Raw genomic sequence first — 114,757 nt, forward strand, 5'->3', positions numbered from 1 at the left:
CTCTCTCTGCTGACCATCTTGAGACCAGTTACGAGCTCCGTTCACAAAAGAAGTACTCATCGCTACAGATGAGCGTATCGCATAACTGATCGTTTGCCATGAGAACGTCACGGTTGGTATCCTCGACAAGCACTCCCATCGGCAGGTTTTCCAGGATGGTTCGGAGAATCGAGTTTTGCCGATCTATCTCTCGCTTTCGCTCCTTGCGATCGGTGATATCCATGTACCACACGTAGGTGCCCTCGATAGTATCGTCGGTTACGCCGTAAGGGATGACGTGTAACAGGAATTCGCGTGGCCCATCGGCCGTTATGCGTTCGACCTCGGTGGTGATCGATTCGCCAGCCATTGCCCGCTCGCGGAACTCCTCGTGGGCTGCTCTCCCGTCGTCGGGAACGAGTACTTCGGCGACATCGGTACCGATGACCTCCTCTCTAGTGTACCCGAATGTCTCCTCAAACGCGTCGTTGACGTTGACGATCCGATGTGCGGATCCGGTTTCTTCGCCTGCCATCACCGGGTTCGGCGCGTTTTCGAAGAGGGCCCGCTGTCGGGTCTGCTGTGTGTGGAGATCCTCCTCTAGCGCCAGTGCGTGGATGGCGTACCCGATATCTCTGCCGAGGTCGGCGAGCAGTTCCTGTTCGCGGTCGTCGAACGCCTGTGGTCGGTTCGCATAGACAACTAACTCCCCGTAGAGCCGATCCTGATGGTCCAGCGGGACGGCAGCCACGGCCTGATAGCCACGCGCCACAGCCTCCGCTTGCCACGGTTTGAACTGCTGATCCTCGCTGACGTTCTGGGAGACAGCCACACGCCGTTCACGGATGGCCGTGCCACCGGGACCGCGGCCCGTCGGTGTCGCATCCGCCGTGACAGTGATATCGTCGAGATAGCCGTCCTCGACGCCAGCCGATGCCCGGGGCCTGATCTCTTGGGTGTCCTCGTCAACCTCGCCGATCCACGCGAGCAGATACGGGTCGGAGTCGCTGATGATCTCACAGACGCGGGTTTCGGCTTGCGACCGTGAATCGGCCCGCATGAGGGCCTGATTGATCTCACTCGTGAGCGCCCGAATCCGATCGAGATCGGTGGCGCGCTGTTTGGCGCGATACTGCTCGACAGCGTTCTCGATCCGGTTTGCCAGTACCGTATACTGGTCGCTGCCGATCTGCTTCTGCAGGTAGTCGGTCGCCCCAGCCGAGATCGCATCACTGGCAATCTCCTCACTTCCCTTCCCGGTAAACAGAATGAACGGGAGATCAGGATTCCGCTCGCGAATCGTTCTGAGAAATCCGATACCGGTCTCGCCGCTCATCTCGTAATCGCTCACGACACAGTCGAAGTCGTCCGCAGCAAGTCGATCCAGTCCCTCACTAACACCTACGGCTGTCTCAACGGTGAACTCCTCTCTTTCACCCTCGAGTATGTCCGCCGCTACCTCCAGGAACTCCGGCTCATCGTCAACGTGGAGGATATCTATTCCCGCACTTTCAGTCACAGTATCAATGATTATGAAGCTCCTCTGATAAAATTACGCGGGATCGTCTCATCAACAACTGATTCAGTCAATACCACGGATCGGCGACTGCGTTATTTCCCAGTACTGTCGGTGCGGCATCGGTACGCAGACGATGGCCGCTGTGATTGCTCGTGTCGTGTTCGTGTCATAATCCGAAGTAGGCAGTCCCAGACCGGGCAGTGAACTGTCGCAACTGGGCGGCGACAGAGGACTTAAGAAAGCGGAACTGCATAACAAACTAATGTCAAGAAACACTACACGGCGGTCGTTTCTCGTCGGTGCTGGCACCGCAGCAACAGTCGGTGTTGCTGGCTGTATGGGTGGCAGCCAGCAGCGAACCCTCACACTGCTCGATTGGGGGTACGTGTACAACAACGACGTGATAGCGGGGTTCGAGGATCGACACGGTGTCACCGTTGAGCGGCAGGCGGCCCAGGGGTCGGCGGAAACGCTTTCGCAGTTGCGTGCCGGGCGGGCGGATTACGACCTCACGCCGCTGGGGAACTACGCCGTTACCCCGGCGATGGAAGAAGGCCTGATCAAGCCGATCAATCTTGATGAGATCCCGGCCTACGAGAACGTCTTTGACTTTCTGAAGAAGGATTACTTCGAGCAGGACGGCGAGGTATATGGGGTGCCACGAAGCTTTGGGCAGACGCCGCTCGCTGTCAACACCCAGTTGGTCGACACGGAGATAACGGCACTCAGCGACCTCTGGAACGAAGAACTCGATGGGCTGGTCGGTGGCCGTGACGATGCTCGGCTACAGGCCCTGTATCGCAACGCGGTGTTTGACGAGCCGCTGAACCCGACGAGCACCGACGAAGTCGATTTCGACGCCCTACAAGCCGACCTCGTCGACCGGCTCGAACTCACCGGCGGGACGTGGAACAACGGCGGGGAGTCCGAACAGCTACTGCGTAACGAGACGGTCGGTGTACAACCGGTTTGGAACTACGTCATCCAGACGATGCAATCGGATGGACTGCCCATCAAGCGGGTGTATCCGGAAGAGGGAACCAAGGCGTGGTTCATCCAGTTCTGCATCCGTGATGGGGCCGAGAACGCAGAGTTGGCACACACGTTCATCCAGGAGTGGCACAGCCGGATGGGCTATGAGTCGCTGATGAAGCCGAACAACATCGCGGTACCGAACGAGCGCGTCTTCGACGAAGAGGACGTGACGAAAGCCGCGTTCGGGCTGGATACCCCGGAGCAGTTCATCTACGAGGAGCCCAAACCCACGGCACTCATCGAGGAGTACTCGAAGACGTGGTCGGCGGCGAAACAGGAGGCGTAGGCAGCGTGACCGCACTCGCGGCCGATGGGCTCACGAAGACGTTCGGCGACGAACGGGCTGTCGACGACGTCGAGTTCACCGTCGACGACGGCGAGTTCTTTGCACTGATCGGTCCGTCGGGGTGTGGCAAAACAACGACGCTCCGACTGCTGGCCGGACTGTCGACGCCCGATGCCGGCGTCGTGCGGGTCGGCGGCGAGGATATCACCAACCAGCCGGCCCGCGACCGGCCGACGAACATGGTGTTTCAGGATCTGGTGCTGTTTCCGCATATGACGGTCGCCGAAAACGTCGCCTACGGGCTGAAACAGGCGGGCATGCCGGCAGCGGACAGAACCAGCCGCGTCGAAGACACGCTGGCTCTTGTCGAGATGAGCCAGTTTGCCGACCGCGATCCCACACAGCTCTCCGGCGGTCAGCAACAGCGGGTGGCCCTCGCGCGGGCGCTGGCGACCGAGCCGGACGTGTTGCTGCTCGACGAACCACTCTCGTCGCTGGATCGAGCGTTACGCGCCGAGATGGAAGCCGAGTTCCGTCGCATCCAACGCGACGCCGCGACGAGTTTTCTCTACGTGACACACGATCAGACCAGTGCGATGAGCATGGCCGACCGGATCGCCGTGATGCGAGACGGCCAGATCCGCGATATCGGGGCCCCGGATCGGCTGTACGAACGACCGCAGACACGGTTCGTGGCCGACTTCCTGGGTGATGCCACCGTTCTCAGCGGGACGGTTACCGAGGTCGATAGCGCCGTCACGGTCGACACACCTGCCGGGACGGTGCGGGTCGATCCGAACGGACAGACAGCCTCTATCGGCGAGACAGTGTCGGTGATGATCCGGCCCGAGTCGGTGACCGTCGGTACTGGGTCGATACGGGGAACCGTGATCGATCATGCATACAAGGGGTTTTTCGAGGAAGCAACGGTCGAACTGTCGAGTGGCGGACAACTGACGGTTCGGCGTGGTGAGGACTCGACAGCAGCGGTCAGAGCTGACGGGTCGGCAGCCGTTGGCAGCGATTCCGGCGCGTTTGCCGTCGGCGACAGCGTCAGGCTGCAGATAACCGATGCAGTGCTCGTGGAGGCGTGAGATGGGCACAGCCGACGAGCAGAGCACACTCCGCGAAGGCGTTATCGCTGGCGTGCCGGTGAGCGTGGCGGTTGCCGTCGGCGTGCTGCCGCTGATCGTCCTGTTCGTCGAGAGTATCGGCCCGGGACTGGGCACAGCCGCCTATCAGGAGGCGGTCTCGCCGCTGTATCGTGGCACGCTGCTGTACTCACTCGGTGTCGGCGTCGTCGTCACCGGCGTCTGTCTGGCGATCGCCTATCCGGTCACCTACTGGGTTGCCCACCGCTGTCCGCGACGATACAGACTCGCCCTGCTGGTCACGCTGACGCTGCCGCTGTGGCTCAACTACGTCGTGTTGAACTACAGCTGGGTCTGGATTCTGGCCCGGGGTGGGCTGCTCAACACCGTGGCGACATCGCTCGGACTCATCGCCGAGCCACTCGACCTGCTGTACAACGATATCTCGATGTTCATCGGCTTCGTTTACATCTATCTCCCCTACGTCGTACTGACGCTGTACGTGTCGATGGAGCGGCTCGACTACCGGCTCATCGAGGCCGCACGCGATCTGGGTGCAACGAACCGGCGTGTCTTTCTCGACGTGATCCTGCCGAGTACGCTGCCGGGAGCTATCGCGGCAGCCCTGATCGTCTATGCGCGTATCGCGGGGGCGTTTGCGACGCCGGCGATCCTCGGTGGCCCCGGGAACGTGATGATCGCCTCGTTGATCACCGAGGCATTTCGCCAGTACGTCGATTACGGGTTCGCCGCGGCCCTCTCGTTCGTCTTCCTCGCGGTGGTGGTCGTCGCACTGCTTGCCGGAGCCACGATCCCACAGGTGCGGGAGGAGTTGCGACAATGGTAGGGCGCGTCCGACTGGCCCTCACCCGCGGAGCCGGCCGGTTCCCGGGGACGGTCGTCGCACTGACGCTGCTGTTTCTCTACCTGCCGATCCTCGCGGTCGGCTATCTCTCACTCTCGCCGAACGCACAGCCGACCGTCCCGATCGACGGGGTCTCGCTTCGCTGGTACGGTGCGGTGCTTACCGACAGTCGATTCGTCAGGGCCGCACTCACCAGTTTCGGCATTGCTGTCGTCGCTGCGGTCGGCGGAACGGCGCTGGGCCTTGCCGGCGCATACACGATCATCCGGAGTCAGCTTCCATCGCGCGTCCGTGGCGCGGTCGCACTCGTGATCGGGCTGCCGTTGTTCGTTCCGACCATCGTCGTCGCCTTCGGCATCGGCGTCACGACCGGCGTCGCCGACATCGGGTTCGGATACCTGCCGGTAATCTTCGGCCACCTGTTCTGGGTGCTGCCGTTCACCACGTTCCTGCTGACCGCGCGGTATACGGAGCTTGATGATCAGCTTCCGGAGGCAGCACGGGATTTGGGTGCCGATCGGCGGACGATCTTTCTCACCATCACCGTGCCGCTGCTGCGGCCAGCACTGATAGCGAGCGCGCTGTTTGCGTTTGCGCTCTCGTTCAACGAGTTTCTCATCACGTTCTTTCTGGCCGGTTCGGGGATCACGACCATCCCGCTGGAGATCTTCGGGAAGGTTCGAATCGGGGCGACGAGCTTTCTGAACGCGGCGAGCGTCCTCGTCTTGATCGTCAGCGCGGTAATCGCCGGGAGTGCCTCGGTGTTACAGCGACCAACGTAGTCACCGCCGGTTCGTTTCGGCTTCTGAGGCAACCGTCTCCAGTGATATTATTTACGTACGCAAGGGTGCTGACGGGCACACGACAGCCGCCCCGCTCGCTCGTGTTGCGTGCTACTTTGTATCACGGTTCGGAGCACATTCATCGACGCGGCCCCACAATATCGTATGCGTCTATTCTGGCATCAGCGTGACCTTCGAACGCGAGACAACGTCGGGCTTGCGGCGGCCGCACGGGATGACACCATCCTCCCGGTCTACGTCTACGACACCGATGTACTCGAACACGTCGGCCGCCGACAGCGAGCCCTGCTGATGGGCGGCGTGCGTGAACTGAAAGCGCGGTACCGCGAGCTGGGCAGCGACCTGCTCGTCCGGGCTGGCGATTCCGCCGAGGTGCTGGCGTCGCTGTGCGACGAGCACGACGCCGACGCGGTCTTCTATACTGAGCACTACCGGCCATCACGACGGCGCGCCCAGCAGCGCGTCGACGACGAACTCACCGCCGATGGAATCAGCACCGACAGCCGAACGGATCTCGTCTTGGTCGATCCGGGGCAACTCGACTCGTCGTACCCGAACCACAGCCAGTTCCACAACGACTGGGAGGCGGCACCGAAAGCGACGCCGTCCGACGAGCCCGACGAGAGCGACCTGCTCGATATACAGGATGGCAAAACCGTCCCCGTACCGGATGTCGATATCGAGTTGCCAGCCGCGGGCTACGAGGCTGCACGCGAGCGGTTCGACGACTTTCTCGATACGGGGATTCTCAGCTACAACGACACCCGTGACGACCTGTCGAGGGCCGTCGACGAGCCAACCGCGGCTGTCTCGCGGCTCTCGCCGTATCTGGCCGCCGGCATGATCGGGATCCGCGAGGTCTGGGCCGGCGCGTCGACGGTCTACGACGCCGTCAGCGGGCAGGAACGCCGCAATGTCGACAAGTACCGGTACGAACTCTCGTGGCGCGAGCAGAACTATCACCTTCTCTACTACAACCCGAATCTGGGGCGGGAGAACTACGTCGACTTTCCGAACGAGATTGCATGGCGAAACGACGAGGACGATCTCGAAGCGTGGAAAGCCGGCGAAACCGGCTACCCACTCGTCGACGCCGGCATGCGACAGCTCGACCACGAGGGGTATATCCACAATCGCCCGCGGCAGGTCGTCGCCTCGTTTCTCACCAAACATCTGCTGATCGACTGGCGCGAGGGTGCCCGGCACTTTCGGCGACAGTTGATCGATCACGATTATGCCTCGAACAGCGGTGGCTGGCAGTGGACGGCCTCGACGGGCACGGATTCGGTCGACGTGCGCATCTTCGATCCGGTGAGTCAGGCCAGCAAGTACGACGACGGCGCGACGTACATTACGGAATACGTGCCCGAACTGCGGGATATCCCCGCCGACAAGATCATCGACTGACCGACGCTGTCGGCGGCGGAACGCAACCGGCTGGCCCCCGAGTACGCCGAGCCGATTGTCGATCGCAACCACGGCTACGAGCGGGCACAGGAGACTTTCGAGACAGCCTTGGGCAAGCGATAGGCGGCCAGTGTCGCTGCTGGTGAATCTGCAACACCCAGCAGGCCGCCGCAGGTTCAAGCCACTGCGGGCGCAATCACAGCCATGCAGTTGGTACCAGAGCTTGACGGGCGAACAGCCCTTGTGACAGGGAGCGCACAGCGTGTCGGCCGCGAGTTGCTGTTGACGCTGGCTGCTGCTGGGGCAGATGTCGCCGTCCACTACAACACAAGCGCCGACGCGGCCGAGACGACGGCAGCCGACGCCCGTGAGTACGGCGTCGATGCCACGACCGTCAGTGGGGATATCACCGACCCACAGGCGGTCGACGAGCTGTTCGACACCATCGAGTCACATCTCGGCAGCGTCGATATCCTCGTCAACAACGTCGGCAACTTCGACGCCCGCCACTGGGAGGACATCGAGTGGAACGCGTGGCGTGATTCCGTCGAGAGCACCTTCTACGGAACCGTGCTGTGTTCCCGCCGGGCACTCGACGGGATGCGTGCGTCGGGATGGGGCCGGATCGTCAACATCGGATTCGCCGACTGTGACCGACGCCACGCCCACCCGGTGAACTTCCCGTATTTCGTCGGGAAAACCGGCGTGCTCATGTTCACTCGGATGCTGGCCAACGATACGCAGGACGACGGCGTCACCGTCAACGCAATCTCACCGTTTGCCGTCGAAAACACCGTGTCGGATGTGTCGTCGTACCCGCAGGGGCGGCCAGCCTCGTTCGATGATCTGGCCGCGCCGCTGCTGTTCTTCCTCGGCGATGGCAGCGGCTACATTAGTGGGCAGAATATCGCGGTCGACGGCGGCCGGCTCCCGGAAGTCTAGCGGATGGCAGGGCGTATCGATGGTGTCGACTGATCAGCGATTGTAACGGTCGTCGTCGACGAGACGGTGTACGTCACAGGCTAACAGCCGCTATGCGATTGCGGCGGCTACGGGCGACAAGCGGTGAGCCTCCGAGATCGGTGCGACGCTCGTGGGGTCGCCAACAGTCGCCGACGGCACCGTCTACGTCGGCACAGCCGTCAACGCGCTGACCGCGCTCAGCGAGAGGTAAGCGAGTATTTGACTCTGGCAGAATTTTTCAGCATACCACGGCGAGCGAAGCGAGCCGTGGTTTCACCGGCCGCGACCGCAGGGAGCGGCCGGCAGTTTTAGTCCAGGTTTTGCAAGGAGCGGTGCCCGCAGCGAACGGGAGCCCGAGCGAAGCGAGGGCTCCAGCTGCTCGAACGGCGAAGCCGTGAGAGTGATGTGAGCGAGGACACCCGACGCAGCAAAACGTGGAATGCCGCCTCCCCGATTTGAACGGGGGACAGCTCGATCTTCAGTCGAGTGCTCTCCCAGTCTGAGCTAAGGCGGCGCGCACTCCAAGCGATGGGAATTGCAGTAAAAAGGATTTCGAAAGACGGCACCGCGTTTTTGTGCTGCTTCGCGCGCGTGCGCGCGAACCCCTCAAGTAGCTACAGCCCCTACAATAGTTGTGAGTCAGCCGTCCACTACGACGACCGATGCCGTACCAGCATACACCGAGGTCGACGTGTCCGTTCTCGTGATCGGGGCCGGCGCGGCCGGTGCCCGAGCGGCCATCGAACTGGCCGAACAGGGGATCGACGACACCCTCGTCCTTGGCAAGCGCGGCCACGGCGACGCCCACACGACGTGGGCCCGCGGTGGCATCAACGGCGCGCTCGGCACCCACGACCCCGAGGACTCGTGGGCGATCCACGCCGCCGACACCCTCGACGAGGGCCACTTTGTCAACGACCCCACAAAGGTCGAAACCGTCACCAAGCAGATGCCCGACCGGCTGCGGGAACTCGACGACTGGGGGATGGCATACTCCCGAACCGAAAACGGCGAGATCGACCAACGCTACTTCGGTGCCCAGTCGTTCCGCCGAACCGCCTTCGCCGGCGATCACACCGGCGAGTCACTCCTGAACACGCTGATCGACCGCGCCCAAGAGCTGGAGATCCCCTACCGCGAGGACGTGATGATCACGAAGCTCGTCAGCGACGGCGAGCAGGTCTACGGGGCGGTCGGCTTCGACATGGACAGCGGCGAGTTCATGCTGTTCAACGCCGGCAGCGTCGTGCTGGCCGCCGGCGGCTACGCGGCGATCTACAACCGCCACACCTCCCGGGACGACGAGAACAACGGCGACGGCCCGGCGTTGGCCTACGACGCCGGCGCGGAACTGATGGATATGGAGTTCGTGCAGTTCCACCCCACCGGGATGGCTGTCGACGAGTCCGACCCCGAGTGGGCACCATGGAGCGGCCGGCTCGTCACCGAGGCGGTTCGCGGCGAGGGCGGGCGGCTGTTCAACAGCGAGGGCGAGCGGTTCATGGAGCGCTACTCGCCGGATCAGATGGAGCTCGACGCCCGCGATGTCGTCGCCCGCGCAATCGCCAAAGAGGTCGCCGAGGGTCGCGGCACCGACACCGGCGGCGTCTATCTCGATATCTCTCACCGCGATGCCGACTTCATCGCGGAGCGACTGCCGCGGATGTACGAGCGGTTCCAGAAACTCGGCGTCGATATGGCCGAGGAACCGGTCGAAGTCGCGCCTACCTCCCACTACGGGATGGGTGGCGTCGCTGTCGACGCCCACGGCGAAACCGCCGTCGACGGCCTGTTTGCCATCGGCGAGACGATGGCCGGCGTCCACGGTGCCAACCGCCTCGGCGGCAACTCGCTGGCCGAAACCGTCGCCTACGGCGTTGTCGCCGGCCAGCGGATCGCCGAGCGGATCGACGGGCCGGGGACTGTCCCCGACGACCTCCGCGAGACGGTCGTCGAACCGCAGTTTGCCGACCTCGCTGCGATGGCGAACACCGACGGCGAGTACGCTGTCACCGCCGTCTTCGAGGCGTTGCAGGAACTCATGTGGGAACACGCCGGGCTCCTCCGCGAGGAGGGCCAACTGGACGCCGGACTCGACGAACTCGACGCCGTCCGACAGCAGGCCAGCGACATGACGACCGGATCGCTGACCAGCGAGTCCTTCGAGTTTGCTGTCGATATCGGCTTCATGCTGACTGCCGCCGAGGCCGTCCTTCGCGGCGCAAAGCAGCGCGCGGAATCACGCGGGGCGCACTACCGGACGGATTCCCCCGACACCGATGACACGTGGCAGCGCAACATCTACTACCGGCAGGCCGATCTCGGCGGTATGACGACGCACACGGAGCCGGTCGAGACCCCGAGTGCGGCCGTCCAAGCGGCACTGGACGAAGGCTACGAACTCGATTACCACCAATTAGAGTAGCAACCCTGCTGCACACGCGTTCGTGCGGTATGAGAATGGGCTCGGGCGGAGTTGAACCACCGATCTCAGCCTTGTAAAGGCCGCGTCATAACCACTAGACCACGAGCCCGCATTCGATGTCACCGCCCGCCTGTCAATAACGGTTTCCTTCCGCGTCGGAAGCCATATCCCCCGTTCAGCCCAATCGTGACCAATGGCACGGCCCCGGACGTGGATCCTGGCACTCCTCGCGGTCACCGTCATCGTCGGCGGCGGAGCCCTCGCGGTCACCAGCGGCGTCTTCGCCGGCGACTACGAGTGGACGACCGTCACCGTCGTCGACGACGACACCGACGCGGAACTCGCCACCGTCGACGCCCGAATCGCCGACACCTTCGACAAACGCTACACCGGCCTGAGCAACACCTCCTCGCTCGGCCCCAACGAGGGAATGTTGTTCATCCACAACAGCGAGGGCCGCCGCGGGTATGTCATGCGCGATATGGCCTTCCCGATCGATATCGTCTTCATCGACGCCGACGGCGAGATCACGACGATCCACCACGCCGAGCCCGACGACAACCAGACCTTCCGCGGCACCGCGAAATACGTGCTCGAAGTCCCGTACAACTACACAACCGACAACGACATCGCGGTCGGCGACCGGATCGAAATCCCCGCTGAATATCGATGATATGAGTGTGTATTTGACGCGGAAATGAGAGAGTAGTAGGTGTAGAAAGCCCTCGGCACGGTCGACCGCCGAAAGACTCGCTTGCGCTCGTCTTTCGAGGTTCTGCTCGCTTCGCTCGCAGAACTCCCGCGGCTCGCTGCGCTCCTCGTCGTTCGCGCTGCTCACTCCTGCGGTGCTTACATCGCCGGGGTTCGTCGACCGTGCCTCGCCCTTTCAATCCGCCAGGATAGCGGTTGGTCGGCAGCCAACCCACCTACCTGCCTGTTTGTCGAACCTCTGGCCGAAGCCAACCCTCTTTGCGACAGCCACCCTACCAAACACAGTGAGTAGCGTCGAGCCAGCGGCTGAGGACGACCCATTCGAGGAGCAACGCCAACGGGTTGACGACCCCATGCGCCGGCTGGTCGGCGAGTACGGCCGACCCTACTGGCTGTCGGTCACCCTCGGCGTGCTCGCCAGTCTCGCCGCGCGCCTGTTGGATCTGCTACCGGTGATCCTGCTCGGCGTCGCCATCGACAGCCTGTTTCAGGGTATCGAACCCTTTTCGCTCCCATTGGTGCCACAAGCGTGGCTGCCGACCGAGCCGGTCGATCAGTTCACCCTCGTCATCGTCCTGATCACGGTCTCGTTCGTCGTCGGCGCGGGCTTTCACTGGCTTCGCAACTGGGGCTTCAACTCCTTCGCCCAGGACATCCAACACGACGTGCGAACCGATACCTACGACACGATGCAGCGGCTCGATATGGGCTTTTTCGCCGACAAACAGACCGGCGAGCTGATGTCGATCCTCTCGAACGACGTGAACCAGCTGGAGCGATTTCTCAACGACGGCCTCAACTCCGCCTTCCGGCTGGCTGTCATGGTCGTCGCCATCGCCGCGTATCTCGTCTATCTCAACCCCCAGCTCGCGGTCGTCGCGCTCTCGCCGGTCCCGCTGATCGCGGTCTTCACCTACATCTTCGTCAAGACAATCCAGCCGAAGTACGCCGCCGTCCGCTCCAGCGTCGGCGATGTGAACTCCCGACTCGAAAACAACCTCGGCGGCATCCAGGTCATCAAATCCTCCAACACCGAGGAGTTCGAATCCGGCCGCGTCGACGACGTGTCGCGGGACTACTACGAGACAAACTGGGGAGCGATCACGATCCGGATTCGCTTCTTCCCCGGGCTCCAGCTGATCTCGGGCGCAGGGTTCATCCTCACCTTCCTCGTCGGCGGGCTGTGGGTTTTCTCGGGGTCGGGGCCGGGCCCGTTCACCGGCACCCTCTCGACCGGCGAGTTCGTCGTCTTCATCCTCTTTACCCAGCAGCTCGTCTGGCCGATGGCCCAATTTGGACAAATTATCAACATGTACCAGCGGGCGGAGGCCTCCGCCGAGCGGATCTTCGGGTTGATGGACGAAACCGAGTCGCTGGAAGACGACAGCGGCACCGACGACCTCGCTGTCGACGAGGGCCGCGTCGAGTACGACGACGTGAGCTTCAGCTACGACGAGGAGAACCCGGTACTGGCGGATCTCGATTTCACCGTCGAGGGCGGCGACACGCTCGCACTCGTCGGCCCGACGGGAGCCGGCAAATCGACCGTGCTCAAGCTCCTCCTGCGGCTCTACGATCCTGACACCGGAACCATCCGGGTTGACGGCCAGGACATCGCCGCCGTCGACCGCCGCTCACTCCGCCAGGCCATCGGCTACGTCGGTCAGGAGCCCTACCTCTTCTACGGGACGATTCGGGACAACATCGCCTACGGCAGCTTCGACGCCAGCGACGCCGACATCCGCGCGGCCGCCGAGGCCGCGGAGGCCCACGACTTCATCCAGAACCTCCCCGACGGCTACGAGACGATGGTCGGCGAGCGCGGCGTCAAGCTTTCGGGCGGCCAACGCCAGCGGATCGCCATCGCGCGGGCGATCCTCGAAGACCCCGCGATCCTCGTCCTCGACGAGGCGACCAGCGATGTCGACACTGAGACGGAGATGCTGATCCAGCGCAGTCTCGACGAACTGACGACCGACCGGACGACGTTCGCCATCGCCCACCGGCTGTCGACGATCAAGGATGCCGACCGGATCGTCGTCCTCGAAGACGGCCGGATCGTCGAGCGCGGCACCCACGATGAGCTGCTCGACGCCGAAGGGCTCTATGCTCACCTCTGGGGGGTGCAGGCCGGCGAGATCGACTCGCTGCCACAGGCGTTTATCGATCGTGCGAGCCGCCGACAGGCCCGCACCGAGACCGCCGAAGACGACTGATCGATCACCGCTCGGGTAGCCGGTCACGTGACGCCTCTTTGGTGATCGCTACCCGCAGTCGGTGGTGGTTTCATCGTCCACGCATAGATCGAGCTGATGGCGGATACACAGGCTATCGGTACCGGTATCGGAGCCGTCGGTATCCTCGTTGTTTTCGGATCAGCCGGCTACGCATGGCTCACCGGTATCACGGTTGGCCCCTATGGGTCGCTCCCGGCAGCTACAGCCCTGCTCGGGCTCTCTACCGTTGGATATCTTCTCGCTGTGCTGGCCAACTATAATGGAATCGACGGTGTTCGACCAACACTGGCACGAACCGGGTCGATCAGCTGTCTCGGTGCGGGTATCGTGTTGTTGAATCCGCTCACCGGTACGCCACTCCCGGTTGCCGAACTCGGCGTTATCGGCGCGGTTCTGCTGGCGGCCGGCGGTCTCGTGTTGCTCGGCTCATCGGTGCTGACAGCGGGATAGCCGCGTGTCACACGGCTTTTACCCACAGCCCCGGAACAAACGCCTAATGAGTGATCTCGACGCCGGCGACACCGTGGCCCTCACCTGCCCGGCCTGTTCGCCCCACGACGACACCGTCCATGAGGTACTGAAACCTGGTGGCACCGCGACCGTCCGCTGTAACGACTGCGAGCACGTCCACAAGGAGACGATCGAATCGACGACGACAGTCGAGAAACGCGTGATCGTTTCTCAGGGCGGCGAATCGATCAGCACCCACATCGATGTCGACCCTGAGGAGCAGGTCGCCGTCGGCGACGAGTTCATCGTCGACACCCCCGAGGCGATCTTCCAGGCGCGGGTGACCAGTCTCGAACCCGCCGACGGCGACGCCCGCCCGGAAAGTGCGGTCGCAGACGATCTCGAAGCGATCTGGACACGAGCGATCGACAATGTCAGCGTCAACGTGACACTCCATCCAAACGACGGCTCACGCGACGACAGCCGAAGCCTCACGATCAACGTCCCCGGCGACTACGAACTGTCCGTCGGCGCGACCGAATCCTTCGGCGACGACGAGTTCACGATCACCGGGCTGTTGGTTCGGGATGACGCCGAGGGCTACCGATTTGATCAGTTCGATGAGGACGGCGATATGGTCTACGCGAAGGACTGCAAGCGTGTCTACGGCGTCGACGAGCAGACGACCGCGTGGTCGGCGTGGTAAGATAGCGTCCACGACTACTTTGTCGACACTGCTGTTTCTACTGGAAACTGCACTACGATTGCTGACGGCAAGAAAGCCCTCGACGCTATCGACCACCGAAAGACTCGCTTGCGCTCGTCTTTCGAGGTTCTGCTCGCTTCGCTCGCAGAACTCCCGCGGCTCGCTGCGCTCCTCGTTCGCTCCGCTCACTGCGGTGCTTGCCTCGCCGGGGTTCGTCGATAGCGTCTCGCCCTTTCATTCCACCAGGGCACCGATTGGTTGAGATCATGACGCAATCGGGCGTAACGGCTACATATGCTGTGCGCCAATTTCTCCCATGGAAATGGCGACAGCCCGCGACCGGCTGGTCGACAGCCTCGTCGCCAACGACATCATCACGAAATCGAGTACCGCCGAGGCGATGCGGGCGGTGCCGCGCCACGAGTTCGTCGGCGCTGACCAACAGGAGCAGGCCTACCAGGATCGCCCGCTGCCGATCGGCAACGACCAGACGATCAGCGCGCCGCATATGGTCGGCCAAATGGTCGACCTGCTTGATGTCGAACCCGGGGATCGCGTCCTTGAGATCGGCACCGGCTGTGGCTACCACGCAGCGGTCACCAGCGAGATCGTCGGCGACGGCAACGTCTTCAGCGTCGAGTACGACCGCGAACTCGGCGAGGCGGCCCGCCAGCGACTCGCCGACCTCGGCTACGACGTGGCTGTCCGCATCGGAGACGGCCGGGAGGGGTGGCCCGAAGAAGCTCCGTTCGACGCCAGCTACCTCACCTGTGCGGCCGCCGAGCCGCCGTCAGCGGTGCTCGAACAGACAGCGACCGACGGCGTCGTTGTCGGCCCGTTCGGTTCAGGGCAACAGGAGCTCAAACGGCTTGTCCCACAGCCTGATGGGAGCTACGACGCCGAAACCATCGCACCGGTGCGGTTCGTCACGATGCGGTGACGCGGTGGGGTTAAGCCGATCCCGCCCCCAGTTCCGACAATGGATCACGAAACGCTCCGGGCCGATATGGTCGATGGGTTGGAACACGCCCTTGAGCGACCGCTCGGAGCCGCGGTGCTGGATGCCCTCGGAACCGTCCCGCGCCACGAGTTCGTCGACGACGCCTACGAGCCCGGCAGTGACGAGGTTGCCGGCTCCCGCGTGCTCGGTCTCCGGACGGTCGCCCGCATGATCGCCGCGCTTGAAGCCGGCGAAGGCGACGACACGCTCGTCGTCGGCGCGGGTGTCGGCTACACGGCGGCGGTGCTGGCCGAGATTGTCGGCGGTCGCCATGTCCACGCGATCGATATCGACCGCCGGCTCGTCCATATCGCCCGCGACAATCTCGGCGCGGCGGGCTACGACGCAGTGTTGGTTGACTGCCGCGATGGGGCTCGTGGCTACCCTGAATACGCGCCATTCGACCGCGTCTTGATCGAGAGTGCGGTACACGACGTGCCGCGGGCGATCCGTGAGCAGCTCGCCGACGGGGGCCGGATTGTCTTTCCACGCGGGACGACCGACCAGACACTTGTCGCTGTTGAGTCCGCAGGCGACAGCGGCCTCGACGTTGTTGGTGAGTTCGGCCCTGTTGGGTTCCGGCCAATGCTGGTCGACGGCGAGCAGCCCAGCGGCCACGAGCGCAACCGCACCCGCCGGGAGGACGCCGAGTTCGACTCGCAGGGTTACTTCGCCAAAACAGGCTGGGAGTACGAGTGGCTCGATTGGGATGATCGGCTCGACTCGCGGTAGCCGACTCCGGCACTCCCAAGCGATACACTCAGGGCCATTGCGGCCAAACACTCTCTGTGGCCCGATCAGAGTCTTCCGCGGACGACCCCGATGAGGACACCTTCGCAGCCCTGACGCTCAAAGAGCGGATCGCCGTCGCCACCGCCCAAGATCCCTCGAAGGCGATCGTTGTCATCCTCCTGGGGCTGTTTGCGCTCACGTTCCTCGTCGCGCTGTCGTTGGTATTCCCGGTTGTTGCCGGACTCTTCCTTCTTGGGACGCTGCTACTTGTCGCCGTCGCCGTCGGGGGTTACGTTGTGCTCACCCGCCTTGGCGGCTAAGTCCGCCGCTCCCTCCACGGCTACAGCGACCCGGTCGGCTGTCCGCCGTTGCGCCGAGGCTGGCTGTTCCCCAGTTCACAGTGCCGGTCGGCTGCCCCGACGTAGAAGGAGGTCAGTTGGTCGGGAACAGTCGCCTCATCGACGACGTTGACGACGAGATCGTCGTCGCTCAGCACGTCGCCGTCGTTTTCGTAGGTGTTCTCTCTTACTGCTTGCTCGCCCATGAGATCCAACTCGCCAGCGATGTTGCCGATGACAAACAGCGGGCGGTCACGCTTGGTGTCGACGCGGGCGTTGGCTTCATCGAGGCCGCGGGTCGTCACATCGATGACATTCTCGCCAGCGTCCCAGGAGCCAAAGAGATCAAGAACGAACAGCCGATTGCCCGCCAGCGCGTCCGTCAGCGTCACCTCGGCGGTGGCCGACAGCGCGCTCGCCAGCGTCCGACGATCCATCGTCGCTGTCGGCGACAGCGAGACCGCCCAACCGGCGTCGATGGCGGCGGCACAACAGGTCGCCACCGCCTCGTCGACGGCTTGGCTGCTGCTGCCGCCCTCGCCCGTGTCGGCGGTCACCACCGATCGAGAGCCGGCCGGCAGCCCGCCGTTGCGATCGAAGTCATCGAGTCCTGTCGGCACGGTTTCGGCCTCCTGGAGCCGCGCCTCCCGGCTCTTGCGGGCTGCCGACAGCACGTCGTCGATCTCGGCGAGCAGATCGGTGGTGTCGGCGCGCTCGTCGTGGATCTCGCCGACAGAGTTCTCGATCCCGCGGGCGGCATCGGCGGTTTCCTCGGTGACCGAGGCGACGCGTGTGGCAGCCTCCGCGCCCTGCTGGACGGCGGTCGAGACCTCGTCGATGCCGGCGGCCGCCGACTGGATCTCCTCGGTGACGACGTCGAGTTCGTCGTCGGCGGTTTCGACCTCATCGGCCCCAGTTTCGACGGCGTCGACCGCGTCATCGAGGGCATCGGTCACCTCGCCGGTGACCTCCTGGATCTCGGTGACCGCGCTCTCGATCTCCTCGGTTCGGGTCTGGGACTCCTCGGCGAGGCTTTTGACCTCCTCGGCGACGACCGCAAAGCCATCGCCGTCCTCGCCGGCGCGAGCGGCCTCGATGGAGGCGTTGAGCGCGAGCAGATTCGTACGCTCGGCGATCTGATCGATCACGTCGACGACCTCGTTGATCTGGCTGACCTTTCGCTCCAGTGTTTCGACCTGTGACTGCACCTGCTTGGTGGCTGTCGAGGCGGTCTCCATCGCGTCGGTCGCCTCGGCGGCGGCCTCTTGGCCGGCCGTTGTTGCTGTTGCTGCTCGGTCGGTTGTCTCGCTGACCTCGTTGGCCGACGAGGAGACCTCCTCGATGGTCGCGCTGAGATCCGAGACCTCACTGGCGACGCCATCCATCTCATCAACCTGCCGCGTCGCCGTCGACTGGATCGCTTCGAGTCGATCGTCGACCGCCTCGGCGGTCGCATGCACGACCCCGACCGCGCCCTGGGCGTTGGCGATCATCCCGTCCTCAACAGCTGCCTGCGATTCGGTATCGATCTGCTCGTTGTCTACTGACATTCGTTATCATGGGCCATTACGTCGACGCACGTAAGTTTTTATTCATGAATGTTAATGCGATTTCAACACAGGATTGTTTTTCGTATAGCCAACACAAAGTATGAATGAGAAAGAGTAAACAGAAAAATACAGCATTCAAGCTAATCTCAAATCCGGTCTGTCCGCGCTGGAGCCAGTTCTTGAACCGGAACGGCTACCCGAACTGCGGTCGCGTTCCCGATATGACCGGCTGGCAGCGACTCGCCTCGGAAACTGAATACGACTGTGGCTGGTTCACCGCCGGCTACGACCGCGTGGTTGAGCCCTCGGGTCGGGAGGCGGACTACTACTGGGTTGACAAACCGAAAGATGGCCTCGGGATCGTCGCCGTCACCGACGACGACCGCGTGGCGATGGTCGAACAGTACCGACCGAAGTTGAATGAATCGTTTGTCGAATGCCCCGGCGGCTACGTCGAATCCGGGGAATCCTACTGCGAGGCGGCCGCACGCGAACTCAAAGAGGAAACTGGGTTGTCGGCCGACAACACCGAACTGCTGTCGACGTACTACCCGAGTGCGACGATGCGGTTCCAGCGTGGGCTGGTCGTCGCCACCGGGCTGGAGGCTGGCGATGCTGACCCCGATGAGGGCGAGTACATCGAGTGGCGATTCATGGCTGTTGCGGACGCCATCGAGTCAGCGAAAACGTCGCCGACGACGGGCTGGACATTGACAGCGTTGTTGGCGGCGCGTGAAGAGGGGTATATCTGACGGGCAGCGTAGATTTATACGATTGTACTGCTAACGTATAGTTATGAGCAGCGACCGACAATCAGTACCCGTGTCACTCCCGACGGAGTTGGTCGATCGGCTCGACAGACTCGTCGACGACGGTGTGTTTAGTTCGCGGTCGGACGCGCTTCGCTACGGTGCTCGCGTCGTTGTGCGCGAGGAACGTCGCCAGCGACTCCACGAACAGACTGACAGCGAGGCCCGCGAGGACGTAGCCGAACGGCTGGAGCGGAAGCGTGTACCTTGACCTGGATGTCATCCTTGCCGAATTGAAAGCTGACGACTGGCTGTCGAGTGCCGTCGATATTGACGCTATCGATGAGCCGAAAACGTCGGTTGCGACGGGGGATCGAACTGCAGTACGTGATGGAAGACGAATGGGGACGTGATCGAGTGGTACGGGCGCACGAGGAGATTCTTGACTGCGATATCGAGCTTGTTCCGCTCGCTCCTGACGCATTAGACGCTGCTGCGACGTTGCGAGCACAGTATGATGCGCTGAATGTCTTCGATGGTGTTCACCTCGGTAGTGCGCAGGTTCTTGACGAGCCGATTGTCTCGACCGATACCCTGTTTCCTGAAATCCCGGAAGTTGAGCATATAGATCCGCGGAATCTTGACTAACTGTGCTGTTTCGGTGGAATTTGAACCTCAGTCGCCGCCGTCGGCCCGCGCTTCCGTCGACGAATCGTCCCACGGGCTCACGTCAACGCCTTGGCTTTCGAGGTAGTCGCGGATCTCGTCCTGTTGCTCCGCCAGTCCGTCTCGCAGTTCCTCGATCTCCTCGTCGGTCATCGGCTCTCGTCTATCTGGTGCCATTCTTCGAATCTCCGTATATAGCCTTCGAGGTTCTCTCTCAAGTGTTCTTCGGCGCGATTGAGGGCGACGTTTGATCGGAGCGGCGGTGTCAGTTCGTGACTCTCGATCTTTGCACTGTCCCGGTAGATGTCGATGTGAAGCCCATCCTCGGTCACGTCGTGGGCAGCTTCGCTGCTACCTTCGCCGTCGTGATCGTACCGGACTACTTCGTCCCACTCATCTTCGACGATGTTGCGTCCATACTCCAACTGGACGACGAACCGGGTGACGATTCCGCGCTCGATGTCAAGACCGAGTCGGCGGCGGGATCGACGACCTACTCGCTCTGTGAACTCCCTGTCGTAGTCCCGCGGTTTCTTTTCGCCCATCGCGCTCGGTGCTGTCTCTCTGCGGCATCGGATAAAAATCTGGACGTGGAGACCCGGAGCGGGATTTGAACCTCACTCGCTCACTGCGTTCGCTCGTTGCTTCAAATCCCTTCTGATCGCTTCGCTGTCGCAGACTCACTCGTCGCTTCGCTCCTCGTTCGTAGTTGCGACAGCAGAAGAACGCCCGGAGCGGGATTTGAACCCGCGTCACGACCGTGACAGGGTCGTATGATGGGCCACTACACCATCCGGGCGAACGCATCCTATCGTACCGCGGTAAGGTAAATAAGGCTTCTCTTTTCCGGCAGTCGACTACTCCTCGTAAGCCAGATTCATCAGCCACTGCGAGAAGGAGTCACTTTGCGGATCGACCTCCTCCTCGCCGATAAACGGCGAGAGCAGATCGCCGGCCATCAGCAGCCGAAAGTCCAGATCCTTCGCTGTCGGCTCAAGATAGTAGGTGTTGTGTCCGTTGTAGACGGTCTGTTCGCGGTTGATCAACTCAGCCTCGACCAGGGATTCGGCGATCCGACTCCCCTTCCGCGAGGAGATATCGAGTTCCTTCCAGAAATCGCTTTGATGGATCCCACCGGTTTCCTTGATGAGTTCGAGTCCGCGCTGCTCGTCGGCGGAGAGGTCGACCTCGGCTTCGGACACACTCATTACTTCTACTGGGGTCGCAACTCGTTTAAAGGCTGCTTTCGACGCGTTCGACGGCTGTCCGACACGGCGGCCCATCCGCAAACCAGTAGGTACCGACGCTTGCGGCGGCCTCACCGCCGAGTTCGATCAGCGACGCCGACCGTGTTCCAAACCCATCGCCGTGGACACAGACGCCGTACTCGTGATCGCCGAGCACGGCGGCGGCCTGCTCGCGCCACGCCGCGGCCGTCGGTAGGGCCCCCGCCTCAACGCTAAGAGCCGATCGCACCGCGGTCGCGTTGGCGGCCTGCTGGCGACCCTGTTCCGGTCGTTCCGGCGGCTCGAAGAACGCCCCGTCCGCGCCGACGTTGACGACGACGTGAACACCGGGCTCGAACTCGGTGACGCTGAGCTCACCATCCCACTCAAGCAGGGTCGCCCGGTCGGCGTCGGCAACGACGAGATTGAAGCCGGCGTAGCTGTCGCTCTCGACGGCGCGGTCGACGGCGTCGACGGCCGCCGTCGCCGACGCACAGCCGAGGCAGTCGGCGACAAGCTGGCCCCGCGAGCGTTCGCCCGCGCGGTCGACCCAGCGGTTGGTGATCCCGACAAACAGCCCGGCCTCGTTGTAGCCGATCCACGTGCCGCCAGCCCGGGCGTCTCGCGGCGCGATCGCCCGTGGGTCGGTTCGATACAGCCCTGGCGGCTCGCTGGGGCGGTCGACGGCCTCATCACGGTTGGCGGCGACGACGATCGGCGCGTCGGCGACAGCCTGCCACGCAAGGACGAGTGTACACACAACCACCCGTAGGGCCGACGCCAACAAGAACCTCGCCCTGTCTCGGTTGTCTGCGTCGACCGTGTTGTTCGCACCCCGACCTCTGTGGGTAGCGTTCGGACGCTGACCGGGGGACAGATCGATACCATAAGGTACGTTCATGTGAAACAGGGCTGGTATATGAGTACGCAGGGCCACGCCACCAAGCCATCGACGCCAGAGATCGACAGCGACCTCCTCATCACCGTCTCCGGCCCACCGGGCTGTGGGGCAACGACGCTCTGTGAACGCCTCTCGGCGGCGATGGACTGCCCCTACGTGTCGGGTGGCGATATCTTCCGGGAACTCGCCGAGGAGGGCGAACACAGCCTTCACCAACAGACCGCCATCGCCGACAGCTCCGCTGATATCGACCGCGCACTCGACAAGCGACTCCGATCGATCGCCGAAAAGTGGGGGGCTTCCGGGAAACCCTTCATCCTCGAATCACGCCTTGCCGGCTGGCTCGCCGGCGAAAGTGCTGACCTCCGGATTTGGCTTGATGCCCCCGACGAGGTACGGGTCGACCGCATCGACAACCGCGAGGAAACCGAAGCCGAAATGCGCGTCCGAGAGGTCAGTGAGGCCGGACGGTATCAGAAATACTACGATATCGACGTTGAGGATCGGGAGTTCTACGACCTCAACGTCAACACCGCCCGCTGGGGGAAGGAGGGCGTTTTCCAACTGGTCAAAACCGCGATCGAGCAGTACGATCCCGAAGCCGACGAAGGAGCCTACGAGACACCGGCCGTCGATCTCTGAGCAGGTGCGGCTCCCTCGGGTCGCTGGTTCCCACCGCGATACTACCGTCAGTATTTGCAACCGAAACTGTGGTGTTGTCGTCGATAGCGCGCCACCAACTAGTCTAATCGAATCATAGAACCCGCCGACGTGAGTGGGTATTGTCTCTCAACTCGACGAACGACACTGGGCATCACTCAGACGCGCTTGCACCCATAGCCCACTGTTTCGACTGCAAATCCTGCTGTGGGCAATACCTCGCGTACGCTTTCGTGTCGATTTACTCCGTGTCGGCGTCCGCCTCGTTGCCGCGGGACAACAGGCTGCAGTTGCGGTCTGCCTGCAGCACCGACCAGATGACTGCTGTAAGAATGACCAGCCCTTCGAGCCGGGCGGCGGCAACGACCCACGGTTTCGGCGTTGGGGCGTCGCCGTCGTACTCGTAGCTGAGCCGGGTGACCACCTGCATGAATCGTTCCGGATACAGCGTCTCAACGAGGCCAACACCACCGAGGAGGAGCTTCAACATGGCCCTTCTGACAATCCGAATGGTCAAAAGCTCGCCGGTCGTCCCGCTACAGGGTTCGCCGGCTCCCATCGCGCGAAAGCTTTAGGCGAGCCAGCGGCCTACGCCGACCCAATGAGTCGCGGCCCTGCAGTGATTATCACCGAGAAGGACAACGCCGCCCGGCGGATCGCCGACATCCTCAGCGACGGCACCGCCGACACCGAGCGTGTCGCCGGCACCACCGTCTACAAATGGGGCGGAAAACGCTGTATCGGCCTCTCGGGCCACGTCGTCGGCGTCGACTTCCCCCCGGAGTACAACGACTGGCGGGATGTCGAACCCGTCGAGTTGATCGACGCACCGATCGACAAACAGCCCACACAGGAGGGAATCGTCCGCGCGCTCCGCCAACTCGCCCGCCGGGCCTCACATGTCACCATCGCCACCGACTACGACCGCGAGGGCGAGCTGATCGGTAAGGAAGCCTACGAACTTGTCCGGGAGGTCAACGAGGACGTGCAGATCGACCGCGTGCGCTTCTCGTCGATCACCGACCGCGAAGTGACCGAGGCCTTCGACAACCCCGACGAACTCGACTTCGAGCTCGCCGCTGCTGGCGAGGCCCGACAGGTGATCGACCTCCTGTGGGGGGCGGCCCTCACCCGCTTTCTCTCCCTTTCGGCGCGCCAACTCGGCGACGATTTCATCTCTGTGGGCCGCGTCCAGGGCCCGACACTCAAGCTGATCGTCGATCGCGAACGCGAGATCGAAGCCTTCGACCCAGAGGACTACTGGGAACTCTTTGCCGACCTCGAAACCGACGCAGACGGTGGGTTTGAGGCGCAGTACTTCTACCGCGACGAGGACGGCAACGAGGCCGAACGACTCTGGGACGGCGACCGCGCCGAGGCCGTCTACGAGGCACTCGCCGACGCCGAAACCGCCGCTGTCGACTCGGTCAACCGCCGGACCCGCACCGACAGCCCGCCCGCGCCGTTCAACACCACCCAATTCATCCGCGCGGCCGGCTCGCTGAACTACTCCGCCCAGCAGGCGATGAGCATCGCCGAGGAACTGTACACCGCCGGCTACCTCACCTACCCCCGCACCGACAACACGGTGTATCCCGAGGATCTCGATCCCCGCGAACTGCTGGAATCGTTCACCGCCGACAACACCTTCGGCGACGACGCCGAGAGTCTTCTTGCAGCTGACGACATCACCCCAACCGAAGGCGACGAGGAGACGACCGACCACCCGCCGATCCACCCGACCGGCGAACTCCCGAGCCGCAGCGAACTCTCCGAGGACGAGTGGGAGATCTACGAACTCGTCGTCCGGCGGTTTTTCGCTACCGTCGCCGACGACGCGACGTGGGAACACCTGAAGGTCGTCGCCGAGATCGCCGACCGCGAGGTCGTCGTCGACGGCGAATCGACGGCCGAGGATCTCACGCTGAAGGCCAACGGGAAACGCCTCGTCGAGGCCGGCTACCACGCGGTCTACCCCTACTTCAGCCAGTCGGAAACCCACGTCCCGGATGTGACCGCGGGCGACGAATTAGCGATCACCGACACCCAAATCGAGGCCAAACAGACCCAGCCGCCGCGCCGGTACGGCCAGTCGCGGCTGATCGAGACGATGGAGGATCTGGGGATCGGCACCAAATGCCTGACTGAAGATACAGAAGTGTTACATCGCAACGAGGAGGGTGATATCGAACGCGTCGAAATCCAACAGCTGTTCGACGAGAGCGAGGTGTTGCTCGCCGATGGGGATACTGATATCGCAACCACGACTGACGGGCCGGCAACGCTCTCGTATGACGAAACGACGGACACAGTAACCGAACGGGAGCAGACACTCATCAGCGAACGACCACTCGAAGACGACGAACAGGTGTATGAGATCACAACCCGGAGCGGCTCCTTTTCGGTGACAGGCGAGCATCCGGTGTACGTACGAGACGAAACCGGTGCTCTCACCATCACCCGGGCTGACAAACTCCAGCCGGGTGATCGGCTCCTCTCGACCCGACGCGCTATCAGTGCTGAGGCAGTTGGTGAGGGGTGTGCTGTCTCGTGGGAAACGTTTGTTGGGAACTGTGATTCCGACTCGAAACTGTACGGCGTTGACTGCAACGAGCAGTTCGAAACGGCACGAAAAGCGATTGCTGACTCACAGGGAGCGTTTGCCGAACGGGTTGGGGCACACCGCCCGGCGATTACGCGGTACGAAAACGATGACAAAGACGTGCCACTGTGGCTGCTTGATGCGGTTGATATTCGCCCGGAGCAACTCCACGGCCTAAACTACGACCAGGCGATCGATAATCCGTTCCCACTGTACTGGTCGCCAGCACTCGCACGCTTGATTGCGAACGCCAAGGGCGATGGCTCGGTCTTCGTTTCGGACGAGGAAAATACAGTTGATATCCGATACCACAACACCGATAAACGTCTCATTGATCGGTTTGTGTCGGATATCGAGACGCTGTTTGGTGTCGAACCACGCGTCTCGACTCGGGCGGGGCGGGAAGCCGGTCACGCACAGCGATACCAAGTACAGTTGTCAGCTGCCACTGGCCGTGTCCTGCTCACTATTATCGAAGCGATCACTGATTCCGGGTTGGAGTCGATTCCGGAACCGCTACAACCGATCTACGTTGGCGCGCTATTCGACGATGAGGGCCATATTGATCGGGATCGAAAGGCGTTCATCTCGAACACCGATCATCAATTGCTCGAACAGGTCGGATCGATACTCGAAACCCACGACATCGATACCCGACTGTCCCGCGGACAACACAAGCTGTACGTCCGCGGTCGCCGGAACCTCGAACGATTCCTCGATATCGTTCCGGTCAGTGCTGACAAAAAATTCTACCGTGGACTGGCCGGGCTTCGACAGTACGATACGACAGTTCGAAAGGCCGAGGTACTCGCTGAAATCAGTCAAACTTCCCTGACGACGTTTGAGTTGGCAGATCGGCTCGACGTAAGTGTCCAACAAATCCGAAAATCGATCCAAGAGCTACGAGAAGACGGATATGTCGAGAAACATATCGAGGGTAGCAACCGGAGCCACGATGGAAATCGGACGTTCCGGTATACGACTGATTCGTACAGTGATTCGATCTATGCGACGATCATGGGCGAGCCAGCAACGACACCCGTTACTGACATCTCGGAACGAGCATACGATGGTCCGGTCTACGATCTGACCATTGACGAACAGGCACCGAACTTCGCCGTCGAAGGCGGCGTCGTTGTTCACAACTCGACTCGTCACCACACCATCGAAAAACTCTACGACCGCGGCTACCTCGAAAACGATCCGCCGCGGCCGACGATGCTTGCCAAGGCAGTCGTCGAAGCCGCCGAGGAGTTCGCCGATCAGGTCGTCTCCGAGGAGATGACCGCCCAGCTCGAAGCCGACATGGAGGCGATTGCGGCCGGCGAGAAAGGCTACGACGAGGTAACTGCCGAATCCCGCCGACTGCTCGAATCAGTGTTCGACGATCTCACCGACTCCCGCGAGGAGATCGGTAGCCAGATCCAGAAATCGCTCAAGGCCGACAAAACGCTGGGGCCGTGTCCCGAATGCGATGACGACCTACTCATCCGCACCAGTCGACAGGGTTCGTACTTCATCGGCTGTGACGGCTATCCCGACTGTGAGTACACCCTGCCGCTGCCGTCGACCGGCAAGCCCCTTCTGCTCGATGAGACCTGTGAGGAACACGATCTCAGAGAGGTCAAGCTACTGGCCGGCCGGAAGACGTTCGTCCACGGCTGTCCGCAGTGTCAGGCTGACGCCGCCGACGCCGAGGACGACCGCGTGATCGGTACCTGTCCCGACTGTGGAGAAGAACACGATGGTGAGTTGGCGATCAAACAGCTCCGGAACGGCTCGCGGCTCGTCGGCTGTACGCGGTACCCCGACTGTGAGTATTCGCTGCCGCTGCCGCGCCGCGGTGACATCGAGATCACCGACGGCCGCTGTGAGGAACACGATCTGCCGGAACTCGTCGTCACCTACGACGATGACGACCGCGAACCGTGGGAGTTGGGCTGTCCGATCTGTAACTACCGGGAGTATCAGGCCCGCCAGAACGGCTCGGCGTTGGAGGCGATCGACGGTATCGGCGAAAAGACGGCCGAAAAGCTCCAGACGGCCGGCATCGAGGATGTTGCGGGGCTCAAAGACGCAAACCCTGACGAACTGGCCGAGGAGGTCGACGGGGTTGGTGCCGATACCGTCCGTGATTGGCAGGCTGACGCCGACTGAGTGGCCCTTCGAGACAGCTGTTGTGCTCCACACAGTCTGATATATTCGGACTCGTCGCTTTCGACCTCCACGGTACACCGACCACCGGCTGGATGATACAGGGGTTGGTACCGGAGCCGTTGTCTGTTGCTGTGAACACTTTTTTCAGGGTACCGCCGGGATAGCCGACCGATGGACCCCCTTGAGATCGCCCTCCGGATTCTCGGTGGGATCGTTCTTATCGGCGTGAACGCCTACTTCGTCGCCATCGAATTCGCCCTGACCCGCCTCAGGCAGTACCCCGAATCCGAGTTCGACACGCCCGGACTCGAACTCGCCTGGGAGATGACCAACGACCTGGAGTTCTACCTGACGACCTGTCAGGTCTGGATCTCCGCGACGAGTATCGCCCTTGGGATTATCGCCGAACCCGGACTGGCCGCCCTGATCGAACCGCTGTTTGCGAACACCACGCTCGCGTCTGTCGGTGCCGGCTCACTGCTCGGCTTTCTCATCATCAACCTGGTGCATCTCACACACGGCGAACAGACGCCAACGTATCTCGGTGTCGAACGCTCCAAACAGGTCGCACGGTACGGCGCACGACCACTGTACTGGTTTGCGAAGATACTGGCTCCAGCTATCTGGGTCGGTGACTCGGTTGCCAAGGCCACACTCGGGCTGTTCGGCATCGAGATGACTCAGGCGTGGACGGAGACGGAAAAAGAGGTCATCGAAACCCGTGCGGATCTGCGCAACCGGCTGGGATCGGTGCTCGAAGAGGGCGAACTGCCTGCCGAGCGGCGCGAGGAGATCATGAACGCGCTGACTATCGGTGAGCAGTCGGTGCGAGAGGTCATGGTTCCACCCGAGGAGATCGTGGCACTCTCTACCGAGGATGGGATCGACACGAACTTCGAGACGCTCGAAGCAAAACCCCACACACGGTATCCGCTGGTCGGTGACGATCTGACAGCGTTCGAGGGTGTTCTCTACAGCCCGACGCTGTTCAACAAGCGTGAGCAACTGTCGAACGGTGAGACGACGCTGTCGGCGCTGGCAGCCCCACCGATGACGCTCTCGCCGGATACCGACGTGAGCGACGCGATCGACCAGTTCCAGACGGAACGCCAGGAACTCGCGCTCGTCATCGAGGACGGCGAGGTGGTCGGTCTGGTGACCGTCACCGATCTGGTTGAGACGATCATCGGCGACATCGAGGATCCCCTCGATTAACCCATCTCGCCACCGCGTGGCCGCGCATTCGGATGACTAACCGAGCGAACCAACGAGCAGATCAGCGATACTGTTACCCAGTGGGGTGTCCGCTGCAGCGCACGTCTCTTGCAGCGATAGTTGGGACTCCGTGCTGAAAATAGCTGTCCGCGCTGTCGTGTTACCTGTGAAAACTACCCGCCGTCAGCGCCGTTGTCCGGTGGTTCGGCGGCGTACTCGCGGAGTTCCCCAACCGAAAGTTCATCGAGGACGCCCTCGCTTGTTGCCTCCAGCACGACCGGCGGCGCGTTGCCGGCCTCCCGGGCTTCGATCCATCGGGGGAGACAGACACACCAGCGATCGCCGGGATGCAACCCCGGAAAGTCGAGTTCCGGCCGCGGGGTGATGAGATCGTTGCCCTGCTCGCGGCTGTATTCGAGAAACTCCTGTGTCATCACCGCACAGATCTCGTGGCGGCCGGGATCGCGCCCGAGGTGTCGACAGTGGCCGTCCCGCAAAAACCCGGTTTCGGGGCTCTCACTACAGGGCTGTAACTCGTCACCCACGACATTGTGTTCGGTGTCGCTCATACCGATCCTTCCCGCTACGGCTGTATAGCTATTCGGCCCGCCGGGTCTCGTTGTCGGCCTGCCGTGTCTCGTTGTCGACCCGCCATGTCTCGTTGTCGTCCCGCCATGTCTCGTTGTCGTCCCGCTAGCTCCAAGCCGCGGGGCTTATTCGCGCCCCTCGATAACCCCGGGTATGGCACCGACGACGACCGGCCGGTTTCGCGTTCTCGACCGTCGCCCCGATGGGACGATCCTGCTGGTCGATCTTGCGGAAGCCACCGCTGCGGCGACCGGCGCGGATCCCGACGCCGATCTGCGCCCGATCGCTGTCACCCCGCCGGCCGTCGACGACGAGCCGACCGATGGGTTCGCCATCGACGCCGACACAGCCGACACGATCCGGTCGCTGGAACCCGGCTACGTTGTCGAGGCCGAGCTCGCATGGGACGACAGCGACGCCGCCTTTCTCGACTGTACGATCACGAACCGCACCCGCATCCAGTACGCCGACGGCGTGACGGGCCTCTTCGAGAAGGCCCAGGAAACGTGGCACGACGCCCAGGTTGCCGGTGAGGCGATGAACTCCGCGGTGACCTACAGCACCGGGAAGGAACCCAACGGCGTCGTCTACGTGTTTGCCAAACAAGACCCGCCGCGGGATCTCTTCGAGGAGTTCCGGACGGGCGCAACGCCGATCGAGCCGCTGATCCAGCGTGTTAACGCTACCCACGACAGCGGCGATGCTGACGACACCGCTGCTGACACCACCGCTGCTGACAACGCTACTGCTGATGACGGTGCGACCGATAGCGAGGTTGACGATGGTGCCAACAGCGAGGTTGACGAACCCGCCGAGCGTGCGGTTTTCGTTCTCAACCCGGCCGACGAGCCGTTTGTCGCGGTGTATATCGTCTTCCGCAAGGATGGCATGTTGGCGCAAACTGTCCGCGATACCTACGGGTTGCCGGCCGTCTGAACGAGACGAGAGGGAGCGGCGGCCGCGTCGGGGCTGAACCGGCCGCCGGCGGTGTGGACACAACACACAACCCGCCGGCGGGTGGGACGCCGGCGGTCGATGGGATGGCCCCATCGGGTGTATTGACGGCTGTTCATATATCTACCTCGCCGCGTTTCAGAGCCAGAAACCCCGCGCCGCTCAGTAGCTGTCGAGTCTCGACTGCCCGTCGCCATCATCGCTGTCGCCGTCGCCCACTCCGGCGAGCCCAACCGCCGACGCGATGGTTTCCTCAAAGGCGTCCCGCTGGCTGGCGTCGTACAGCGTTGCCGCCGGATGCATCGACAGCAACACGCGCTGTGAGCGATCGCCGAGCCGACAGTCGACAACGTCGCCGGCCTCCTTCGTGATCGCCACCGAGCGATCCAGCAGGTGTTCGCTCGGCACCTTCCCGAGTGTGACGACCAAGCTCGGATCGACGGTTTCGATTTCCCCTTCGAGGTAGCCTCGGCAGTTGGCAAGCTCGTCGGTCGTCGGATCGCGGTTCTCCGGGGGTCGACACCGGACGCAGTTGGTGATCCGCACATCCGCTCGCTCGACACCGGCATCGCCGAGGGCGTCGTCGAGCACCGATCCCGAGCGACCGACGAACGGCTCGCCTTCCTCGTCCTCGTTCGCGCCGGGGGCTTCGCCGACGAACAGCAGATCGGCGTCGTCGGGGCCGACGCCGTTGACGATCCGGCTCCGGGAGGCGACGAGATCGGGGCACTGCTCGCAGTCGGTGACACACCGGCCGTCGAATCCGTCCATACCGATCGATGGGGCGGGCGGCTTAACTGTCGGTCGGTTCGTCGGCCGTCGCATCGTCGGTCGTTGCCCACCCGAATCGCTCGGCCTGCTGGCGACCGGCGCGGGCCGCACGCTGGGCGACCCGGAGCGGTTCGGGACGGTCGCTGTCATCGGGGAGAAACGCCCGGAGAACGTCGGTGGCGTCGGCCGTGTCGATGCCGACGGTGCGGATCCACAGCTCGGTGTCGTCGATGACGACTGGTTCGCGGGGTGGTAGCTCGCGGTAGGTGGCGAGTCGCTGCTGTAACGCCTCGCCGGAAAACTGCTCACGAAGTGGGGCTTCCAGTCCGTCGCTGTCCTCGAAGGAGACGGCGATCACCGGGCGGTCGGCGGCTGCGTGTAGATCACTGAGATCGATGAGATTGAACCACGCGGGAGCGACACCGGCGACCAGTAGCCATCGGGCGTCGGGTCTGTCGAGTCGACCGAGCAGCTCACAACAGGCGGCGGTCGCGTCGCTCCCACCGGTTGTACAGCGCGCGAAAACAAAGTCCTCGGCGACGCGGTCGGCACGAACGACGGCCCCACACAACTGGCTGTAGTTGGGGCCATCTGAGGCGGCGATGCCGACCGCCCGACCACCGGGCTTCGGAGCCATCGCGGAGCCGGCTACTCTGCGGGTTCGGCGTCGGGTTCGTCCTTCATCGATTGGAGTCTGTCGAGCAGTTCGTCGTTGGACGCGCCGATCTCGAAGTCAACGCTGCCCTTGTGTTCGGCCTCGCCGGCGTCGAGCCCGTCGTCGTCCTCGAAGTCGGTGTCGAAATCCTGGTTCTCCTGTTCAGACTCATCGTAGCTTCCGAATCCCATACATAGTGTAGTATGGTTCCCGAACGGAAAAATCCCCATGCAGGCTGGTTGTCGGTCGCCTCCCGACGCCAGGGACTTTTGCTGATCGATCCCCTCGACCCGGTATGGAGCCGATTGTCGTCACCGACGGCGCGGATGTCTTCACCTGCAACGCCTACCTCCTCGACGGCGAGACGCCGACGCTTGTCGACGCCGGCACCATGCCCGGCGTTGTCGACGTGATCGCCGACCACGTTGCCGACCTCGATCGGGTCGTGCTCACCCACCAACACGGCGACCACGTCGGCGAACTCGACGCCGTTTTGGATCGCTTCGACGCCGACCTCTATGCCTACGCCGACCACCCGCGCCGAACCGCCGCAATCGACGACGGCGACACCATTACCATCGGCGACGACGAGTTCGAAGCGATCTACACGCCCGGCCACGCGAGTGACCATCTGTCGTTCGTGAGCGACGAGGCCCTATTCAGCGGCGACGTGGTCGTCTACAACGACGGCGCGTTCGACGACGGCAGCTTCGGCCGTACCGACCGCCGCGGACAGTCACGCGAGCAACTGATCGAAAGTCTCGAACGGGTTCTTCATCGGCTGCCGGATTCGGTGTCGGCGATGTACGCCGGCCACGGCGATCCGTTCCACGCTGATCCCGCCGGCGACGACGTGCGCACGGTCATCGAGCGCGCGCGTGAGCGTGCCGAACGCCGCGAGCCGAAATACCCCGACGAGTAGATCGATCCGGCGTGGTCGCTCACCTGCGTCGTTGATACTGTGGTATCGCTGTCGCCGGCGACACGGCTGTCGCTCGGAGCTGTAGGGATGCTGAAAAACCAACCGACAGAATCAGGCTGCGCGTCGCTCTTTGGCTTTCGGGCGGAGCCGCGAGTAGCCACATTTCCGGCAGCTGTCGGCGTCCGGCGCGTTGCGCGCGTTACACCGCATGCAGATCTGTTTGTTGAGCGTTCGGCTGGTGGCGACGTCGTTGGTTGGCATACCCGCTCCTTGTGGGGGTCGCTGTTTAACAGTTCCGAGAACAGCCCCGCCGACCGCGTTAGACGCCCGCGTCCTGGAGGGCGTCTTCGAGGTCGCCACGCTGAGTGACGCCGACGAACCGCTCGACGATGCCGTCGTCGTTTTCGATGACGAGCGTCGGCAGCGATCGCACCTGGTACTCGTTGGCGACCTCCTGTTCCTCGTCGACGTCGACCTTGGCGAACTCCACGTCCTCGTAGTCGGCCTCCAACTCCTCGAGGATCGGATCCTGCGTCTTACATGGGCCACACCAGTCGGCGTAAAAGTCTGTTAGTCGAACAGTCATCGTGCGGCCCATCGTTGCGCCGACGCGGTCATAAGGGTTTCCACCCCGTCGTTGGCGGTCGGCGGCCGCTCCGCTGGAAGCCGAAACGCTTAGGTCGCCAAAGTGGTGACTATCGATAATGGCTTCCAGTGGGAACTCCGGCGGACTGATGTCCAGTGCCGGGTTGGTGCGGTACTTCGACTCCGAGGATCGCAACGCGATCCGCATCGATCCGAAAACCGTGATGGCGTTCTGTATCCTCTTCGGCGTCTTCGTGCAGGTGCTGACGCTGACGGTCGCCTGATCGATCCGGTAGCTTTTGTCTCCAGCGCGCCAGCTATGGGTATGCATGTTGGCGTGATTGCTGTCCAGGGCGACGTGAGCGAACACGCCGCCGCGATCCGGCGTGTCGCCGATGCTCGCGGCGTCGACACCGAGATCACAACCATCCGCGAGGCCGGGCTCGTCGATGACTGCGACGTGTTGCTCATGCCCGGTGGAGAGTCGACAACGATCTCGCGGCTGCTTGCCGACGAGGGCATCGACGCGGAGATCCACGCCCACGTCGATAGCGGCAAGCCGATCTTGGCGACCTGTGCTGGACTGATTGTCGCCGCCCGCGACCCACAGGACGAGCGCGTTCAGTCGCTCGATATTCTGGATATCACGGTCGACCGCAACGCCTTCGGCCGCCAGAAGGATAGCTTCGAGGCTCCACTCGACATCGATGGCCTCGACGAGCCGTTTCCCGCGGTGTTCATCCGCGCGCCGCTGGTCGAATCCGTTGGCGAGGATGTGGAGGTACTCGCCGACTGGGAGGGGAGCCCGGTCGCCGTCCGGCAGGGCTCGGTCGTCGCCACCTCGTTCCATCCTGAATTGACTGTGGACAGCCGGCTCCACGAACTCGCGCTGTTCGACGGTCAGCCGGCGGCCGCCGACCAGCCGGCCGACACCGATACCCCGGAGGTCAGTCGATGAGCGACGACGCTGCGACCGAAGCCGACGCCGTCGACACCGACGACCCTGCGGCCGTTCTTGACTCGTTGTTTGCGACGATCAAACAGCGACAGGACGAACTGCCGGAGGATTCGTATACGGCGTCGCTGTTCACCCACGAGAAGGGCGACAACGAGGTGCTCGAAAAACTCGGCGAGGAGGCAACCGAGGTGATCTTGGCGGCGAAAGATGACGACCTCGACGACCTCCAGTATGAGTCGGCGGATTTCGTCTATCACCTGTTGGTGTTGTTTGCGATGAAGGGGCTAGATGTCGACGATCTGCGGGACGAGCTCGAATCGCGGTTCTGACGGTACTACCGTTGCTGGCAGTTTTCGGTTCTGAGGTTCCTGTTCAGATAATCCGAAGAAATCGGAATCGTCTCGAACATGTATTTGCACATTGACGCAACCGAATTGGCCGAGGACACAACTGAAGCCTTCCAAAACTAACTTAATTAACCTACAGAAGGCTTGATAATTCTGTTACGATTCACACACTCCAGATATCGCTCAACTCCTCGGCCAATAGTTCTGTCCTTTCCCTAATCTTATCAATATTCCATTCATCATAATCGCCCACTTCTCTCGCAATCTCAAGATCTGCATTATTATAAACTGATTTCTTCGATTCAAATTTGGATTCGTCAAGTGAGCCGTGCTCCTCTGGAAGAAGGAGAGTGAGATTACCAATTAAGTTCTTAACTTCTTCAAATTCATCTGGATCACCGATCTCCTTACGCCACCGAGAGTACTTGTTGTCTTCGTGAATACGTCGTGGTGCAATGTGGTCGATGTGTAAACTATCTAGATTAACACGCAGAGCTTTCTGGCGGCCTTCCTCTAAACTCACGAGTGCCAGCAATGTTCTGAACTGCCACGGGCCTCCGTAATTCATAGAATTAGATTTTAGATGTTCTTTAATTTCACCCTTCTCTGGAGTTCTGTCAACTCCTGCTTTCCGAAGAATCCGCCTGATGGCCTTATTATCATCAGCCTCTCTAACTGATTGTGCAACATTGTATAGTATGTCTCTTTTAGTAGCTGAGTCACTACCTGCAAGTTCATGACGCATACCAATTACCGCAGCCAATCGGAGATACTCTTTCAACAACTCTTTGTCATCTACACGCCGATATATTGCGTGTGAAAGTACTTCTGCCTGTGTGGAAGAGGAATTAAGACATCGTAAATACAGTTCCCCACTGTCGGGAATCCCACCTGCTTCGACATCGTACTGATTACTTGTTATTTGGAGGTATGAGTTAATTTGATCATGAAACCAATCGACAAATTCAGTTACATCAGAAAAAGTATTCATCACCTGTTCGAAATTGCGGTATAAATCACCCTTATCTATCCGGAAGGGGGTAGGGGCGTCCGCATAGAGTAAAATTTGAGCCATGGGTCGACGCACTTTGATTTCATCATTCGTCCATCTACTACCACCCAACTCTCGTTGCAGTTCGTCGTAAATATGTCCCCAACGGTTTTTCGCCTCTTGTTCATCTCTTTGACTGTCTAACTTTTCAGCTGCTCCATGAATCCGCGATTTTGCTAAGATGTGGGGTGCAACCTCTTTTCCACGTTCGTTCTGTGACTGAAAAATTGTATAGGCTAAACTAGTATCATTGCATCTTGTTCGAACCACTTCCAAATTCGTAGTGATATTGGTCAGTAATTCATCAACTTCATTCTCATCTAACTTTTGAACTTTATCTATGTAGTAATTATATGCTTTCTTTACACGTTTATCAGCCTCTTCTGAAGCTTGTTGCCATATTTTTCTATAAGACTCATTCATTTCTTCGTCGTTGAGAATGAGACGTTGTACTTTCTCATCTTTTGGATAAGAATTTACAACATTTGTTATTCTCCTATCTTCGTTTCCGCCTATTATCGTTTCATCTCTAATAGCAAGTAACAGTATAGAAACTGTAACCATCCTTTGTTGACCGTCAACAATCTCAAATAATTCACCTCGTTCCTTTTCAAGTAGAATTATATTACCCAAGTAATGTCTATCTACCTCGTCACCTATCCTACTTAAATCAAGCCATAGATCTTCAAATTCTTTTTTATCCCATTCATATCCACGTTGGTACGGTGGAACCTCAAACTGAGCCCCCGGTTTCTCAAATAACTCTCTAACTGTTCTGAACTTGGCTTCCATAAACTGCATCCATATTCTGGCAGTGTAAATAGATTTATATTTGAATTTTTGACGACAAAGCTAATCAGAAAATACATTTCTATCGTGATGTTGGGTTAGTGTGGTCGAGCAGGAGCCCGAAATCTCCGAGACTGTCCCGGAATATCCCTCAACTGGGTTGGATAAGCAGTCGACGGAGGCGCTCCGAGACATTGCTGCGTTCGCAGAGCAGCTGCCGAGTGGAAGAAGACTAAGGCCCAACGAGGCCCTCGATCGGAGCGACTCGGGACTTTCGAGGTGTTCTCAATCAAATCGTGCGACGCTGAACAGTACCGTTCCGAGCGGCCGAACAGTTATGTCAATATGCGCATAGTATTGAAGTGTGGCGAGGAAAACGATCTCCCTGTCCGAGGAGGCGTATCAGCGGCTACAGGCCCTGAAGCGCGACGACGAGAGCTTCACCGATGTCGTCATTCGCATCACTGACTCCGAGCAGGACGTGATGAAGGGGTTCGGATCGTGGGCCGATACCGACCTTCGGGAGGAAGTCGAAGCGGCACGAGACGAGTTCAACGAAGATTTCGAAACTCGCCGTGATGACGAAACCGTCCCGCTCGGTGACGCGCTTCCGGAACTCGCGGTTGACGCTGATGTCGATGCTGTTGATGCAGTGCGTGACGTGCGTGAGGAAACATAGGACTGTCTCCCGAAATCAACGATGAGACGTTTCCCGACGCGTTTTTCAGCCGGCTTGCCGAAACGCCGCCAATGAACGCAGTGACACTCGGTCCGACCGGAACCTACTCACACCGTGCCGCCCGCGCCGTCGCCGACGATGTTGCCTTCCGGGAGTCGGTGACCGCCATCATCGAAGCCGTCGCAGGCGGCGACTTCGAACGCGGCGTCGTCCCGATCGAAAACAGCATCGAGGGCAGCGTCACCGAAACGCTCGACGCCCTGGCTGATTACGAGGTGTGTGTCACCAGCGAGATCGTCACGCCGATCCGCCACGCGCTGCTCGCCCAAGGCGAGTCCTTCGACACGATCGCCAGCCACGCCCAAGCACTCGCCCAATGCCGGAGCTATCTCGAAGCACACTACCCCGACGCCACACAGGAAGCCGTCGCCTCCACCGCTCGCGGCGTCCAATCGGCCCGCGAGAACGCCTCTATCGCCGGCATCGGCCACCCCGACAACGCGACCAACGGTACCGACCTCCAGATTCTCGCCGAGGACATTCAGGATCAGGATTCCAACGCCACCCGGTTCTTCGTCATCGCGCCCGCCGCCGAGCGAACCGACGCCGGCGGGAAGACCTCGCTGATTGTCTACCCCAGTGCCAACTATCCTGGCCTGCTGTTGGAGCTACTGGAGGCCTTCGCCGACCGTGATATCAACCTCTCTCGCGTGGAATCCCGCCCGAGCGGCGCGCGACTCGGCGACTATCTCTTCCATTTCGACATCGAGGCCGGCGTCTACGAGAGCCGTGTGCAGGAGGCCCTCGATGAGATCGAAGAACTGGCCGCCGACGGCTGGGTTCGCAATCTCGGCTCCTACGATACGAAACACGTGCTGTACTGAACCGTTTCCGCTATTCCGGTTTTTGTCGCTGTAAAAACGACGAAAAGCTTGAAGCCGATTCAGGGGTAACTATGGGGTATGCCTGAGAAACCGAACCCCTTTGAGGAGCTTGACGAGCTGATCGAGCGCATGAACGACCAGTTCGGCGAGCTGAGCCGCACCTTTGAGGGCGGCAGTGTCCTCTCGGAGATCAGCGTCGATGTCGCTGACCACGGCGAGGAGATCGTCGTCACCGCTGATCTCCCCGGCTTCGCCGAGGCGGATATCGATCTCCGAGCCGACGAGGACTCGGTCACGCTCAGTGCGGCGGCTGAGAGCGAAACTGTCGACGACGACGCCCACTACCACCGCAAGGAACGCAGCCACCAGTCGGTCAGCCGGCGGGTACGGTTGCCGGAGTCGGTCGACGCCGCGTCGGCGACCGCGAGCTACACCAACGGCGTGCTGACGGTCACGCTGCCGAAACTTGATCCCGACGCGCCCGGCGGCCACGAGATCGACGTGGAATAACGCCGATTTGAGTCACCAGTACCATTTTGCTGCCACAGCCGTCAGCGACAGCCATGCCCTCCAGAGAGAACATCGTCATCCTCGGCTTCATCGCTGTCGCCGTGACAGTCGCCGTCGGCATCGACACCGCAACCACGTTGCCCGGCTGGCTCCCGTTTGCCAGCCTGTTGGGACTTGGCGTCATCGCGCCGCTGCTCGTCAACAACTATCTCGACGCACGCGACGCTGCCTGAGAGTTACAGCGAACCGAAGCGACAGGAAAGAGAAAACAGCGAGCTTAGTCGGCGGTCGCTTCGACTTCCTCGCCCTCGTCGTCGACGTAGTAGTCCTCGATGAACTCCTCGTCGATCCGGTTGAGCTCCTCTTTCGGCAGCTTGCTGAGCAGCTCCCAGCCGAGATCAAGGGTGTCTTCCAGTTCGCGGTTGGTGTCGAACCCTTGGTCGATGAAGTCGGTCTCGAAGTCGTCAGCGAAGTCGAGATACTTGTTATCCCGGTCGCTGAGTGCTTCCCGGCCGACAATGTTGACCAGGTCGCGCAGGTTCTCACCCTCCGCGTAGGCGGCGTACATCTGGTTGGCGACATCGCCGTGATCCTCGCGGGTCAGGCCCTCGCCGATCCCGTCGTCCATCAGCCGCGAGAGGCTGGGCAGGACGTTGACGGGCGGCTGAACGCCCTGGCTGTTGAGGTCGCGGTCGACGTAGATCTGGCCCTCCGTGATATACCCCGTCAGATCGGGGATCGGGTGGGTGTCGTCGTCGCCGGGCATCGTGAGAATCGGTATCTGGGTGACCGACCCCTCACGGCCCTGAATCCGACCGGCGCGCTCATACAGCGTCGCCAGGTCAGTGTACATGTAGCCGGGGTAGCCACGCCGACCCGGCACCTCCTCGCGGGCGGCACCGATCTCCCGCAGTGCCTCACAGTAGTTCGTCATGTCCGTGAGGATGACAAGGACGTGGTAGTCCTTCTCGAAGGCGAGGTACTCGGCGGTCGTCAGCGCGAGTCGCGGCGTGACCGTCCGCTCGACGGCGGGGTCGTCCGCCAGATTCGCAAAGACCACGGAGCGTTCCAGCGCGCCGGTGCGCTCGAAGTCGTCCATGAACTCGTTGGCCTCTTCCTGGGTAATGCCCATCGCCCCGAAGATCACGGCGAACTCGCTGCCCTCCTCGCCGTCTTCTTCCTCCTCAGGTACGCTGGCCTGCCGGGCGATCTGGAGTGCCAGATCGTTGTGCGGCAGTCCCGACGCCGAGAAGATCGGCAGTTTCTGGCCGCGAACGAGGGTGTTCATGCCATCGATGGCTGAGACACCCGTCTGGATGAACTCCTCGGGGTACTCCCGGGAGTAGGGGTTGATCGCCGCGCCGATGATATCCTCGCGGGATTCGGGGACGATCTCTGGGCCGCCGTCGATCGGCTGACCCGTGCCGTCCATGACCCGGCCGAGCAGATCCTCGGTGACGGGCATCTTCAGCGTCTCGCCGAGGAAGCGCACGGAGGCGTTGCGGTCGATCCCGCTGGTGCCCTCGAAGACCTGAATCGCGACAAGGCCGTCGCTGGACTCCAAGACCTGACCGCGGAGCGTCCGGCCGTCCTCGGTTTCGATCTCGACGATCTCGTCGTAGCCGATCGGCTCGTCGACCTCGGCGTAGACGAGCGGGCCGCTGATCTCGTTGATGGTCTCGTATTCTTTCATTAGTACATCCCCCGCAGTTCCTCGGTGATATCGTCTTTGAGTTCCTCGATGAACTCCTCGTAATCCTCCTGGACGCCGATCCGGTTGATCCGCGGCGTGGAGTCAAGCGAGACGAGATCCTCGACCGGCACACCGGCGTCGAGGGCCTCGAAGGCCTCGTCGTTATACGTCTTGATCGTCGTCAGGATGAGGTGGGTCTTCTCCGGCGGGCAGAACGTATCCGTCGGGTGGAAGGCGTTCTGCTGGAGGTAGGCCTCCCGCAGGTAGCGGGCGATCTCAAGGGTCAGCTGCTGATCCTCCGGCAGGGCGTCCTTGCCGACGAGCTGGACGATCTCCTGCAGCTCACTTTCCTCGTCGAGCACGTCGATCGCCCACTGGCGGATCTCCGACCAGTCCTCGGTGACGTTCTCCTCGAACCATGGATCGAGTTGATCTCGGTACAGCGAATAGGATTCGTTCCAGTTGATCGACGGGAAGTGCCGGCGTTCGGCCAGATCCGCGTCGAGCGCCCAGAACGTCTTGACGATCCGCAGCGTGTTCTGGGTAACCGGCTCGGAGAAGTCACCGCCGGGCGGCGAGACGGCACCGATGACCGACACCGAGCCGGTCGTCCCGTTGGTGTTCTCGAAGAAGCCGGCTCGCTCGTAGAACTGGCTGAGCCGCGCCGAGAGATAGGCCGGGTAGCCCTCCTCGCCGGGCATCTCTTCGAGCCGTGACGAAATCTCCCGCATGGCCTCGGCCCACCGCGAGGTGGAGTCGGCCATCAGCGCCACGTCGTACCCCATGTCACGGAAGAACTCCGCGATGGTGATGCCCGTGTAGATGCAGGATTCACGCGCTGCGACGGGCATGTTCGACGTGTTGGCGATGAGGCAGGTGCGGGCCATCAGCGGGTTCCCAGTCTTGGGGTCGTCCAACTCGGGGAAATCCTCGATGACCTCGGTCATCTCGTTGCCGCGCTCGCCACAGCCGACGTAGACGACGATGTCGGCGTCGGCCCACTTGGCGAGTTGGTGCTGTGTCACCGTCTTCCCGGACCCGAACGGCCCCGGAATCGCCGCCGTCCCGCCTTTCGCGATCGGGAACAGCCCGTCGAGGACGCGCTGCCCCGAGATGAGCGGCTTCGTCGGCGTCTTCTTCTCGACGGCCGGTCGTGGCGTTCGCACCGGCCACTCCTGGTGCATCGAGATCTCCTCGCCGGTGTCGAGTTCGACGACCGTGTCTTCGACGGTGTAGTCGCCGGATTCGACGCTGACAACTTCGCCACCGTCGGAGTCCGGCGGCACCATGACCTTGTGGTCGATGGTGACCGTCTCCTCGACGATGCCGACAACGTCGCCGGCGGATACCTCGTCGCCCTCCTTGACCTCGGGGTGGAACTCCCACTCCTTCTCAAGGTCGATCCCGGGGGCGTCAACCCCGCGGTCGAGGAACGCACTGTTCATCTTTGCTTCCAGCACGTCGAGCGGGCGTTGGGTGCCGTCGTAGATGGCATCCAGCATGCCAGGGCCGAGATCGACCGACAGCGGCTCGCCCGTGTTCTCGACGGGTTCGCCCGGGCCGACCCCGGAGGTCTCCTCGTACACCTGGATGGTTGTCACGCCGCCTTCGATCTCGATAACCTCGCCCATCAGCCCTTCGTCGCCGACGTAGACGACGTCGTTCATCCGGGCGTCGAGATCGCGGGCGGTGACAACCGGCCCACTGACGCTTTCGATGACGCCGGTTGCGGCGTCCTGTTGGGTTGCTTGACTCATAGTTAGTCGTCTTCCTCCATCAGATCGATGCCGATGGCGCGTTTGATCTGTCCGCGGAGATCGCCGCTGCCCGCGCCGCCACCGAGGGTGACAAGCGTGGGCTCGACGCTGGTTTCGACCGATTTCCGCGTCCCGCGGGACAGATGATCGAGATCGTCGTCGTACATGACGATGATGCCGACATCCTCGTCGTTGAGGACGCGCTCGACGGCGTCGTCAAGCGCGTCGTCCTTCTCATCGTCGGGCACGTTCTCGCATTTGCGGACGCCCGCCAGCCGGAAGCCGGTCGTGAAATCCGGGCTGCCGATGACCGCGATCTCCTGGCTCATAGGATCACCAACTCCTGTTCGATGGCCGTCTCGCTCAGGCCGGCCTCGCGGCCGCGAGCGATGGCACGGATGTTGGTTACCTCCCGCTCCTTCATCAAGATGTAGGCTATGACCGGGGAGATCGACAGCGGATGGATGTTGCCGAGCTGTTTGGAGTATCGTAGCAACACCGCCTCTAAGGCGCGCTCGAAGTCGATGAGGCTGTCTGCGGCCTCCAGCTCGTCGAGCGGTTCCGAGAGCTTTGTGCCGTATTTGCTCTCTCGGATCCGGGTGACGAGTTCGTCGGTGTTTTCGACCAGTGTTGTCATCTCGCTGGCCGAAAACAGCCGCCCGCCGTCGATGAAGTACGCACCGGGGTCGATATCCGCGCCGCTGCGGGCGAGCCGCAGGGCGTTGCGGACGTTCCGGAAGTCGATCTCGGCTTCGAGGAACTCCCGGTAGAGATCGATCGCCTCCCCGCCGGGGAGATCGCTGAGTAGCTGTTCGTAGAACGCCCGATCGACGGCGTTCTCCAGCGGCACCAGCGTGTCGGTCTCCTGGAAGTCCTCGAAGGCGTCGTCGACCGCGTCGCCGAAGATCGTGCCATCGAGGAGGGAGACGGCATCTTCGACGGTGCCGGCCTCAAGCAGCCGGTTGATCAGGGCGTCGTCGAACTCGCCGGCCCGGATCATGTCGGTCTCGATGGCCTCGCTGTCGGCGTCGGTGTAGACGCCGCGCAGCACCGTCTTGACGTTCCAGGCGTCGAACTTTCGCAGGTAGCGGGCGATGAGATCGTACAGTTGGCCCTCAGCGAAGTCGAGCAAGGCGTCGAAGTGTCGCGCCAGATTGCGGTTCAGCGAGTACTCGATGAGGTCGACCCCGCTGTGGCGGCTGCCGAGCTCGTTGATCTCCTGTTCGTACTCGGATTCCTCCATGTAGCGGGCGATCTCGGCGGGGCTCATCCGGACGAGCTTGCTGTACTCGTCGTCGTCGAACAGGACGCCCCGTCGGGCTCGCACCCGGGCGGTGACGTACTCGGGGTTTGCGCCGCCGGGTGAGCCGGACGATGCGTTCATGCCGGGCGTACTCATTGCTCGAAGAGGTGCTCGGAGAGTTCCTTCAGGTTCTCGTCCCAGACGGTGTCGAGAACCGAGTCGAACGTGTTGTTCACCCGCACGCGGGAGGTCTCGCTTTCGACAACGACGCCGCCGAGGCAGTCGTAGTCGCCGGCAAAGCTGAACCCGTCGTACTCCGTCAGGATCTCCTCAATGAGCTCCTGATCGTCGCTCCGCCCGTAGACGCTGACGGTCGCGTCGTCGTCGAACTCCGCGGCCGCCTCGTCGATGAGGCTCCGGGTGAGCGACTCGCGGCGGTCACCCGATAGCTCGGTGAGGGCGGCTTCAACCGCCTCGCGGACATCGGCGAGCACGTCTCGGCGGGCTTCGAGCCGCTGCTGTTTGGCTTCGAGATTCGCACTCGATACCGCCTGTTCGCGCTCCTGGTCGATCTGGGATTCGACCTCGGCGGCGCGCTCCGCCTTGATCGCCTCGGCGTCGGCTTCGGCCTCGGCGATGATGGCCTCGGCTTCCTCGTCGGCCTCGGCACGAATCTCCTCTGCACGCGCGCGGGCTTCGTCTTTGATGTCGTCGACGACGTGTTCCAAACTCATTGTTAGCCCGGAGATCCTTACAGGCCGATCAGAACCACAACGATGAGTGCAAGGATAATGAGCGTTTCCGGAAGCACCGTCAGGATCAGGCCTTTTCCGAAGAGGCTCTCGTCTTCTGCCATCGCGCCAACGGCGGCGGCACCGATCCCACGCTGGGAGTAGCCGGCACCGAAGGCCGCGAGGCCGACGGCGATCGCACTCGCTGCGGCCGGGCCGAGTGCTGGGCCGCCTGCTGCTCCATTCTGCAGTACAACGTTGCTGACTTCTGTGGCAAGTTCCAAGCTCATGTATTGTGTCTCGTGTCCGCTAACGTTGGCTTAGTAGCCGAACACTTGCTATTGCTCCCAGGCAGTTCATAAAGCTTCCCAAACCCGTTAGTTACAACAGTCAGACGGTATGTTACCGGTTATCAGATCTCACCAGCCCACGCTGTTGGCGGATCGCTCGCCCGAAAATATCCCACCGACGTGTGCCGGCAGGATCGACGGCTCCTCCTGACGCAAACGGGCGGCTCTGTGGGGAGCCACCGACCACAAAAAAGAAGCAGCGAAACGCGACCCCTACGAACTGCTCTCGTCGGTTGTGGTGTGTGTTCGCTCGTAGCCGAACGGGGTGTACTGCCGGCCACCACCCTCGTAGAACTTCCCGAAGAACTCGACGTACTCAAGGCGGACGGCCTGGAGCCCGGCACTCGTCACACCGAGTGCGAGGACGACCGTGTGGCCGACGAGCAACACGAGCGCGCCGATGATCAGTCCGGTTGTCCCGCTTGTCGTCAACCCCGCAAACATGATCTCCGCGCCCTCCGCTTGGAGCTGGCTGAGTTCGCTGCCGGTGAAGATGAAATGGAAGTTGCCCTCGTTGAAGTAGGCCCCGAAGACGATGAGGTTGACCGCGAAGGCGGTGCCGGCCTTGGCGAGCAACACCGCCGCCAGCCGCGTATAGGACAGCGCGTTGACCAGCGGGTTGAGCACCTCGGGGATCTCCATCGGTTCGCCGAGCCCCAACAGCACGCTCCCGACGAGGAACGCGACACCGCCGACGATGCCGACGGTCTCACCGAAGCCGCCGAACCCCAGCGCGACTGCAGCGTCGGAGCCCTCGTTGAAGACGGTGAACATGAACTCCGGTTTCTGGGCTCTGAACAGGTCACTGAGGATAAACGCCCACACGCCGTTGAGCATGAGCAGCCACGAGCCGCTCTCGAGGACTGCCTCTTTCGGGCCATGCAGGTTGTAGTCCTCGATGAACGAGAGGATGTACCCCATGTTGAGATGGAGCACGCCGACGAGGATGCTCACGAAGAACCACGCGAGTGCCCACTCGGCGTAGTAGGGCTTCAGTCCCTTATGAAGGGTGAGGAAGCCGACGCCGAGGAGCTCCGGCATCGGTTCGGCGAACGGATGGAGCCCGAAGACCTCGTCGTAGAGGACGCCGAAGATAGCCGTGAAGCCGCCGGCCCACAGCGCGACGCCGCCGAGGCTCTTGAACGCCGAGGCGTCGAAGCGCGTGTAGAGGACGTAGCCGATGAGCATGTAGAGCACCCCGTACCCTACGTCGCCGATCATGAAGCCGAACATGGCCGGGAAGGTCAGGAAGACCAGCACGGTCGGATCGAACTCCGAGTACTTTGGTCGGGAGAACGCTTCGATCAGCACCTGAAACGGTTTCGACGCGCTGGGGTTGCCTTGGACGACCGGCGGCCCGTCGTCGGCCATCGTCACCGTCCCGCTTCCGTCGGCGACGACCTCGCCGCCGTCGGTGGCGGCCTCGGCGTCGGCCGCGGTCTCGGCGTCAACAGCCCCACCAGCGTTGCCCCCGTCGCCGTGATCCTCGACGTGGGCTTGGCCGTTGGATTTGAACTGCGCGCGTTCGACCTCGTCGACATCGACCGGGCCGTCGACATCGTCCGCAAGGGTGGCCGCCAACTCCTCGTAGCGGGCGGTCGGAATCCAGCCCTCGGCGACGAAGGCGTTGGCCGTCGTCGCAAACGAGAGCGGCGCTTCCTTCTTTTGGGCCTCGATAGTGAGATACTCCTCGGCGGCGAGCAGGAAGCCCGCGGACTCGGCTTTGACCGTCTCCAACTCGGCTTCGATCTCGCCGAGTTCCGCTTCCAGCGTCTCTTTTTCGCTTTCGAGGTCAGCGACGTACTGTTCGGGCGAATCCTCGGCGTCAGGCACCGACAGCGTCGTAAACTCGACGCCGACGAGCGCGTCGGCGATGAGTTCGCTTGCGGCCGCGTGGCCCTCGGCGGGCTGGGCGAAGATCGCCTGTGTGTCGCCGCCCGTGAAGATCTCGAAGCGCTGAATCGTCTCCTCGTCGTCGAGTTCCGCGGCGACGGTGTCGCGGTCGCCCTGGCCGACAAGGACGGCCAGCGAGTCGTAGCCGCTCAGCAGATCGAGGTCGAGGCCGAGCGCGGCAAACGGTTCGACGGCCTCGATCTCCTCGTCGATCTCCCGGATTCGCGTTTCGATCTCGCCGCGCTGGTCGTCGAGCTCGTTGATGCGCTCGCGGAGCTCCGGCAGCTCGGCGTCGAGTTCCTCGCGGTCGACGATCCGGGTCTGGCCGGCGTCGTCGTCTTCGATCCCGAGGGTGTTTTCGAGTGCGCGAACGGTGACGAGCTGTTCGTTGGTTTCCTCCGCGCTTTCCAGCGAGCGGCCGCCCTCGAACCCCTCCCAGGAGCCGTCGTAGTCCGACAGATCCAGCAGGTTCAGCGCGTGGACGGCCTCGATGACATCGTCGATGACGCGTTTCGATCCCGTCACCGAGACCTTGCTCATCCGTTCAGGTCTGAGCATTCACGGCCTCCTCGAAGCGGTCGATGGCGAGCTCGACGGCCTCGTCGATCCGGTCTTGGGCCTCCTCGACGAGCTCCTCGCGGGCTTTTTCGCCCTCTTCGAGGATTTCCTCACGACGGGCATCGATCTCCTCGCGGGCCGCCTCCAGTCGTTCGGCCGCTTCCTGTTCGGCCTCCTCCTCGGCCGTCGTGCGGATCTCGTCGGCGTCGGATCGGGCCTCGGCGATGCGCTCCTCGGCGTCGGCTTCCGCCTCGGCAACGATCTCCTCGGCGTCGTCCTCGGCCGCCTTGATCTCGTTGAGAACCTCTTGTCTCGGCATGCTCACTAATCATCCGGAATTGCAGTAGCTGCATATAAGGTGTTTGCGGAACGTCTCGGCGGTTCGATGGGTCTGTCGGCCCCGCGTGTGTTCAGCAAATCCCTACCGTTATTGTTGCGCCGCCCATAGGGTGTCGTGACATGGGAATCCTTGAGAACAAGGCCCGCGCGCGCCTGTTCTACAAATATCTCTCGAAGGTTTACGACACGATCAACCCCTTCATCTGGAACGATGAGATGCGCGATGAGGCCATCGCGTGGCTCGACATCCAGCCCGACGACCGCGTCCTCGATGTCGGCTCCGGCACCGGCTTTGCCACCGAGGGGCTGCTCCAACACACCGACAACGTGTACTGTCTCGACCAATCGATCCATCAGATGGAGAAAGCCTTCAAGAAGTTTGGCAAGCACGACAATGTGAGGTTCCACCGCGGTGACGCCGAACGCCTCCCGTTTGCCGACGACACGTTCGATCATCTCTGGTCGTCAGGCTCGATCGAGTACTGGCCGAACCCGATCGACGCCCTCGAAGAGTTCCGGCGGGTCACCAAGCCCGGCGGCCGCGTGCTCGTCGTCGGCCCCGACTATCCAAACTCGGTCGTGATGCAGAAGCTCGCGGATGCGATCATGCTGTTTTACGATGAGAACGAGGCCGACCGCATGTTCGAAGCTGCCGGCTACACCGAGTTCGAACATCATATCCAACAGGCTAGCCCCGGCAGCCCGAAGGCGATCACGACGGTCGCAACCGTTCCCGAGACCGCGGCTGTCGACGGCGTTGCCGAACCGACCGCGGATCACGCCACCACCGGCGATTCCGCGGCTGATTAACGGTTGTCGCGCGTCCGACTGACACTCACGAAAACACTCGCGGCGCGCGTTACTCGTCGATAAACTCGTTGTCGCGCCAGTCGACACCGTTTTTCCCGGCACTGTTCTGTGGGTTTTCGACGACCTCGACGGTTGCGGGTCGTTGTTCGCCCTCGACGATCCGTGTTGCTTCGAGCTCGCCGTCATGTTCGGAGATCGCGGTCAGTGTCCCCTTTTCGGAGAGCTTGGCGATCTCTTTGAGCACCTCGAACATGCCGTACTGGACGGCGGTGTTCTGGAGGACGGTCTCGCGGTCGCCTTTGAAGCAGGCGAACTCGACGAGCTCCGAGGGGATCTCCTCTTCCTCTTCGTCGCCCCAGCTTGGCCCGCCGGCTCGGGGTGGCTCCTCCTCGTAGACCCGCGTTTCGGTCACGCTGGCCTTGAGCTGGGCTGTCGGGGTGTACTTGCTGAGGCTCTCGTCGCTGGCCTCGGCGTTGATGATCAAGGTGTTGTTGCGTCGTGTGAGTGTCACCTCGTCGATCTGGTCGGGGAGATCTGGATCCTCCAGATACTCCTCTAGGTCTTCGAGCGGCAATTCAAGCGTCGAGTGGAGACGGAATACGCGGCCTGTCATGATGTTGGATGGTGGTGTCGTCGACGTGGGTGCCGATACCTACCGACTGTAGGGCCCCCACTGGTATATGGGCTATCCTTTCGTGTCCGCCCGCGGCCGATGGCTGTGGCCGGTGTCGCCAGCGATATCGTCTGGGCGGTGTCGCCAGCGAGCTTGTGGATTCAGGTCGTCAGCGTCGCTTCCAGCTCGCCGCGTTCGTCGAGTTCGGTGAGAATATCGCTGCCGCCGACGAACTCGCCGTCGACAAACGTCTGGGGGATCGTCTCCCAGTCGCTGTGGCTCGCCAGTGCTTCACGGTATGCGTCGAGGGCGGGCAACACGTCGACGGTCTCGAACTCCTCGACGTGTTTCCCGATCAACTCAAGGGCGTTCGCCGAGTAGCCACACTGTGGCATCAGCTGATTGCCTTTCATAAACAGCACCACATCGTTGGTTTCGATCGCCTCATCGACGCGCTCTTGAACGGTCTCGGCGTCCATCTCACCGTCGGGTTGGAAGGTCATACCAGCGTATAGGGGCGATGGGGTGATATGCGTTGTGTCCGGCCGCCTCCCGCCGGCTGGTGTCGTCGCCGCTCGGGCTGATCGCCGGAATCCGACACCTCCTTGTAGGCCGACGGAATCAGCCATGGGTATGAACGCAACGATCAAATGGGGCGGCGCGGGGCTCCTGTTGGCGCTCGCCGGCACCGGGTTCGTCATCTCGGAGATCCGTCATGGGATCGAGGTCGGCAGCCCGCTGCCTGTTGCCTACGGCGGTGCGGTCGTTCTTGCGACCGTTATCGCCGCCGTGTTGATCATCCCGAGTATGCGATCGAGCAGCTAACCTGCCCGACGGCAGCCGTCTGCCGACCGCATCGTAAACGAGGGGAGTTTATTACTGTCGCCACCAAGAGGGCGATGTGTTTCGCGTCGAGCTCCACGCCCACTCGGAACGCTCCCATGACGGCCGCGATCCGGTCGATCTACTGCTCGAACAGGCCGCGGCTGTCGGGCTCGACGCGCTTGCGATCACCGACCACGACGAGATCGACGCCAGCATCGAGGCCGCGGTGAGCGCGCCCGATTACGGCCTTGTCGGCATCGTCGGCATGGAGGTCACCAGCGCGGTCGGCCACATCCTCGCGTTGGGGATCGACGAGATCGTCCCGCCGGGACTCTCCTACGACGAGACGCTTGACCGCATTCACGACCAAGGCGGGATCGCCGTCGTTCCCCATCCGTTCCAGAAATCCCGCCACGGCGTCGCCCCGCATATCACCGACGACCAGCTCGCCGCGGCCGACGCCATCGAGGTGTACAACTCCCGGCTGTTTACCGGCCGGGCGAACCGCCAAGCCGAACAGTTTGCGCTCGAACACGACCGCCCGATGACAGCCGGTAGCGACGCCCACATCTCCGAACTCGTGGGCCAAGCGGTCACCGAGGTCGACGCCGACGAGCCGACCGCCGACGCGATCCTTGATGCGATCCGCGGGGGTCGCACCAGCGTCATCGGCCACCGAACGCCGTGGCACGTCAGCCTCCGGCAGTTCGGCGGCGGCGCGAAACGCCGGGCCCAGCGGGCGATCCGCGAGTTCTTCGGATGAGCCAGCCACCACAGCCGCCGCTCCGCGGTGCCGACCCCGATATTGTCCGCGCCGCGCTTGACGACGCCGACCCGCTTCCTGGCGCGAGCGACCGCGCCCCAGTTGATATGGGCGGTTTCGGCGGCCGCCTCGACGACCGCCTCATCCGCGACGTGTTGGGTCGCCAACCCGTCTACAGCGAAAGCGACGCCGACGATCCGACCGCCGATGGCGCGTGGGCGTTCACGCCCGACCGTCTCGACGAGCCGGTCGTCGTCCCACCTGGCGGCGTCCGCACCGCCGACGGCGACGAGAGCGTACTCACACTGCCGGAGCCCCCGGCCGCCGACAGCGACGCGGCGATGGCGGCTGTGACCGACGCACTCTCGGGCGCGCTCGGCGTCGACGCCGACACCGAGACTACGGCCACAGACGATGTTGCCGTCGCCTTTTCTGGTGGTGTCGACTCGACACTCGTCGCCAGCGGCTTCCCGGACGCGCCGCTATACGTCGTCGGCTTCGAGGGCTGTCACGACATCGCCGCTGCCCGCGAGGCCGCCGCCGCGATCGATCGCGGGGACGACCTCACGGTCATCGAACTCAGCCACGACGATCTGATCGACGCCGTCCCGCGGGTTGCTGCCGCGACCGGCCGGACAAACCCGATGGACGTGACGATCGCGCTGCCGCTTCTCCTCGTCGCCGAGCGGGCCGCAGCCGATGGCTACGACCGCCTCGCGCTCGGGCAGGGTGCCGACGAACTGTTTGGCGGCTACTCGAAGGTCGTCGAGCCGGCCGATGACCACCGCGTCGACAGCGACACGGTTCGCGGCGCGGTGCGGGAGACGATCGAGACGCTGCCCGGCCAACTGGAACGCGACGTGTGTGGGCTCTCGGTCGCTGGCGTCGAGCCGGTGACACCCTTCCTGCAGGATCGCGTTGTCGACGCCGCGTTGCGGCTCCCCGGTGAGTTGCTGGCGACGCCCGCGGCGCGGAAGGTTGCTCTTCGGCGGGTTGCTCGTGCGACGGTCGGCCTCCCGGACTCTATCGCGGGCGCGGACAAGAAAGCGGTGCAGTACGGCACCTACGTCAGCCGTGAGTTGGATCGGCTGGCGCGCCAAAACGGCTATAAGCGACGGATGGATGACCACGTCGGGCAGTATATTCGGGAACTGTGTTCGGATTCGTAATGTGTAGATTCTGAGTATGTATTGGGTAGAAAGCCCTCAGCACGCTCGGCCACCGAAAGATTCGCTTCGCTCATCTTTCGAGGTTCTGCTCGCTTCGCTCGCAGAACTCCCGGGACTCGCTGCGCTCCTCGCTCACTGCGTTCGCTGCGGTGCTTGCGTCGTCCGGGTTCGCCGAGCGTGCTTCGCCCTTTCAGCCCGCCAGGGCGGTGGTTGGTTAATTGGCCGACCCACCCGTTCGGTTGGTCGTCTCTGAACATTGTCGTGTTGGCTGAGACCTGACTTTTTTACGATCGCGGCTGAACCCTGGGTATGAATCGACGCGACGTGCTCACGGTCACCGGCGGGCTCACGCTGTCGACGACGCTGGCTGGCTGTGTGGGAGAGTCGCCCAGCAGCGACACAGATACTGAGGCCGATAGCGACGATATATCCAGCGAGTTGGATCTCGGTGAAGCCAACGTTACGAGCGTCGTCGTCGACAACAGCGGTGAGGCCACGGATTTCCTCGTTGAGCTCCACCACGACGACGCCGGCGAGGACGGCTATGCCGACTGGTGGCAGGTCGAAACGCTTGACGGGACACAGCTTGGCCGCCGTGATCTGTTGCATGCCCACGAGAACGAACAGCCGTTTGAGCGAAGCGAGACGATCGAAATCCCCGACGACGTGACCTGCGTCGTCGTTCGCGGCCACGACCAGACTCACGGCTACGGCGGCCGCGCGGTCGTCGTGAATCTTGCTTCCGGCGGGCAGAACGCGATCCAACAGGGATCGGAGCGACAGGCCGTCAGCGAGAGCGACTGTCCCGCGTAGCGTCTCGGCGGCGAGGCCTGCCCGTGTGACTCACTCTCGCGGTGCGGCGAGTCCGAAGCGGTTAAACGGGCTTCGGAGGTAGAACAGGCAACTCACTGCGGTGACGGGCTACCAGTGGGCACCCGGTTCGCCGGGACGAAATGTGGTCGGCCTGACCGACTGAATCGCAAGCGCCCGAGGACAACTATGGCACGAAGCGTCTACTCACACATCCGCGAAGCATGGCGAGAGCCCAGCGAGGGCAAACTCGCCGAACTACAGTGGCAGCGCAAACAGGAATGGCGGAACCAAGGAGCGATCGAACGCGTCGATCGCCCCACCCGCCTCGACAAAGCCCGCTCGCAGGGCTACAAGGCCAAACAGGGCGTTGTCGTCGCCCGCGTGTCCGTCCGCAAGGGCGGGGCGCGCAAGCAGCGACACAAAGCCGGCCGCCGTACCAAACGGCAGGGCGTCAACCGGATCGGCCGCCGGAAATCGATCCAACGCATCGCCGAGGAGCGCGCCTCCCGGAAATACCGCAACCTCCGCGTGCTCAACTCCTACTGGGTCGGCGAAGACGGCTCACAGAAGTGGCACGAGGTCATCCTCATCGACCCCAACCACCCGGCCATCGAGAACGACGACGACCTCAACTGGATCTGCGAGGAGCAGCACAAGGGTCGCGCGTTCCGTGGGCTGACCAACGCAGGCGACACGGGTCGCGGCATGCAGACCCGCGGTCAGGGCACCGAACACGCCCGCCCGAGCGTCAACAGCGATCGCAACCGCAGCAAATAATCCGGCGGGTCACGCGACCGTCACACACCGCGTTCGCGCCGTTTTCGCCTGAACTGTCGATTCCCAGACGGTGATAACCCTACACCTTTTTCTTATATTAGAGTGATGTACCCGACCGTATGTCACTGCTTGATAGCTACGAAGCCGTCCTCTGGCAGACAATGGACTGGCTCCGGATCACCGACTCCGTCCGTCGGAAGATGCTGGCAGCGGTGGCGATCCAGTTCAGCGTTGCCATCGGCCTCTTTGGGCTGCCGTTCGTCCTGTCGGGGACGCTGCTGACGGCGATTCAGGCCCTGTTGTTCACCGGTGCGACCGTGGCGTTTGTCAACACGGCACTGATCGTCCAGCGGGATCTGATCGACCCCCTGGCCGACATCGAAACCGCTGCCGGGCGGATCGCCGAGGGCCATGTCGAAACCGAGGCTGTCGCCACCGATCAACCCGACGAGGTCGGCGAACTCACCCGGTCGTTCAGCGCGCTGCAGTCCTACCTCACGACGGTCTCCGCACAGGCCGACGCGCTGGCCGAACAGGAGTTCGACGACGACGCCCTCGATGAGTCCGTCCCCGGGCCCTTCGGCGAGTCGTTGACCCGGATGGCCAACAATCTCGAAACCCACACCAACGAGATCGAAGCGCGGTCGGCCCGACTTGAACGTCTGGTCGAGGCCTTCGAAGAGTCGACGACCGCCGCCATCGACGGCGACCTGACAGCGACGATCGACCCGGCTGTGGTCAACGACGAGGACGGTACCTACACCGTGGTTATCGAGCGGTACAACGAACTGCTGCGAACCCTCCAGGAATCGCTCGGCGAGACCGCCGCCTTCGCCGCCGAGGTCTCCCGGTCGACCGATTCGGTCGCCGAGAGCACAACCGAACTCGATCGGGCCGGCGAGGAGATCGCCGCCGCGACCGACGAGATCGCCGCCGGTGCCGACGAGCAGCGCGAACAGCTCCAGGCTGCGGTCAGCGAGGTCAACACGTTGTCGGCGACCGTCGAGGAGATCGCCGCCTCCGCCGAGGAGGTCAGCCGGACGGCCGAAACCGCAAGCGAGGCCGCCACCGAGGGCCGTGAGGAGGCCACCGACACCATCGCGGAACTCGATGAGATCGAGGTGGAGATCACCGACGCCGCCGACAGCGTCGAAGCCCTCGGCAGCCGGATCGACGAGGTCGACGAGATCGTCTCGGTGATCACCGATATCGCCGAGCAGACCAACCTGCTCGCACTCAACGCCTCGATCGAAGCCGCCCGCGCCGGCGAGGAGGGCGATGGCTTCGCAGTTGTCGCCGAGGAGGTCAAAAGTCTCGCCGAGGAGACGAAGGATGCCGCCGGCGAGATCGCCGACCGGCTCGAAGAGATCCAGGCCCAATCCGACGAGACGATCGCGGAGGTCGAAGCCGCAAGCCAGCGGGTCAGCGAGAGCACCGACGCCGTCGAGCGATCGCTGGGGCGGTTCGACGAGATCGCCGAGGTCGTCACCGAGCTGAGCGATAGCGTCCACGAGATCAGCGATGCGACCGACCAGCAGGCCACCTCCGCCGAGGATGTCGCCGCCGTTGTTGACGAGGTTGCCGACATCAGCGACGAGACCGCCGAGGATGCCGCCAGCGCGGCGTCGGCGGCCGAACAGCAGACCGTCTCGCTGTCGTCGGTCTCCGAGACCGTTGAATCGCTGGCAAGTGAGGCCGATGAGCTTGAATCGCTTCTCTCGCAGTTCGAGTTTGACGAGGATGCTGCCGCGGAGTCGACCGAGTCCACCGATTCGATCAGCACGAACGGGGCGGATACCGGTATCGACGCCGATACCGGAACTGATACCGATTCCGATATCGACACTGACAGCGACGATGTGATCGAACACACTGAGCCAACGAACGACCCCTTCACGATGCCAGCTAACGACTGAGTCGACGCCGACCACCGACCCAGTCGACGCCGACAAGCAGTGACACGTTGGGTGGAACGCCACCCGTTGACATCCGCGGTCTTATTTTGTGCCTCCCCCAATCGGGAGCCATGAGCCTCTCGCTGGATTCGACCCAACTCGACCGCTACTCGCGGCATATTATCCTTGAGGAGATCGGCCCCGAGGGGCAGTCAGCACTGCTGGAGAGTCGCGTGCTGATTGTCGGTGCGGGCGGCCTCGGCGCGCCCGTCATCCAGTATCTCGCGGCCGCCGGCGTCGGCACTCTCGGGATCGTTGACGACGACGCCGTCGAGCGGTCGAACCTTCAGCGGCAGGTGATCCACGGCGACGGCGACGTGGGTCGGCCGAAAGTCGACAGCGCGGCCGACTTCGTCGCCGATCGCAACCCCGACGTGACCGTCGAACCGCATGAGCGACGCATCACACCCGAGAACGCCGACTCGATCATCGACGACTATGACCTCGTCGTCGACGGCTCCGACAACTTCCCGACGCGGTATCTGCTCAACGACGCCTGCCGCATAGAGGGGATTCCGCTGGTCAACGGCGCGGTCTACAAGTTCGAGGGACAGGCGACGACGCTCGTCCCCGACGGCCCCTGCTATCGCTGTCTGTTTCCCGAAGCCCCTGATCCCGGTACCGTCCCCGACTGCGCGACGACCGGCGTGTTGGGCGCGCTGCCGGGCACCATCGGCTGCATGCAGGCGACGGAAGTCGTCAAACTGCTGGCCGACATCGGCGACCCGCTGGTCGGGACGCTGCTATCGTATGACGCGATGGATCTTGCCGTCGAACGCGTCCCCTACCAGCAGTCGCCCGACTGCCCGGTCTGCGGGGAGGACGGCATCGACTCGGTCGCAGAGGTCGAGTACGGCGACGGCTGCGGGATCGACGAGCCGGCGACGAACGCCTGATACGGTTTGCTGTAGGAAGTTACCGTTCGACCGCCGCCCGGTTGGCGGTCGAGACGGTAACCGTCTACAATAACAGTATGAGGGAGGACGCAGCGAAGCACCCGACTTTTTACCCAAACCGACGTATCTGTAGCTATGAGCCGGAACCACGCACCTGCCTCGCTGCCGGTCGCACTCACCATCGCCGGCAGCGACTCCGGCGGCGGCGCAGGGATTCAGGCTGACCTGAAGACGATGGAGGCCCACGACGTTTTCGGCACCTCCGCGATCACCGCAACGACCGCCCAGAACACCGCCGGTGTCGACGACATTAACGTGTTGCCGACCGACCATATCGCCGCCCAGTACGACGCTGTCGTCGACGACTTCGCTGTCGGCGCGATCAAAACCGGCATGCTCGCCACCGCCGACGTGATCGAGACCGTGGCCGACTGCGTTGCCGACTTCGCGGGCCCGGTCGTTGTCGATCCCGTGATGGTCGCCGCGACCGGCGATCGGCTGCTGAGCGAGGAGGCCGAAGCCGTCTACAAAGACCTCTTCGACCACGCAACGCTCGTGACGCCCAACGCCGACGAGGCCGAACTTCTGACCGACCGGACGGTCGACAGCGTCGAAGCCGCCGACGCCGCCGGCCGGGATATCGTCGGGTTGGGAGCCGACGCCGCGCTCGTGAAAGGCGGCCACATCGACGGCGATAGCGGAACCGCTGGCGACAGCGACGAAGTCGTCGATACGCTCGTTATCGACGAGTCAGCCACCGACGCAACCCACACCGAGCGGTTCACCCATCCCCGGATCGACACCGACGCGACGCATGGCTCGGGCTGTACGCTTTCCAGTGCGATCGCCGCCCGGTTGGCCCGCGAGGAGACGCTGACCGAGGCCGTCGCCGGCGGCGTCGCGTTCATGGAGCGCGCGGTTCGGTACGGCATCGACGCCGGGAGCGGGCCGGGATCGGTGCACCACCTCGTCGAGATGCGCGAACGCGCCGACCGCGAAGCGACCACCGCTGCCGTCGAGCGGGTCGTCGCCCGGCTGGTTGAGGCCAATGCTGAGACGCTTGTTCCCTCCGGCGGGATGAGTGTCGTCGGGGCGACCCCCTACGCCGAGTCGGCCGCCGAGATCGTCGGCGTCGATGGGCGTCTCAGCAGCACGCGAACCGGGCTCCGACACAACGCCGGGGTTCGCTCCGGCGTCGGCAGCGACCTCGCCCACCAACTGCTGGCCGCCCGCGAGGCGTTTCCCGAACTCCGGTTCGCCGCGACCTGTCGGTTCGACGACGCGGTCGAACAGAACCTCGACACGCTGGACGGAACGGTTGTCCGCGGTGAGGGCGAAGATCCCACGGAGGCCGTCTCGAACGCCACCGCTGACGCCGACGACCGCCCGGCAGCGATCGTCGATACCGGCGGTGACGGCCGACAGCCCGGAGTGATGTTGGCTGCGACCACGGCGGCGACGCTCCGCGAACGACTGCTGTCCCTCCATGAAGCCCTGATTACGGAGTAAACGGCTGCTGTCGCTGTCGACCGCTGCCCGCATCGTAGCGTTTTAGCGACTGTCTGCCCCACGCCCGGTATGTCACAGGGAATCGTCGGGCAGTTCCACGCGCTGAAAGCCGACAGCGACGCCGACCTGTTGGCGATGCAGTGCGGCGATTTCTACGAGTTCTTCGATGATGACGCCGAGTGCGTTGCCGCCGAACTCGATCTGACGACATCCACCAAATCCTCCGGCGGCGAATCCTATCCGATGGCGGGTGTCCCGGTCAGCGAGTTGACGCCCTACCTCACCGCTTTGGTCGAACGCGGCTACACCGTCGCCGTCGCCGACCAGTTCGAAGATGAGGGCGGCGACTTCTACCGGGAGATCACCCGCCGGGTTACCCCCGGAACGCTGCTGGAAACAACCGACAGCGACGCCCAGTACCTTGCAGCGGTCGTCGCGCCCGACGACGCCGCGACCAACACCGCTGGCAGTGCGGCCGCGGCCAGCAACCACGGCGACGGCGACAGCGGCCCCTACGGACTTGCCTTCGCCGATATTACGACCGGTCAGTTCCTCGTTACTGAGGTCGACAACGCCGACAGCGCGGTCGCCGAATGCTACCGGTTCGATCCCGTCGAACTGTTGCCCGGCCCAGCCGTCCGCACGGACGACGCGTTCCTCGATGCGGTCACTGACCGCAGCGACGCCGAGGTGACGCTGCATACCACTGACGCCTTCGCACCGGGCCGGGCGAACCATGCCGTCACCGAGCAGTTCGGCGACGAAACCGCTGACAGCATCGGCCTCGATTCCGAGTTGGCCGTCCGTGCCGCGGGCGCGATCCTCGCGTACGTCGCCGAAACCGGTGTCGGCGTCCGGCAGTCGATGACGCGGCTTCAACCGTACACAGCCGACGACCACTTGACGCTGGACGCCACAACACAGCGCAATCTCGAACTTGTCGAGACGATGCAGGGCGACAGCGCGGGATCGTTGTTGGCGACAGTCGATCACACCGAAACGAGTCCGGGCCGTCGCCTGCTACGGGAGTGGCTGACCCGCCCGCGGCGCGACCGGGCGACGCTGGATCGACGCCTCGACAGCGTGGACGCACTGGCGGCAGCCGCGTTGTGTCGCCAACGACTCCAAGAGACGCTGGACGGCGCGGCCGACCTCGAACGCCTTGCCAGCCGCGTCGCAAGCGGGAGTGCGGGCGCAAACGAGTTGTTGTCGATCCGCGAGACGCTGGGGCTGCTGCCCGATATCGCCGCCGAACTTACAGATGGTGACCTCGCGGACTCGCCGCTACCCAGCGTGCTCGATGATATCGACCGTGAGGCCGCCGCCGACCTTCGGGAAACGCTGGCAGACGCCATCGTTAAAGACCCGCCACAGACCGTCACACAGGGTGAACTCTTCAAACGCGGCTACCACGACGAGCTTGACGAACTGATCGAACGCCACGAGGCCGCCAAGGAGTGGATCGACGGGCTGGCCGACCGCCTCAAACAGCGGCACGGGCTCAGCCACGTCTCGGTCGGCCGCAACAAAACCGACGGCTACTACGTGCAGGTCGGGCAGTCGGAAGCCGACGCAGTCCCCGATTCCTTCTCGCACGTCAAGACGCTGAAGAACTCCAAACGGTTCGTCACCGACGAGTTAGCCGAGCGGGAACGTGAGATCCTCCGGCTGGAAGAACAGCGCGGCGAACTCGAATACGAGCTGTTCGAGGAGCTCCGCGAGACAGTCGCCGCACAGTCGGCCTTATTGCAGGACGTGGGGCGGGCGATCGCCGAACTCGACGTCTACTGCTCGCTGGCGACCCACGCCGCGAGCAACGGCTGGTGTCGCCCGACGCTGGCCGACCCCGGCGAACTCGACATCGACGCCGGTCGCCATCCGGTCGTCGAGCAGACCACCGAGTTCGTGCCCAACGACCTCCGGCTCGACCGCGACCGCGGGTTTCTGCTCGTGACGGGGCCGAACATGAGCGGGAAATCGACGTACATGCGACAGGCCGCGCTGATCACGCTGCTCGCACAGGTCGGCAGCTTCGTCCCCGCCGACGCAGCGACAGTCGGCGTCGTCGACGGGATCTACACCCGGGTCGGCGCGCTCGATGAGCTTGCGCAGGGCCGCTCGACGTTCATGGTCGAGATGCAGGAGCTCTCTAACATCCTCCATTCAGCCACCGACGAATCGCTGGTGATCCTCGACGAGGTCGGCCGCGGCACCGCGACCTACGACGGGATTTCGATCGCATGGGCTGCGACAGAATATATCCACAACCGGATCGGCTGTCACTGTCTGTTTGCCACCCATTACCACGAACTAACCGCCTTAGCCTCACATCTTGACCGCGTCGGCAACGTCCACGTCGCCGTCGCCAACGAGGACAGCGGCGAGGACATCACGTTCCTCCGGACGGTCGAGGAGGGCGCGACCGACCGCTCGTATGGGATTCACGTCGCCGACCTCGCCGGCGTTCCAGAGCCAGTTGTCGGGCGCGCACGCGACGTACTGGAAAAACTGCGCTCCGAGAAGGCTGTCGAAGCGAAAGGAAGCGGTGCGGGCGAGCCGACACAGGCCGTCTTCGACCTCAACTCGGGCGAGTTCCGTGCGGCCGACAACGGGGCAGCATCGAACACGAGCGCGCCCGCGGACACGGGTGACGACGCGGCCGACGAGTTCGATCCAGCGGTCGAATCGGTGCTCTCGGAGCTTCAGGCGACCGATATCGACGAAACCCCGCCCGTCGAGCTGATGGCGAAAGTCCAACAGTGGCAGGAGCAACTCAGTACAACTGAGCGCTCGGAGTATTGAGCCGAAATACTTGTATTTAAAACCACTGGCTGTTGATATAGCAGAAATTTTTGCTGATACATAGATAACGGTCTCAGTACAGGTAATAAAAAGTCTAAGCTATTTTGAATCCGTTATAAACTGTCGGCGAAAGCCATTTTATCACATTTTACGCGATGAATTATCCCAAACGCTCTGGCTATTATATGTGGATACGGTCTGTTGAAGACGGTAGACGGTGAGCACTCAATGACAGGTTCCCCATCGACCGTAGGTCGATCGCCCTCTGCCGACGCTGAGTCGCCCCCGCAGGCGTCCCGTAGCCTGCCGCTCACCCGGCCGATCCGCTGGCTCGGCTTCTGGGCGGCGATCGTCCTTCCGGCAGTGTATCTGCCAGTCCTCTCCCTCGGTATCGGTACGCACACTGGGGCAGTCTTCCTTGGACTGCTCGGTTGTCAACTGCTCGCATTGCTTGCTGGCCACCACTACAAGAGACCATAATCCATGACTGCGACGACCCAACCCGTTCAGACCGAGGAATCGCCCGACGTAGACAGCTCCCAGTCGAAAGAGTCGCGGCTTGCCGACTATCTGCGTGAGCGTGCCGACGCCGGCGACATGTACTTCAAAAGCAAGTTTATCGCCGAGGAAGTCGGGCTCTCCGCAAAGGAAATCGGTGCCCTGATCGTGAAGCTTCAAGATTCGGTTGAGGATCTGTCGATCGAACGCTGGTCGTACACCGGCGCGACAACGTGGCGCGTCGAGCGAACCGCCTGAGTGTTCACCGTCGATCCACCCCACTCCTTTCGGTGCTGTTCTCTCACCGCCAGCACCTGGTGTTGTCAACCCCAGCATCGTAGAACCTATCCGCTGACATGACACGGAAGTAACAATGGATTCATACCGCTCACCCACAAAACTCAGCCAATGCAATCGCCCGTTTCCCATCGATCCGCCAGCAGCCGCGAGGTCGGCTGCCAGCCGGACGAGGTGAATCACCGCCGACACCTCTCGCCCACCGATGACTGACCAACCGTTGATCGCCGAAGTCAGCCAGAAGGCACTCATTCGGTCGCCGGCCGACGAGCTACTGGTCATGCAGGTCGACGCCGATACCTGGGAACTTCCTGGCGGTCGGATGGGGGCTACCGAGGCCCCGATCGTCGGACTCAAACGGGAAGTAACCGAGGAGACCGGGCTCTCGGTGACCGTCGGCGAGCCGATCCATACGGCCGCTTGGCGCAACGATGTCGGCCGTGGCCGGTTCAGCGTCGTCTACTACTGTGAGGCCGAGACGACCGATGTCGAACTCAGCGACGAACACTGCGATTACGAATGGGTCTCGCCGTCGACCGCCCGCGATGAGTTCCTCACGGTCAGCATCCACCAGACGGCGATCGATCGGCTGTTGGCCGCCGAAGCCCTACCAAGCGAGCAGACCGCTGCAACCGATGACTGACGACATCCCCTCAACCGACGATACAGCGATCCACCAGCTCGACGACCAGACGGTACAGCGCATCGCCGCCGGCGAGGTCGTCGAACGACCGGCCTCGGTCGTCAAAGAGCTGATCGAAAACAGCCTTGATGCGGGCGCGACCCGAATTGCCGTCGCCATTGAGGACGGCGGCACCGAACACATCCGCGTCCGCGATAACGGCCACGGGATCCCCGAATCGGAGCTCTCGCTGGCGGTCGCCGAACACGCGACCAGCAAGATCAGCGATATCGACGACCTCGATGCTGGTGTCGGCACCCTCGGCTTTCGGGGTGAAGCGCTCGCCACCATCGGTGCTGTCTCCCGGCTGACGGTTCGCTCCCGGCCGGCCGAGGCCGCCTCGGGAGCCGAACTTACCGTTGACGGCGGCGCGGTCGGTGAGATCGACCCGGCCGGCTGTCCGGTCGGAACGACCATTGAGGTCGAGGAACTGTTTTTCAACACGCCGGCACGCCGGAAGTTCCTCAACAGTGATCGCACCGAGTTCGATCACGTCAACACGGTCGTCAGCCAGTACGCGCTGGCAAATCCCGATGTCGCCGTCGCCTTCGAACATGACGGCCGGGAGGTGTTTGCGACCGAGGGAACCGGCTCGCTGCGCTCGGCCGTGCTTGCGGTCTACGGCCGCGATGTCGCCGAATCGATGATCGCGGTCGACTCCGGGACAGACGGCGACGGGCCGATCGATGGAATCTCGGGGCTTGTTAGCTATCCAGAGACCACACGGAGCACCCGCTCATACCTGGCGACGTTTGTCAACGATCGATACGTGACAGCGTCGCTGCTCCGCGGCGCGGTTGTCGATGCCTACGGCGGCCAGCTGGCCCCTGATCGATACCCCTTCGCCGTGCTCTTTGTCGATGTCCCGCCGGGCTCGGTCGATGTCAACGTCCACCCGCGCAAAACGGAGGTACGGTTTGACGACGAGGACGCCGTCGCGTCCGCTGTCCGCGAGGCTGTGACCGACGCCCTGCTTGACGATGGCTTGATCCGCTCGTCGGCCCCTCGCGGGCGATCGGCTCCCGAGGAGACAACCATTGAGCCGGAACCCCCCGACACAACCGCTGTCGGTGGTGGCGACCGCGATACAGCTGCTGACGCTGTCGGGGCCAGCGATGTCGACGCCGATCGCTCGCCCGACAGCGAGACCACAGCCAGCGATACCGACGATGCCGCCGATACTACGGCTGATCCCCAGACATCGCGGCCGGAGTCGACGACCACGGCATCAGCCGACGGCGTCGATCCGGCTGAGCCGGTCGATCCGAGCGCGGAGGACAGTTGGGTCGTCGACGACATCGCACCCGGGTCGACACCGACCGAATCCGTCGAGCAGGCGACCGATCCGGTGACAGCAGCCGACTCGTCGACGCCGGACGAGCAGTTGACAGCAGGTGATCTGTCGACGCCGGACAACTCCGCAACAGATACTCCCGCAACGCCGGACACCACCGCGGCGACGACACCAGCGGAGTCGTCGGCCGAATCCTCACCAGCTGAGCATGGCGAGACTGACAGTACCGCCACTGACGAAACCGCCACTGCCCCCCCAACGTCTGATGGGAGAGAGTTCGAGCCAACGCAGCCAACGACTCAGCGAACACTCACCGGCGAGACGACAACCGCCGAGCGGGGGTATGACACGTTGCCGACCCTTCGGGTACTCGGCCAGTTGTATGACACCTATCTGCTGGCGACGACCGACGATGGGTTGGTGTTGATCGACCAGCATGCCGCCGACGAGCGCGTCAACTACGAACGCCTCCAAGCTACCCTTGGCGAGTCGCCGGCGACCCAGACGCTTGCCGAGCCAGTGTCGTTGGAACTCACCGCCCGCGAGGCAGCCCTCTTCGAGTCGGTCGCCGACCACCTCGCTGCGATCGGCTTCCGCGCCGAACGCGTGGGCGACCGCGAGGTCGCCGTTACCGGTGTGCCGGCGATCTTCGAGACGACGCTGGAACCCGAGTTCCTGCGTGACGCGCTGCTCGGTGTCGTCGAATCGGCCGACGGCGACGCAACTGTCGAGGCGGCTATCGACGAGCTGCTCGCCGATCTGGCCTGCCATCCCTCCGTGACCGGCAACACCTCTCTCACCGAGGGCTCGGTTGTCGACCTGTTGTCGGCCCTCGACGACTGCGAGAACCCGTATGCCTGCCCGCATGGTCGCCCGGTGCTCATCGAGATCAGCCGCGAGGAGATCACCGACCGTTTCGAGCGCGACTACCCTGGTCACGGTCGGCGAGCGGAGTGACAACGGCTGGAATTAAGAGCCACACCACCCAACCACGCGGTATGCACGGCGGTCGATACCATGGCTGAGTTGGTAACCTTCGGCGAGACGATGCTCCGGCTTTCGCCGCCCCGCGGCACGCGACTCGAAACGGAGGGTGAGTTGGACGCACAGGTCGGCGGCGCCGAAAGCAACGTCGCCGCCGCCGCAAGCTGTCTCGGCGTCGACGCGGCGTGGTGCTCGAAGCTCCCGGCGAACCCACTCGGGCGGCGTGTCGTTCGCGCCCTCCGTGGCCACGACGTGACGCCCGCGGTCGCGTGGGACGACAGTGATACCGCCCGGCTCGGCACCTACTATCTCGAATACGGGGCCGATCCACGAGAGACAACTGTCGTCTACGACCGCGCCAACGCGTCGATCACGACGGTCAGCACCGACGAGCTCGACACCGAGCGGGTGGCCGACGCCGAGGTGTTCCATACGACGGGGATCACCCCCGCGCTCAGCGATGCCACCGCCGAGACGACACGCGAGCTCTTGGATATCGCTGCCGACGCCGACACGCTGTGTTCGTTCGATCTCAACTATCGCTCGAAGCTCTGGTCACAGGAAGCCGCCGCCGTCGTCTACGACAATCTCCTGCCGCGGGTTGATCTCCTGTTTGCCCCCCACCGCGACGGGCGTGCGATCCTCGGCTACGAGGGCGACGCGGCGGCGGTCGCCCGCGGGCTGGCCGACGACTACGATCTCGACGCCGTCGTCGTCACCCGCGGCGCGGAGGGGTCGCTTGCGCTCGTCGATGGCGACCTCATCGAAGAGGGCATCTACTCGGATGAAACGATCGACGCCATCGGCACCGGCGACGCCTTCGTCGGCGGCTTTCTCGGAGAGCTGCTCGCAAACGGCGACGGCATGTTGACGCCGGCTACCGTCGAGACCGCCCAGTCGTATGCGGCGGCCGCCGCCGCGGTGAAGCGGACGATCACCGGTGACGTGTTGGTGTCGACACGTGCAGAGATCGAATCAGTGCTCGCGGATGATGCGGATGGGATCGCTCGATAACAGACGCAGTATTTGACGCTCGGATGTTGCTCTCTCACAGCAAGATCGAGAAGGTAGAAGGGTTGAGATGCCTGCCCGGATACCGCATGACATCAGCCCGGATGTCGTCTGCCGCCTGCCCGGAGACGGCCACCGCCTGCCCGGAACGCGGTCAGACGGTATCCGAATCATCGGACACGATAGTAATAAACGATACGATTACATTATCAGATAAGATAATTTGAAGCCACAAACATACTACCGCTGATCCCTCGCTCTGCAACGGTTTGATCTGGCTGTTCATAGCAAATTATTTTATTTGATATCGTCGTCGCCACTTATTTATATTACACGTCGAAAGCAACACCCGTCGCCTCGTGTCAACGACGGCGACTGTCGAACACGCCTGCCCGGAACAGGTCGGGAAGCGCGAATGCTTCCCACATCTACGCCTTTCTCATTGCGTGTTGCGGTGTGTTTGCCACCAGTTTCAGCGACGCGCTTGTGACGACGCACTGGCCAGCCGCCATACGGTTTTGTAGCCCCGGGCTGACCGGCGACCATGCACGTTCTTGTGATCGGGGCCTACGGCAGCGCGGGTTCGGCGGCCGCCGCCGACCTCGCGCCGCACGTCGGCCGCGAGATCGACCGACTGACACTCGTCGACGACGGCGACCCCGGCGGCGGGCTCTGTATTCTCAACGGTTGTATGCCCTCGAAGGCGGTGTTGTCGGCGGCCGCCCATCGGTTTCAGGCCCGCGCCGACGATCGGCTTGTGGGCGACCCACCGACGATCGACCTCGACCGCGTCGTCGCGCGGAAAGACGACCACGTCGAGTCGTTTGCGGCCCACCGCCGCGAATCGGTTCACGAACTGACCAACACCGACGGCGTCGCGTTTATCGACGACACCGCCCGGTTTGTCGACGACCGCGTCGTCGCCATCGACGGCGACCGCTACGAGCCAGACTACGTCGTCATCGCCACGGGCTCCTCGGCGTCCATCCCCGACCTCCCCGGCATGGACGCTGTCGATCCCCTGACGAGCAAAGCTGTCCTCGCCGCGACCGATCTCCCAGACTCGGGTGTCGTCATGGGCTTCGGCTACATCGGCCTCGAACTCGTCCCCTATCTCGCGGAGGCCGGCGTCGACCTCACCGTGATCGAACACGACGACCGCCCGCTTGACGAGGCTGACCCCGAATTTGGCGACGAGCTCATCGGGCTCTACCGCGAGGAGTTCGGTGTCGACATCCTCCCCAACGCAACCGAACAGCGGATCGAGCCGACAGCCGACGGCGTTCGCTTGCATGTCGAACAGGCTGGCACCGAACACGCTGTCGACGCCGATGCCCTCTTTGCCTTTACCGGTCGCCAACCCACTCTCGACGGCCTCGGGCTTGGGGCCACCGCGCTCGATCCGGGCGAGGGGTGGGTCGACGACACCATGGCCGCTGTCGACGACGAGCAGGTCTTCGTTGTCGGCGATGCCAACGGGAAGGAGCCGATCCTGCATGTCGCCAAGGAACAGGGGTTTGCCGCCGCCGACAACATCCTCGCCCACCACGCCGGCGCGTCGATGACGCCCTACGAGAACGTCCACCATCACGTGGTCTTCTCGGGGGCGAGCGTCTACCCCTTTGCCCGCGTCGGCCACACGCCGGAGTCGGCCGAGGACGCCGGCCACACGGTCGTCACCGCAACCCGGCGAGCCGACGATGACGGCGTCTTCACAGTCAAAGACGTGCCCTATGGCCTCGCCCGACTAACGGTCGATGCCGATGCGGGAACGGTACTGGGCTATCAGGGACTGCACGCCCACGCCGACACGATGGCGAAAACACTGCAGGTGATCGTCGAGAACGACCTCGACGCACGCGAGGTGCCGGATCGCTCCTTTCATCCAACCTTGCCGGAGCTGCTCGATGGGTTGCTTCGGGAGACGGCGTCGCAACTCGACTGAGGCAACCGCTCGGCGACAGCGACGGCGAGCCGATTCCACACTCCAAGCGATCAGACGGCTGCGGTGTCGTCGCCCGGCTCCGGTGTGGAAATCTCCAGCGACACCTCGATCTGCTCGTAGGGCACAAACGGTCGTTTCGCCCGGCCGTCCTGCTCGAAGCTGACGATATCGTAGTCGGCGAGCACCTGGAGATCGTCATGGACGCTTTTTACATCCCGGTCAACGCGGTCGGCCAACTGTCGGATGCTGCCGGCCGTTTCCGACATCACGCTCTGCAGCAGTTCGACCCGCCGATCGGTGAGTAATGCGCGCAGGTCACTCGGGTTCTGGAAGTTGATGACGCGGGGTACCTCCTCGCCGGCTTCCCAGCGTTCGGCGCGCTCGATCGCGTCTTGCTTGTGGGCCTCGCTCGATCGGGCGGTGATCCTGAGCGTCGACGGATGGTCGGCGGCTGATACGTCCTCAAGGAACCCAGCCTCGGTTTCGGTGTCGATCTCAGCTGTCGTCTCGTCGTGGTTGTTGGATGGTGTGGACATGCTGTATCACCGCTTGGCGGCGTCCATTTCGGCGTGAAACTGTCGGATGTGGTCTGTGAGTCCGGTGTACTCGATATCATCGGCCACGCCATCGGGCGTGTGGTAGTGATGGCGATCCACGGTTGGATGATTCGGGAAGTTGTCGAACCGGAGGCGTGTTCGACCGTCCTCGCTCATATACTGGAATCGGTATTTGACGCCCTCGGGGTAGTCGTCGCTTTCCGGAACCGACGTGGCGATCATCTCATACCGCGACCCATCGGCGAAGGTTTCCTCATCCTCGTAGATGACCGTCGAACCCATCTCACAGTATGTTGGTATACTACACCAACATACAAAAATCTTGGTCGGCTGTCAGCCGATATCCTGTTTTAGTTAGATAGCCCCTCTGGCGATACTGTGTCGCTCACCCTCATCGTGGAACCGGACTGTGGGTGAGCCGGTCTCAGAGATCGGCGTCACTGTGACTTTCTCGCCACCGTGCGCTTTTTATTCTCTGCGTGAGCATCCCATAGCCAATGAGCACACCTTGGGCGGAGTGGGATCACATCCTCAAGATCGACCCCGACAAGCCGCTTGTCGACGGCGAGACGTTCGCGGATGTCTGTCAGACCGGCACCGACGCCATCGAGATCGGTGGCACCCTCGGGATGACCGAGGACAAGATGCAGCGCGTCGTCGATGCCTGCGCCGAGTACGATGTCCCGCTCTACCAGGAGCCATCAAATCCGAGCGTCGTTATCGACTCGCCGGATCTCGATGGCTACCTCATCCCGACGGTGTTCAACTCGACGGATCCGTTCTGGATGGTCGGCGCCCACAAGGAGTGGGTTCGTATCGAGGACGGCCTTGACTGGGATCGCACGACGACCGAGGCCTACATCGTGATGAACCCCGAGGCTTCCGTCGCCGAGTACACCGAGGCCGACTGCGAGCAGTCCGCCGAGGATGTCGGTGCGTTCGCCCGCGTCGCCGAGAAGATGTTCGGCCAGGAGATCGTCTACGTCGAATACTCCGGTACCTTCGGCGATCCCGAGATCGTCCAGGCTGCCGCCGACGGCCTCGATGACGCGACGCTGTTCTACGGCGGCGGGATCGGCGACTACGACAGTGCCTACGAGATGGGCCAGCACGCCGATGTGATCGTCGTCGGCGACCTCCTCCACGAGGAGGGCTGTGATGCTGTTCGAGAGACTGTTGAGGGGGCGACCGACGCCCACGCCGCGTCGACACCGAACTAATCGTCGGGCGTGTCCGCCGACCCGTCGTTTCGCAACGGTGGTCGCTCGCCGTAGGTTACGGCGCGCCACACCCACTCCATCGGCCCAAACCGGAAGTACCGCAGCCACACCACCGACAGGACGATCTGGATCGCCCAGATTGCGACGACGATGCCGGCCTGTTCGACACGAGTCACACTCCCGAACAGTCCGAGCCCGTGGCCGTAGAAGATCGAGGTCGCAAGCAGCGTCTGTAGCAGGTAGTTACTGAAGGCGGTTCGCCCGACGGCCGACAGCGCGGTCGTCACCCTCCCCCCGCCGAACCGCCGGCAGAACAGCATGATCCCGGCGATATACGCGCCGGCCAGAAACAGGCTGCCCCAGTAGTTGAACTGGGTGCCGAAAAACAGGGCCTCCGGGGCCGCCCAGTCGACAGCCTCCGTGTACCAGACGCCGGTGCCGATCAGCAGCAGGCCGATCCCGCCGCCACCGGCAAGCAGGTGGCGATAGAACCGCGTGGATCGCTCATTCGAGAGGACACCCCATTTGAACAGGGCCATCCCCCACAGCATGAGCCCGCTGGTTCGCCAGACGGTCGCGCCGAGGAAGCCGCTGGTCTGTTGGGTAAACGCCGTCTGGGCGCGGTGGTCGAACTGGGCCAGCCAGCCGCTCCGGTAGGTTTCGACCTCCTGGAGGAGCGCAGACTCGGAGGGCGTCCAGACGGCAAGCGTCTGGGTTGCATCTATCGAGACACCGGCGGCGAGATACGACAGCGTTGGAACCACGATCAACAGCAACCCGATTCTGGCGAGGCTGGTCGGCTTCCAATCTCTGGCGGCGACGACGGCCAGCGAACACAACGCGTAGGGAACGAGGATGTCACCGTACCACAGCAGGTAGGCGTGGGCAAGCCCAACCAACAGCAGAAACGCCGTCCGGCGGTAGTGAAGCCTGATGGCTCTGCTGTCGGGTTTGCTCCGCGTGAAAAGGACGATCCCCGCACCAAACATGATCGTAAACAGTGTGATGAACTTCCGCTGGGCGAAGATGTGGCCGAGCAGCCAGACGAGGTAGTTCGCGCCGGCAAACTCGCCGTACGGGGTTGCCGAGGCGTACACTGTCGGGTTGTTGAGCGTCGCAAACGGCATCGAAAACACCCAGATGTTGATGACGAGAATCCCCAACAGCGCGAAGCCACGGAGGACGTCGAGCCCGAGAATCCGGTCTTCGGGTGGCGTCGGCGAGGGTGTGGAACTCACTGTCTACCCGTCAGACGAGAAGTCAAATAAACACACCGACCGCGTCAGTCCGCGACCGCTTCGACCTCATCGGTATCGCTGTCGACCGTCTCGTCGCTGTTGGTCTCGTTGTTGTCGACCGCATCGCTGTCAGTCTCGTCGGTCTCGCTGATCTGCTCGGGATCCTGAATCCAGAGGTCGCCGAAGAGATCGGTCTGTTGGAGCCGCACCTCGCCGCGATTCGAGAGGAACAACAGCGCGAGGTAGGTCATAAACGGCCGGCCTCCGGCGGTTTTGATCTCAGCGTACAGCACCTCCTTTCGGCCGTTGTCGAACTCGGTGGCGAGCGCGGCGGTCACGTCCGCGATCACGTCGTCGATCTCTTCGGTGTGGGTGTTGTCTGTCACGTCGCCCTCGGTCGGTTCGTCGTCCTCGCGGAAATCGTCGGCCGCGCGGTAGTCGACGGTTTGGGTGCCGTACCCCCCGCCGCCGGTGTCGCTGGTGTCGTACTCCCGGCGTCGTTTCCACCAGTTGTCGCGTTCGGCCTCCCGGAGTTCCCGGACGAGTTCGTCCAGCGTTTCGGGGTTGCCACGGGTGCTTTTCCGGTCGAGGCGGCGATCCATCTCGGCTTCGAGCTCGTCGACCGGGTCGAAGCCGGGCGCGCCGCCCGCCTCGTCGGCGGCTCGGTTGCCCTCGAAGGCCTGCTCCCACGGTTCGGGCTCGTCGTCGGGTTCGTCCTCTGTGGGATCGAGCAGCTCGTCGCCTTTCATCCGTAGGAGGACGCTGGCGTAAAACAGTGCTCGCGCGCTCGTGCGTAGATCGGTCGCTTCGAGCTTCGAGAGGAAGGCGTCGGTCACCTCGACGATGTCGATATCCCACGGCTCGATCTCGCCTTCCTCGGCCAACTGCACCAACAGCTCGACGGGCTCGACTTCGTCGTCGTCGGCGGTCGGCTCGGGTGGTCGCTCGTGGTCGTCGCTGTATTCGCCGCTGATCCCGTCGAGGCCGACAGCGTCAGGCAGATCAGTCATCGGCCGGCACCTCCGCGTCCGGGTCGCTGTCGCCGTCGAACTGGATGCCGGTCACCGCGCTGTAGTTGTCGTCCTGCATCGTCACGCCGATGGCGCGCTCGGAGCGTTCCAGCAGCGCGGAGCGATGGGAGACGACGACGAACTGGGCGTCGCCAGCGAGGTCGTCGACCATCTCGCCGACCCGCTCGGCGTTGACCGCATCGAGGAAGGCGTCGATCTCGTCGAGCGCGTAGAACGGCGCGGGGTTGTGTCGCTGGATGGCGAAGATGAAGGCGAGCGCGGTCAGCGATTTCTCGCCGCCGGACATCGCCGCCAGCCGCTGGATCGGTTTGTCCGCTGGTTGGGCTTTCATCGTCAGCCCGCCATCGAATGGGTCGTCGGGATCTTCTAAGACGAGTTCGCCCGTCCCATCGGAGAGCCGCGAGAAGATGTCCGTAAAGTGGTCGTTGATCGAGTCGAAGGCGTCCATGAACGTTGCCTTCTTCTGGGATTCGTACTGGTCGATCCGATCGCGGATGCCGTCGCGCTCCTCCTCAAGCGTGTCGCGGCCGTCGACAAGTTCGTCGAGGTCGGCTTCGACCTCCTCGTACTCCTCGATGGCGAGCATGTTGACCGGCTCCAGTTTTTCCATCTCTGTTTCGAGGCGGTCGATGTTGGATTCGACCTCGTCGTGGTCGGGGATCTCGTCGGGATCGTAGTCGCCGACAGCCTGCTCTAATTCGTCGATCTCCCACTCAAGCCGGTCGCGCTCTTCGCGGGCCGACTGGAGTTTTGACTCGATTTCGCCGACGGCCTCCTTGGCCTCGTCGCGGTCGGCCTGGGCCTCTTTGACCGTGGCTTTCAGATCCTTGCGGTCGTCTTTGAGATCGACCAATTCGGCTTCGAGTTCCTCGATGGCCGCGCGTTTCTCGTCGAGTTTGTCCTCCTTGTCCTCGATTTCGCCTTCTAACTCCTTGATCTCGTCTTGGGCGTCGGCCTTCCGATCCTGGGCGTCTTCGACGGTGTCGTGGAGGTCGTCGATGGCCTCCTCGGTGTACTGCTGTTCGAGCTGCTGTTCGTTGAGCCGGCCCTCAAGATCGTCCATCCGATCCTCGTGATCGCGGATCTCCTCGCGGATCTCATCGGCCTCGTCGGTCAGTTCGGGGATCTTCGACTCCGCGAGTTCGGCCTCCAGCTCCTCGATTTCGTCGTCGATCTCCTCGCGTTCGGCCTCGATCTCCTCGATCTCGTCGTCGACCTCGGCCATCTCCGCTTCGACCTCCTCGCGTTCAGCCTCGATCTCTTCGAGGCGGGTTTCGAGCTCGTCGATCTCGCGTTCGGCGTCGTCGATGGCCTCGTGTTTGCGCTCGATGTCAGCCTCGATGGACTGGACTTTCTCGACGGCGTCGGATTTGCGGTCGCGGGCGGCGTCGATCCCCGCTTCGAGGTCGCGGATCTCCTCCTCGTGCTGTCGACGTTTGTCTTCGAGCTGGTCGATCTCCTCGGCCAGCCGTTCGAGCTTGCCGCCGCCTGACGCCGAGAAGGCGTATCTGGAGCCGCCGCCGGAGCCGCCGGTCATCGCGCCCGATTTCTCGACAAGATCGCCGTCGAGGGTGACCATCCGGAACTGGCCCATGAACTCGCGGGCAGTGTCCATATCCTCGACGACGAGTGTCGAGCCGAGCACATAGGAAAAGATGCCCTCGTATTTGCTGTCGTATTCGACGAGGTTGCGCGCGAAGTCGACGACGCCCGGATGCGATGGGAGGTTCGGCAGCCCACGGTTATCCATCTCCGTGATGGGGAGGAAGGTCGCTCGCCCGGCGTTGCGGGATTTGAGGTAGTCGATACACTCCGAGCCGACGCCGTCGTCGTCGACAACAACGTTTGCGAGGCGGCCGCCCGCTGCCGTCTCACAGGCGGTCGCGTACTCGCTGTCGACGCTGCCGAGATCGCCGACCGCGCCGTGAACGCCGCGCTTGCCGGCGTTGAGGATCGTCGTCACCGAGCGGGGCCAGGAGCTGTCGTCGTTGCTGCGGGCTTCGAGGTCGGCGTACTCCGATTGCTTCTCGCGGAGTTCCGCCTCGATCTCCTCCAGTTCGGCTTTCGCCTCCTCGCGTTGTTCGCGGAGGGTGTCGATCTTCTCTTCGATGGTCGCCTTGTTCTTTTGGGCTTTGTCGAGCTCGCTCTGGAGGTTCGACAGCTCGGCTTTGAGATCCGGCAGCTCCTCGCGGGCGGTTTCGAGATCGTTTTTGGCCTCTTCGACCTCGCTGGAGCGGCGGCGGGCGTCGTCGAGCAGGCGATCCTTCTTCCGCTGGGCGTCGTTGGCCTGCGTTTTCAGCTCCTCGCGTCGCTCCTTCGCGTCGGCCAGCTCGGCTTTCAGCTCGTCGAACTCGGTGTCGGCGTTGTCGATCTCGGCTTCGATCTCGGCGAGATCTGCCTCCTTGCTCTGGATCGTGCTTTTGACCGACGCCTGCTCGACTTTGAGCTCCTTGATCGTTGATTCGATCTCCTCAAGCTGTTCCTGTTTGCGGTCGATCTGGACGAACGCTTGCCGGCGTTCGTCCTCGGCGTCCTCGATGCGGCCTTCGGCGGTCTCGATGCGGCCCTCAAGCCGGTCGATCTCGCCTTTGATCGACTCCATCTCGCGTTTGAGTTCGAGCTGTTCGTCCTCACCTTTGCGCTCGATCTCGCGGTTGAGCTCCTCCAGCTCGTCTTCCAGTCGGGTGAGTCGCCCCTGCGCGCTGTCGAGGGTATCTTGCCGCTCAGCGAGGGTCTCCTCGTGGCTGTCGATCTGGGCTTCGATCTCGTCGAGTTCGGCGCGTTTGTCCTCCAGCTCGGCGGCCTTCAGATACCCCTCGTACTCCTGTTTTTCATCGCGCAGGGATTGGTATTCGAGGGCCGTGTCGCGTTCGTCGGCGAGCTGTTCGAGCCGTTCTTCCTTCTCCTCGATCTTCAGCGTCGCCTCGTTGATCCGCTCTTCGACGGCATCGAGCTCCTCGAAGGCCGACTCCTTCTTGGCGTCGAACTCGGCGACGCCGGCGATCTCGTCGATGATGCCGCGCCGCTGGCCGGCGGACATGTTGATGATCTCGGTCACGTCGCCCTGCATGACGACGTTGTACCCCTCGGGGGCGATGCCGGCCTGCGAAAGCAGGTCTTGGATGTCGCCGAGGTTGACGGATCGCTCGTTGAGATAGTAGTACGAGTAGTAGTTGTCGTCGGTCTGTTTGACCCGGCGTTTGATCGTGATTTCGTCAACGTCGCCGACGCGGTCGGTGCCGGCGGCGGTGACGACCTGCTCGCGGGTGAGCGTCCCCTCGCTGTTATCGAGGATGACCTCGACGCTGGCCTCGCGTGGCCCGTCGGCGGTCGACTCCTCGCCGTCGTGGCCGGGATTGTAGATCAGGTCGGTCAGCTTCTCGGCGCGGATGCCACGGGTTTTGGCGAGGCCGAGGGCGAACAGAATCCCGTCGATGATGTTCGATTTCCCCGAGCCGTTGGGGCCCGTAATAACAGTAAAATCCTCGTACAGCGGGATGCGCGTCGGCCGCCCGAAGCTCTTGAAACCGTCCAACACGAGGGCTTTGATGTGCATAGATGATGAACTCGGGCAGGGTCGCCTCGCGGGTCAGGTCGAACCCTGATCAGGCGACGATGATGTCGTCTGTCGATTCGTTTGCGTCTTCCTCAGTTGGCTCTTCCGGTTCGACAGCCGCCTCGCTTGACTCGGCTTCCGAGGTGGCGTCGGCGCCCACCGAGTCGGTGGCGACATCGACATCATCCTGTTCGTGTTCGACGACAACGACGTGGTCGTCGCTTTTTGTCTCCCGCTCGGCTGGCGGTTCCGCCTCGCTGGCCGCCTCAGCCTCAAGCTTGCGAACCCGATCTTTCGTCTCGACGAGCTCCTCGGTGAGGCCGTTGACCGCAGCACGGAGCTCTGCCACCTGTCCTTCGAGTTCATCGACGCGGTTACTCATACCATGACAACCAGTCTGTATCCGGATAAAACTGTGTCAGACACATGTGTGCGTGCTGAGTGATCGCTCCCGGCGTGATCGATCACTGCCTGCATTGGTTATTTATATGAAAACTCCTGATAGTATAGTACGGATGGCGTACCATGGGCCGCTGGGGGACGGCACCATACTCCCAACTCGACGCACAGTCTTGAAATCAGCACTCAGCGTAGGGGTTGTTGGCGGCATTGGCGTGTCGTGGGCGACCGCGGAGGAAAGCGAGCGACAGCGGTGGGCGTTCGAAACTGACAACGCCGTCGCCTCCTCGCCGACGGTCGTCGACGACACGGTCGTTGTTGGCAGCGGGGATGGCACCGTCTACGCGCTGTCGGCATCGACCGGCGAAACGCGGTGGACGTTCGACACCGATGACTACATCTTTTCCTCGCCAACAGTCGCCGGCGACACGGTCTTTGTCGGCAGCGACGACGCGACGCTCTACGCGCTCGATGTCGCCACCGGCGAGGAGCGGTGGACGGTCGAGACCGGCGACAGCATCGGGTCGTCGCCGACCGTTGTTGACGGCACTGTCTACGTCGGCAGCAACGACGCGACGCTCTATGCGCTCGATGTCGCCACCGGCGAGGAGCGGTGGACGGCCGAAACCGGCGACTACGTCACGTCATCGCCAACCATTGCCGACGGGACGGTCTTTGTCGGCAGCAACGACGCGACGCTCTACGCACTCGATGCCGAAACCGGCGAGGAGCGGTGGACGTTCGAGACTAACGGCAAGATCGAGTCGTCGCCGACGGTCGCTAACGGAACGGTGTTTGTCGGCGGATGGGAGTCATTTTACGCCCTTGATGCTGACACCGGCGAGCAGCAGTGGACACATGATGCCACCGTTGTCTCCTCGCCGACGGTCGCCGACGGCACCGTCTTTGTCACCGGGGCTGGCGGCTCGCTGTACGCGCTGTCGGCGGCGAACGGCGACCAACAGTGGGCGTTTGAAACGAAGAGTTCGCTGCACTCCTCGCCGACCGTTGTCGGTGAAATCGTGGTCTTCGAATCCCTGCGGAACGTGTACGCCCTCGATACGGCCACCGGTGCCCAGCAGTGGGCCTTTGCCAGCGGCGGCCGCTCTTCGCCGACGGTCGTCGACGGAACGGTGTTTGTCGGCAGCGACGACACCAACATCTACGCGCTGCGGGCCGGGGTCGATGGCTCCAGCGATGGCTCGCGGGTTCGGCTGGGCACGCTGGGCCACCACGGCGATCGACGCGTTGAGTGACGCTGCTGGCCACCGAGCGGTCGACCTTCGTGGCTCCGTTAGGCTTTAGCCAGCCCGCGCCGAATCCGGCCCAATGACAGCGCAGGCCGTCCAAACCGACGAACACGCGGTCGTCATCGGGCTGGAGGTGCACGTCCAGCTTGAGACGGCCACCAAGATCTTCTGTGGCTGCTCGACTGCGGCCGATGATGACGAGGAACCGAACAGCCGAACCTGCCCGGTCTGTCTCGGCTTACCCGGCGCGCTGCCGGTGCTCAACGAGGGCGCGGTCGAGGCCGCCGTCAAGATCGGGAAGGCACTCTCCGCAGAGATCCCCGAGCGAACGGCGTTCCACCGGAAGAACTACTACTACCCTGATCTCCCCAAAAACTTCCAGCTCACGCAGTACGACGCGCCAATTTGCCAGCAGGGCGCACTCGAAATCAGCGTTGAGGGCGATCGCCGCGAGATCGGCATCACGCGGGCCCACCTCGAAGAGGATCCCGGTAGCCTCCAGCATAAGGGCGGCAGCATCGACACCGCCGAAGCAACGCTGATCAACTACAACCGCGCGGGCACACCACTCGTGGAGATCGTCACCGAGCCGGATTTCCGCTCGCCGGCCGAAACGCGGGCCTTCCTCGCCAAACTGGAAGAGGTACTCGAATATCTCGGCGTCTTCGATGCGACCCGGGACGGCAGCCTCCGCGTCGACGCCAACATCTCGCTTGTCGACGCCGAGGAAGTCGACGACGCGGGCGAGATCGACGACAGCGTCCTCGAAGATGCGAACCGAACCGAAGTGAAGAATATCTCCAGTCACAAGGCTGCCGAGAAGGCACTGGCCTACGAGGTTAGTCGCCAGAAAAACGCCGTCAAGCGCGGCCGCGCGCTCGAAACCGAGACCCGCCACTGGGACGAATCCCGCGGGATCACCGTCTCGATGCGTTCGAAGGAGTCAGAAGCCGACTACCGCTACTTCCGGGAGGCCGACCTCCCACCGCTCGAAGTCGCCGACTGGAAGAACAAAATCGAAATCCCGGAACTCCCCGATGCCCGACGGGAACGGTTCGTCGCCGACTACGGCCTCGACAGCGAGTCCGCCTCGAAGCTCACCTCGACCAAAGAGGTCGCCGATTTCTTCGAGGCCGTCGCCGAGGAGTTCGATCCCGACGTGGCCGCGACGTGGGTCGCCGACAACCTACTCGGCGAACTCAACTACCGGGATATGCAGATCACCGACATCGAGGGTCGCCTCGATGAGTTCTCCCGGCTGATCGAACTCGTCGAAAACGACGAGCTCACGGTCAAAAACGCCGAGGAGGTCGTCCTCCGGTCGATGCTCGACGACGGCGACGACCCCGAGACGATCATCGACCGCGAGGGGCTCGGCAAGGCCGACGACGACGCCATCGCCGACTTCGTTACGGAAGCGATCGATGAAAACCCCGACGCGGTCGACGACTACCACAGCGGCGAGGATGGTGCGCTGAACTTCCTCGTCGGTCAGGTCATGCAGAAATCCGGCGGCTCGGCCGATCCCGGCAGCGTCAACCAACTACTGCGCGAGGAACTCGACGCCTGAACCCCAGCCGACGCGGTCGTCTCCCGCTTTCTTCGCGCGTGTAAAATTCTTACTCACAGAAGAGTAACGCTATTGGCCCGTGGAACCGACCACCACGGTATGAAGGCTATCGCGGTCTACGAGGGCGAATCAGAGCCCGCGCTCATCGACCTCCCGAAGCCCGATCCCGAGGCGGGTGAGGCGTTAGTTCGCACGCTCCGGGTCGGCGTCGACGGCACCGACCACGAAGTCATCAGCGGCGGCCACGGCGGCTATCCGGCCGACACCGACCACATGGTGTTGGGCCACGAGGCCGTCGGCGTCGTCGAAGACGCAAACGGGACTGACCTCTCGGCAGGCGATATCGTCGTTCCGACCGTCCGGCGACGACCCAACGGCAGCAACGCCTACTTCGAGCGCGGCGAGCCGGATATGGCACCTGACGGCCAGTACCACGAGCGCGGCATCGTCGGCGCACACGGCTTCATGGCCGAATACTTCACTAGCCCGGCGGAGTCGCTCGTGCCGATTTCGCCTGATCTCGCCGAGCATGGCTTCCTCGTTGAGCCGATCTCAATAACGGAGAAGGCGGTCGAACACGCCGACGCCAGCCGGTCGGCCTTCGAGTGGACGCCCGAATCCGCGCTCGTGTTGGGCAACGGCAGTCTGGGCCTGATCACGCTGGCCATGTTTGAACAGCGATTTGAGCGCACCTACTGTCTGGGCCGTCGGGAGCGACCTGACCCAACCATCGACATCATCGAATCGCTGGGTAGCACCTACGTCAACAGCAACGAGACGCCGGTACCCGAGATCCCTGACACCCACGAGGCTCCGGATCTGATCTACGAATCGACAGGGTATGCGAAACACCCCTTCGAGTCGATCGAGGCCCTCGCGCCAAACGGCGTCCTCGCCGCCCTTGGGATTCCGGGCGACTGGGAGTTCGAGATCGAGGGCGGCAAACTCCACCGCGAACTGGTACTCCATAACAAGGCCATCGTCGGCAGCGTCAACTCCAACGTCGGCCATTTCGAGGCCGCCGCCGAGACACTCGCGTCGCTATCGGCGTCGTTCCTCGACGACCTCGTGACCGGGATCTACGGGCTCGACGACTACGAGGACGCCTTCGTTGACGACGACAGTACTATCAAAAACGCGATTCAATTCAGCGAGTATGAAAAACGTCGATAACCTCATCGAGAGCGCGGCGGAGCTGGCCGGCCGCGGCCTCTCCCGCGGCGAGATCGCCGACGAACTCAACGTGTCTCGGGAGACCGCAAGCTGGCTGGTCGAGCGCGGCGGGGTCGAACACGAAGCCGACCAGGAGCCACGAGCGACCGCCAGCCCCCAGGATATCCACGTCGACTGGAGCGCGATCGGCCGCGACAGCAGCCGGCTCACCCATGTCAGCCACGCGATGGCCGACATCATCTCGAAGGAAGACGATGACGTGGGGCTGACAGTCGGCATCGAGAAAGCCGGCGTCCCGCTGGCGACGGTCATCGCCAACGAACTCGACACCGATATCGCCGCCTACGGCCCCGCAAAACACCAGTGGGAGGAAGGCGACATCGAGGATTTCGACGGCGGCTTCTCCCAGAACTTCTCGGCTGTCTCCGATCAGGACTGCTACATCATTGACGACATCATTACCTCGGGGACGACGATGCGGGAGACGATCACGGCCGTCCGCGAGCAGGGTGGCACCCCGGTCGGCTGTGTCGTCCTCGTCGACAAACAGGGCGTCGACGAGATCGATGGCGTCCCCGTCTCCTCGCTGATGAACGTCGTCAGCGTTGCCCCCGAGGAATGACGCCGCCGCCAGCGACCGCCCCAACCCGGATCGGCGTCGACGTGGGCGGGACGTTCACCGATGTTGTCCTCGTCGTCGACGGCGACCGCTACACCGCAAAAGTGCCGACGACCGCCGATCAGAGCGTCGGCGTTCTCGACGGAATTGAAAAGGCCTGCGACGCCGCCGGGGTCGATCCCGCCGACATCGACGCGTTCGCACACGCGATGACCGTCTCGGTCAATGCCCTCCTTGAGCGCAACGGGGCGAAAACCGCACTGGTCACGACCGCGGGCTTCCGCGATGTGCTGGAGATCGCCCGACAGGATCGCCCGGATCTCTACGATCTCAACGTCACCAAAGCCGACCCGCTTGTCCCCCGCAATCGTCGCTTCGAGATCGACGAACGCGCGACCACGGAGGGTATCGAACAGCGGGTCGATCCAGACGAGGTGCGCGACCTCGCAAGCGACATCGCGGCTACCGACGCCGAAAGCGTCGCTGTCTGTCTGCTCCATGCCTACGCTCATCCCGAAAACGAACAGCGCGTCGCCGAGATTCTCCGCGAGGAACTCGCGGTGCCCGTGTCAGCCTCCCACGAAGTGCTCCCGGAGTTCCGGGAGTTCGAACGAACCGCCACAACCGCTGTCGACGCCTACGTCACCCCCGCCATCGAAGGCTACCTCACCCGGCTCACCGACCAGGCGACCGACGTCGGCGTCCCCGACCCACGCGTCATGCAGGCCAACGGCGGGATCGCCGACAGCGAGACCGTCAGCGACCACGCCGTCTCGACGACGCTGTCCGGCCCCGCGGCTGGCGTCGTCGGCGCGGCGGCGACGGCGGCGGACGCTGACGCGACCACCGACGCGGCCGCCCCGAGCGTCGTCACCTTCGATATGGGTGGCACCTCAAGCGACGTGAGCCTCGTCCGCGACGGCCAAGCCGAACGCACGACCGAGGCTGAGATCGACGGTATCCCGATCTGGACGCCGATGGTCGACGTGACGACCGTCGGCGCGGGCGGCGGCTCGATCGCGTGGGTCGACAGCGGCGGCGCGCTCCGGGTCGGCCCCGAGTCGGCGGGCGCGGATCCTGGCCCGGCCTGCTACGGCCGCGGCGGCGACCGCCCGACGGTCACCGACGCCAACGTCGTCCTCGGTTACATCGGCGACGACACCGCCCTCGGCGGCGAACTCACGCTGGATGTCGAGGCCGCCCACGCTGTGCTCGGCGATCTCGCCCGCGAGGCCGACCTCCCGGATGCCGCAGCCGCGGCTCGCGGCGTCGTCAGGGTCGCCAACGCAACGATGACGCGAGCGATCCGCTCGGCGACGGTCGAACGCGGTCACGACCCCCGCGAGTTCGACCTCGTGGCCTTCGGAGGCGCGGGGCCGATGCACGCCGCCGCGCTCGCCGCCGACCTCGATATGGATCGCGTGGTCGTCCCCGCGCCGGCCGGCGTCCTCTCGGCGTACGGCCTGCTCGCGGCCGACGAAACCCACGACGCCGTTCGAACAGTAACGCAGCCGCTCGCCGACAGCGATCCCGAAGCAATCGATGCGATCTACGACGAGTTGATTGAGTCCGTGCTGGCCGACACATCCGAACCGGCGGCCGCCACTATCAAGCGCGCCGCCGACTGCCGGTACGACGGCCAGAGCTTCGAACTCACCGTCGCTGTCGACGATTTTTTGCCGGAATCGGTTGCCGAGGCCTTCGATGCAGCCCACGAGCGCGCCTACGGCTATACCCTCTCCGCGCCGGTCGAACTCGTGAACCTCCGCGTGACCGCGACCATCGAGGGGTCGCCACCCGAAATCGACCATGACGGCGGGGGCAACGCCGTCGTCGGCAGCCGCGAGGCGGTCTTTCCGACGGCCGACGGCGACACCGGAGCGCGCATGTCAGCCACCATCTACGACCGGTCGAAACTCGCTGCCGAGGCGACGGTAGACGGGCCGGCGATCCTCAAACAGGCCGAAAGCACCACCGTCGTCCCGCCCGACTGGCGGGGCCGGATTCGCGGCGACGGCGCGCTCGTGATGCGGCGGGACGAGAAGGTGAGAGACCAATGAAGGGTGAAAACGACATCGACCCGGTCACGCTCGAAGTCCTGCGGAACCAGTTCGAGAGTGTCGCCGACGAGATGGGCCAGGTGCTCATCCGCGGCGCGTACTCGCCGAACATCACCGAACGCCAGGACTGCTCGACGGCGGTCTTCGACGCCGACGGCCGGATGGTCGCCCAGGCCGAACACATCCCCGTCCACCTCGGCGCGATGCCCGAAGCCGTCGATGCCGTCCTCGATCACGACCCCGCACCCGGCGACGTGTTCATTCTCAACGACCCCTTCGCCGGCGGGACGCACCTGCCGGACGTGACGCTGGTCGCGCCCATCGCGCCGCGCGAGGAGATCATCGGCTACGCCGTCTCGCGGGCCCACCACGCCGACGTTGGCGGGATGACCCCCGGCAGTATGCCCGCCGGCGCGGAGGAGATCTATCAGGAGGGGCTGCGGCTCCCGCCGACGCGGCTCGTCGACGCCGGCGAGCGCAACGAGGAACTGTTCTCGCTGGTTCTCGCCAACGTCCGCAACCCCGACCAGCGACGGGCCGACTTCCGCGCCCAGCTTGCGGCCACCGAACGCGCCGAAGCGCGACTCGCTGACCTGATCGACGACCACGGCTACGACCGCGTTCTCGATGGGTTCGACGCCGTCATCGACTACTCGCGTGAGCGGATTCAGGAGTCGATCAGCGACCTGCCGGACGGTACCTACCGCGCCAGCGACGTGCTGGAGGGCGACGGCGTCACGGACGACGATATCGAGATTCAGGCGGCCGTCATCGTCGACGGCGCGACGATCACGGTCGATTTCGCGGGAACGGCCGCACAGGTTGCCGGCAACTGCAACGCGCCGCTGTCGGTCGCAAAGAGCGCGGTCTACTTCGTGATCCGCTGTATCACCGACCCGGAAATCCCGCCGAACCACGGCTGCTACGAGCCGGTGAGCGTCGACGCGCCGGAGGGCAGTCTGTTGAACCCGGAGCCGCCCGCCGCCGTCGTCGGTGGCAACGTCGAGACCAGCCAGCGCGTGACCGATGTGGTCTTTCTCGCGCTCGCCGAGGCCGCGCCCGACCGCGTGCCGGCGCAGGGCCAGGGGACGATGAACAACCTCATCATCGGCGGCCGCGGCGGCGAGTTCGCCTACTACGAGACTATCGGCGGCGGCTTCGGCGGCCGCGCGAGCGCCGACGGGATGGACGGCGTGCAGGTCGGGATGACGAACACCCTGAACACGCCGGTCGAGGCCCTAGAGGCCGAGTATCCGCTGCGAGTCGAACGCTACGCGCTGCGGCCTGGTTCGGGCGGCGACGGCACGCATCGGGGCGGCCTCGGGCTCGAACGTCGCCTGCGCGTCCAGCAGGCCGCGACCGTCTCGCTGCTCACGGAGCGACGCCGCCACGCGCCGCAAGGTGTTGATGGCGGCGAGCCGGGAGCTACGGGTGAGAATCTGCTACAGCTGCCGGGCGAGGAAGAGAAATCAGTGGCCGCGAAGACGACTGTTGACGTGCCGGCCGATACCGTGGTTACGGTGCGAACGCCTGGCGGTGGCGGCCACGGTGATCCGAGCGAGCGAGACGTTGCGAAGCGAGAGCAAGACCGAATCGACGGCAAGATAGGTGACGAAGGCGAGCGCGACAAGTGGGATGGATTCGGCGCGCTCTCCGATTCGGCTGACAATATCCGCGAGGGGATGGAGCAAATCCGTGAGGAGATGCGTGAGGAAATGGGGCCTGATAGTAGCGACCAACCGAACCGTCGTCAGGAGTAGCCGTAGCGACGGAGTCTAACTCGACCCCTCGCAGATATCCCGGAAGTTCTCGAAGACCTCCTCGCCGCGTTCGGTGTGGATGACTTCGGGGTGCCACTGGACGCCGTAGAGGTCGCGGTCGGTGTCGCTCATCGCTTCGATCCCACACACGTCGGAGGTTCCCGTCCGGCTGAAGCCCTCGGGGAGCGTCTTCACCTCGTCGGCGTGGCTCGCCCAGACGCGCGTGTCGGGGGCGAGTGAGCCGATCAGCGGGTCGTCGTCGTCGGTGATCTCGACGGTCACGTCGGCGTAGCCGCCGTACTCGCCGCCGCCGACGCTACCGCCGAGTTCCTCGGCGATGAGTTGCATCCCGAGACAGATGCCGAGAACGGGTTCCTCGCGGTCGAGGTATTCTGCTGATCGGCCGGCGCGATCCATGTCGGGGCCACCGGAGAGGACGAAGCCGTCAGCCTCGACCTCCGCTGGGTCAACATCGTTGTCGACGAGGTCGGCGTCGACGCCGAGATCGCGGAGCGCGCGCTGCTCCAGATGGGTAAACTGCCCGTGGTTGTCGATAACCGCAATGCGAGTCATGGATACTGTTGATGGGTAGGGGCCAAAAGCAAACCGGAACTGGATCGCTGGCTGGTCGTTCGGTCACATTCCCCGTTAAACGGTGAGCGAAGCCTCAGTCGGCAGCAACACGGTCGCTTCGAACCTCGGCGACGAAGGCCAGAAAGTTGTCGAACAGCTGTTTGGCCTCACAGGCCGCCGCGTAGTTCGATTCGGTGATGCCGTCGAGCACCTCCTGGATCCGTTCTTCCGAGAGTTCGTCTTTGCTTTTTGTTACCGTTTCAGCGGTCTGCATGTCGTACTCGGGATGAAACTGGACGCCGATGGCGCGATCCTTTCGGAAGCCGTGGATGCCGTAGTCGTTTTCGGCGAAGACGGTCGCCCCCGGCGGCGGCTCGGAAACACGATCCGAGTGGGTGGTAAAGACGGTCATCGATTCGTCGATCCCCGCCAGCAGTCGGTTCTCGCCGTCGTGGTCGACAGTCCGATAGCCGATCTCGTATTCGCCCATATCCTCGACGCGGCCGCCGAGCACGTCGGCCAGCAGTTGGTGGCCGTAACAGACACCGAGGGCCGGCAGGCCGGCTTCGACCGCGCCGCCGACCCACGTTTTCAGCCGGCCGATCCACTCCTTGTCCCAGTAGACTGACGCGCTGGAGCCGGTGACGACAACCCCATCGAAGGCGAAGTCGTCGGGGAGTTCGCCGTCCGGACACCGAAATTCGACAACGTCAGCGTCGAGTTCGCGGACGAAGTTCCGCTCGGTGTCGTCGGCCGCGTGTGCCGCATTCAACAGCGCGATCTTTGGCCGACTCATGCAACTTTTTCACACACGCCGCGATGAAAAGCTGTTGTGTTGCTTCGATTCTGTTGACGCACGTTTGGTTTCCTCCGGAATTGGATTAATCCGCTGTCATCGCCGGCGACTGCCGGACATCCTCGCGGAGCCGCGTCGCATACTCTAAGCGGAGCTTGCGGGCCGTTTCGTGGTTGATCGACCCCTCGTGGTCGAAGGTATCCGCGATCGGATCGAAGGCGTCCGGCTCAAAGCCCATCTGCGAGAGATACGCCGCCAGCGACTCGGTCAGCCCGTCTTCGATTGCGGTATCGACGTAGTCGGTGACAGTCTCGAACTCCGGGAGGACGATCCGCTCGTCGTCGACGTGTGGTGTGTCGCCGCCAATGTCGACAGTGCGGCCGTCCAGTTCACCGGCAACCGTGGCGAGGGTATCAGCCAGTTGGACTGTTCGACTCGGGAGCGTCGTATCCGGCGACCGCCACTCGACGGTGCCGAACGCCTCACGCAGCTGTACCGGCGTCCACACCGCGCTTTCGGGATCGAAACACGACTCGAAGGTCGACTCGTTGATGCCGGCGTTGAGGGCTTGCTTGCGAAAACGGTCGTAACACGCCTGGAGGCGTCGATTCCAGTCTGCGCGATCATCGACGTAGGGCCACAGCTCGCCTTGATTCCGCAGGTCGTCGTATGCGAGCCATCGGTAACATTTCGAGCGCGCCCCTGGGGCCATCGCCTTCCCGCGGAAGTGTCGTGCCGAATTGACCAAGGCCAAGGCCGGATCGAGCGCGATCAGCGTGTTGAGCTGGTCGACCGCCCGGCCGGGCTGCTGTTCGATGTGGATATGCGTGCCGGCGCAGTGGCGGACGTACTGGAAGTCCTCGCCGACGACCTCGTTTTGGATCCGCGTTCGGTCGCAGGGGATCTCACGGATCTCCTCGTGGTTCAGCGGTGTTGCCAGCGGAACGAGTTGTTTGCCGATCTCGTCGCCGCGATCCAGCGCGGCTCTGATCCGTTCAAACAGCTCGCCACGGAGCTCGGCGGTCGACGTACAGGGCGTCGTCTTGATCTCAAGCATCGGCTCGACGAACTCCCGTTCGGCACCCGGAAGATCGATCAGCGAACCCGGCTGGGTGAGATCCCCCGCCTCGTCGACGACCCAGTATTCGACCTCGATACTCCGCTTGAGTGGTGCGTTCGATGTCATTGGAGATGATCAGCACTTATTTTCAGTCCGCCGGCCAGTCCGTGTGACAAAGTCACATACTGCACTACGCAGTTGGCACCAACAAAACACTTTGGACAATCAAATAAATATATCCTTAAATACTATTCATACTCACTGCTGTCGCCCTCTTTTTTGATATATGCGCCTCCAAACCGGGGATAATCTTTTCTATATTCAATAATGGGTGGCTTCCAACGAGCTAAAACGACAGATGCTCACTACACAGCGTCTCACGGCGGTTCTGTGTCGTTACCGAGCATATCCCTGTGATACGGCCACCGGTTGATCGGTCGCCGACTACAACGCCGTCGGATCGAACCGGCTGTTGTGGCCGTTCCACTGTTCGCTGTCGTCGTCGCGGGTATCGAGATAGCATTCGACGCCGTTGCCATCCGGATCGTCGAAGTACAGCGATTTGCTGATCCCGTGATCGACCGACTGGACGCTGATATCTCGCTCCTGAAGCCACTCGTAACACGCCCGGAGCTCCGCCGGCGTGTCGAGTTCGAAGGCGACGTGGTAGAGCCCGCGGCTGTTCGGCGGTTGCGACGACGCGTCGGGGCGAGCCTGCAGTGCGAGGTCGTGGTGATGCTCGCCAAACGAGAGGAATACGTAGTTGCCCTGTCGTTCGGTGACCGACAGCGAACAGAGGTCGGTGTAGAACGCGACTGCCCGGTCGAGATCGCTGACGACCAAATGCATGTGGCCGAGATGCGAGCCCATACGCGCCGCAGAGCCGGGCGCGTCATAGAACTACTGCTGGCGGATTATCTCTCGAATCTATCGCGGGCCGACTGGAACTCTAACTCCTCGGCTTCGGCTGCTCGCCGTTGCTCCCGTTCGGCGATCGCTTCGGGATCGGGGTCGACATCGTCGTCGATGCGGGCAAACGACTGGTGCACCTTCGCGTGACACCACCGACACAGCGCGACCGTGAGTTCGTGGCTGGCGTTGACAGTCTCCGGCTCGTCGGCGTCGCCGTAGGAGAGATGGTGTTCCTCGATCAGCGGGCGGCTCTCGTCGTGAGCGAGCCGCACCTCTTCGAGCCCGCACCGCCGACACGCGTCGTCGGTGGTCGTCCACCGATAGTGCGGGCAGGCCCGCCAGTCGCCCGTCTCGCCGACGTGGCAGGCGTAGTCGTCGGCCGCCCGCTCGCTGGCGAACTCGGGATCGACGCCGGCGTGATCGAGCGCGAACCGACACCGGCCGTCGTCGGTGAGGTGGTCGCAGAGCCCCGCCACGTCGTAGGGGTCGTCAACGCCGACGGGCGTGCCCTCGGGCGTCTCCTCCATGGCGGGCGTCGGCCCCCCAGAGCTAAATATCGCCCGGCCGACCCCCCTGTGTGCAACTCGCTCACTGGCCGGAATCGGGTGGCGGCAGGCGGGATATCGCCAGCGACATCGAAACCGCGGATTCGTTTCTCGCACAGGCCCGTGGGCTGATGTTCCGACGGTCGCTAGCCGACGACGCGGCCCTCGTCTTTCAGTTCGACAGCGCGGCCAAGCGGGACGTTCACATGCTTTTCGTCCCGTTCGCTATCGACGCGCTGTGGCTCGTTGACAACGAGGTCGTGGCGAAAAAGCGGCTGAAGCCGTGGCTCGGGCTTGGTCGGGCGGCGGCGGATACGCTGATCGAATTGCCCGCCGGCGCAGCCGAGGAAGTCGCTGTCGGTGATCGGGTGGCACTGGTCGAATAAGCGGCCGTCTGTGTGCTCGTCTGTCCACTGCGGCGCAGACGGCAGCTTTATTTCCCTGTACGTGTGAAGAACTATGCACAATGGAGCCTACAGACTCCAGCGAGGATAGAGGAAGTCGGGGCAACCCGGCTGGCCGTGAAATCGCCCGGTGAATGGTATTTATCCGTGAATTCAGACACAACAGATGAGTTGAGTAGTGGCAACTCGGCTCGCTCGGCGTTCCCCGACGACGTACAGCTCTTAGACACCACGCTACGGGATGGCGAACAGGCCCCCGGCGTCTCGCTGACCCCCGATGAAAAGGTCGAGATCGCCGAGGCACTGGAGGCTGCTGACATCGATGTGATCGAGGCCGGCAGTGCCTGTACCTCCGAAGGCGAACGCGACTGTATCCGTCGGGTGACCGATCTCAACCTCGACGCGACAGTCACCAGCTTTGCCCGCGGCATCAAATCCGACATCGACCACGCACTCGACTGCAACGTCGATGGCATCACGCTCGTCGTCCCGTCGTCGGACAAACACATCGAGACGAAGGTCGGCTCGACACGCGAGGCAGTCATCGAGAGCTCGGTCGAACTCGTCGAGTACGCAACCGACCACGGACTGTGGGTCGAACTGCTCGGCGAGGACGGCTCCCGCGCCGATCCGGAGTTCCTCGTTGACCTCGCGGACGCCGGCCACGAGGCAGGGGCCGACCGGTTCTGTTACGCCGACACCGTCGGCCACGCGAGCCCGGAGCACACCCACGATGTCGTCGCCCAACTCGCCGAACTGGGCCCGACGAGCGTCCACACCCACGACGACCTCGGCTTCGGGATGACGAACGTCCACGCCGGCCTGCGGGCCGGAGCCGACTTCGTCCACGGCACCGTCAACGGCATCGGCGAGCGCGCCGGCAACGTCGCCATCGAGGAGGTCGCTATCGCGCTGTCACACAGCTACGACATCGAGACGCTCAATCTCCCGGCGGTCTACGAGTTGGCGACGACCGTCAGCCAGAACACCGGGGTTCCGCTCGCGCCGAACAAGGCCGTCATCGGCGAGAACACCTTTACTCATGAGAGCGGCATTCACACCGACGGCACGCTCAAAGACGGCGCGATGTACGAGCCGTACCCACCCGAAACGGTGGGTCGGGAACGCCGGCTCGTCCTCGGTAAACACGCCGGCCGCGCCGGTGTCGAAGCCGCGCTGAAGGAACACAACATCGACGTGACCGACGACGAACTCGCCGCCATCGTCGAGCGCGTCAAGACCCTCGGCGAGCGGGACAAACGCGTCACCGACGCCGATCTGCTGGCGATCGCCGAGGACGTACAGGGACGGGAGCGTGACCGCTACGTCGAACTCCTGACGCTGACGACCGCCAGCGGCACCGACGTGCCGACCGCCAGCGTCAAACTCCGCGTCGGCGACGAGGAGCGCACCGCCGCCGGCACCGGTTCCGGCCCGGTCGATGCCGCGGTCAAGGCTGTCCGCGAAGCCCTCGGCCCGGCGGCCGACGCCGAACTCGACTCCTTCCACGTCGACGCCATCACCGGCGGCACCGATGCCGTCGTCACCGTCGAAGTCGAGATGACCCGCGGTGACCATACCGTAACCGTCGCTGCCTCCGATTCCGATATCACGCGTGCCTCCGTCGACGCGATGGTCGACGCCCTCGACCGCCTGCTGGCGGCGTCGCCGCCGGAACAGCCGGTCGCCGACGACTGATCTGTCTCCGTTTTTGCGGTTCAATCTGGGTAGGCAAGCAGGTGAGCCGCCCAGCCAACCGCTATTCCTGGTGGACTGAAAGGGCGAGGCTCTCTCGGCGAACCCCGGCGACGTAAGCACTGCAGGAGCGAGCGTAGCGAGCGACGAAGCGCGCAGCGAGCCGCGGGAGTCGAGAGAGCCGAGGGCTTTCCATACTTATACTCCTCACTCAATTCTTCAGTACTATTTTCGAACCCGTACGTCTAAGAGCGATGCCGCTGAAACGCCGCTGTGGCGTACGTCGTCGAGATCAAACCCTCCGCGCGCAAGCGAAACCCCGAGGTCGGGCGGACGATCAACACCGAGGGGGCAACCCACCGCTTTGCGGATCGGGACGCCGCCGAGGGGTGGGCCGAGGAGCTAACCGGCGGGGGCCGGGATCACGTCTGGATTCAGTCCGCCCACCCACAGGACAGTTCGGCGGTCGACGCCTATCTCGTTTCGCGGAACACGCGCGGCGAATTAGAGCGGGCCTTCGACAAGCGACGACGCCGACTTCGCGGCGGCGACAGCAGCCAACAGCAGGGGTTGGCTGAGCAGTTTTCCGAGTGAGATCCGTTATCGCCGACAATGCCGCATCAGGCCTGTTCAAGGTGGATGCGCGCGGTCGTTCCCTGTTTGGTCTCGAATTCGATTGTCGCTTCCGAGTACTCGACAACCCGGTCGACCAGCCACAGGCCGACCCCGCTCCCGTGTTCGAGGGCAGATTCACCGTGTCGATCCAACACCGACAGCTCGTCTTTCGGGATCCCGGGGCCGTCGTCTTCAACTTCGATGACTGTCTTGCCGTCGTCCTCGTATGTGGTGACGCGAACCTGTTCTGCGCTTGGATTCTCTTGGACGCCGTGTTCGAGCCCATTCTCGACAAGATGGTAGACCGCAGTCGAGAGCTTCGGGTGGGCGAGGACGTTACCGCTGGTCTCGCGGTCGACGACGATCTCAGCGGTCGTCGACTGCTCCTCGCGGGCTTGTTCGACGGCGTCGTCGACGATGCTGTCGACGGCAACCGGCTTGCGTGAATCCCGGCTCTGAACCACGCGCTGCATGTCGCGGGCGTTGTTGGCAGTCTGTTCGAGGCTGTTGCAGGTCTCAAGGATATGCTCGGCGAACGTGGCCTGCTCGTCGTCGGCCTCATCGATCAACACCTGAGCGTATCCTCTCATCACGTTGAGTTCGTTGCGGATATTGTGTCTGAGCACCCGGCCAACCACCTGGTCGAGAAGATCGAGCTCCTGCCGGTTGTTGATGAGTTGCAGCGAGGTTTCCAGCGTTGAGGCAAGCGTCGTTGCGATACTGCGGTCGATCTCGGTGACGGTATGCGATCTGACCGAGCCGGCCATCAGCACCCCATACTCGCCGATGGGGGCGATGACCTCAGATCGGATCGGGCTCCCCTTGTTGTAGGCGTCGCTGCGGTCGCCAACATCGGAGATAAACTTTGTCTCTCCAGTGGTAAATGCCTCCCAGGCGATGCTGCTGCCCGGGCCGAACGTCGGCGGTTGCTCGAACAACTCGGCTGCGGTATCGGTCATCGCAAGCGGTTCGAGCCGGTTTCGCGCCCGATTGTACTGCCAGAAACCCGTAATCGGGAGGTTGAGTGCATCCGGGAGGCGTTCGAGCACCAGTTCGACCATCTCTTCTGGGGAGTCAGTTCGGAGTGTCTCCTGTGTGAGTTCCTGAACCGATTCGAGACTCTGTTGTCGTTGGGCACGATCAAGCGTGATCTCGACGAGCGCGGCCAGCAACTGCGCGAACTGAAAATCCATCCCATCGAAGGCGGCCTGCTGGCTGTCGCCGATCGCGATCACGCCGTGTTCGCCAAGCGGAAACAGCAGCGCGCTTTGGATCTGCCGACCGCTGTGGGGTAACTGGCCGTCGGCAGTTTTGAGATCATCAATACGGCGTGGTGATCCCTCGTATGTCACCCACAGCAGGTTGCCCACCGCGACCCGGCCGACCTCGAAAACCGGGGATCCACGCGTTGAAGCCGCCGACACAAGGCTGTCTTCGGCGCGGTCGTAAAGACAGATCTCGGCCACGTCGGCATCGATAATGGAGAGTGCCGTCGAAACGGCCCGGTTGCAGGCGGTCTGTCGATCCTGACTCGTGAGGACTTCCTGTGCCTCATCGTACAGTGATTCGAGCGTGCGACGGCGGTGTTTCTCGTCGGTGATGTCGATATACATCGCAAAGAACTCCTCGCCGTCACCGACCGGCACCGCCCGCAACAGAAAGTCACCGACGCCGTCTGTCGTCTCCCGCCGTACCTCCTCGGTCACCGGCTCACCACGCACCAGACACGCGTCGATGAGTTTGGCCGTTTCCGCACTCTCCGTGTCAACCGGCGTTGTCGGCTCAAACCGTCCGGTTGAGGCCAGCGTATCGGTACCCACCTCGTGATCTCCAAACGTCTCTCTGAACTCCTCGTTTGCCCGTTTGATCCGCGGGGTGTCACCCTCCATGGAGACGTTGACGATCGGTTCCTGAATCGTGGTGAAGATCGCCTCGAAGCGGTCACGCTCCTCGCGGAGGTCGCCCTCAACCCGTTTTGTCGTGCAGGCGGTCGCAAGCTTGTCGTTGAGCGGATCCAGCGCAGCAACGATATCCGGGTTCAGCTCCGACCCGTACTGTCCAAGCAGGAGCACACCGAACTCGGGAAGTTCAAACAGGTAGTAGTGGGTATCAGGTTCGGGCTCACCGGTCAGTGGCAACGACGGGCGGTCTGCAGGCGGCTTCGCTGCCCACGAACAAAGCCGGTTCTTGCCGGCGGTATACAGGCTGTCGGTTCCGGAATCTGGTGGGCGGACGGCGACAGGATCGTACCCCTCGGAGTCAGTTGTCTCGGCGAAGATGGCTCCAAGCGAGCAGTCCAGCTGCTGGAGGTAGGCGGCGATGGCCTGCTCTGCGGTCTCTTGGAGGGTCTCGGCAGGCCCCGTCGCCAGTGCCAGTTCGTAGAGAACGCGGATGCGCTCGTGTTGGTTCGACATCGGATATCCCCTCTCGACTACACTACGACAGCGGTCGTCGTCGCGGCCGACTCCTGATCACACCGACAGCCACCGGCGGTGGCCGTGGGTTCCTCCCGTCCGGTGGCCGCTGGGCCGGACGAGCGACCGTTAGCGTGAGACCGGCTGTCCATACACAATGCCATTCATATCGACCAATATAAATCTCGGTTTGCAGTTTATCATTCATTCTCTCTGATACGGATACCCCAGTCCACCTCCTCCGTGGCTGCTGGGCTGTCTCAACAGCGTGGGCAACTAGAAAACATTTAATTATTAAGATCTCAGAGATGCGATGTACAGGAACTTGCTGTATCCAACGCACACGTGTGAGTTCAGATGACGGAGTCAACGTTCACCTTTGATGAGGAAACCGCGCATTTCTGTAGCAGCCTAGATGTCGGTATTACGATCCACGATTCCGAGACAGGCGATATACACTATACCAACGAGCACGCCGAAGATATCTATGGATATTCGAAACGCGACCTGAATAAGTCAAATATCGTTGATATAAGCCCGGGTTCTATCTCTCAATCAGAGTTCATCAAGCGGTTACGCGCTGCGGCAAACGGCCACTCCCAACAGTTTGAATGGCGAATCAGACGACCCTCGGGTGAAATAATCTGGATCGAGATGCGTCTTTCTGAACTCACCGTCAACGAGCACTCGTATGTGATCGCGGCGATACGTGATATCAGCGACCACAAGATGAATCTCCGCTATCTCCGCCTCATGAACCGCATCGTCAACCACAATTTCCGTAACAAACTGCAGATAATTCAGGGGTCGTTCAATCAGATGAATACACAGACAAACGACAAACTGTTTAACGGCATTCGACGGGCCATCGCCGAGTTGGTTGATTTGACTAATTGGGTCAACGCCATCACATCCCTACATCGCGGACAGAAGGATCACAAAATCAATGTGAGACAGCTTCTCGGTAATATCGTAACCGAATACGAAAACAAATACCCTGAAATCAGTTGGGAAGTTGACTGTGAGAACGTGTTTATTATGGGTGATACGTCGCTACGAAGAGCATTTGAGGAGCTTATCGATAATGCCGTGCGACACAATTCACACGATGATCTGGATATCGTTGTTTCGGCGAGTGAGAACGTGGCCGACCAGCAAATCGACATCAAGGTTATTGATACGGGCGAACCGATCCCGGATGTTGACGCGCAACCGCTTATACACAGCTATGATCCTGATCCATTAGAAGACGCCGAGAAAGTCGGCCTGTGGGAGGTTCAAACGATTATTAACACTCATCAGGGCATGCTCACGCTGGAAGAAAACAGTCCAGAGCTAACGATACTGAAGGTTTCATTACCACTGGCAGACCCGCAGTAAGTGCCTCTACAACGAGTGTTACGCCTCGTTCTGTGACCACCCAACCGAACTGCTGCAGCCACGGGGTGAACCGATACCATACAGCGTTCTTTTCGACCATTTCCCGCTACACTGGCGGAGCACCACGCTGTTGCAAACGCGCCGCTTGTTGGTTGTGTCCGCGCAGCAACGCCGAGGGAGAGATTTGAACGACGGTCACTCCCGGTGGTCGCTCCCTGCTTCAAATCTCCCGTCACGGGTACACCCGCTCGCGGCAACCGAGAGCCACAGCGGGCTCTCGGCGTGTTGCTCGCGGTAGAAACGCCGAGGGAGAGATTTGAACGACGGTCGCTCCCGGTGGTCGCTCCCTCGTTCAAACTCTCGACTGTCGTTTCCGCCGACACAGTGTCTCGCGGCGCGATGAAACGCGCCGCTACGTAGTTTGTGTCGGCTACAACGCCGAGGGAGAGATTTGAACTCCCGAGTCCGAATGGACAGTAGATTTCGAATCTACCGCCTTGGCCAGGCTAGGCTACCTCGGCTCAACGTATGTTCGCCCGTGCCGCAAGTAAAAGATTCCGATCTCACCGCCCTCGGTCGATTCATCCCTCCTCTGCGGCACGGAGCGTGATCCGCGCGGTCGTCCCGCCGTCGGTGTCAAACGAGAGCACGCCATCCGAGTAGTCGACGATCCGGTCGATCAGCCAGAGCCCAACCCCGCTGCCGTGTTCGAGCTCTGACTCGCCGTGTTGGTCGATGACGGCGAGTTCGTTCGGCGGGATGCCGGGGCCGTCATCGATGACCGCGATCACAACGTCGTCACCGTCGTCGACAGCTGTTACCCGAATTTCGCCGTCGGCATCGACGCCGTGTTCCACGCTGTTCTCGATGAGTTGGGCGATCGCAACCGGGAGCTTTGGGTGGGCGATGACCGCCCTTGTCGTCGCGATATCGGTAGTTACCGTGACCGTCGCCGGCGGGTCGGGCGCGAGGTCGATCGCGTCCTTGATGGCGGTGGTGATGTCGACGGCGCGTCGCTGCTCGCGCGTCTGGACGACCTCCCGCATCGTCCGCGCGTTGGTGGCCGTCCGTTCGAGGTTCTCACAGTGGTCGATGATCTCGGCTGTGTGTGGCGACGCCTCGCAGTCTTCGGCCACGGCGTTGGCATACCCCTTGATCACCGTCAGATCGTTGCGAAGATTGTGTCTGAGCACGCGATCAAACACCGCCTCAAGCAGCTGCAACTCCTCCCGGTTGTCGACGAGTTCGATCGCGGTCGCCAGATTCGATGTCAGCGTCTCAACGATGCTCCGATCGGTGTCGGTGAGGTTCTGTGGTCGCACCGCCCCGGCCATCAGCACGCCGAACTCATCGATCGGGGCGATGACCTCCGACCGGATCACGCTATCCTCGTTGTAGGCGTCGGGCCGGCTGGCAACATCGGACACAAGCTCCGTGTCGCCGCGTTTGAACGCCTCCCAGGCGATCCCATCCGTGCGCCCGAACGTCGGTAGTGTGGGAAATAGCTCGACGGCCGGCTCGGTCATTCCGATCGGTTCAAGCTGGTCGGCGACCGCATTATACTCCCACAGCCCCGTGATCGGGAAGTTGAGGGCTGTCGGTAGCCGATCGAGCACCGCATCGATCATCGCCGACCGGGTGTCGGCGGTGACGGCCTCCTGGGTGATCGCCTGGACGGCTTCGAGGCTCTGAATCCGCTGGGCGCGGGTGAGCGCGATTGTGCCGAGTGTGGTCAACAGCCCACCGAGCTGGCCGTCGGTCTCGTCGAACGCCGCCGCCTGTTCGTCGCCGAGGATGAGCACCCCATGGTCGCCGAGGGGGTAGAGCAGCACGCTCTCGATCGCCATCCCGCTGTGGGCGATCGAGACATCGGCCGCCGACAGCGCGTCGAACCGCCGGAAGGATCCGCCGTAAACCTCCCACAGTGGTGTCGCAGCCTCCTCGCTGGGTGCGGTAAACACCGGCTCTTCGGCCGTCGTCGCTGCCGGGGTGAGCGTGTCGGTCGCCCGGTCGTAGAGATGTACCTCCGCGACCGACGCGTCGATGACCGCCATCGCCGTTTCGACCGTTCGCTCGCAGGCGGTCTGTCGATCCTCGCTTGTCAACACCGCCTGTGCGTCCTCGTACAGCGACGCCAGCGTCCGGCGGCGGCGTTTCTCGTCGGTGATATCGACGTACAGAAAGAACCACTCCCGGCCGGTCGCGGTCGTCACCGGGACGGCCCGCAACAGAAAGTCGCCGGTGCCACCCACGGTCTGTCGGCTGCTCTCCGTGGTTACCGGCTGGCCGTCGGCAAGTTGGGTGTCGATCTCGGCTGCGGTCGCCGCGTCGCTCGGTGCTGCCGGGATCGTCGGTTCGAGCCGGCTTCCCTCGGTCATCGCGGTGGCGTCGCCGAAGGTGGTTTCAAAGGCCTCGTTTCTGCGGGTGATCGTCGCCGTCCCATCGGTGACCGAGACGGTGGCCATCGGCTCCTGGATCGTCGTAAACAGGGCCTCGAACCGCCGTCGCTCGTTTCTGAGCGTCGATTCGGCTGCCTTGGCCGTACACGCGGTTGCAAGCTTCTCGTTGAGTGGCCCGAGCTCGTCGATGATCGACTCGGAAAATGGCTCCCCGTGTGTGCCGAGCACCAACGCGCCGAAATCGGGGAGTTCGAAGAGATAGTAGTGGCCGTCGTCACCACCCTCGCCGACGATCGGGAACGACTCGCCTGCGGCGTCGCCATCGGCCCGCTCGGCGAGACGGGTTCTCGCGGCGGCGTACACCGGATCGTCGACAGCCGCCGCGGGTCGGGCGATGATCTGCTCGTAGCCGCCGTCCTCCCGCTGCCTGAACACACCGCCGACCGTACAGTTCAGCTTCCCCAGATAGGCGTCGAGGGCGGTTTCGGCGGTTGCCGCCAGCGTTTCTCCCGGGCTGATCGCCAATGAGATCTCGTGGAGCAGCTGGATTCGTTGTCGGCGATCGGGCATCGTCACTCACCTCCGCGCAGGTCGCTCATAGGCCATCGACGGCCCCGACGACCGCGGTTTTGTTGTAGTATTCGAGATGGCCCCGCCCGTCGTTGGCGACCTCGCCGATGGTCAGCGCGCCGATCGTCGACCCCCGTTGGCTGAGTGCCGCCAGTTCCCGGTCGAATGCGCTCTCGAGATACTGGGCCCGCGAGACACAGTCGAAGGTTATCAGCGCGCTGTCGGTGCTTGCCCCCTCGCTGGCGGCCGCATGCGCGCGGTCGGCCGCCGCCACGAGGCTTTCGGGGTCGCCCTGCAGGACGTGGACGAACTCGCCTTCGGGGAGCGCGCCGAAACACCGCAAGGAGCCATCGTCGTCGACCTCGAAGGGGTCGCGGACGATCCGCTCGGCACCCAATCGGCTGATCCCGAAGGGATGGGATTTCGCCACCTCGAAGAAGTTTGTTTTCGTGACGGTGCGATCGGTTTCGGCGTCGATGATGCCGGCATAGCGGTCGTAGGCCGGCTGGCCGTCAAGCGTTTCGAGTCGCCGGCCGTCGGCGGCGGTGATCTCGAAGGGGCCGCCGATGTCTGTCCAGCCGTGCTCGACACCGATCGTGCTTTCGGCGGTGATCCTCGCCACCACGGCCGCGTCGCCGACGAGCCCGTCGTTGGTGAACAAACAGTGCCGCCTGTCGCCGTCAAGGGTGCCGGCCCCACCGCCGATGTAGGTGTACTCGACGCCGTAGGCGTTGAACAGCTGCTGGACGAACCGGTCGCCGTCGTCGGCGAAGGCGTCGACGAAGACGAACGCTGTCTCGTAGTCGTTGGCGTCGGTGGTGGTGATCGGGTCGGCGTCGGTAGAGATCGGCTCGTCGGCATCGGTGATCGTCTCGACGGCCGGGCGAACCGCGAGGCCGGCGACGATCGCGCCGTCGGCGTGGGCCTCGCCCTCGTGGATGACATTCGGGAACAGCCCGCCGAACACCGGCGTCGACAGCTCCCGGAGCGTCTCGTCGATGGTTGCCGGCGTAAATGCGTCGTCGGGTGTCGCCAACACGAGCAACCCCTCGACTGCGGGGTCGGCATCGAACTCCTGCAGCGTCGACCGGAACTCGCTGCCGGTCGTCCGACAGTACGCAGCCTCCATGACCGCTATCCACGCTGGCCGTCGTAAAAAGCCCACCGTCGCGGTGGCTGTGGTGTTGGTGGTTTGGTCTCGGGGGTTGTGTCGCTGTCGTCACCGATTAGCTGCTGCGCGTACTCAACCAGACCCAGATCGTGGCGAACACGATCAGCAGGGTGATGACGGCGACGGCGACGTAGAACCCGGTTGCGGCATCGAACTCACCCATTCCGATGGTGATGAGGATATCTTCAACGCCAACTATGGTCGTATCGATCATCGTTGCGAGAAATCAGAAAGTGGGTTTGGGCAGATTTGAACTGCCGGCCTCCTCCATGTCAAGGAGGTGTCATAACCAGACTAGACCACAAACCCGTGCTGGTCGTGCGTTTGACGCACTTGCCAGTACCCGGGGGACGTAATTGAAGCTTTCGAAGCGCGGCCCGGCTGGTGGTTTGGGAACCGCCCGCCTGTTGTCGGTCAATACGGATTCGTGGTGTTGTTCAAATCCGAAGTCGCTGTGAGGAAATCGGTGTAGAAAGCCCTCGGCTCTCTCGGCTCCCGGGACTCGCTGCGCTCCTCGTCACTCGCTTCGCTCGTTCCTGCGGTGCTTGCGTCGTCCGGGTTCGCCGAGAGAGCCTCGCCCTTTCAGTCCGCCAGGAATGCGGTTGGACGGCCGGCCGACCCGCCTGCTTGCTGGTTGTTTCTAAACACTGTTGCTGCGGCCGCTGTCGCGGTGTGTCGTGATCCCACGCGCTTCGTCGTCGGTCGATAGCCTTTTAGCGATGTACAGACGTGTACATCATAAGACGAACTCATACACTGGTGACTAACAATGCAGGATTATATCGAACGTGTGGCCGACGGCGAGGATTTGGGACTCGACGAGGCACGGGACGCCGCCCGCCTCGTCTTCGAGGAGGCAACCGAGGCGCAGATCGGCGCGCTGCTGTCTGCGTTGCGAGCCAAGGGCGAAACTGAAACCGAGATCGCCGGCTTCGCACAGGGGATGCGCGATGCCGCCCGGACGATCGAGCCCGACCGCTCGCCGCTGGTCGATACCTGCGGCACCGGCGGCGATGATTACGATACGATCAACGTCTCGACGACGAGCGCGATCGTCGCCGCGGGCGCGGGCGTCCCGATCGCCAAACACGGCAACTACTCGGTGTCCTCCTCCTCTGGCAGCGCGGACGTGCTCGAAGTCGCCGGCGTCACCGTTGATGCCGAACCGCCTGCTGTCGAAGACGCCATCGATGAGGAGGGGATCGGCTTCATGCTGGCGACCGTCTTCCACCCCGCGATGAAGGCCGTCATCGGCCCGCGAAAGGAACTCGGGATGCGGACGATCTTCAACGTCCTCGGCCCCCTCACAAATCCCGCCGCCGCGGACGCCCAACTGCTCGGCGTCTACGATCCTGACCTCGTGCCCACAATCGCCCGCGCGCTCACCGAGATGGAGGTCGACCGCGCGCTCGTCGTCCACGGCGCGGGGATGGACGAGATCGCCCTCCACGACGCAACCACCGTCGCCGAAGTCGACGGCGACGATGTCACTGAGTTCACGCTCACGCCCGAAGACCTCGGTCTCGATTCGGCTCCAATCGAGGCTGTCGCCGGTGGCACACCCGAGGAAAACGCCGCCGACCTCGAAGCCATCGTCACCGGCGAGGAAACCGGCGCGAAACGCGACCTCATCCTCGCCAACGCGGGCGCGGCGATCTATGTCGCTGGCGAAGCCGAGTCGCTGGAAGCCGGGGTCGACGCCGCTGCCGCCGCTATCGACTCCGGCGACGCGGCGGCGAAACTCGACGCGTTGCGCGAGGCGACGCCCAAACCGGAGGCTGGAGACGCCTGATGGCACGCACCAAGATCTGCGGCATCACGAACCGCGCCGATTTGCAGGCCGCTGTCGAGGCCGGCACCGACGCCGTCGGGATCATCTCGGCGGTCGACGTGGCGACGACCCGGGAGGTCGATCGCAGCACCGCCGCGGAGTTGGTCGCCGTCGTCCCGCCGTTCGTGACCGCGACGCTTGTCTCGATGCCCGACGATGCCGACCACGCGGTCGAACTCGTCGAAGCGATCCAGCCCGACGCGCTCCAACTCCACGGCGAGTTCGACGCCGACGACCTCGGCTACATCCGCGCCGAAACGGGCGTCAAGATCATCGCCGCCGTCGACCACGAGAACACCGACCGTGCCACCGCGCTTGACGGCGTCGCCGATGCCCTCCTCATCGATTCGACGACCGAGGCGGGCGCGGGCGGCACCGGCGAACCCCACGACTGGGAGGCGACCGCCGACCTTGTCGAGTCCCTGACGACGCCGGTGATCCTCGCTGGCGGGCTCACCCCTGACAACGTCGCCGAGGCGATCCGCGTGGCCGCGCCGTTCGGCGTCGACGTTGCCTCCGGCGTCGAGCGATCCGAGGGCAGCAAGGATCACACCGCCGTCGCCACCTTCGTCCGGAACGCGGGCCGCGAGATCGAGGTGCCAGCATGACGACCGGCGAGACAGCAGCCAGCGGTGACAGTTCGGCCGATACCGACCTGTTCACTTTCGACCGCGACCGCGCCGAATTTATCGACCTCGTTGACGACGACCGCGAGGAGCCGGTCGTCGCCCGCGCGGCCGCGACGCTCGAACTCGACACCTCCCCGCTCGCCGCCTACGCCGCCCTCGCCGGTCGCAGCGCGTACAATTTCCTCTTGGAGAGTGCGGAAAAGGTCGCCTCCTCCGATCCCGACGGCGCGTTCACCGCCGCGACCGACGCCGAACGCCACGCTCGCTACTCGTTTGTCGGCTACGACCCCGAAGCCGTCATCTCGGTGTACCCTGACCGCACTGAAGTTGACCGCCTCGGCGATGCCGGCGACCTCGTTGTCGACGCCTACCGCGGCGACGCGGCGACCAACGGCGACGTACTCGACCGTCTCCGCGGCGGCCTCCCGAGCCTCGACCAGCGCGGCTTCCCCGCCAGCGACCGCCGGACGCTTTCGGGCGGCCTCGTCGGCTTTCTCGCTCACGAAGCCGTCTACGATCTCGTCCTCGAAGAGGTCGGCCGCGAACGACCCGACACCGAGGTACCGGACGCCCAGTTCGCGCTGACGACCCGGACGCTCGTCTTCGACGACGCCGAGGGAACGGTCGAACTCGTCTTTACCCCTGTCGTCGGCCCCGACGATGACCCCGGCGATATCTACGACGATCTCACGGCGGAAGCCGCCGACGTTGCCGCGACACTGGCCGACGCCGACGAACCACCGACCACCGGCTTCCACCGAACGGGCGAGACCGCTGGCTCGCAGAGCGACTACGAGGACGCCGTCCGCACGGCCAAACAGCACGTCCTCGACGGCGACATCTATCAGGGCGTCATCTCGCGTCGCCGCCAACTCACCGGCGACGTCGACCCGGTCAGCCTCTACGAATCCCTGCGATCGGTCAACCCCTCGCCGTACATGTACCTCATGCGCCACGGCGACCGCTCGATTGTCGGTGCGAGTCCCGAAACGCTGGTGTCTGTCGAGGGCGACCGGATCGTCTCGAACCCCATCGCGGGCACCTGTCCGCGCGGCTCCAGCCCCGTCGAGGATCGCCGCCTCGCCGGCGAGATGCTGGCCGACGGCAAGGAGCGAGCCGAGCACACGATGCTCGTCGACCTCGCGCGCAACGACGTGCGCCGGGTCGCCGACCCCGGCAGCGTCGAGGTCGAGGAGTTCATGAGCGTCCTCAAATACAGCCACGTCCAGCATATCGAATCGACGGTCACCGCCCGCGTCGCCGACGAGTACGACGCGTTCGACGCCGCCCGGGTGACGTTCCCGGCGGGCACGCTGACCGGCGCGCCGAAAGTCCGCGCCATGGAGATCATCGACGACCTCGAAGCCGCACCGCGCGGCGTTTACGGCGGCGGCGTCGGTTACTTCTCCTGGAGCGGCGACGCCGATTTCGCGATCGTGATCCGCACGGCGACCGTCGACCACGGCGGCGTGACTGGCGACGGCGAAATCATCGCTGACGCGGCCGGCGACGACGCGGATCGCCGGATCGACGGCGCGCGCGCAGGCGACGACCTGATTACGGTGCAGGCGGGTGCGGGCCTCGTTGCCGACAGCGACCCGACGGCCGAATACGAGGAAACTGAACAAAAGATGGACGGCGTGTTGACCGCCATCGAGCAGCTTGAAGCACGGGAGGGCGAGCAATGAACGTCCTCGTCGTCGACAACTACGATTCGTTCACCTACAATCTCGTCGAGTACGTCTCCGAAACCCGTATCTCCGACGGCGATGGTGGGTTCGAGGCAATCGACGTGACGGTGTTGAAAAACACCGCGTCGCTCGACGAGATCCGGGCTGTCGATCCCGACGCGATCCTCATCAGTCCCGGCCCGGGGCATCCGAAAAACAGCCGTGACGTGGGGGTGACGATGGACGTGCTTCGGGAGGTGAGTCCCGAAACCCCGACACTTGGCGTCTGTCTCGGCCTCGAAGCGGCGGCCTACGAGTACGGCGGCCACGTCGGCCACGCGCCCGCGCCGATCCACGGCAAGGCCTACCCGATGGATCACGATGGCGAGGGTGTCTTTGCCGGCATCGAACAGGGGTTTCAGGCCGGGCGGTATCACTCGCTGATTGCGACCGATATTCCCGATTGTTTCGAGGTGTCGGCGACGACCGACCACGACGGCGAGGAGTTGGTGATGGGGATTCGCCACCGCGAACATCCCATCGAGTGCGTCCAGTTCCACCCCGAAAGCGTGCTGACCGCTGTTGGTCACGATCTGATCGACAACTTTCTGCGGCAGACGGCTGGTGAGTCGGCGGCGTCCTCACCGCGCTCGGACGCCTAACTCTGCTGTTCTGGGAGCGGTGTTCACCCACCAAACACGCCAAAGGAGAGACTTTCGAGGAGGCCACCGCCGCTTTCGTTGTCGCCGCCGTCGCTATCGCTGCCGCCGTCGTCGCTGGTCTCACCGTCGTCACCACCGGCCGAAACCACGTCCTCCGGGTTGCTGACATCAACGCCGGTTTGATTCGCGGGATCAACCTCGTTGGGACTGGCTGTGTCCGCCCCCGTCTCGTCGTCGGGTGTGGTCTCGCCGCTTGCTTCGGTTTCGTCGCTCTCCTCGGTTGTCTCGTCGCTTTCGTCGTCGGCTGACGGTTCGGTGTCGCCGGCTGTGGCGTCGCCAGTCTCGCCTTCCTGTTGTACCTCGACAGCGGCGTCGGTGCCGCCGTCGGGTTCGGTTGGGCCACCGCTTTCGATCCCCTTCCGAAATCTGCTGCCGGAAAACGCCGCGATCACATCGGTTTCGCCGTCGGGTACCCGGCCGCGGATCACGAGTTCCGTGACGTTGTCGACCGCGTTGTAGAGGTCAAACACGTTGTCGATGCGGAGCTTAACCGTTCGCTCAAATGTCGAAGGGATATCTTCCCACGTTCCGTCGGTGCCGAGGGTCTCATTCGGCCCACGGGCATCCGCCTCCAGGCGAACGCGCTCCTCGTTGTCCTCGTGTTCGTTTTCGAGTTCGACAAACGTTGTGATCCCGACGTGTTCCTCGTAGCGGAGATATATCTGGCCGACCGTGTATCCGGGGAGCCCCGTTGGGTCGCCATCGCCGGACGCGTCGCTATCCGACGCCGTCTCGTTTGCTTGGGCGTCGGCGGGTGCGACGAGGCCGCCCCAGCGGAGCCCTCCGAACACGGAAAGGGTGCCGGCAACCCCACGAAGGAGTTGACGGCGGCTCGTCATAGCCGCTGGCTACCTCGGTTCGCAGTGTTGAACATGGATGCCTACGGGCGATCCCGTAGGTGGTGTCTAACGGTTCCTTTTCCTATGCTCTTAAATCACGGCCTGAAATTATCAGCAAAGATAATCAATCGCTGCCACCTGACCGACAGTGGCTGCGGTCACGCCCTCGGGGGGTTCAGCTACAACAGCCCAAACTGGACGAGAATGAGCAGCGCGCCGACGACAACGACGCCGATGGTGACGAGTCGCCACGCGATCTTAAGGACGATCCGCCCCACGATGAGCACGACAAGCATCCCGACGAGGGCGATCAGCAGCTGTGGGAGGCTCAGCCCGGCGATCCCGCCGCTTGCGAGTCCGCCGATAAGTGCGAGCGATGACATATCCCGAGCGAGACACCGAATCGGAATAAGCTTGTGGGGACTACTTTCGGTTCCCAACTGTCGATGTTGACAGCGGTAGTCGCCACCTCTGGGCCGACCAGCTGCCCTCCGACCGGGTTTCACTTTCAGTCCGGTTTGGGCACGCTTATACCGGATCAGTCCCATCACACAATAGCTACCGGACGCGGACAGAACCGACCCTCTTCAGATCGCAGCCCAGCGAGCGGCAGTACTTTCCAGTGCAACCCTGGTTGTGCTACCGCAACCGTAGCTGTTATGAGGGTGCCATCGGTACCACAGTCCCGTCTTTCGCTACGGAGTACACAGATGCGCCACCAGAACAAAACCACCATCCGACACGCCGACGCACCGCAGGGGGCCGACGAATGAGCCGCGCGGAGCTCTCCGCCGACGAACTCGAACTGCCCATCAAACGCACCACCGGCGACACGCTCGAAGACCGACTGACGAGCAACGCCTACAACAACATCCTCCCCGCCCGGTATCTCCGGAAGGATGCCGACGGCAACGTCGACGAAAGCCAAGAGGAGCTGTTCGAACGCGTCGCCCAAAACGTTGCGCTCGCCGAGGCCGTCTTCGAGGCCGACAAACAGGACACCGAGATCACGGTCACCCCCGACCAGATCAAGCCCGATCACCCACGGCGCGACGAACTCGCCGCGGAAGTCTTCGGCACAGGCACGACCGCTGACGACGACGCTGAAACGACGCTGTCGGTGTACAACGTCAACAAGTTCTCGTACAAAACGATCGTTCCCGAACTCCCTGACGATATCCAAAGCCACGTTGAGAGTGTTGCCGACGAGTTCGAGGAGCTGATGACCCAGCTCTCGTTCATGCCGAACTCGCCGACGCTGATGAACGCTGGCGACGAACTCCAGCAGCTGTCGGCCTGTTTCGTCGACTCGCCCGGCGACGATATCACGGATATTCACCAGACCGCAAAGGAGGCCGCGGAGGTCTTCCAGTCCGGTGGTGGGATGGGGTACGCGTTCTGGAAGCTCCGCCCGTACGGCGACTCGGTCGGCTCAACCGGCGGCATCGCGTCGGGGCCGATCACGTTCATGCGCACCTACGACCAGATGTGTGAGACCATCGCCCAAGGTGGCGCGCGCCGCGGCGCGCAGATGGGCGTCATGCGTGTCTCCCACCCTGACGTGATCCAGTTCATCCACGCCAAGAACAAGGACGTCTCGCTGGCGCACTCGCTGCGGCTCAACGACCCCGACGACTTCACGCACAACTCCTTCGCCGACGCGCTCGAAGAGGCCCGCGAGCTGATCGATGAGGAGGGTCGCGTCCCCGAACACCTCCGCAACGCTGTCGAGGGCCACCTGTCGAACTTCAACATCTCCGTCGGCGTCACCGACGACTTCATGGAGGCGCTGTTCAACGGCGAGGAGTTCACCTTCACCAATCCCCGCACCGAGGAACCCCACATTGCTACCCCCGAGACGAAGGAACTCTACGAGCTTCACGGCCTCGGCGAGCACGTCGAGGTCGGTGAGGAGCTGTCGGTTCCCGCCGAGGAACTCTGGGAGCACATGGTCAACGGGGCCTACGAGAACGGCGAACCCGGCGTGATCTATCTCGAACGCGTCAACAAACAGCACTCATTCGACGTTGAGGAACATCCCGACCACGAGATCCTCGCCACCAACCCGTGTGTCACCGGCGAGACGCTGATTAGCACCGACAGCGGACTGATCCCGGCCGAGGAGCTGTACGAACAGGGAACGGCGACTGATGTAGTCGTCGACGGTCGTCTGAGCGACGCGTCGGTCAAGGAGGCCAGCAGCGTCTACAAAACAGGCGAGAAGGACGTGTACGAACTCACGACCGAGGAGGGGTACGAACTCCGGCTCACGGCTGACCACCGCGTGATGACCGCCGACGGCTGGGTCGAAGCGCAATATCTCTCGGCCGGCGATGCGGTACACATCCAGAACCGAAAGGGATCGTTCGGCCAGCACGGCAGCGCGGCGGAAGGTCGCGTCTTCGGCTGGCTGGTCGGCGACGGTCATCTGAAAACCGGCGAAGAGCGTGCCGTGTTGAACTTCTACGACGAGGACGCCGAGATATCGGCGTCGCTTGCAGAGGACGTCAACGAGGTCGTCCGCGAACCACTCGGCAACGGCGACTACGGGATCAGTGCCAACGAGGTCAGCCGGGATGCGGACTACCGGGGCGCGCAGGCCATCGAACAGCGGATTCGGTCGACCCGCCTCTACGAACTCGCGAAGTCGGTCGGGCTCACCGACACCAAACACCAAGTTCCCGACTCGGTGATGCGCGGCAGCGAGGAGATGGCTCGCAGCTTCCTTCGTGCGCTGTTCACCGCTGATGGTGGCGTACAGGGTAATCTCGAAAAGGGCGTCTCGGTTCGGCTGTCGAGTACGGATATCGGCCTGCTCAAAGAGACGCAGCAACTGCTGACGAACTTCGGGATCTTCAGCAAAATCTACGAGGAGCGACACGAGGCCGGCAGTCAAGAGATGCCGGACGGGAACGGCGGCACGGCCGAATACGAGCGACAGGCCGACCACGATCTGGTCATCTCGAAGGACAACCTGCTGCGGTTCCGCGAGGAGATCGGGTTCCTGCTCGACTCGAAGAACGAAGCCCTCGACGAGCTACTCGCGGGCTACGACCGTGGCCCCTACAGCGAGACCTTCGAGGCGACGGTCAAATCCGTCAGTCACGACGGCCACGAGGCCGTCTACGATCTGACCGAGCCGGACACGGAGTCGTTCGTCGCCAACGGCATCGTCGTTCACAACTGCGGCGAGCAGCCGCTTGAGGAGTACGAGGCCTGCAACCTCGGCCACATCAACCTCTCGACACTGGCCGACAAGGACGCCCCCGACTGGCGCGTCTGGTACGACAACAACGGCGACGCCTACGACACTCTCGACGCCGCTGCCGAGGCGTTCATCCAGGAAGCTATCGACATGGACGCGTTCAACCGCCGGATCGAGTCCGGGACGCGCTTCCTCGAAAACGTCGTCACGATGTCGGATTTCCCGGTCGACGAGATCGAACAGAAAGTCCGAGAAATGAGAAAAATCGGCCTCGGCATCATGGGCCTCGCACAGCTGTACATCCAGATCGGCGTTCGCTACGGCTCCGATGAGGCCAACGCCATCGCCGAGCAGTTGATGACCCACATCAACCACGAGTCCAAGTGGGCCTCCCACGAACTCGCCGCAGAACGCGGCCCCTTCGCCGACTACGAGGACTCGAAGTACGCAAACCCGACGGAGTACCGCGAGTGGTTCGAACACCACACCGGCGAGGACGCCGACGAATGGGCCGACGGCTTCCCGATCCGCAACCACAACACGACGACCATCGCGCCGACCGGCACCACCTCGATGATCGGCAACACCACCGGCGGCTGTGAGCCGATCTACAACGTCGCCTACTACAAGAACGTCTCCGACGACGTCCAGGGCGACGAGATGCTGGTCGAATTTGACGACTACTTCCTTCGCGTCCTGGAGGAAAACGACATCGACGTCGACGCCGTCAAACAGGAAGCCCAAGAGCAGATGGCCGAAAACGAGTTCGACGGCGTCGAAGGGCTCGACACCGTCCCGAAAGCCATCGGTGAACTGTTCGTCGTTACTTCCGACCTCTCCGGGAAGGAACACGCCGGCGTCCAGTGTGCCTGTCAGGCCGGCGTCGACTCCGCGATCTCGAAGACCTGTAACTTCCCGAACTCGGCGACCGCCGAGGACATGGACGAGGTCTACCGCTACATCTACGAGAACGGCGGGAAAGGCGTCACCGTCTACCGCGACGGTACCCGCTCGAAGCAGGTGCTCACCACCCGCGCGAAGAACACCGAGTTCGCCGACGACGGCGAGGCTGCCGAGCAGATCACCACCCAGATCGAGGAGGTCTTCGGCGGCATCGAGGACTTCCTCGACAACGACGAGGTGCGTGCCGAACTCGGCGAAGAACTCGACGAGCTGTTCACCCAACCCGAGACGACCGAGGAAGGCCTCGGCAAGAAACGTCCGCGGCCGGACGTGCTCTACGGCGTCACCCAGCGCGTCGACACCGGTTACGGGAAGGTCTACGTCAACATCAACGAGGACGAACAGGGCCGACCGTTCGAGCTGTTCGCCAACATCGGCAACTCCGGCGGCTTCACGGCCTCCTTCACCGAGGCCCTCGCCAAGACGATCTCGACCGCCCTGCGCTCGGGCGTCGATCCCGAGGAGATCGCCAACGAACTGAACGGGATTCGATCCCCGAAAGTCGCCTGGGACAAAGGCGAGCAGATCAACTCTATCCCCGATGCCATCGGCACCGCGCTGCGCCGCTACCTTGACGGCGACATCGAGGAGCCGTACCCGAAACAGCAGAACCTCTCGGAGCTCAACGAGGAAGAGACTGAAGAACGACAGCCGACTGCGCCTGAAACCGACGGCGGCGCGGCCGTCTCAGCGGGTGCGAGCAGCGGCGCGACGACGGATTCGATGACCGAGCCGCCGGCCGACGAGGCGGCCACCGACGACGCGACCGACGAGCTACTCGCGGCCGGCGAATCGCCGGAGTGCCCTGAGTGTGGCAGCATGTCGCTGTACTTCTCGGAAGGCTGCAAGACCTGCGAGTCCTGCGGCTGGTCGGAGTGTTAGCCTAACGGCACGGGTTCGGTTCGACCCGTCTTACAACCGCACTTTTTCACCTCGTGGCACCCCGCCGATATCGCGTCTCCTAGTAGTCGGTTACAATGTCGGGGTAGCTCCGCCCTGCTAACTTATTTTGCTGCAAGCCGATGTAGTAGTAATGATAGGTAGCAGCTTTCGCCGAACCCCTGCGACTGGCGGCACATCACCGCCAGTAGTGGTGCCGGCCGACGCATCGACGGACGCGCCACCAGCCGATCCTGCCGTCCCCACGTCCACGCCCCGTGTCACCGGACGCGGCTCAGCAGACCGTAGCGAGGGGGTACTCTCGGGGACCGATGTCGCTGCAGCCCCAGCGATGGCGGTGTCCACCGCGGTTCGGTGGTGGGCTGGCGTATGATCTCCGCGGACGGCTCACAGGAGGCAACAATCGGCGTTGTCTGCAGTGGTTCTCAGGCGGATCCAGCAGCGACTGAGCTGTTTGCGGCGTATGACCTGATCGATTGTGACGACACCGTGCCGGCTACTGTGGATCTGTGTCTCGTTGATGCGGCGACGCTCCGGACACAGCCAGCGCTCGTCACCGACTGGCGAGCACAGCAATCGCCGGTTTTTGCTCCCGTTGTGTTGCTCGCCGATGCCTCGTCGCAGCGAGACCAGGGCGTCGACATTGAGTTCTCCGTTCGATACGATAGCGTCATTGAACCATCGACGACGACGGCGGCACTCACCCGCCGGATTGATAACCTCCTCCAGCGGCGGGCGATTTCTCAGGAGCTCGCCGACACGAAACAGCTCACCGCGTCGATCTTCGAGTCAAGCCCGCTGGCGAAGCTCATCGTGGGGGCTGATGGGACGATTGAACGGGCGAACGCGCGTGCCGGCGAGTTGTTTGCGACGCCACACACGGAACTCGTTGGGGGGTCGTACAGCGCGGATGGCTGGATCACACTCGACGACGGGACAAAACGGATCGTTGAAAACGGATTTCCGGTAGCCGACGTGATCGACACAGCCGAACCGATCTCCGAGCATGAATGTACGATCACACGGCCGCATGCTGACGATGTCTTGGTGTCAGTGAACGCCGTGCCGATCCATACTGACGACGCTGCGGTCGGCCGAGTCCTACTGACACTTACCGATATCACGGCCCGCCGCGAGCATGCCAATGAACGTGACCGACAGGTCGATCTTTTCACAAAAGCCCAGGATATCGCCAACGTCGGCGCTTGGGAGTATGACCTGCGGACGGACGACTTCTATTGGACTGACGAGGTGTACCAGATATACGGGCTCTCGACGGATACCGAAATCACCAGCGAGCGCGGTATCGCGGCCTATCACCCAGCTGATCGCCCCGCAATCAAAGACGCCTTTGAGCGGGCGGTTGACGCCGGCGACGCCTACGATCTCGAACTGCGGCTGATTGACGACACCGACACGGTTCGCTGGGTGCGGACGCGCGGCGAACCACAGTTCGACGACGATGGCGACGTGATTCGCGTTCGCGGCACGATTCAGGATATTACCGAGCGAAAAGCCCGGGAGGGCGAACTCCAACAGATGCGCAACGCCGTTGACGCGGCTCCAATCGGCATCGTGGTCAGTGACCCAACACAGGAAGACAACCCACTCGTCTATGTGAACGATGGATTCGTCGAGCAGACGGGCTATACGCGTCAGGAGACGCTCGGTCGAAACTGTCGATTCTTACAGGGCGAGGAGACTGACGAGGAAACGGTTGCAGAACTCCGAGCGGCGATTGATGCCGCGGAGCCGGCGTCAGTAACGATCCGCAACTATCGCGCCGACGGCTCGGCGTTCTGGAACCACCTTGAGATCGCCCCTGTCACCGACGAATCGGGAACCCTGGTCAACTACATCGGTTTCCAGCAGGATGTCACCGAACGAAAAGAACGACAGGAAGCACTCAAACAAACACGGCAACGGCTTGGATTGGTACTTTCGGAGACAGATACCGGTGTGTGGACATTTCACCCCGCGTCGGATACGATCACCCCGATTGAGTTTCCGGAGGGACTCGGGCTTGCCGAGGACGCGAGCGGTGTCGACGCCTATCTGGAACAGATTCACCCAGCAGATCGGGACACTGTCAAAGCGCACATCCGATCGGCGATCGATTCACACGAGAGCTTTGACGTTGAGTTTCGGCTTGATACCGACGAGTACGAACGGTGGCTGCGCTCACACGGCACCGTCATCACCGACCCCGATGGCACCGACCGGGTTGTCGGGATTACGACGGAGATCACCGAACGTGTCCATCGGACGACCGCACTTGAGAAACGGGAGCGGTTGCTTCGTGAACTCCACACCGCGACTCGTCAGTACTACCCGCTTGAGTCGAAGCAGGCACTCGCCGAATTCGTCATTGAGTTTCTGGAAACCGCGTTAGATCTCACCTACGCGAGTATGAAGCTGTTTGACGACGACACCGGTGTGCTTCGATCGGTTTGTGACTCAGCCGCCTTTGGGGAGCTTCCAGACTCGCTTGCGACCGTTGCGCCGGGCGACAATCCTGTGTGGGAGGCATACCGGAGCGGAGAATCACACCGTATCAACACACCACGGTTTGATAGCGTAGCCGAGGGACTACCCGTCAGTTTCAGTCAACTCGTTGCTGTTCCCGTCGGCGATTTCGGTGTTGTCGCCGTCTACCTTCCTGCGGAGGCGGAACTCACCAACGTCGATATCGATATCGTTGAGGTCGTTGCGACAAACGCCGAAGCCGTGCTTCGTGGGTTCGAAAGTGCCGAAAGTCAGGCCCAACTCGCTGACCAACTTTCGACCCAACGGGCACACGTCGATACGTTACAGGCTGTCGTTGACACAACCCAGGCGATACAAGATCGCGTTTCACAGGCTGACAGCCGGTCTGAACTCGATGCTGCCGTCTGTGAGGAGCTCGCGACACCAGCCCCAGTTGATTTTGTGTGGATCGGCCGGCCACGCGCGACCGAGACCACACTGACAGTAACAGCGTCAGCCGGTGACGGAGAGCAGTATCTTGATACCGTCCGCTCGGCGCATGCGTGTTCGCTTCCGGCACATATCGCGGCAACGGAACGTGACCCGTTCAGCAGCAACGCCATCTCCCAGCACGTCCAGGACACGGACTGGGCAAAAGAAGCACTGTCATATGGGTACCGTGCCGTGTTGAGCGTCCCGCTTGTTCATGACGATGTGCTGTACGGCGTGCTCACCGCCTACTCCGCAGACGACGATGCGTTCGACGAGATGTATACGAATCTGCTCACCGACGCGTCGTCGCTGCTGGTGAACTACACCCGCGTGCTTGATCAACGGTCGCTTGGATCGAATCACACGCCGACGACGGTGACGTTTGAACTTACTGATGACTCTCATCCGCTGCAACGACTTGCCGCGGCGACAACAAGCGAGATTCGGCTCAAAACGATCGTCCGTGCTACCGATGACACGGTGACAGTGATGGCAGCGGTCACCGACGGCGACCGCCAGGCGGTGTGTGAGTATGCGTCGACGGCAACAGGGATCAACTCGGCCACCCCCTTTGGCACCGATGATTCCCAACAACTTCTGCTTGAACTGCCGAGGCCATTCTTCGCAACAGCAGTCGAACAGTACGGCGGGCAACTGCTCACCGCAACCGTGACACCGGCGTCAACCCGGATTCAGCTCCGGATCACGAACGGTGTCCCACGGCGGCCACTCTTCGAGTTCATCACCACACAGTTCGAGGACGCCGAGTTGATCGCCCAAGAGGAGCGACCGGCTGCAGCAATGGATGACACGGACACACTCGATGAACTGACCGAGCGACAGCGGGAGATATTGAACGCAGCCTACTACGGCGGCTACTATGAAACCCCACGAGATATAACGGGTGAGGAGCTCGCAGCAAGCTTCGACATCTCAAGTCCAGCGGTGTACAACCATCTCCAGGCTGCCCATAAAAAGCTCCTCCGGCAGACGCTTGACGACGAGCCAGCCGCTCAGCCTATGGGGTTAGACAGTTAACAATCGCACACAGCGAGAGGTTAACCGATTAGCTAGCAGCTTGAACCCATGTCTCACCGTTTGTCTGTGCTATGGGTCTGACACACTTCCTTCGGCTTGATCGGTTGAATCTCCGTGCCAAGTTGATCGCGACATTTGTCGTCGTCGCACTCCTTGTCGGTGTGACAGGAGCGGTTGGCTACCAGGGCGCGTCAGCTCTTGATCACGAGGCACATCTCATCGCACAGAACGGCGAAAACATGGATCATGCCGCCGAGATGCTCGTTGGCATCGAAAAGCAACAGGTCGCTGTTCAGGCAACTGAGCTCGGTGAGCCCGGCGCGCAGGCCGAGTTCGAGGCGGGAGACACGCTGTTCTCTGAACACGCGGCCGCGATGGATACATCGGCCGCGATGGGCACTTCCGGTGAGTTGGAGACCCAACTCGCCGAGATCCAGACAACACACGACGAGTACAACGCGCTTGCAGCCACATACTTCGAGGCGAAAGCAAACGGCAACGAGGAGCGTGCCGCCGAGACGCTGGCGGAGATGGGCACACTCCGCACTGAACTAGAGGAGCAGGCACACACGCTTGAATCGCTGTCGGGTGACGCGATGACCGCTCAGGTTGCGGCCGCCGACAGCACGACACAAACCGTCCACATGGAGATCATCGGGCTGACGCTTGTGGCGTTTCTGCTTGCGATCGGGCTCGGCGTCATCCTGAGTCGACACATGACACCGCCGATCAAACGGCTCGCTGCGTCTGCCACCGACATCAGCGACGGGAAGTTGGATACGGAGCTACCGACGCATTCGATGGACGACGAGATCGGGAAGATGGTGGATGCATTCGGCGACATGCAGCGAAACTTAGAGAATATGTTCGGCGAGCTACACGACGTGAGCCAGAACCTCAAGACGGGCGATCTCGATCAGGAGATCAGCACCGACTACCCGGGCACCTACGGCGACATCATGACCGGTGTCGACGAGGGCACTGACCAGTTGACAACCAGTTTCGCGGATATCGAAGACGCCAGTGAGGCACTCCGAACCGGGCAGCTTGAGCAATCGATCAACACGGATCGCCCGGGACAGTACGGGGCTGTCCTGACGGATTTCAAACGCGGTAGCGACCAACTCGCCGACAGCTTTGGCCAGATCTCGACGGCCAGCCAGCAGCTCAAACGCGGCAACCTCGATCAGTCGATCGATGACGACTACCCTGGCGAGTACGGGACTGTGCTGACGAATCTCGATGACGGGATCGCCCAATTACGTTCAAGTATCCGGGAGGTACAGACCGTGGCCGACGATGTTGCCGTCGCTGCAGAAGAGGTGTCGGCCAGCACCGAGGAGATCCAAACCGCAAGCACCGATGTCGCGGAGTCGGTCGAAGAGATCTCACGCGGTGCTGACGATCAAAGCGAGGATCTCGCCACCGTCTCAAATGAGATGAACGATATGTCCGCGACCGTCGAGGAGATCGCCTCCTCGGCCGAAGAGGTCGCTGCAACCGCTCATACGGCGGTTGAACGGAGCGAAACCGGCAGCGACAACGCCGGGGCCGCGAAAACCGAGATCGCCGCGATCGAATCGCAGGCCCAAGCCGCCTCCTCGCAGGTTCGGTCACTTGACGACGAGATGGAGGCAATCGGCGACATCGTCGATATGATCTCGGATATCGCCGAACAGACCAACATCCTCGCACTGAACGCCTCGATCGAAGCCGCGAAAGCCGATGGTGCTGGCGACGGCTTCGCGGTCGTAGCCAGAGAGGTCAAAACGCTCGCCGAGGAGGCTGGCGAGGCCACCGCGGATATCGAAGCCCGGATCGAAGAGATCCAGTCGATGACCGGCGAGACCGTCGACGATATCGAGTCGATGAACGAACGGGTGCAGTCAGGGGCCGACACGATCGAGAGCGCGATCGAGATGTTCGATGAGATCGCCGATGCCGTCGACGAAGCCGAACGCGGTATCGACGAGATCAGCCGGGCGACAGACGACCAGGCCGCCTCAACCGAGGAGGTCGTCTCCATGGTTGAGGAGGTCTCTGCCGTCAGCCAACAGACCGCGGCTGAGGCGACCGATGTCTCCGCGGCAACGGAGGAAACGGCTTCCTCACTGTCGGAGGCGGCGACAAACGTCCAACAGCTCTCCCAACTCGCCGACAATCTGCACGACAACGTCGCGGACTTCAACGTCGGCGGTCAGGCGGCAGCGACCAGCGACACCACAGCCGCGACCGACACACAACCAGCGGCGCAGAAGCCACAGCCAGCCGAGTCAGCGTCGACACCACCGTCAACCAGTCCCTCGGCAGATCACGCGCCACCAACCGATACCTCCACACGCTCAGCGGCGGCCGAGACCGCCACCAACGCGGACACAGGCGGCACAACACAACTGACAGCACAGGACTCGGAGCCAGCCGAACCGGAGGCCAACGGGCATGTTGCATGGGCGGATGTCAGTGATTCGTCTTCTGATGAATTCGCTCACAGCAACGGCTCAGGGGACGACGAGTCTGACATCGAGGAGCTGTAGTGCCGGTTGCGATGCACCAGACAAATGAGGCACCCGACGCTGCCACACCCAGCCGACCATCTCGCCGGCATGTCCGCATCGGCGAGTACGCGGTCACCGAGACGGGCTGTGAGCTGGCCACCTATGGGCTGGGGTCGTGTCTGGGTGTTGCACTCTCCGACACGCAGGCCGGCGTCGCCGGCTTAGCACATATCAAACGCCCGCGTGCAACGGAGCAGCAGGCCACACTCGATGCTGTGTTTGCGGATACCGGGATCGAGCTGCTGTACAGGGAGCTGCAATCCGCCGGTGCGACACGTCGTTACACGGTGGCGACACTCGCTGGCGG

The 114,757-nt window shown here is 62.9% G+C and carries 105 protein-coding genes, 5 tRNA genes and 4 pseudogenes (1 of these 114 cut by a window edge); 66 read left to right on the forward strand and 48 right to left on the reverse strand.

The window, feature by feature from the left end; genetic code table 11:
- Window positions 1-28: 28 nt before the first annotated feature.
- On the reverse strand, window positions 29-1,498 hold the full coding sequence (locus HKK80_RS05335) for a response regulator (protein WP_411798589.1): 1,470 nt from the start codon (window positions 1,496-1,498) through the stop codon (window positions 29-31).
- A gap of 262 nt (window positions 1,499-1,760) precedes the next feature.
- Here HKK80_RS05335 and HKK80_RS05340 point away from each other — a divergent pair, with 262 nt between their 5' ends.
- The 7 genes and pseudogenes from HKK80_RS05340 (at window position 1,761) to HKK80_RS05370 (ending at window position 8,159) form a co-directional block, all read left to right on the forward strand.
- Window positions 1,761-2,819, forward strand: a complete 1,059-nt coding sequence (locus tag HKK80_RS05340; protein WP_411798590.1) for an ABC transporter substrate-binding protein — start codon at window positions 1,761-1,763, stop codon at window positions 2,817-2,819.
- A gap of 5 nt (window positions 2,820-2,824) precedes the next feature.
- The gene (locus HKK80_RS05345) at window positions 2,825-3,913 is read left to right on the forward strand and encodes an ABC transporter ATP-binding protein (protein WP_411798591.1); all 1,089 of its coding nucleotides are present in this window, start codon (window positions 2,825-2,827) and stop codon (window positions 3,911-3,913) included.
- 1 nt (window position 3,914) lies between these two features.
- Window positions 3,915-4,757, forward strand: a complete 843-nt coding sequence (locus HKK80_RS05350; RefSeq protein ID WP_411798592.1) for an ABC transporter permease — start codon at window positions 3,915-3,917, stop codon at window positions 4,755-4,757.
- Window positions 4,751-5,557 carry an ABC transporter permease gene (locus tag HKK80_RS05355; RefSeq protein ID WP_411798593.1) on the forward strand — a complete coding sequence of 269 codons (807 nt, stop codon included), beginning with the start codon at window positions 4,751-4,753 and terminating at the stop codon, window positions 5,555-5,557. Before HKK80_RS05350 ends, HKK80_RS05355 begins: the two co-directional genes overlap by 7 nt.
- A gap of 165 nt (window positions 5,558-5,722) precedes the next feature.
- A pseudogene (locus HKK80_RS05360) lies at window positions 5,723-7,108 on the forward strand (cryptochrome/photolyase family protein).
- Between the two features lie 81 nt (window positions 7,109-7,189).
- The gene (locus HKK80_RS05365; protein WP_411798594.1) at window positions 7,190-7,927 is read left to right on the forward strand and encodes an SDR family NAD(P)-dependent oxidoreductase; all 738 of its coding nucleotides are present in this window, start codon (window positions 7,190-7,192) and stop codon (window positions 7,925-7,927) included.
- Window positions 7,928-8,063: 136 nt separating this feature from the next.
- Window positions 8,064-8,159 (forward strand): PQQ-binding-like beta-propeller repeat protein, encoded by a 96-nt coding sequence (locus tag HKK80_RS05370; protein ID WP_411798737.1) that lies wholly within the window; start codon window positions 8,064-8,066, stop codon window positions 8,157-8,159.
- 229 nt (window positions 8,160-8,388) lie between these two features.
- On the opposite strand, the gene HKK80_RS05375 is transcribed toward HKK80_RS05370, so the two are convergent.
- A tRNA-Phe gene (locus tag HKK80_RS05375) sits at window positions 8,389-8,462 on the reverse strand.
- A gap of 120 nt (window positions 8,463-8,582) precedes the next feature.
- Between HKK80_RS05375 and HKK80_RS05380 the strand changes: the two genes are divergently transcribed.
- A complete protein-coding gene (locus HKK80_RS05380) occupies window positions 8,583-10,373 on the forward strand; it encodes an L-aspartate oxidase (RefSeq protein WP_411798595.1) in 1,791 nt (596 codons plus the stop codon).
- Window positions 10,374-10,409: 36 nt separating this feature from the next.
- On the opposite strand, the gene HKK80_RS05385 is transcribed toward HKK80_RS05380, so the two are convergent.
- Window positions 10,410-10,482: transfer RNA gene (locus HKK80_RS05385), tRNA-Val, on the reverse strand.
- A gap of 84 nt (window positions 10,483-10,566) precedes the next feature.
- Between HKK80_RS05385 and HKK80_RS05390 the strand changes: the two genes are divergently transcribed.
- From HKK80_RS05390 to HKK80_RS05420, 7 genes are all read left to right on the forward strand, one after another.
- Entirely contained in the window at window positions 10,567-11,046 is a 480-nt protein-coding gene (locus tag HKK80_RS05390; RefSeq protein ID WP_411798596.1) for a DUF192 domain-containing protein, read from the forward strand.
- A 322-nt stretch (window positions 11,047-11,368) separates the two neighbouring features.
- A complete protein-coding gene (locus HKK80_RS05395) occupies window positions 11,369-13,300 on the forward strand; it encodes an ABC transporter ATP-binding protein (protein ID WP_411798597.1) in 1,932 nt (643 codons plus the stop codon).
- Between the two features lie 96 nt (window positions 13,301-13,396).
- On the forward strand, window positions 13,397-13,771 hold the full coding sequence (locus HKK80_RS05400) for a hypothetical protein (RefSeq protein ID WP_411798598.1): 375 nt from the start codon (window positions 13,397-13,399) through the stop codon (window positions 13,769-13,771).
- A gap of 46 nt (window positions 13,772-13,817) precedes the next feature.
- On the forward strand, window positions 13,818-14,477 hold the full coding sequence (locus tag HKK80_RS05405) for an HVO_0476 family zinc finger protein (protein WP_411798599.1): 660 nt from the start codon (window positions 13,818-13,820) through the stop codon (window positions 14,475-14,477).
- 316 nt (window positions 14,478-14,793) lie between these two features.
- The gene (locus HKK80_RS05410; RefSeq protein WP_411798600.1) at window positions 14,794-15,417 is read left to right on the forward strand and encodes a protein-L-isoaspartate(D-aspartate) O-methyltransferase; all 624 of its coding nucleotides are present in this window, start codon (window positions 14,794-14,796) and stop codon (window positions 15,415-15,417) included.
- Window positions 15,418-15,456: 39 nt separating this feature from the next.
- Window positions 15,457-16,209 (forward strand): protein-L-isoaspartate O-methyltransferase family protein, encoded by a 753-nt coding sequence (locus tag HKK80_RS05415; protein WP_411798601.1) that lies wholly within the window; start codon window positions 15,457-15,459, stop codon window positions 16,207-16,209.
- A 56-nt stretch (window positions 16,210-16,265) separates the two neighbouring features.
- Window positions 16,266-16,529, forward strand: a complete 264-nt coding sequence (locus HKK80_RS05420; protein WP_411798602.1) for a hypothetical protein — start codon at window positions 16,266-16,268, stop codon at window positions 16,527-16,529.
- 20 nt (window positions 16,530-16,549) lie between these two features.
- Here the strand turns inward: HKK80_RS05420 and HKK80_RS05425 are convergent, their stop codons facing one another.
- Complete coding sequence (locus HKK80_RS05425) at window positions 16,550-18,097, reverse strand: methyl-accepting chemotaxis protein (protein ID WP_411798603.1); 1,548 nt, start codon at window positions 18,095-18,097, stop codon at window positions 16,550-16,552.
- A gap of 104 nt (window positions 18,098-18,201) precedes the next feature.
- Here HKK80_RS05425 and HKK80_RS05430 point away from each other — a divergent pair, with 104 nt between their 5' ends.
- From HKK80_RS05430 to HKK80_RS05440, 3 genes are all read left to right on the forward strand, one after another.
- Window positions 18,202-18,849: an NUDIX hydrolase gene (locus HKK80_RS05430; protein ID WP_411798604.1), complete on the forward strand. Its 648-nt coding sequence runs from the start codon at window positions 18,202-18,204 to the stop codon at window positions 18,847-18,849.
- Between the two features lie 43 nt (window positions 18,850-18,892).
- Complete coding sequence (locus HKK80_RS05435; protein WP_411798605.1) at window positions 18,893-19,117, forward strand: ribbon-helix-helix domain-containing protein; 225 nt, start codon at window positions 18,893-18,895, stop codon at window positions 19,115-19,117.
- Window positions 19,118-19,188: 71 nt separating this feature from the next.
- On the forward strand, window positions 19,189-19,494 hold the full coding sequence (locus tag HKK80_RS05440) for a PIN domain-containing protein (RefSeq protein ID WP_411798606.1): 306 nt from the start codon (window positions 19,189-19,191) through the stop codon (window positions 19,492-19,494).
- 27 nt (window positions 19,495-19,521) lie between these two features.
- Here HKK80_RS05440 and HKK80_RS05445 read toward each other — a convergent pair whose 3' ends face one another.
- The 5 genes from HKK80_RS05445 to HKK80_RS05465 form a co-directional block, all read right to left on the reverse strand.
- Window positions 19,522-19,665: a hypothetical protein gene (locus tag HKK80_RS05445; protein WP_411798607.1), complete on the reverse strand. Its 144-nt coding sequence runs from the start codon at window positions 19,663-19,665 to the stop codon at window positions 19,522-19,524.
- Complete coding sequence (locus HKK80_RS05450) at window positions 19,662-20,057, reverse strand: hypothetical protein (protein WP_411798608.1); 396 nt, start codon at window positions 20,055-20,057, stop codon at window positions 19,662-19,664. Before HKK80_RS05450 ends, HKK80_RS05445 begins: the two co-directional genes overlap by 4 nt.
- A 181-nt stretch (window positions 20,058-20,238) precedes the next feature.
- Window positions 20,239-20,311, reverse strand: a tRNA-Asp gene (locus HKK80_RS05455).
- Window positions 20,312-20,369: 58 nt separating this feature from the next.
- Window positions 20,370-20,720 carry a helix-turn-helix transcriptional regulator gene (locus HKK80_RS05460; protein ID WP_411798609.1) on the reverse strand — a complete coding sequence of 117 codons (351 nt, stop codon included), beginning with the start codon at window positions 20,718-20,720 and terminating at the stop codon, window positions 20,370-20,372.
- A gap of 25 nt (window positions 20,721-20,745) precedes the next feature.
- Entirely contained in the window at window positions 20,746-21,498 is a 753-nt protein-coding gene (locus tag HKK80_RS05465) for an NRDE family protein (RefSeq protein ID WP_411798610.1), read from the reverse strand.
- A gap of 159 nt (window positions 21,499-21,657) precedes the next feature.
- On the opposite strand from HKK80_RS05465, the gene cmk reads away from it, so the two are divergent.
- On the forward strand, window positions 21,658-22,281 hold the full coding sequence (gene cmk / locus HKK80_RS05470) for a (d)CMP kinase (RefSeq protein WP_411798611.1): 624 nt from the start codon (window positions 21,658-21,660) through the stop codon (window positions 22,279-22,281).
- A gap of 259 nt (window positions 22,282-22,540) precedes the next feature.
- On the opposite strand, the gene HKK80_RS05475 is transcribed toward cmk, so the two are convergent.
- Complete coding sequence (locus tag HKK80_RS05475) at window positions 22,541-22,789, reverse strand: hypothetical protein (protein ID WP_411798612.1); 249 nt, start codon at window positions 22,787-22,789, stop codon at window positions 22,541-22,543.
- A gap of 111 nt (window positions 22,790-22,900) precedes the next feature.
- On the opposite strand from HKK80_RS05475, the pseudogene HKK80_RS05480 reads away from it, so the two are divergent.
- The 3 genes and pseudogenes from HKK80_RS05480 to HKK80_RS05490 all read left to right on the forward strand — a co-directional run.
- Window positions 22,901-24,382, forward strand: a pseudogene (locus tag HKK80_RS05480) (DNA topoisomerase); the annotation flags it as partial.
- A gap of 27 nt (window positions 24,383-24,409) precedes the next feature.
- Window positions 24,410-27,058, forward strand: coding sequence for a topoisomerase DNA-binding C4 zinc finger domain-containing protein (locus HKK80_RS05485; protein ID WP_411798738.1), 2,649 nt, complete (start codon window positions 24,410-24,412; stop codon window positions 27,056-27,058).
- A 171-nt stretch (window positions 27,059-27,229) separates the two neighbouring features.
- Window positions 27,230-28,273 carry a hemolysin family protein gene (locus HKK80_RS05490; RefSeq protein WP_411798613.1) on the forward strand — a complete coding sequence of 348 codons (1,044 nt, stop codon included), beginning with the start codon at window positions 27,230-27,232 and terminating at the stop codon, window positions 28,271-28,273.
- A gap of 173 nt (window positions 28,274-28,446) precedes the next feature.
- On the opposite strand, the gene HKK80_RS05495 is transcribed toward HKK80_RS05490, so the two are convergent.
- Window positions 28,447-28,842: a DUF2237 family protein gene (locus HKK80_RS05495; RefSeq protein ID WP_411798614.1), complete on the reverse strand. Its 396-nt coding sequence runs from the start codon at window positions 28,840-28,842 to the stop codon at window positions 28,447-28,449.
- Between the two features lie 172 nt (window positions 28,843-29,014).
- On the opposite strand from HKK80_RS05495, the gene HKK80_RS05500 reads away from it, so the two are divergent.
- A complete protein-coding gene (locus HKK80_RS05500) occupies window positions 29,015-29,797 on the forward strand; it encodes a DUF6663 family protein (RefSeq protein WP_411798615.1) in 783 nt (260 codons plus the stop codon).
- Here HKK80_RS05500 and HKK80_RS05505 read toward each other — a convergent pair.
- The 4 genes from HKK80_RS05505 to HKK80_RS05520 are packed head-to-tail and all read right to left on the reverse strand — an operon-like array spanning window position 29,776 to window position 31,432.
- On the reverse strand, window positions 29,776-29,934 hold the full coding sequence (locus tag HKK80_RS05505; RefSeq protein WP_411798616.1) for a hypothetical protein: 159 nt from the start codon (window positions 29,932-29,934) through the stop codon (window positions 29,776-29,778). The genes HKK80_RS05500 and HKK80_RS05505 overlap by 22 nt on opposite strands.
- A gap of 43 nt (window positions 29,935-29,977) precedes the next feature.
- On the reverse strand, window positions 29,978-30,586 hold the full coding sequence (locus tag HKK80_RS05510) for a uracil-DNA glycosylase (protein WP_411798617.1): 609 nt from the start codon (window positions 30,584-30,586) through the stop codon (window positions 29,978-29,980).
- A 22-nt stretch (window positions 30,587-30,608) separates the two neighbouring features.
- A complete protein-coding gene (locus HKK80_RS05515; protein WP_411798618.1) occupies window positions 30,609-31,223 on the reverse strand; it encodes a DUF99 family protein in 615 nt (204 codons plus the stop codon).
- Window positions 31,224-31,234: 11 nt separating this feature from the next.
- Complete coding sequence (locus tag HKK80_RS05520; RefSeq protein WP_142443090.1) at window positions 31,235-31,432, reverse strand: DUF5786 family protein; 198 nt, start codon at window positions 31,430-31,432, stop codon at window positions 31,235-31,237.
- 104 nt (window positions 31,433-31,536) lie between these two features.
- Between HKK80_RS05520 and HKK80_RS05525 the strand changes: the two genes are divergently transcribed.
- The gene (locus tag HKK80_RS05525) at window positions 31,537-32,163 is read left to right on the forward strand and encodes an MBL fold metallo-hydrolase (protein WP_411798619.1); all 627 of its coding nucleotides are present in this window, start codon (window positions 31,537-31,539) and stop codon (window positions 32,161-32,163) included.
- A 111-nt stretch (window positions 32,164-32,274) separates the two neighbouring features.
- On the opposite strand, the gene HKK80_RS05530 is transcribed toward HKK80_RS05525, so the two are convergent.
- Together HKK80_RS05530 and trxA are read right to left on the reverse strand one after the other, a co-directional pair.
- Window positions 32,275-32,424, reverse strand: a complete 150-nt coding sequence (locus tag HKK80_RS05530; RefSeq protein ID WP_120085042.1) for a 50S ribosomal protein L40e — start codon at window positions 32,422-32,424, stop codon at window positions 32,275-32,277.
- A 58-nt stretch (window positions 32,425-32,482) separates the two neighbouring features.
- A complete protein-coding gene (gene trxA / locus HKK80_RS05535; protein WP_411798620.1) occupies window positions 32,483-32,749 on the reverse strand; it encodes a thioredoxin in 267 nt (88 codons plus the stop codon).
- 118 nt (window positions 32,750-32,867) lie between these two features.
- On the opposite strand from trxA, the gene HKK80_RS05540 reads away from it, so the two are divergent.
- The 3 genes from HKK80_RS05540 to hisE are packed head-to-tail and all read left to right on the forward strand — an operon-like array spanning window position 32,868 to window position 34,035.
- Window positions 32,868-33,032, forward strand: coding sequence for a preprotein translocase subunit Sec61beta (locus HKK80_RS05540; protein ID WP_021040964.1), 165 nt, complete (start codon window positions 32,868-32,870; stop codon window positions 33,030-33,032).
- Between the two features lie 41 nt (window positions 33,033-33,073).
- Window positions 33,074-33,706: a pyridoxal 5'-phosphate synthase glutaminase subunit PdxT gene (gene pdxT / locus HKK80_RS05545; RefSeq protein ID WP_411798621.1), complete on the forward strand. Its 633-nt coding sequence runs from the start codon at window positions 33,074-33,076 to the stop codon at window positions 33,704-33,706.
- Window positions 33,703-34,035 carry a phosphoribosyl-ATP diphosphatase gene (gene hisE, locus HKK80_RS05550; protein WP_411798622.1) on the forward strand — a complete coding sequence of 111 codons (333 nt, stop codon included), beginning with the start codon at window positions 33,703-33,705 and terminating at the stop codon, window positions 34,033-34,035. Before pdxT ends, hisE begins: the two co-directional genes overlap by 4 nt.
- A gap of 181 nt (window positions 34,036-34,216) precedes the next feature.
- On the opposite strand, the gene HKK80_RS05555 is transcribed toward hisE, so the two are convergent.
- Window positions 34,217-35,896, reverse strand: coding sequence for a DUF262 domain-containing protein (locus HKK80_RS05555; protein WP_411798623.1), 1,680 nt, complete (start codon window positions 35,894-35,896; stop codon window positions 34,217-34,219).
- A 361-nt stretch (window positions 35,897-36,257) separates the two neighbouring features.
- Between HKK80_RS05555 and HKK80_RS05560 the strand changes: the two are divergent.
- The 4 genes and pseudogenes from HKK80_RS05560 to HKK80_RS05575 all read left to right on the forward strand — a co-directional run.
- Window positions 36,258-36,446: pseudogene (locus HKK80_RS05560) on the forward strand (antitoxin VapB family protein); the annotation flags it as partial.
- Between the two features lie 197 nt (window positions 36,447-36,643).
- Entirely contained in the window at window positions 36,644-37,456 is an 813-nt protein-coding gene (gene pheA, locus HKK80_RS05565; RefSeq protein ID WP_411798624.1) for a prephenate dehydratase, read from the forward strand.
- 78 nt (window positions 37,457-37,534) lie between these two features.
- Window positions 37,535-37,966, forward strand: a complete 432-nt coding sequence (locus HKK80_RS05570; protein ID WP_411798625.1) for an Hsp20/alpha crystallin family protein — start codon at window positions 37,535-37,537, stop codon at window positions 37,964-37,966.
- A gap of 53 nt (window positions 37,967-38,019) precedes the next feature.
- Window positions 38,020-38,199 (forward strand): hypothetical protein, encoded by a 180-nt coding sequence (locus HKK80_RS05575; RefSeq protein ID WP_411798626.1) that lies wholly within the window; start codon window positions 38,020-38,022, stop codon window positions 38,197-38,199.
- Window positions 38,200-38,243: 44 nt separating this feature from the next.
- On the opposite strand, the gene HKK80_RS05580 is transcribed toward HKK80_RS05575, so the two are convergent.
- From HKK80_RS05580 to ahaH, 8 genes are all read right to left on the reverse strand, one after another.
- Window positions 38,244-39,659: an ATP synthase subunit B gene (locus tag HKK80_RS05580; RefSeq protein WP_411798627.1), complete on the reverse strand. Its 1,416-nt coding sequence runs from the start codon at window positions 39,657-39,659 to the stop codon at window positions 38,244-38,246.
- Window positions 39,659-41,416, reverse strand: coding sequence for an ATP synthase subunit A (locus HKK80_RS05585; protein WP_411798628.1), 1,758 nt, complete (start codon window positions 41,414-41,416; stop codon window positions 39,659-39,661). Before HKK80_RS05585 ends, HKK80_RS05580 begins: the two co-directional genes overlap by 1 nt.
- A gap of 2 nt (window positions 41,417-41,418) precedes the next feature.
- Entirely contained in the window at window positions 41,419-41,745 is a 327-nt protein-coding gene (locus HKK80_RS05590) for a V-type ATP synthase subunit F (protein ID WP_411798629.1), read from the reverse strand.
- Window positions 41,742-42,800, reverse strand: coding sequence for a V-type ATP synthase subunit C (locus HKK80_RS05595; RefSeq protein ID WP_411798739.1), 1,059 nt, complete (start codon window positions 42,798-42,800; stop codon window positions 41,742-41,744). Before HKK80_RS05595 ends, HKK80_RS05590 begins: the two co-directional genes overlap by 4 nt.
- 11 nt (window positions 42,801-42,811) lie before the next feature.
- Window positions 42,812-43,393: a V-type ATP synthase subunit E gene (locus HKK80_RS05600; protein ID WP_411798630.1), complete on the reverse strand. Its 582-nt coding sequence runs from the start codon at window positions 43,391-43,393 to the stop codon at window positions 42,812-42,814.
- A 17-nt stretch (window positions 43,394-43,410) separates the two neighbouring features.
- Window positions 43,411-43,680, reverse strand: a complete 270-nt coding sequence (locus tag HKK80_RS05605) for a F0F1 ATP synthase subunit C (protein ID WP_411798631.1) — start codon at window positions 43,678-43,680, stop codon at window positions 43,411-43,413.
- Window positions 43,681-43,953: 273 nt separating this feature from the next.
- Window positions 43,954-46,191, reverse strand: a complete 2,238-nt coding sequence (locus HKK80_RS05610; protein WP_411798632.1) for a V-type ATP synthase subunit I — start codon at window positions 46,189-46,191, stop codon at window positions 43,954-43,956.
- Window positions 46,178-46,510 (reverse strand): ATP synthase archaeal subunit H, encoded by a 333-nt coding sequence (gene ahaH, locus HKK80_RS05615; RefSeq protein ID WP_411798633.1) that lies wholly within the window; start codon window positions 46,508-46,510, stop codon window positions 46,178-46,180. Before ahaH ends, HKK80_RS05610 begins: the two co-directional genes overlap by 14 nt.
- A gap of 140 nt (window positions 46,511-46,650) precedes the next feature.
- Between ahaH and HKK80_RS05620 the strand changes: the two genes are divergently transcribed.
- Window positions 46,651-47,340: a methyltransferase domain-containing protein gene (locus tag HKK80_RS05620; protein WP_411798634.1), complete on the forward strand. Its 690-nt coding sequence runs from the start codon at window positions 46,651-46,653 to the stop codon at window positions 47,338-47,340.
- A gap of 49 nt (window positions 47,341-47,389) precedes the next feature.
- Here the strand turns inward: HKK80_RS05620 and HKK80_RS05625 are convergent, their stop codons facing one another.
- Together HKK80_RS05625 and HKK80_RS05630 are read right to left on the reverse strand one after the other, a co-directional pair.
- Window positions 47,390-47,953 (reverse strand): hypothetical protein, encoded by a 564-nt coding sequence (locus tag HKK80_RS05625; protein WP_411798635.1) that lies wholly within the window; start codon window positions 47,951-47,953, stop codon window positions 47,390-47,392.
- A 161-nt stretch (window positions 47,954-48,114) separates the two neighbouring features.
- Window positions 48,115-48,456 (reverse strand): glutaredoxin family protein, encoded by a 342-nt coding sequence (locus HKK80_RS05630; protein WP_411798636.1) that lies wholly within the window; start codon window positions 48,454-48,456, stop codon window positions 48,115-48,117.
- Between the two features lie 130 nt (window positions 48,457-48,586).
- On the opposite strand from HKK80_RS05630, the gene HKK80_RS05635 reads away from it, so the two are divergent.
- The 14 genes from HKK80_RS05635 (at window position 48,587) to HKK80_RS05700 (ending at window position 66,173) form a co-directional block, all read left to right on the forward strand.
- On the forward strand, window positions 48,587-48,778 hold the full coding sequence (locus tag HKK80_RS05635; RefSeq protein ID WP_411798637.1) for a hypothetical protein: 192 nt from the start codon (window positions 48,587-48,589) through the stop codon (window positions 48,776-48,778).
- Window positions 48,779-48,854: 76 nt separating this feature from the next.
- Window positions 48,855-49,541: a PHP domain-containing protein gene (locus HKK80_RS05640; protein ID WP_411798638.1), complete on the forward strand. Its 687-nt coding sequence runs from the start codon at window positions 48,855-48,857 to the stop codon at window positions 49,539-49,541.
- The gene (locus HKK80_RS05645) at window positions 49,538-50,710 is read left to right on the forward strand and encodes an asparagine synthase C-terminal domain-containing protein (protein WP_411798639.1); all 1,173 of its coding nucleotides are present in this window, start codon (window positions 49,538-49,540) and stop codon (window positions 50,708-50,710) included. The genes HKK80_RS05640 and HKK80_RS05645 overlap by 4 nt, the downstream gene beginning before the upstream one ends.
- 309 nt (window positions 50,711-51,019) lie before the next feature.
- On the forward strand, window positions 51,020-51,523 hold the full coding sequence (locus HKK80_RS05650) for a hypothetical protein (protein WP_411798640.1): 504 nt from the start codon (window positions 51,020-51,022) through the stop codon (window positions 51,521-51,523).
- A gap of 186 nt (window positions 51,524-51,709) precedes the next feature.
- Complete coding sequence (locus HKK80_RS05655) at window positions 51,710-52,300, forward strand: 50S ribosomal protein L15e (protein WP_411798641.1); 591 nt, start codon at window positions 51,710-51,712, stop codon at window positions 52,298-52,300.
- Between the two features lie 119 nt (window positions 52,301-52,419).
- Complete coding sequence (locus HKK80_RS05660; RefSeq protein ID WP_411798642.1) at window positions 52,420-54,216, forward strand: methyl-accepting chemotaxis protein; 1,797 nt, start codon at window positions 52,420-52,422, stop codon at window positions 54,214-54,216.
- A 110-nt stretch (window positions 54,217-54,326) separates the two neighbouring features.
- Window positions 54,327-55,151 carry an SAMP-activating enzyme E1 gene (gene ubaA / locus HKK80_RS05665; protein WP_411798643.1) on the forward strand — a complete coding sequence of 275 codons (825 nt, stop codon included), beginning with the start codon at window positions 54,327-54,329 and terminating at the stop codon, window positions 55,149-55,151.
- Between the two features lie 135 nt (window positions 55,152-55,286).
- Window positions 55,287-56,660 carry a bifunctional hydroxymethylpyrimidine kinase/phosphomethylpyrimidine kinase gene (gene thiD / locus HKK80_RS05670; RefSeq protein ID WP_411798644.1) on the forward strand — a complete coding sequence of 458 codons (1,374 nt, stop codon included), beginning with the start codon at window positions 55,287-55,289 and terminating at the stop codon, window positions 56,658-56,660.
- 69 nt (window positions 56,661-56,729) lie between these two features.
- Window positions 56,730-59,462: a DNA mismatch repair protein MutS gene (gene mutS / locus HKK80_RS05675; RefSeq protein WP_411798645.1), complete on the forward strand. Its 2,733-nt coding sequence runs from the start codon at window positions 56,730-56,732 to the stop codon at window positions 59,460-59,462.
- Between the two features lie 483 nt (window positions 59,463-59,945).
- Entirely contained in the window at window positions 59,946-60,218 is a 273-nt protein-coding gene (locus HKK80_RS05680; RefSeq protein WP_411798646.1) for a hypothetical protein, read from the forward strand.
- Window positions 60,219-60,462: 244 nt separating this feature from the next.
- Complete coding sequence (locus tag HKK80_RS05685) at window positions 60,463-60,900, forward strand: NUDIX hydrolase (RefSeq protein WP_411798647.1); 438 nt, start codon at window positions 60,463-60,465, stop codon at window positions 60,898-60,900.
- Entirely contained in the window at window positions 60,893-63,190 is a 2,298-nt protein-coding gene (mutL, locus tag HKK80_RS05690) for a DNA mismatch repair endonuclease MutL (RefSeq protein WP_411798648.1), read from the forward strand. The genes HKK80_RS05685 and mutL overlap by 8 nt, the downstream gene beginning before the upstream one ends.
- 60 nt (window positions 63,191-63,250) lie before the next feature.
- On the forward strand, window positions 63,251-64,231 hold the full coding sequence (gene kdgK1 / locus HKK80_RS05695; protein WP_411798649.1) for a bifunctional 2-dehydro-3-deoxygluconokinase/2-dehydro-3-deoxygalactonokinase: 981 nt from the start codon (window positions 63,251-63,253) through the stop codon (window positions 64,229-64,231).
- A gap of 541 nt (window positions 64,232-64,772) precedes the next feature.
- Entirely contained in the window at window positions 64,773-66,173 is a 1,401-nt protein-coding gene (locus HKK80_RS05700) for a dihydrolipoyl dehydrogenase family protein (protein ID WP_411798650.1), read from the forward strand.
- A 50-nt stretch (window positions 66,174-66,223) separates the two neighbouring features.
- Here HKK80_RS05700 and HKK80_RS05705 read toward each other — a convergent pair whose 3' ends face one another.
- On the reverse strand, window positions 66,224-66,709 hold the full coding sequence (locus HKK80_RS05705; RefSeq protein WP_411798651.1) for a transcriptional regulator: 486 nt from the start codon (window positions 66,707-66,709) through the stop codon (window positions 66,224-66,226).
- Between the two features lie 6 nt (window positions 66,710-66,715).
- Window positions 66,716-67,012 carry a DUF6516 family protein gene (locus HKK80_RS05710; RefSeq protein WP_411798652.1) on the reverse strand — a complete coding sequence of 99 codons (297 nt, stop codon included), beginning with the start codon at window positions 67,010-67,012 and terminating at the stop codon, window positions 66,716-66,718.
- A gap of 215 nt (window positions 67,013-67,227) precedes the next feature.
- On the opposite strand from HKK80_RS05710, the gene HKK80_RS05715 reads away from it, so the two are divergent.
- Window positions 67,228-67,950, forward strand: coding sequence for a phosphoglycerol geranylgeranyltransferase (locus tag HKK80_RS05715; protein ID WP_411798653.1), 723 nt, complete (start codon window positions 67,228-67,230; stop codon window positions 67,948-67,950).
- Here the strand turns inward: HKK80_RS05715 and HKK80_RS05720 are convergent.
- The 4 genes from HKK80_RS05720 to HKK80_RS05735 are packed head-to-tail and all read right to left on the reverse strand — an operon-like array spanning window position 67,947 to window position 74,157.
- Window positions 67,947-69,188 carry a DUF418 domain-containing protein gene (locus HKK80_RS05720; RefSeq protein ID WP_411798654.1) on the reverse strand — a complete coding sequence of 414 codons (1,242 nt, stop codon included), beginning with the start codon at window positions 69,186-69,188 and terminating at the stop codon, window positions 67,947-67,949. The genes HKK80_RS05715 and HKK80_RS05720 overlap by 4 nt on opposite strands.
- 44 nt (window positions 69,189-69,232) lie before the next feature.
- Window positions 69,233-70,198 carry a segregation/condensation protein A gene (locus HKK80_RS05725; RefSeq protein ID WP_411798655.1) on the reverse strand — a complete coding sequence of 322 codons (966 nt, stop codon included), beginning with the start codon at window positions 70,196-70,198 and terminating at the stop codon, window positions 69,233-69,235.
- On the reverse strand, window positions 70,191-73,775 hold the full coding sequence (gene smc, locus HKK80_RS05730; RefSeq protein ID WP_411798656.1) for a chromosome segregation protein SMC: 3,585 nt from the start codon (window positions 73,773-73,775) through the stop codon (window positions 70,191-70,193). Before smc ends, HKK80_RS05725 begins: the two co-directional genes overlap by 8 nt.
- A gap of 49 nt (window positions 73,776-73,824) precedes the next feature.
- Entirely contained in the window at window positions 73,825-74,157 is a 333-nt protein-coding gene (locus HKK80_RS05735; RefSeq protein WP_411798657.1) for a chromosome segregation protein SMC, read from the reverse strand.
- 190 nt (window positions 74,158-74,347) lie between these two features.
- Between HKK80_RS05735 and HKK80_RS05740 the strand changes: the two genes are divergently transcribed.
- From HKK80_RS05740 to HKK80_RS05765, 6 genes are all read left to right on the forward strand, one after another.
- Window positions 74,348-75,430: a PQQ-binding-like beta-propeller repeat protein gene (locus tag HKK80_RS05740; RefSeq protein ID WP_411798658.1), complete on the forward strand. Its 1,083-nt coding sequence runs from the start codon at window positions 74,348-74,350 to the stop codon at window positions 75,428-75,430.
- A gap of 73 nt (window positions 75,431-75,503) precedes the next feature.
- Entirely contained in the window at window positions 75,504-76,994 is a 1,491-nt protein-coding gene (gatB, locus tag HKK80_RS05745) for an Asp-tRNA(Asn)/Glu-tRNA(Gln) amidotransferase subunit GatB (protein ID WP_411798659.1), read from the forward strand.
- A 99-nt stretch (window positions 76,995-77,093) separates the two neighbouring features.
- A complete protein-coding gene (locus HKK80_RS05750) occupies window positions 77,094-78,167 on the forward strand; it encodes a glucose 1-dehydrogenase (protein WP_411798660.1) in 1,074 nt (357 codons plus the stop codon).
- Complete coding sequence (gene gfcR / locus HKK80_RS05755; protein ID WP_411798661.1) at window positions 78,151-78,789, forward strand: transcriptional regulator GfcR; 639 nt, start codon at window positions 78,151-78,153, stop codon at window positions 78,787-78,789. The genes HKK80_RS05750 and gfcR overlap by 17 nt, the downstream gene beginning before the upstream one ends.
- A complete protein-coding gene (locus HKK80_RS05760; protein WP_411798662.1) occupies window positions 78,786-80,846 on the forward strand; it encodes a hydantoinase/oxoprolinase family protein in 2,061 nt (686 codons plus the stop codon). The genes gfcR and HKK80_RS05760 overlap by 4 nt, the downstream gene beginning before the upstream one ends.
- Window positions 80,843-82,606: a hydantoinase B/oxoprolinase family protein gene (locus HKK80_RS05765; protein WP_411798663.1), complete on the forward strand. Its 1,764-nt coding sequence runs from the start codon at window positions 80,843-80,845 to the stop codon at window positions 82,604-82,606. Before HKK80_RS05760 ends, HKK80_RS05765 begins: the two co-directional genes overlap by 4 nt.
- A 15-nt stretch (window positions 82,607-82,621) precedes the next feature.
- Here the strand turns inward: HKK80_RS05765 and HKK80_RS05770 are convergent, their stop codons facing one another.
- The 5 genes from HKK80_RS05770 to HKK80_RS05790 form a co-directional block, all read right to left on the reverse strand.
- The gene (locus HKK80_RS05770; protein WP_411798664.1) at window positions 82,622-83,179 is read right to left on the reverse strand and encodes a GMP synthase subunit A; all 558 of its coding nucleotides are present in this window, start codon (window positions 83,177-83,179) and stop codon (window positions 82,622-82,624) included.
- Window positions 83,180-83,273: 94 nt separating this feature from the next.
- Window positions 83,274-83,975: a type 1 glutamine amidotransferase gene (locus HKK80_RS05775; RefSeq protein WP_411798665.1), complete on the reverse strand. Its 702-nt coding sequence runs from the start codon at window positions 83,973-83,975 to the stop codon at window positions 83,274-83,276.
- Window positions 83,976-84,060: 85 nt separating this feature from the next.
- Entirely contained in the window at window positions 84,061-85,161 is a 1,101-nt protein-coding gene (locus tag HKK80_RS05780) for a glutamate-cysteine ligase family protein (RefSeq protein WP_411798666.1), read from the reverse strand.
- 318 nt (window positions 85,162-85,479) lie between these two features.
- Window positions 85,480-85,905: a VOC family protein gene (locus tag HKK80_RS05785; RefSeq protein ID WP_411798667.1), complete on the reverse strand. Its 426-nt coding sequence runs from the start codon at window positions 85,903-85,905 to the stop codon at window positions 85,480-85,482.
- A gap of 44 nt (window positions 85,906-85,949) precedes the next feature.
- Window positions 85,950-86,474 (reverse strand): hypothetical protein, encoded by a 525-nt coding sequence (locus tag HKK80_RS05790; RefSeq protein ID WP_411798668.1) that lies wholly within the window; start codon window positions 86,472-86,474, stop codon window positions 85,950-85,952.
- 50 nt (window positions 86,475-86,524) lie between these two features.
- On the opposite strand from HKK80_RS05790, the gene HKK80_RS05795 reads away from it, so the two are divergent.
- Complete coding sequence (locus tag HKK80_RS05795) at window positions 86,525-86,878, forward strand: DUF192 domain-containing protein (protein ID WP_411798669.1); 354 nt, start codon at window positions 86,525-86,527, stop codon at window positions 86,876-86,878.
- 189 nt (window positions 86,879-87,067) lie between these two features.
- Window positions 87,068-88,594, forward strand: a complete 1,527-nt coding sequence (locus tag HKK80_RS05800; RefSeq protein WP_411798740.1) for a (R)-citramalate synthase — start codon at window positions 87,068-87,070, stop codon at window positions 88,592-88,594.
- Window positions 88,595-88,655: 61 nt separating this feature from the next.
- Here HKK80_RS05800 and HKK80_RS05805 read toward each other — a convergent pair whose 3' ends face one another.
- The gene (locus HKK80_RS05805) at window positions 88,656-88,787 is read right to left on the reverse strand and encodes a hypothetical protein (RefSeq protein WP_411798670.1); all 132 of its coding nucleotides are present in this window, start codon (window positions 88,785-88,787) and stop codon (window positions 88,656-88,658) included.
- A 77-nt stretch (window positions 88,788-88,864) separates the two neighbouring features.
- On the opposite strand from HKK80_RS05805, the gene HKK80_RS05810 reads away from it, so the two are divergent.
- A complete protein-coding gene (locus tag HKK80_RS05810) occupies window positions 88,865-89,185 on the forward strand; it encodes a hypothetical protein (RefSeq protein ID WP_411798671.1) in 321 nt (106 codons plus the stop codon).
- 26 nt (window positions 89,186-89,211) lie between these two features.
- Here HKK80_RS05810 and HKK80_RS05815 read toward each other — a convergent pair whose 3' ends face one another.
- Window positions 89,212-91,620: a GAF domain-containing protein gene (locus HKK80_RS05815; protein ID WP_411798672.1), complete on the reverse strand. Its 2,409-nt coding sequence runs from the start codon at window positions 91,618-91,620 to the stop codon at window positions 89,212-89,214.
- 357 nt (window positions 91,621-91,977) lie between these two features.
- Between HKK80_RS05815 and HKK80_RS05820 the strand changes: the two genes are divergently transcribed.
- Entirely contained in the window at window positions 91,978-93,000 is a 1,023-nt protein-coding gene (locus HKK80_RS05820) for a PAS domain S-box protein (protein ID WP_411798673.1), read from the forward strand.
- A 436-nt stretch (window positions 93,001-93,436) separates the two neighbouring features.
- Here HKK80_RS05820 and HKK80_RS05825 read toward each other — a convergent pair.
- The 5 genes from HKK80_RS05825 to HKK80_RS05845 form a co-directional block, all read right to left on the reverse strand.
- A tRNA-Ser gene (locus tag HKK80_RS05825) sits at window positions 93,437-93,521 on the reverse strand.
- 60 nt (window positions 93,522-93,581) lie between these two features.
- Window positions 93,582-95,969, reverse strand: coding sequence for an ATP-binding protein (locus HKK80_RS05830; RefSeq protein WP_411798674.1), 2,388 nt, complete (start codon window positions 95,967-95,969; stop codon window positions 93,582-93,584).
- Between the two features lie 25 nt (window positions 95,970-95,994).
- Window positions 95,995-97,098, reverse strand: coding sequence for an FIST signal transduction protein (locus HKK80_RS05835; protein WP_411798675.1), 1,104 nt, complete (start codon window positions 97,096-97,098; stop codon window positions 95,995-95,997).
- Between the two features lie 97 nt (window positions 97,099-97,195).
- Window positions 97,196-97,354: a hypothetical protein gene (locus tag HKK80_RS05840; RefSeq protein ID WP_411798676.1), complete on the reverse strand. Its 159-nt coding sequence runs from the start codon at window positions 97,352-97,354 to the stop codon at window positions 97,196-97,198.
- 20 nt (window positions 97,355-97,374) lie between these two features.
- A tRNA-Val gene (locus HKK80_RS05845) sits at window positions 97,375-97,449 on the reverse strand.
- A gap of 460 nt (window positions 97,450-97,909) precedes the next feature.
- On the opposite strand from HKK80_RS05845, the gene trpD reads away from it, so the two are divergent.
- From trpD to trpG, 4 genes are read left to right on the forward strand one after another with little or no spacing between them, the layout of a single operon-like run.
- Window positions 97,910-98,932 carry an anthranilate phosphoribosyltransferase gene (trpD, locus tag HKK80_RS05850; RefSeq protein ID WP_411798677.1) on the forward strand — a complete coding sequence of 341 codons (1,023 nt, stop codon included), beginning with the start codon at window positions 97,910-97,912 and terminating at the stop codon, window positions 98,930-98,932.
- Window positions 98,932-99,579: a phosphoribosylanthranilate isomerase gene (locus HKK80_RS05855; RefSeq protein WP_411798678.1), complete on the forward strand. Its 648-nt coding sequence runs from the start codon at window positions 98,932-98,934 to the stop codon at window positions 99,577-99,579. The genes trpD and HKK80_RS05855 overlap by 1 nt, the downstream gene beginning before the upstream one ends.
- Entirely contained in the window at window positions 99,576-101,288 is a 1,713-nt protein-coding gene (gene trpE / locus HKK80_RS05860; protein WP_411798679.1) for an anthranilate synthase component I, read from the forward strand. Before HKK80_RS05855 ends, trpE begins: the two co-directional genes overlap by 4 nt.
- Window positions 101,285-101,932, forward strand: coding sequence for an anthranilate synthase component II (trpG, locus tag HKK80_RS05865; protein ID WP_411798680.1), 648 nt, complete (start codon window positions 101,285-101,287; stop codon window positions 101,930-101,932). The genes trpE and trpG overlap by 4 nt, the downstream gene beginning before the upstream one ends.
- 23 nt (window positions 101,933-101,955) lie before the next feature.
- On the opposite strand, the gene HKK80_RS05870 is transcribed toward trpG, so the two are convergent.
- Together HKK80_RS05870 and HKK80_RS05875 are read right to left on the reverse strand one after the other, a co-directional pair.
- A complete protein-coding gene (locus tag HKK80_RS05870) occupies window positions 101,956-102,831 on the reverse strand; it encodes a hypothetical protein (RefSeq protein WP_411798681.1) in 876 nt (291 codons plus the stop codon).
- A gap of 179 nt (window positions 102,832-103,010) precedes the next feature.
- Window positions 103,011-103,214: a hypothetical protein gene (locus tag HKK80_RS05875; RefSeq protein WP_411798682.1), complete on the reverse strand. Its 204-nt coding sequence runs from the start codon at window positions 103,212-103,214 to the stop codon at window positions 103,011-103,013.
- Window positions 103,215-103,600: 386 nt separating this feature from the next.
- On the opposite strand from HKK80_RS05875, the pseudogene HKK80_RS05880 reads away from it, so the two are divergent.
- From HKK80_RS05880 to HKK80_RS05900, 5 genes and pseudogenes are all read left to right on the forward strand, one after another.
- A pseudogene (locus HKK80_RS05880) lies at window positions 103,601-104,053 on the forward strand (ribonucleotide reductase N-terminal alpha domain-containing protein); the annotation flags it as partial.
- A gap of 39 nt (window positions 104,054-104,092) precedes the next feature.
- Window positions 104,093-107,881, forward strand: coding sequence for an LAGLIDADG family homing endonuclease (locus tag HKK80_RS05885; protein WP_411798741.1), 3,789 nt, complete (start codon window positions 104,093-104,095; stop codon window positions 107,879-107,881).
- A 387-nt stretch (window positions 107,882-108,268) separates the two neighbouring features.
- Entirely contained in the window at window positions 108,269-111,895 is a 3,627-nt protein-coding gene (locus HKK80_RS05890) for a PAS domain-containing protein (RefSeq protein ID WP_411798683.1), read from the forward strand.
- A 71-nt stretch (window positions 111,896-111,966) separates the two neighbouring features.
- Window positions 111,967-114,429 carry a methyl-accepting chemotaxis protein gene (locus HKK80_RS05895; RefSeq protein WP_411798684.1) on the forward strand — a complete coding sequence of 821 codons (2,463 nt, stop codon included), beginning with the start codon at window positions 111,967-111,969 and terminating at the stop codon, window positions 114,427-114,429.
- Window positions 114,429-114,757: the 5' portion of a chemotaxis protein CheD gene (locus HKK80_RS05900; RefSeq protein ID WP_411798685.1), read on the forward strand. Its footprint extends 205 nt past the window's final position; 329 of the gene's 534 nt are visible here — the first part of the coding sequence; its start codon is at window positions 114,429-114,431; the stop codon falls past the right edge of the window. The genes HKK80_RS05895 and HKK80_RS05900 overlap by 1 nt, the downstream gene beginning before the upstream one ends.

This window comes from Halonotius sp. F2-221B (genome assembly GCF_046719765.1).
GTDB lineage: Archaea > Halobacteriota > Halobacteria > Halobacteriales > Haloferacaceae > Halonotius.

Excerpts from the sequence above, each read along its gene's own strand:
- HKK80_RS05645 (WP_411798639.1), top strand. The coding sequence starts at position 49,538 with ATGAGCCAGCCACCACAGCCGCCGCTCCGCGGTGCCGACCCCGATATT.
- mutS (WP_411798645.1), top strand. The coding sequence starts at position 56,730 with ATGTCACAGGGAATCGTCGGGCAGTTCCACGCGCTGAAAGCCGACAGC.
- mutL (WP_411798648.1), top strand. The coding sequence starts at position 60,893 with ATGACTGACGACATCCCCTCAACCGACGATACAGCGATCCACCAGCTC.
- HKK80_RS05820 (WP_411798673.1), top strand. The coding sequence starts at position 91,978 with ATGACGGAGTCAACGTTCACCTTTGATGAGGAAACCGCGCATTTCTGT.
- HKK80_RS05390 (WP_411798596.1), top strand. The coding sequence starts at position 10,567 with ATGGCACGGCCCCGGACGTGGATCCTGGCACTCCTCGCGGTCACCGTC.
- HKK80_RS05475 (WP_411798612.1), bottom strand. The coding sequence starts at position 22,789 with ATGTTGAAGCTCCTCCTCGGTGGTGTTGGCCTCGTTGAGACGCTGTAT.
- smc (WP_411798656.1), bottom strand. The coding sequence starts at position 73,775 with ATGCACATCAAAGCCCTCGTGTTGGACGGTTTCAAGAGCTTCGGGCGG.
- cmk (WP_411798611.1), top strand. The coding sequence starts at position 21,658 with ATGAGTACGCAGGGCCACGCCACCAAGCCATCGACGCCAGAGATCGAC.
- HKK80_RS05520 (WP_142443090.1), bottom strand. The coding sequence starts at position 31,432 with ATGGGATTCGGAAGCTACGATGAGTCTGAACAGGAGAACCAGGATTTC.
- HKK80_RS05430 (WP_411798604.1), top strand. The coding sequence starts at position 18,202 with ATGAGAAAGAGTAAACAGAAAAATACAGCATTCAAGCTAATCTCAAAT.
- HKK80_RS05835 (WP_411798675.1), bottom strand. The coding sequence starts at position 97,098 with ATGGAGGCTGCGTACTGTCGGACGACCGGCAGCGAGTTCCGGTCGACG.
- HKK80_RS05660 (WP_411798642.1), top strand. The coding sequence starts at position 52,420 with ATGTCACTGCTTGATAGCTACGAAGCCGTCCTCTGGCAGACAATGGAC.
- HKK80_RS05530 (WP_120085042.1), bottom strand. The coding sequence starts at position 32,424 with ATGCCAACCAACGACGTCGCCACCAGCCGAACGCTCAACAAACAGATC.
- HKK80_RS05350 (WP_411798592.1), top strand. The coding sequence starts at position 3,915 with ATGGGCACAGCCGACGAGCAGAGCACACTCCGCGAAGGCGTTATCGCT.
- HKK80_RS05685 (WP_411798647.1), top strand. The coding sequence starts at position 60,463 with ATGACTGACCAACCGTTGATCGCCGAAGTCAGCCAGAAGGCACTCATT.
- HKK80_RS05440 (WP_411798606.1), top strand. The coding sequence starts at position 19,189 with ATGAGCCGAAAACGTCGGTTGCGACGGGGGATCGAACTGCAGTACGTG.
- HKK80_RS05555 (WP_411798623.1), bottom strand. The coding sequence starts at position 35,896 with ATGGAAGCCAAGTTCAGAACAGTTAGAGAGTTATTTGAGAAACCGGGG.
- HKK80_RS05410 (WP_411798600.1), top strand. The coding sequence starts at position 14,794 with ATGGAAATGGCGACAGCCCGCGACCGGCTGGTCGACAGCCTCGTCGCC.
- HKK80_RS05890 (WP_411798683.1), top strand. The coding sequence starts at position 108,269 with ATGATCTCCGCGGACGGCTCACAGGAGGCAACAATCGGCGTTGTCTGC.
- HKK80_RS05770 (WP_411798664.1), bottom strand. The coding sequence starts at position 83,179 with ATGACTCGCATTGCGGTTATCGACAACCACGGGCAGTTTACCCATCTG.
- HKK80_RS05590 (WP_411798629.1), bottom strand. The coding sequence starts at position 41,745 with ATGAGCCAGGAGATCGCGGTCATCGGCAGCCCGGATTTCACGACCGGC.
- HKK80_RS05490 (WP_411798613.1), top strand. The coding sequence starts at position 27,230 with ATGGACCCCCTTGAGATCGCCCTCCGGATTCTCGGTGGGATCGTTCTT.
- HKK80_RS05585 (WP_411798628.1), bottom strand. The coding sequence starts at position 41,416 with ATGAGTCAAGCAACCCAACAGGACGCCGCAACCGGCGTCATCGAAAGC.
- HKK80_RS05485 (WP_411798738.1), top strand. The coding sequence starts at position 24,410 with ATGGAGGATCTGGGGATCGGCACCAAATGCCTGACTGAAGATACAGAA.
- trpG (WP_411798680.1), top strand. The coding sequence starts at position 101,285 with ATGAACGTCCTCGTCGTCGACAACTACGATTCGTTCACCTACAATCTC.
- HKK80_RS05840 (WP_411798676.1), bottom strand. The coding sequence starts at position 97,354 with ATGATCGATACGACCATAGTTGGCGTTGAAGATATCCTCATCACCATC.
- HKK80_RS05870 (WP_411798681.1), bottom strand. The coding sequence starts at position 102,831 with ATGACGAGCCGCCGTCAACTCCTTCGTGGGGTTGCCGGCACCCTTTCC.
- HKK80_RS05595 (WP_411798739.1), bottom strand. The coding sequence starts at position 42,800 with ATGAACGCATCGTCCGGCTCACCCGGCGGCGCAAACCCCGAGTACGTC.
- HKK80_RS05515 (WP_411798618.1), bottom strand. The coding sequence starts at position 31,223 with ATGGCTCCGAAGCCCGGTGGTCGGGCGGTCGGCATCGCCGCCTCAGAT.
- HKK80_RS05710 (WP_411798652.1), bottom strand. The coding sequence starts at position 67,012 with ATGGGTTCGACGGTCATCTACGAGGATGAGGAAACCTTCGCCGATGGG.
- HKK80_RS05600 (WP_411798630.1), bottom strand. The coding sequence starts at position 43,393 with ATGAGTTTGGAACACGTCGTCGACGACATCAAAGACGAAGCCCGCGCG.
- thiD (WP_411798644.1), top strand. The coding sequence starts at position 55,287 with ATGAGCCGGAACCACGCACCTGCCTCGCTGCCGGTCGCACTCACCATC.
- HKK80_RS05725 (WP_411798655.1), bottom strand. The coding sequence starts at position 70,198 with ATGACTGATCTGCCTGACGCTGTCGGCCTCGACGGGATCAGCGGCGAA.
- HKK80_RS05540 (WP_021040964.1), top strand. The coding sequence starts at position 32,868 with ATGGCTTCCAGTGGGAACTCCGGCGGACTGATGTCCAGTGCCGGGTTG.
- HKK80_RS05415 (WP_411798601.1), top strand. The coding sequence starts at position 15,457 with ATGGATCACGAAACGCTCCGGGCCGATATGGTCGATGGGTTGGAACAC.
- gfcR (WP_411798661.1), top strand. The coding sequence starts at position 78,151 with ATGAAAAACGTCGATAACCTCATCGAGAGCGCGGCGGAGCTGGCCGGC.
- trpE (WP_411798679.1), top strand. The coding sequence starts at position 99,576 with ATGACGACCGGCGAGACAGCAGCCAGCGGTGACAGTTCGGCCGATACC.
- HKK80_RS05875 (WP_411798682.1), bottom strand. The coding sequence starts at position 103,214 with ATGTCATCGCTCGCACTTATCGGCGGACTCGCAAGCGGCGGGATCGCC.
- HKK80_RS05435 (WP_411798605.1), top strand. The coding sequence starts at position 18,893 with ATGAGCAGCGACCGACAATCAGTACCCGTGTCACTCCCGACGGAGTTG.
- HKK80_RS05575 (WP_411798626.1), top strand. The coding sequence starts at position 38,020 with ATGCCCTCCAGAGAGAACATCGTCATCCTCGGCTTCATCGCTGTCGCC.
- HKK80_RS05705 (WP_411798651.1), bottom strand. The coding sequence starts at position 66,709 with ATGTCCACACCATCCAACAACCACGACGAGACGACAGCTGAGATCGAC.
- HKK80_RS05400 (WP_411798598.1), top strand. The coding sequence starts at position 13,397 with ATGGCGGATACACAGGCTATCGGTACCGGTATCGGAGCCGTCGGTATC.
- HKK80_RS05895 (WP_411798684.1), top strand. The coding sequence starts at position 111,967 with ATGGGTCTGACACACTTCCTTCGGCTTGATCGGTTGAATCTCCGTGCC.
- HKK80_RS05775 (WP_411798665.1), bottom strand. The coding sequence starts at position 83,975 with ATGAGTCGGCCAAAGATCGCGCTGTTGAATGCGGCACACGCGGCCGAC.
- HKK80_RS05790 (WP_411798668.1), bottom strand. The coding sequence starts at position 86,474 with ATGGAGGAGACGCCCGAGGGCACGCCCGTCGGCGTTGACGACCCCTAC.
- HKK80_RS05630 (WP_411798636.1), bottom strand. The coding sequence starts at position 48,456 with ATGACCTTCCAACCCGACGGTGAGATGGACGCCGAGACCGTTCAAGAG.
- HKK80_RS05760 (WP_411798662.1), top strand. The coding sequence starts at position 78,786 with ATGACGCCGCCGCCAGCGACCGCCCCAACCCGGATCGGCGTCGACGTG.
- HKK80_RS05830 (WP_411798674.1), bottom strand. The coding sequence starts at position 95,969 with ATGCCCGATCGCCGACAACGAATCCAGCTGCTCCACGAGATCTCATTG.
- HKK80_RS05735 (WP_411798657.1), bottom strand. The coding sequence starts at position 74,157 with ATGAGTAACCGCGTCGATGAACTCGAAGGACAGGTGGCAGAGCTCCGT.
- HKK80_RS05765 (WP_411798663.1), top strand. The coding sequence starts at position 80,843 with ATGAAGGGTGAAAACGACATCGACCCGGTCACGCTCGAAGTCCTGCGG.
- HKK80_RS05495 (WP_411798614.1), bottom strand. The coding sequence starts at position 28,842 with ATGAGCGACACCGAACACAATGTCGTGGGTGACGAGTTACAGCCCTGT.
- trpD (WP_411798677.1), top strand. The coding sequence starts at position 97,910 with ATGCAGGATTATATCGAACGTGTGGCCGACGGCGAGGATTTGGGACTC.
- HKK80_RS05445 (WP_411798607.1), bottom strand. The coding sequence starts at position 19,665 with ATGACCGACGAGGAGATCGAGGAACTGCGAGACGGACTGGCGGAGCAA.
- HKK80_RS05405 (WP_411798599.1), top strand. The coding sequence starts at position 13,818 with ATGAGTGATCTCGACGCCGGCGACACCGTGGCCCTCACCTGCCCGGCC.
- HKK80_RS05365 (WP_411798594.1), top strand. The coding sequence starts at position 7,190 with ATGCAGTTGGTACCAGAGCTTGACGGGCGAACAGCCCTTGTGACAGGG.
- pheA (WP_411798624.1), top strand. The coding sequence starts at position 36,644 with ATGAACGCAGTGACACTCGGTCCGACCGGAACCTACTCACACCGTGCC.
- ahaH (WP_411798633.1), bottom strand. The coding sequence starts at position 46,510 with ATGCCGAGACAAGAGGTTCTCAACGAGATCAAGGCGGCCGAGGACGAC.
- ubaA (WP_411798643.1), top strand. The coding sequence starts at position 54,327 with ATGAGCCTCTCGCTGGATTCGACCCAACTCGACCGCTACTCGCGGCAT.
- HKK80_RS05750 (WP_411798660.1), top strand. The coding sequence starts at position 77,094 with ATGAAGGCTATCGCGGTCTACGAGGGCGAATCAGAGCCCGCGCTCATC.
- HKK80_RS05460 (WP_411798609.1), bottom strand. The coding sequence starts at position 20,720 with ATGAGTGTGTCCGAAGCCGAGGTCGACCTCTCCGCCGACGAGCAGCGC.
- gatB (WP_411798659.1), top strand. The coding sequence starts at position 75,504 with ATGACAGCGCAGGCCGTCCAAACCGACGAACACGCGGTCGTCATCGGG.
- HKK80_RS05605 (WP_411798631.1), bottom strand. The coding sequence starts at position 43,680 with ATGAGCTTGGAACTTGCCACAGAAGTCAGCAACGTTGTACTGCAGAAT.
- HKK80_RS05620 (WP_411798634.1), top strand. The coding sequence starts at position 46,651 with ATGGGAATCCTTGAGAACAAGGCCCGCGCGCGCCTGTTCTACAAATAT.
- HKK80_RS05680 (WP_411798646.1), top strand. The coding sequence starts at position 59,946 with ATGACTGCGACGACCCAACCCGTTCAGACCGAGGAATCGCCCGACGTA.
- HKK80_RS05340 (WP_411798590.1), top strand. The coding sequence starts at position 1,761 with ATGTCAAGAAACACTACACGGCGGTCGTTTCTCGTCGGTGCTGGCACC.
- HKK80_RS05785 (WP_411798667.1), bottom strand. The coding sequence starts at position 85,905 with ATGGGCTCGCATCTCGGCCACATGCATTTGGTCGTCAGCGATCTCGAC.
- HKK80_RS05635 (WP_411798637.1), top strand. The coding sequence starts at position 48,587 with ATGAACGCAACGATCAAATGGGGCGGCGCGGGGCTCCTGTTGGCGCTC.
- HKK80_RS05715 (WP_411798653.1), top strand. The coding sequence starts at position 67,228 with ATGAGCACACCTTGGGCGGAGTGGGATCACATCCTCAAGATCGACCCC.
- HKK80_RS05650 (WP_411798640.1), top strand. The coding sequence starts at position 51,020 with ATGAATCGACGCGACGTGCTCACGGTCACCGGCGGGCTCACGCTGTCG.
- kdgK1 (WP_411798649.1), top strand. The coding sequence starts at position 63,251 with ATGGCTGAGTTGGTAACCTTCGGCGAGACGATGCTCCGGCTTTCGCCG.
- HKK80_RS05505 (WP_411798616.1), bottom strand. The coding sequence starts at position 29,934 with ATGAACAGCCGTCAATACACCCGATGGGGCCATCCCATCGACCGCCGG.
- HKK80_RS05700 (WP_411798650.1), top strand. The coding sequence starts at position 64,773 with ATGCACGTTCTTGTGATCGGGGCCTACGGCAGCGCGGGTTCGGCGGCC.
- HKK80_RS05580 (WP_411798627.1), bottom strand. The coding sequence starts at position 39,659 with ATGAAAGAATACGAGACCATCAACGAGATCAGCGGCCCGCTCGTCTAC.
- HKK80_RS05450 (WP_411798608.1), bottom strand. The coding sequence starts at position 20,057 with ATGGGCGAAAAGAAACCGCGGGACTACGACAGGGAGTTCACAGAGCGA.
- HKK80_RS05570 (WP_411798625.1), top strand. The coding sequence starts at position 37,535 with ATGCCTGAGAAACCGAACCCCTTTGAGGAGCTTGACGAGCTGATCGAG.
- HKK80_RS05355 (WP_411798593.1), top strand. The coding sequence starts at position 4,751 with ATGGTAGGGCGCGTCCGACTGGCCCTCACCCGCGGAGCCGGCCGGTTC.
- HKK80_RS05815 (WP_411798672.1), bottom strand. The coding sequence starts at position 91,620 with ATGTCGAACCAACACGAGCGCATCCGCGTTCTCTACGAACTGGCACTG.
- HKK80_RS05500 (WP_411798615.1), top strand. The coding sequence starts at position 29,015 with ATGGCACCGACGACGACCGGCCGGTTTCGCGTTCTCGACCGTCGCCCC.
- pdxT (WP_411798621.1), top strand. The coding sequence starts at position 33,074 with ATGCATGTTGGCGTGATTGCTGTCCAGGGCGACGTGAGCGAACACGCC.
- HKK80_RS05780 (WP_411798666.1), bottom strand. The coding sequence starts at position 85,161 with ATGACATCGAACGCACCACTCAAGCGGAGTATCGAGGTCGAATACTGG.
- HKK80_RS05525 (WP_411798619.1), top strand. The coding sequence starts at position 31,537 with ATGGAGCCGATTGTCGTCACCGACGGCGCGGATGTCTTCACCTGCAAC.
- hisE (WP_411798622.1), top strand. The coding sequence starts at position 33,703 with ATGAGCGACGACGCTGCGACCGAAGCCGACGCCGTCGACACCGACGAC.
- HKK80_RS05510 (WP_411798617.1), bottom strand. The coding sequence starts at position 30,586 with ATGGACGGATTCGACGGCCGGTGTGTCACCGACTGCGAGCAGTGCCCC.
- trxA (WP_411798620.1), bottom strand. The coding sequence starts at position 32,749 with ATGACTGTTCGACTAACAGACTTTTACGCCGACTGGTGTGGCCCATGT.
- HKK80_RS05885 (WP_411798741.1), top strand. The coding sequence starts at position 104,093 with ATGAACGCTGGCGACGAACTCCAGCAGCTGTCGGCCTGTTTCGTCGAC.
- HKK80_RS05855 (WP_411798678.1), top strand. The coding sequence starts at position 98,932 with ATGGCACGCACCAAGATCTGCGGCATCACGAACCGCGCCGATTTGCAG.
- HKK80_RS05425 (WP_411798603.1), bottom strand. The coding sequence starts at position 18,097 with ATGTCAGTAGACAACGAGCAGATCGATACCGAATCGCAGGCAGCTGTT.
- HKK80_RS05655 (WP_411798641.1), top strand. The coding sequence starts at position 51,710 with ATGGCACGAAGCGTCTACTCACACATCCGCGAAGCATGGCGAGAGCCC.
- HKK80_RS05625 (WP_411798635.1), bottom strand. The coding sequence starts at position 47,953 with ATGACAGGCCGCGTATTCCGTCTCCACTCGACGCTTGAATTGCCGCTC.
- HKK80_RS05610 (WP_411798632.1), bottom strand. The coding sequence starts at position 46,191 with ATGCTCAGACCTGAACGGATGAGCAAGGTCTCGGTGACGGGATCGAAA.
- HKK80_RS05805 (WP_411798670.1), bottom strand. The coding sequence starts at position 88,787 with ATGGAAAGCCCTCGGCTCTCTCGACTCCCGCGGCTCGCTGCGCGCTTC.